A 115343-nucleotide genomic window follows, 5' to 3' on the forward strand; every position below is an offset into this window, starting at 1 on the left:
GCTCCGCCCCGGACCCCGGCGGGGCTTCGCCCCTGCACCCCGGTGTTCGCCCACCCGCCGGCCCGAAGCGGTTGGGCAAGAGGTGCCCTCGCCTCGGGGCTCCGCCCCGGACCCCGGCTGGGGCTTCGCCCCCTGCGCCCCGCGCGTGCCCACCCGCCCGAGGTTCCGCCTTGGACGGGACGAGCGGCGTGCGGCTACGAGGTCAGTCTCACCCGCAGGGCGTAGAAGCGGGTCGTCTGGGTCTGGTTCTCGTTGTCGTCGCTGGCGAGGAGGACCTTCAGGGTGTTGTTCCTGCGGCCCGTGATCGTCATGGCCTCGATGTTGTCGAGGAGGGGGTTCGGCTGGGGTTGTTTGGCCGTGGCGCCGAGGGAGGGGCAGGTTGCCAGGTCGGTGAGGAGGGTCTTCTTGATCAGGCGGAAGTCTGGGTGGGCCGGCAGGGTGTCGATGCCGCTCGTGTCCGTCGCACCGCGCGGGTCGGCCAGGTAGAGGCGGACCGTGTTGCCCACGCCGGAGGTGAAGCCGCGTTCCAGGACCAGGAGGCGGCCGTCGGGGGTCGCCTGGACCTCGGGTACGCCCAGGCCGGGATCCGTGCGGTAGGCGTACTGGGCGGCGAGGGCGAAGTGGCCGTGCGGCGTCCTGCGCCAGGTCTGGAAGCGGACGGTCGTCGAGTCGTCGCCGGAGAGCGCGTACTCCATGGAGGCCAGCAGGGTGCGGCCGCCGGGGAGCAGGGTCTGGCCCTCGAAGGTGCCGTTGGGCCGGGCGCGGCCCGCGGGGCTCACCTGCAGGGCGTCCGGGACCGGGAGGCGGTCGAGGAGCCTGCCGGTGCGGGAGTAGCGGCGGATGGAGGGCTCCGTCTCGGAGGAGACGAGGTACGAGCCGTCGCTGTCCACGGCCAGGCCCTCGGAGTCGAGCGCGGTGCCCTGCTCGTCGGCGAGCGGGACCACGGACCGGGGCTTCAGCGTCCTCGCGTCCAGGCGGAAGAGGGACGAGCGGTCGGAGAGGGCGGCCAGGGAGCCGCCGCTGTCCATGGCGAGTGCCGAGAAGTTGCCGACGTAGGTGTTCTCGTACGTCGTCTTGTCGAGCGCGTCGGAGAAGCCGTCGATGGAGACGGCCGGCGAGCAGGCGTGCTGCGTGTGCGCCTGGGCGGGGCCGACGGCGGTCAGGCACGTGGCCGCCGCAAGGCCCGCGGTGAGCAGGGCGAGGTGGGTTCTCAGGGGCATGGCGTCACCGTAGGGCGGGCCGGTGACGCCGGGTAGGACGCGTGGTGAAGGGTCAGCTCGCGGCCAGGTCCTTGTGGATGACCTTGGCCACGGCCTGGATGGTCGCGATGCCGTAGTTCATGGTGCTGTTGCCGTGGGTGAGCACGGTCATCATGTAGTCGTGGCCGCCGCCCTTGAACGCGCCGACACTGTGCACCCGCCAGCCGTTCGTGGATCGTTGCAGCCAGCCGTTCTTCACGGCCACGGTGACGCCGGACGGCACTCCGTACGGCGTGCCCCAGCGCTGGGACGAGACGACCTGCCCCATCAACTTCAGGATGTAGGCGCGGGAGTTGTCGCTCAGGACCGTGTTCTTGGCCGTCAGGAGCTTCAGCAGCTTCTGCTCGTCGGTGACGGTGATCTGCGTCAGGCCCCAGTAGCCGTTCGCGCCGGGCTTGGTCTGGGTCATGCCGGCGGCGGCGAGGAAGCCCTTGATCTTCGTCATGCCGAGCTGCTTCCACAGGGTGGAGGTCGCGGCGTTGTCCGACTTGGTGATCATGGCCTTGGCGAGGGTGTTCTCGCGGTCGGTGAGATACCGGTTGTGCTTCTTCGCGTCCCACAGCAGCGTGGCGAGGACGGTGACCTTGACGACGCTGGCCGAGTCGTAGGCCGAACTCGCGCGCAGGGTGCACGTCGTGTTGGTGCTGCGGTCGTAGAGGCCGACGGCGACGGTGCCCTTGCGGGTGGCCAGCGCGGCGGTGATGTCCTTCTTCAGCTTGGCGGCCAGCCCGGCCTTGGCGGACGTACAGGTCACGGCAGGCGTGGCGGCGGCTGCGGGCGTGGCGGCGGCGACGAGCGGCACGAGCACACCCGTGCCCACGGCCACCGCCAGCACTCTCGCGCGGCGGGATATCCCAGAAGTCATGCATCCATGACTCATCGGTACGGGGGAAAGGTTGTGCGACTTGATGAAGACTTGTGCGAGTCGTTACCGGGGTGCCGTGCGGTTTCACAGGGTGGGCCCAATTTCGGCACATTCGGCGCAGTGGCCGCAAGTCGGGGTTGTTCGCCACGCCTCGACCCGGCGGTTCCGCTGACCCCTGCAGAAACTCTTGACGCCGCCTTTCCCGCCGGGATACTTGCGGTCGACAGCGCGCCAACTTCCCCACCGGTAAAGAGAGTTGGCTTCCGCTGTCCGAGATCCCGAACGTCGTACGAAGTTTCGCAAGCTTTCGACGGCCCCCCACAGGAGGATCCTCAATGAGCCCACGCAAGGCCCTCATAGCCGCCCTGACGGCCGCACTCCTGGCCGGCCCGGGCGCCGCCCAGGCCGCCACCACCCCTCAGACCACGTCCCAGGTCACCTCTGCAACCGCCCCCGCCCCCGCCCGCGAACGCGCCGCCGCGGCGACCATCACCTGGTCCCTCGTGCGGGCGAGCAACCCCACCGAGGACCAGCGCACCGCCTACGACGCCATCACCCGGGCCATGAACGCGGCGGTGGCCCGCTACAACAACCTCAGTGACCTGGGCAAGACCATCACCGTCCGCTACGAGCCGGGTGTCCCCACCGCCGACGGCAACATCAACGGGACCATCCGCTTCGGCAGCAACCGCAGCTACATGACCGAGCGGACGGCCCTGCACGAGATCGCCCACACCATCGGCGTGGGCACCAGCTCGGGATGGTCCCGCCTCGGCGGCAGCGGCACCTGGACCGGTGGGCAGGCGACCGCGCTGGTCAAGCAGTACGACGGCTCCGGCGCGAAGATCTCCACCGGCGGCGGCCACTTCTGGCCCTACGGCCTGAACTTCGAGAACGAGATGTCGAACACGGCGGCCGACCGCCACGTCCACCTCGTCGCCGCGATGGTCCGCGACGGCCTGTAGGCCTTGTTCGACCCGTGTTTGAGAAGTACCTGGCGTGTGGGGTGGGCCGGCCGGAAAGTCGCGGGCGGCCCACCGCATCGTGTCTGTCGAGGAGGGTGCCGGGTACCCGGTTCATTCACGTGTGTGGGGCCGAGGGAGAGGAGGTCGGGGCCGTGGCGGTGAAGGCGATGGGATGGGCGCACTCGTTCCCCATGTCCGAGGGAGTACGCGCCGGGCGGGAGTGGACACGCAGGCGTCTCGAATCCCTGCCCTGGGCCGCCGCGGAGCCGGACACGGTGGACTCCATCGTGCTGGCCGTGTCCGAACTGATCACCAACGCGCACATCCACGCGCACAGCGACGCGCACCTGGTCCTCACGTGGGACGGCGACTGCCTTCATGTGAGCGTCCACGACGAGGACCCGACGCTGCCGCGCCAGCGCGAAGCGGAGCCGGGGGATGTCTCAGGCCGCGGAGTGGCGATCGTGCAGAAGCTCGCCGATGAGTGGGGGATGCGGTGCCGGCGGAACGGCAAGACGGTGACGGCGTGCTTCCGCCCCACCGATGCCGATGCCGATGCCGATACCGGCAACGGCCGGCATGACGGCAGCGGCAGCTGAGTGGGGCGACCGGCCGGCGCTCAGTCCAGGTGCGTCGGTGCGAACATCCTCAGCACGGCCGGGAGCAGGACCACCGAGGGCCCCGGCGACGCGAGGTGCTTCGCGAGGTCCTGCTCCAGGTTCTCCGGGGTCGTACGGACTCCGGGGACGCCGAAGGACTCCGCCAGTGCCACGTAGTCCGGCCGGGTCAGCTCCGTCGCCGTCGCCTCGCCGAACGCGTCGGTCATGTACTCGCGCAGGATGCCGTAGCCGCCGTCGTCGACGATCAGCCAGGTGACGTTCAGGCCGTACTGGCGGGCCGTCGCCAGCTCGGCGATCGAGTACAGGGCGCCGCCGTCGCCGGAGACGGCGAGGACCGGCCGGGTCGGGTCGGCCACCGCCGCGCCGAGTGCCGCCGGGAAGGCGTAGCCGAGGCCGCCCGCGCCCTGGGCGGAGTGCATGTGGTTGGGACCCTTGGCGTCGAAGGCCGACCAGGCCCAGTACGCGAGGATCGTCATGTCCCAGAAGGACGGGGAGCCGGCGGGGAGGGCCCGGCGGACGGACGCCAACACCTCCTGCTCCAGGGTGAGTTCCTGGGCGGCGATGCGCTCGGCGACCTTCGCGAGAAGTGCGCGCACGCGCTCCGGCGCCGTCGGGTCCTCCCGCTCGGAGACCGTCTCCAGCAGTGCCTGCAGCGCGAGGCGGGCGTCCGCGTGGATGCCCAGGGCGGGGTGGTTGGACTCCAGCTTGCCGAGGTCGGCCTCGATCTGGATGACCCGGCCGCGCGGCTTGAAGGTGTGGTAGTTCGAGGAGAGTTCGCCCAGTCCCGAGCCGACGACGAGGAGGACGTCCGCGTCCTCCAGGAAGTCCGTGGTGTGGCGGTCCTCGATCCAGGACTGGAGCGACAGCGGATGCGTCCAGGGGAACGCGCCCTTGCCGCCGGGCGTCGTGGCGACCGGCGCCTGAAGCGTCTCGGCCAGCCGGCGCAGCTTCTTCGACGCGTCCGCCCGGATCACCCCGCCGCCCGCGATGATCGCCGGGCGGGCCGCCTTCGACAGCAGGTCGGCGGCCACGGCGGTCAGTTCGGGGCGCGGCGGCAGTTCCTCGGGGAAGGCGTCGCCGCCGGTCACCACCGGGATCACCGTCTCGGCGAGCAGCACGTCCTGCGGGATCTCCACCCACACCGGCCCGTGCGGGGCGCTCAGCGCCGACGTCCAGGCCGCCTCGATGGCGGACGGGATCTGCGACGGGGTGCGGACGGTGTGGACCGACTTCACCACGCCCCGGAACGAGGCCGCCTGGTCGGGCAGTTCGTGCAGATAGCCGTGACGGCCGCCGCCGAGCCCCGCCGTCGGGACCTGGCTGCTGATCGCCAGGACGGGGGCGCTGGCCGCCGCCGCCTCCTGGAGCGCCGCCAGCGAGGTCAGCGCTCCCGGCCCCGTCGACAGCAGCAGTGGCGCCGCCTCACCCGTGATCCGGCCGTACGCGTCCGCCGCGAACCCGGCGTTGTTCTCCACCCGCAGGCCGATGTACCTGAGATCGGAGCGGCGCAGCGCGTCGAACATGCCGAGGGCGTGCTGGCCGGGCAGGCCGAAGACGGTCGTGGCGCCCAGCCCGGCCAGCGTCTCCACGACCAGGTCTCCGCCGGTGCGGCCGGGGGGAGGGTTCAGGGCCGCCTCCGTCTGGGCGGGCGTCGGGCGGAGCACCAGGTCGTGGTCGTGAGTCACTGCGCTTCCGAGTCCTTCCGGGCCGCGGCGATCTGGCGCGACATGATCGTGGTCAGTTCGTACGCCGTGTGGGACGCGGCCACCGACGTGATCTCCGCGTGATCGTACGCGGGGGCCACCTCGACGACGTCCGCCGAGACCAGGTTGCAGGACGCCAGCCCGCGCAGGATCTCGAGCAGCTCGCGCGAGGTCATGCCGCCGGCCTCGGGCGTGCCCGTGCCGGGCGCGTGGGCCGGGTCGAGGCAGTCGATGTCGATGGAGATGTACAGCGGCCGGTCGCCGATGCGCTGGCGGAGCTGGTCGGCGACCTCGTCGGCGCCGCGCCGGTAGACGTCCGCCGAGGTGACGATGCCGAAGCCCATCTTCTCGTCGTCGGTCAGGTCCTGCTTGCCGTAGAGCGGGCCGCGCGTGCCCACGTGGGAGAGGGCGGAGGTGTCGAGGATGCCTTCCTCGACCGCGCGGCGGAACGGGGTGCCGTGCGTGTACTCGGCGCCGAAGTAGGTGTCCCAGGTGTCGAGGTGGGCGTCGAAGTGCAGCAGGGCCACCGGGCCGTGCTTCTTCGCCACCGAGCGCAGGAGCGGCAGCGCGATGGTGTGGTCGCCGCCGAGGGTCATCAGGCGGGCGCCCGTGCCGAGCAGGTCGTCCGCGGCGGCCTCGACGGTCTCGACGGCCTCGTTGATGTTGAACGGGTTCGCGGCGATGTCCCCGCCGTCCGCGACCTGGGCGAGGGCGAACGGGGAGGCGTCCTGCGCCGGGTTGTACGGGCGCAGCAGCCGCGACGCCTCACGGATCGCGTTGCCGCCGAAGCGGGCACCCGGCCGGTACGAGACGCCCGAGTCGAACGGCACGCCCACCACGGCGACATCGGCCCGTCCGCCGACCTCGTCGAGCCGGGGCAGCCGGGCGAAGGTCGCGGGGCCCGCGTACCGCGGAACGCGGGAGGAATCGACGGGCCCGCGGGGAGTCTCGTTGCTGCTCATGGAGAAATGCCTTCTTTCCTACGCTTCATCGCGTATGTACTGCTTGCCCTATGACTTTACTGGGAAGCCGGGACCGGTTCGGACGGGAGTTCGGGGGAGTGCCCGGCGAGCCGCTCGCGCCAGGCGGCCAGGACGGCGGCGTCGGTCGCGGGGGTGGCCAAGGAGACGATCACGTACGCGGCGAGCGAGGCGAGCAGGCCGTAGTACACGGGCTCGTTGGCGAGGATGCCGTGCGTCGCCATCAGCACGATGACCGCGACTCCGCCGACCGCGACGGAGGCCAGGGCGCCGTACACCGTGCCCCGCTTCCACACCAGCCCGCCGAGGATCGGCACGAGCAGTCCGCCGACGAGGAGGTTGTAGGCGACGGTCAGCGCCTGCACGACGTCGTCGATCGCGATGGCCGTGGCGATCACCGCGACGCCCATGAGCAGGATGAAGGCCCGGTTGCCCTTGACCTCGTCGTGGTCGTCGGTCGGCGCGCCCTTGCCGATGCCCCGCAGCCGGGACCAGATGTCGTTGTTGGCGACGGTGGCGCAGGCGATCAGCGCGCCGGAGGACGTGGACATCACGGCGGCCAGGGCGGCGGCCAGCACCAGTCCCCGGACTCCGACGGGCAGTTCCTCCTTCACGATGGTCGCGAAGGCGTCGTCCGCGCTGCCGAGGTTCGGGTACAGCACCTTGGCCGCCGTACCGATGACGGCACCGGCGAGGGCGTACGCGAGGCAGTAGGTGCCGGCGACGGTCCCGCCCCACTTGGCGGTCCGGTCGCTGCGGGCGGTGAACACGCGCTGCCAGATGTCCTGCCCGATGAGCATGCCGAAGGTGTAGATCAGCACGTAGGTGAAGATCGTCTCGCCGCCGATGCCGAGCGGGTCGAAGTAGTTGGTGGGCAGCTGGGCCTTCATCTCGCCGAACCCGCCCGCCTTCACGACGGCGATCGGCAGCAGCAGGAGCAGCACGCCGATGGTCTTCACGACGAACTGCACCATGTCCGTCAGGGTGATCGACCACATCCCGCCGAGGGTGGAGTACGCGACGACGATCGAGCCGCCGAGGACGATCGCGAGCGAGCGGTTCATGTCGAACAGGACGTCGAAGATCGTGGCGTAGGCGATGGTCGAGGTCACCGCGAGCATGAGGGTGTACGCCCACATGACGACCCCGGAGATGATGCCGGCCCGGCCGCCTCCGTAGCGCAGGTCGAGCATCTCGGAGACGGTGTACACCTTCAGCCGGGCGATGCGGGCGGAGAAGAAGACGGAGAGGGCGAGCAGGCCGAGGCCGATGGTGAAGACCATCCAGGCGCCGGACAGGCCGTACTGGTAGCCGAGGCCCACACCGCCGATGGTGGAGGCGCCGCCGAGGACGATCGCCGCCATGGTGCCGGAGTACATGGCCGGGCCGAGGCGGCGGCCGGCGACCAGGAACTCGCTCTTGGAGCGGGCGCGGCGCATGCCCCACCAGCCCATGGCGAGCATTCCGGCCAGGTAGACGACGATCACGAGGTAGTCGACGGCCATGGGGCCTCCTTCGCACACGCTCGCTCGTGGGGACGAGGTTGACGAGGACTGACCCTAGGTGGCCGGAAAGCGACTGCGAAGTGTACGTTTCATCCACTGGAGCGGTGCTGGCTGGAGGAAACGCACACATGCCGGATTCGACGGTTCCCCCCACGCCCCCCGTTGCGCTGTCCGCTCTCCTGGCCCGCGAGGACCTGGCCCTGCGCCGGATCGCCGGCCCGGACGACCCCGGCACCGCCGTCCACTGGGTGCACACCTCCGAGATGGCCGACCCGTATCCGTATCTACTGGGCGGGGAACTGCTGCTCACGGCCGGCGTGCACATCCCTGAGGCGGCGGGGTCGGGCACGTACTTCGACGACTACGTGGCCCGGATCGTGGCGGCGGGCGGCGCGGCCCTCGGCTTCGGGGTGGCGCCGGTGCACGACACGGTGCCGAGGGCGCTGGTCGCGGCGTGCGAGAGATACGGCCTGCCGCTGCTGGAGGTGCCGCCGCAGACCACCTTCTCGGGCGTGGCCCGCGCGGTCTGGCAGCTGATGGCCCAGGCCCGCCTGGCCGAACTCCGCCGTGTCACGGAGGCCCAGCAGAGCCTCGCCTCGGCAGCCTCCCGCCCCGACCCGGTCCCGTCGGTCCTCCGGCAGCTCGCCCAGCGGCTGGGGGGCTGGGCGGTGCTGTACGGGCCGGAGGGGGCGGAGATCGCGGGGGCGGGCCGGGAGCCCGGGGGCGAGGCGCGCGCGGTGCTGGCGCGGCTGGCGGAGGTCGTACGGCCGGACCGTCCGGCGCCTCCGGCAGGTGCGGCATCGCCGACCGGCTCCGCATCACGCGCGCACTCGACCGGGCCGCGGTCGGGTGCGTCGGAGGCGGCACCCTCCCGCTCGGCCCTCCCGACGGGGCCCCGGTCGGGTGAGCCCGCGGCGGCACGCTCCCGCTCGGCCCACCGGCCCGGCTCGGTCTCGCCTGCCGGCCCTCAGCCACCCACCGAGCCCAGCCGCCCCGCACCCACCTCCGCCACCGACACCACCGCCGGTCTCCACCTCGCCGCCTACGCCCTCGGTGCCGGGCGGCGCGGTTTCGTGCTCGGGGTGGCCGCCCCGGGACGCGCCCCGGGGGACCACACCATCGCCTCCGTCGCCGCCGTGCTGCTGGCCCTCCTCACCGGGGAGCAGCAGAGCGGCACCGGTGCCGCCCGCTCCTCCGCGCTGGTGCGGCTGCTGCTGGGGGCCGCGCCCGAGGACGTCGCGCCGCTGCTCGGCGACGGGCGGCGCTGGGTCGTCGTGCACGCCCGTCCCGACGGGGAGGGCGTCCCCGACGCCGTCGCGGCCTCCGCGCTGGGTGCCGCGCTCGGGTCCGCCCTGGTCGACCCGGCGGGCGACGTCGTCCGGGTCCTGGTCCCGGCCGGCCGGGCACCGGAGCCGCTGCCCGGCTGGACCCTGGGCGTCAGCGCCGACGTCACCCCGGAGGACTGGCCCACCGCCGACACCCAGGCGGCCCGCGCCCTGGCCCGGGCCCGCGCCACCCGCGCCCCGCTGCTCCGGCACGGCCCGCGCCCCGCCCTCGCCGACCTGGTGCCGCCCGGCGAGGCGGCGGCCCACGCCCGCACCCTGCTCGCGCCCGTCACGGCCCACCCCGCGCTCCCCGAGACCCTGCGCACCTGGCTCTCCCTGCACGGCAGTTGGGACCGCACGGCCGTCGCCCTGTCCGTGCACCGCAACACCGTGCGGCAGCGCATCGCCCGCTGCGCGGCCCTGCTGGAGGCGGACCTCGACGACCCGGACATCCGCATGGAACTCTGGTTCGCGCTGCGGCACATCTGAGTAGGTGAGCGGGGTCCCGCTGAGTACGTGACGCACATCCCAGCGTGCGATACGCCAGGGCCGCCCCCAGTCGGCTGCTCCACAATGGTTGTCATGCCGATACCCGGGACACCCAGCCGCGCCGAACTCGTCGACCACCTCGTCAGGACGCGCATCGCGGGCGATGTCGCCACCCCCCGCGAGAACAACCTCTCCCACTACCGCAAGCTGGCGAACGCCGACCGTCACTACTGGTTCGGCCTGGAACTCGGCGACCGCTGGAGCGACGAGCAGGACGTCCTCGCGGTGATGGCGGAACGGGTCGGCGTGAACGACGACCCCGAGTACCGGTACGGCCAGGACACCATCGACCCGGAGCTGACCGTCGCCGGCCTGGAACGGCTCGCCGGCCGGCTGCGCAAGGCGGCGGACGGGCAGCAGCGGGTCCTGTTCGCCACCGGCCACCCCGGCGGCCTGCTCGACGTGCACCGCGCGACCGCGGCGGCCCTGCGCGCGGCCGGCTGCGAGATCGTGGTCATCCCCGAGGGGCTGACGACGGAGGAGGGCTACGTCATGCAGTTCGCGGACGTGGCGGTGCTGGAGCACGGCGCCACCCTGTGGCACACGCACTCGGGCGAGCCGATGAAGGCCATCCTGACCGCCATGGAGCGCGAGGGCCGCCCGCTGCCCGACCTGGTCGTCGCCGACCACGGCTGGGCGGGCTACGCGGGACAGCACGGCGTGGACTCCGTGGGCTACGCCGACTCCAACGACCCGGCCCTCTTCCTCGCCGAGGCCGAGGGCACCGTACAGGTGACGGTGCCCCTCGACGACCACGTGGTCAGCCCCCGCCACTACGACCCGATGACGGCGTACCTGCTGGCGGAGGCGGGCCTCAGCTAGTGCCCGTGGTGCCCGGCTCGCGCGGGACGCGGACCACGCCCTCCTGGATCACCGTGATGGCCAGCCGCCCGTCCTGCGTGTAGATCCGGGCCTGCCCCAGTCCCCGGCCGCCGTACGCGGACGGGGACTCCTGGTCGTAGAGCAGCCACTCATCGGCGCGGAACGGCCGGTGGAACCACATCGCGTGGTCGAGGGAGGCCCCGACGACGTCCCCGACGGCCCAGCCGCCCCGCCCGTGGGCGAGCAGCACGGAGTCGAGGAGGGTCATGTCGGAGACGTAGGTGGCGAGGACGACGTGCAGCAGCGGGTCGTCGGCCAGCTTGCCGTTGGTCCGGAACCACACCTGGGAGTGCGGCTCGCGAGGCTCGCCGAACTTCCCGTACGGCGGCTCGTCGGCGTAGCGCAGATCGACGGCGGCCCGGGCCTCCAGGAACTTCTCCACGACCGCCGGGTCGAGATGGCCGTATCCGCGCAGCCGCTCCTCACCGGTGGGCAGCGTGGCGGGATCGGGCGCGTCCGGCATGCGCTCCTGGTGGTCCAGCCCGTCCTCGTACACCTGGAAGGACGCCGAGAGATGGAAGATCGGCTTGCCGTGCTGGACGGCGACGACCCGGCGGGTGGTGAAGGAGCGGCCGTCGCGGATCCGGTCGACGGTGTAGACGATGGGCGCGCCGGGATCGCCGGGGCGCAGGAAGTACGCGTGGAGGGAGTGCGCGGGCCGGTCCTCGGGGACCGTGCGCCCGGCGGCGACGAGCGCCTGGGCGGCGACCTGCCCGCCGAAGACCCGGGGGACGACGGCGGACCGGGACCGGCCACGGAAGATGTCCTCCTCGATCTGCTCCAGGTCGAGCAGATCGAGGAGGTCCTGTAGTGCCTGACTCATGGGGTAGTTGTACCGGCCAGTGATCGCGTACCGGTGTCGGGGGCCTTACAGGCCCATGTCCTTGGCGATGATCGACTTCATGATCTCGCTGGTGCCGCCGTAGATGCGGTTGACGCGGTTGTCCGCGTACAGGCGGGCGATCGGGTACTCGTTCATGTAGCCGTAGCCGCCGTGCAGCTGGAGGCAGCGGTCGATGACGCGGTGGGCGACCTCGGTGCAGAACAGCTTCGCGGAGGCGGCCTCGGCGGGCGTGAGCTCACCGGCGTCGAGGGCCTCGGTCGCGCGGTCGGCGACGGCCTCGGCCGCGTCCACCTCGGCCTGGCAGGCGGCCAGCTCGAACTTGGTGTTCTGGAAGTGGGCGACGGGCTTGCCGAAGACCGTGCGCTCCTGCACGTACTGCTTGGCGAACCGGACGGCGGCCTTGGCCTGTGCGTAGGCGCCGAAGGCGATGCCCCAGCGCTCGGAGGCCAGGTTGTGGCCGAGGTAGTAGAAGCCCTTGTTCTCCTCGCCGAGGAGGTCCTCGACGGGCACCTTGACGTCGACGAACGCCAGCTCGGCGGTGTCGGAGGTCTTCAGGCCGAGCTTGTCGAGCTTGCGGCCGACCGAGTAGCCCTCGGACTTGGTGTCGACGGCGAAGAGGGAGATGCCGTGGCGGCGGTCCTCGGCGGTCGGGGCGGCGGTCCGGGCGCAGACGATCACACGGTCGGCGTGCACACCGCCGGTGATGAAGGTCTTGGCGCCGTTGAGGACGTAGTGCGTGCCGTCCTCGCTCAGCTTGGCGGTGGACTTCATGCCCGCGAGGTCGGAACCGGTGCCCGGCTCCGTCATCGCGATGGCCCACATCTCCTCGCCGGAGACGAACTTCGGCAGGAACCGCTTCTTCTGCTCGTCGGTGGCGAGCATCTTGATGTAGGGCAGGGCGAGCAGCACGTGCACGCCGGAGCCGCCGAACTGGACACCGGCGCGAGCGGTCTCCTCGTAGAGCACGGCCTCGAACTTGTGGCTCTCCATGCCCGCGCCGCCGAACTCCTCGGGCACGTTGATGCCGAAGATGCCCAGCTCACCGAGCTTGTAGTAGAAGTCGCGCGGCGCCTGACCCGCCGCGAACCACTCGTCGTACACCGGTACGACCTCGGCCTCGATGAAGGCGCGGATGGTCTCCCGGAACGCCTCGTGATCCTCGTTGAACACCGTACGGCGCACGCCGCCACCTCCAGGGACCTAGCTGTCTAAGCGCTTGCTCAGACAAAGATACCGGCGAGTATCAACGACCGTCCAGGGTGGGGGCGGGGTAACGCTCGTCACGCCACGGGATGAAAACAGCCTCCCACGGCGTTGGTGCCTTCCGGCAGACCAGGACGATCGGAGGGCGACCGCGTGACACCGCAACGGGGATGGGCACGACGACTGTGGGCCTATGCGTGGCGCCACCCGAAGGACGTCGTACTCGCCCTCGGCTCCTCGCTGGGCGGCATGGCCGTCATGGCGCTGGTCCCGCTGATCACCAAGGTGATCATCGACGACGTCATCAGCGACCACACCCGCTCGATGACCACCTGGGCCGGCCTCCTCGTCGCCGCCGCACTGGTCGTCTACGTCCTCACCTACATCCGCCGCTACTACGGCGGCCGCCTCGCCCTCGACGTCCAGCACGACCTGCGGACGGAGATGTACGGCACGATCACCCGGCTCGACGGCCGCCGCCAGGACGAGCTGTCCACCGGCCAGGTCGTCGGCCGGGCCACCAGCGACCTCCAGCTGATCCAGGGCCTGCTGTTCATGCTCCCGATGACCATCGGGAACATCCTGCTCTTCCTGATCTCCCTGGGGATCATGGCGTCGCTGTCGCTGCCCCTCACCCTCGTCGCCCTGGCCGTCGCCCCCGCCCTGTGGTGGATCGCCAAGCGCAGCCGCACCCGGCTGCACCCTTCCACCTGGTACGCCCAGGCGCAGGCCGCCGCCGTCGCCGGCGTGGTCGACGGCGCCGTCAGCGGTGTCCGCGTGGTGAAGGGCTTCGGGCAGGAGGACCAGGAGACCGGCAAGCTCAGGGCCGTCAGCCGCCGCCTCTTCGCCGGGCGGCTGCGCACCATCCGCCTGAACTCCGTCTACACCCCGGCCCTGCAGGCCGTCCCCGCCCTCGGCCAGGTCGCGATGCTGGCGCTCGGCGGCTGGCTCGCGGTCGGCGGGCACATCACGCTCGGCACGTTCGTCGCCTTCTCCACCTACCTCGCCCAGCTCGTCGGCCCGGTCCGCATGCTCGCCATGGTGCTCACCGTCGGCCAGCAGGCCCGCGCCGGCACCGAGCGCGTCCTGGAGCTGATCGACACCGAGCCGTCCCTCGAGGACGGCCGCAAGGACCTGCCCGCCGACGCCCCCGCGACCGTCGAGTTCGACGACGTCTCCTTCGGCTACGACGAAGACCGCCCCGTCCTCGACGGCCTCTCCTTCGAGATCCGCCCCGGTGAGACCCTCGCCGTCGTCGGCTCCTCCGGCTCCGGCAAGTCCACGGTCTCCCTGCTGCTGCCGCGCTTCTACGACGTCACCCGCGGTGCCGTCCTCGTCGGTGGCCACGACGTGCGCGAACTGACCCTGGAATCACTCCGGGCCGCGATCGGGCTGGTCCCGGAGGACTCCTTCCTCTTCTCCGACACGGTCCGCAGCAACATCGCCTACGGCCGCCCGGACGCCACCCAGGAGGAGATCGAGCAGGCCGCCCGCGCCGCCCAGGCGCACCGGTTCATCAGCGAGCTGCCCGACGGCTACGACACCACCGTCGGCGAGCACGGCCTCACCCTCTCCGGCGGCCAGCGCCAGCGCGTCGCCCTCGCCCGCGCCATCCTCAGCGACCCGCGCCTGCTGGTCTTGGACGACGCCACCTCCGCCGTGGACGCCCGGGTCGAGCACGAGATCCACGAGGCGCTGAAGGAGGTCATGCGGGGCCGCACCACCCTGCTGATCGCCCACCGCCGCTCCACCCTGAACCTCGCCGACCGCATCGCCGTCCTGGACGGCGGCCGCCTCGCCGACATCGGCACCCACGACGAACTCCAGCGGCGCTCCGCCCTCTACCGGCGCCTGCTCACCGACCCCGACGAGCTGGGCGCGGTCTCCCCGGGCCACACCCAGCCGGCCTGCCCCCAGGAGGACACCTCCGTCCGGGACGAGCTGGACGCCGAGTTCGACGCCGAGCGCGGGGTCACCCCACGGCTGTGGACCGGCGACCGCGAGCGCAAGGACCTCGCCCTCGCCGAGAGCCCGGCCACCCCCGAGCTGCTCGCCCAGGTGGAGGCGCTGCCCCCGGCCACCGACGCCCCCGACGTCGACGAGAAGCAGGCCGTTCAGCCGGAGGAGTCCTACGGACTGCGCCGGCTGCTGCGCGGCTTCGGACTGCCGCTGCTGGTCAGCCTCGGGCTGGTCGCCGTCGACGCGGGCATGGGCCTGCTGCTGCCGATCATGATCAGGCACGGCATCGACTCGGGCGTCACCCAGGTCGCGATCGGCGCCGTGTGGGCGGCGTCCCTGCTCGCGCTGCTGACGGTGGCCGTGCAGTGGGCGGCCCAGGTCGGCGAGATCCGGATGACGGGACGCACCGGCGAGCGGGTGCTGTACTCGCTCCGGCTGAAGATCTTCTCCCAGCTCCAGCGCCTCGGGCTCGACTACTACGAGCGGGAGCTCACCGGCCGGATCATGACCCGGATGACGACCGACGTAGACGCGCTGTCGACGTTCCTCCAGACGGGCCTGGTCACCGCCTTCGTCTCGGTCGTCACCTTCTTCGGCATCATGGTCGCCCTGCTGGTGCTCGACGTGGAGCTGGCACTGGTCGTCTTCGCGACACTGCCGCCGCTGATCATCGCCACGTTCTTCTTCCGCCGGGCGAGCGTGAAGGCGTACGAACTGGCCCGTGAACGCGTCTCGGTGGTCAACGCCGACCTCCAGGAGTCGGTGTCCGGGCTGCGGATCGTGCAGGCCTTCCGGCGCGAGCGGGACGGCGGGCGGCGGTTCGCCGGGCACAGCGACAGCTACCGCCAGGCGCGCATCCGGGGCCAGTGGCTGATCTCCGTGTACTTCCCCTTCGTGCAGTTCCTGTCGTCGGTGGCGGCGGCGGCCGTGCTGATCGTGGGCGGCGCGCGGGTCGACGACGGGACGCTGGCGATCGGCTCGCTGGTGGCCTACCTGCTCTACATCGACCTGTTCTTCGCGCCCGTGCAGCAGCTCTCCCAGGTCTTCGACGGCTACCAGCAGGCGTCCGTCTCGCTGGGCCGCATCCAGGAGCTCCTCCAGGAGCCGACGTCGACGAAGTCCGCCGACGAACCCCGCGAGGTGCTGTCCCTGCGCGGCGACATCGCCTTCGAGGACGTGCACTTCGCGTACGGCGACGACGAAGAGGCCCTCGGCGGGGTCGACCTGCGCATCCCCGCCGGGCAGACGGTGGCGTTCGTCGGCGAGACCGGCGCGGGCAAGTCGACCGTCGTCAAGCTCGTGGCCCGCTTCTACGACCCGACCGGCGGCCGGGTCACCGTCGACGGCACCGACCTGCGCGCCCTCGACATCACCTCGTACCGGCACCGTCTGGGGGTCGTCCCGCAGGAGGCGTACCTCTTCCAGGGCACCGTCCGCGACGCCATCGCCTACGGCCGCCCCGACGCCACCGACGCCGAGGTCGAGGCGGCGGCCCGCGCGGTCGGCGCGCACGAGATGATCGCCACGCTGGAGGGCGGCTACCTCCACGAGGTCGCCGAGCGGGGCCGCAACCTCTCCGCCGGACAGCGCCAGCTCATCGCCCTGGCCCGCGCCGAGCTGGTCGACCCGGACGTCCTGCTCCTCGACGAGGCGACGGCCGCCCTCGACCTGGCCACCGAGGCCCAGGTCAACCAGGCCACCGACCGCCTGGCGGGCCGCCGCACCACCCTCGTCGTGGCCCACCGCCTCACCACCGCCGCCCGCGCCGACCGGGTCGTCGTCATGGACCACGGCCGGGTCGCCGAGGACGGCACGCACGAGGAGCTGCTCGCGCGCGGCGGGCGCTACGCCGAGCTGTGGCGGACGTTCATCGGCGCCGCGGAGCCGGAGGAGCCGGTCGGCGCGTCCCGGTGAGGCCCGCGACCGGCGTTTTCGTAACGCTCGTGCAACCGTCCGACATACGTCATGCGTCCGTACACCTGTACGCCGATGGTCGCGCACGACGCGGTACGGGAGGACGACAGTGGACAGTGGAGCGATACGCCGGCGGCTCGCGCTAGGCCTGGCCGTGCTGACCGCCTCCGGCCTGCTGGCCGTCGCGGCGCCGGGCGAGGCGCAGGCCGCCGCATCCGCCTCGTGTCCCGGCCGCAAGGTCCGCACCCTGCCCTTCTCCACCGGAACCGTGCTCGTCTACAAACGCGGCGGCTACGTCTGCGCCGTGACCGTCACCAAGAAGCCCGGTGTGAAGCGGAAGATGTCGGTGAGCGTGCAGGCACGCGGCAACCGCCCGGTCGTCGACGAAGGTCGGTACTCCTACCACGCCGGCCCGGTGATGGTGCACGCCGGGCGCCGCTGCGTATGGCTGAAGGGCAGGGTGGGGCAGGGCTCGGTCAGCTCCGGCTGGATCCTGTGCTGACACCCGGCGCATAGAGGGTTATCCCCATGTCCCCTGGTGCTGAGGGGAGTTGGTCCGCTAGCTTCCGGCGCACATCTGTCTCACAGGGGAGTGCGCATGCGCAAGGCGCTCAGATGGCTGCTGGCGCTCACGGTGCTCATAGGCACACTGGGCACGGCGGGAGCGGCCACCGCCGCCGACGCCACCGGCACCGACGGCACCACCGACATCAAGGAAAGGCTGCTCTCCATACCGGGCATGAGCCTGGTCGAGGAGAAGCCGTACACCGGCTACCGCTTCTTCGTCCTGAACTACACCCAGCCGGTCGACCACCGGAAGCCGTCGAAGGGCACGTTCCAGCAGCGCATCACCGTGCTGCACAAGGACGTCGCGCGCCCGACGGTCTTCTTCACCAGCGGCTACAACGTCTCCACGACGCCCCGCCGCAGCGAGCCGACCCAGATCGTGGACGGCAACCAGGTCTCCCTGGAGTACCGCTTCTTCACCCCGTCCCGGCCCTCCCCGGCCGACTGGACCAAGCTGGACATCTGGCAGGCGGCCAGCGACCAGCACCGCGTCTTCAAGGCGCTGAAGGGCGTCTACGCCAAGAAGTGGATCTCCACGGGCGGCTCGAAGGGCGGCATGACCGCCACCTACTACGAGCGCTTCTACCCGCGTGACATGGACGGCGTGGTCGCCTACGTCGCCCCCAACGACGTGGTGAACAAGGAGGACTCCGCCTACGACCGCTTCTTCGCCCGCGTCGGCAGCAAGGAGTGCCGCGACCGGCTGAACGGCGTGCAGCGCGAGGCACTGGTGCGCCGCGAGCCGCTGGAGAAGAAGTACGCGGCCTACGCGCAGGACAACGGCCTCACCTTCAACACCATCGGCAGCTTGGACAAGGCCTTCGAGGCGACCGTCCTCGACTATGTGTGGGGCTTCTGGCAGTACAGCCTGCTCAAGGACTGCGACCAGATCCCGGCCGACGCGAAGAACGCCACCGACGACGAGATCTGGAACTCCGTCGACACGATCTCCGGCTTCTCCGCCTACGCCGACCAGGGCCTGACGACCTACACGCCGTACTACTACCAGGCCGGCACGCAGCTCGGCGCGCCGACCATCGGCTTCCCGCACATCGAGAAGCAGTACATCCGCTACGGCTACCAGCCGCCGCGCAACTTCGTCCCCCGGGACATCCCGATGAAGTTCCAGCCGTCGGCGATGCGGGACATCGACACCTGGGTCCGGCACAACGCCCGCCACATGCTGTTCGTCAACGGGCAGAACGACCCGTGGAGCGCGGAACCCTTCCGCGTCGGCAAGGGCGCGAAGGACTCCTACGTCATGACCGCCCCCGGCATGAACCACGGCGCCAACGTCGCGGGCCTCGTGCCCGAGCAGAAGGCGCTCGCCACCGCCCGCATCCTCGACTGGGCCGGTGTCGCCACCAGCTCGGTGCAGGCGAACCCGCAGGCGGCCAAGCCGCTGGCGAAGTTCGACGCCAAGCTCGACAAGCGGGACATGCACCGCGAGCAGATGCTGCGGCCGTGACCCCGTAGAAGTCCGTAACGCTCGTATCGCGCCCGGTCGTTGCTCACAGCGGCCGGGCGCACCCCACGGGCCGTTCGCCCCCGAGCCGGACGTACAGGGCGGTCGAGGCCGGGCAGTCGGCGCGCCGGACGACCGCCTCGGTCACCTTGTACTCCGGCTCCTGCCCGCCCTTCCCGTCGCACGAGGCCTCGCGGACCTGCCCGTCGCCGGAGCTGTAGACGCAGTCACCGACGATGGTGCGCGGCCCGCCCCCGCCGCCCGGGTCGCCCGGGTGCGGCGGCTGGAGGTTGCGCATACAGGCGTAACCCTGCGGCACGGCCCCGTCGCCGTCCTCGTCGGAGGCGGGCCGCTGCTCGCTGATGTGCAGCACAAAGTCAGTGGTTCCCGGGCAGCGCGGCCCGTCCCGGACCGTGCCGTCGTGCCGCGCCACGACCCGGGCCGCCGCCCGCTCTCCGGCGCACGGCACCTCGGTGAAGCTCGTCGTGCCGAACGAACTGCACTCGTCGACCGCGAGGAACACCGCCCCGTACCCGGACGGCCGGGTCACCGGCGCCGACCCGGCAGCCGTGGTCCCCGACTCCGGCCCGCCCAGCCGCCCGTCCTCCACGACACCCGCCGAGGGACTCTGACACCCGGTCAGCAGCACACCGACCAGCACCAGTAGCCCCCACACCACCCCCGCCGAACTCTTCGTACGCATTGCCGTCCCCCCAGTGCCCTGGCCCAGCGTGGCCCGCTCCGAGGGGCGCACGCCAGGCACCTGGGTGGGTTTGCGCACCTTGGGGGTGGTGCGCCCGGTCCGTGGCGTACGTCTAGTACGTCAGCCCGTGCCCGATCGGGTACAGCACCTGCTCCGGATCATCCGCCCGCTGCACCGGCACGGGCAGTTTCCCGCGGGGAGCCACCCGTCCCGCGATCACCCGTGCGGCGGCCCGCAGTTCGACGTCGGTCCAGGAGTACGCCGCGAGGCACGCCGGGACGGAGGGCAGCTGGGCCACGTCGTACGGATTGCGGATCGCGACCGCCACGACCGGCCTCCCCGTCGCCACGAGCTGCTCGACCAGCGTCTTCTGGCCGCTGCCCGCCGTGACGTTGTACGTCGCCGCCACCACCGCGTCGGCGTCCCGCGCCGCCGCGACCGCACGGGCGATGACCGCCGCGGACGGGGACGTGCCCGTCGGCAGGGCGGTGGCGGTGAAGCCGAGTTCGGTCAGCGCGGCGGCGAGCACTCCCGTCGGCGGTCCGGTCGTCCCCGAGGGGGATGCCGGATCGGCCCCGACCACCAGCACCTTGGGGTACCGGCGCCGGGGCAGCGGCAGCAGCCGCCCCTCGTTGACGAGCAGGGTGGTCGTCCGCTCGGCGATCCGGTCGGCCGCCGCCAGGTGCGCCCGGGTGCCGACGGTGCGGTCGACGCCCTCCTGACCGACGTACGGCGTGCGGAACAGGCCCAGTTTCGTCTTCAGCCGCAGGATCCGCAGGAGCGACTCGTCGAGCCGCGCCTCGGTCAGCTCGCCGCCGCGCACGGCCGTGAGGACCGCGTTCCAGGCGAGGTCCAGGTTGGGCGGGTTGAGGAGCTGGTCCACGCCCGCCTTCAGCGCGAGCACCGGCACCCGGTCGTCGCCGTACTTGGTCCGCACCCCCTCCATGCCGAGGGAGTCCGTGACCACGACCCCGTCGTAGCCGAGCCGTTCGCGGAGGATGCCGGTGAGGATCGGGCGCGAGAGGGTGGCCGGGTCGCCGGAGTCGTCCAGGGCCGGGACCATCAGATGCGCCGTCATGATCGAGTCGATGCCCGCGGCGATCGCCGCCCGGAACGGCGGTGCGTCCAGCTTCTCCCACAGCTCCCGGCTGTGCGTGATGGTCGGGAAGCCGGTGTGGCTGTCGACGTTGGTGTCCCCGTGCCCGGGGAAGTGCTTGGCGGTCGCGGCCACCCCGGACCCCTGGTACCCGGCGACCTCGGCGGCCACCAGCGCGGCCACCGCCTTCGGATCGGCCCCGAAGGACCGTACGCCGATGACCGGGTTGGCCGGGTTGACGTTCACGTCGGCCACGGGGGAGTAGTCCTGCCGGATGCCCATCGCCCGCAGCTCACGCCCCGCGATCCGCCCGAGGCCGCGGGCGTCGGACCGCGACCCGCCCGCGCCGACGGCCATGGCGCCCGGGAAGAGCGTCGCCGGCTTGCCCACCCGGGCGACGATCCCGTGCTCCTGGTCGGTGGAGACGATCACGGGCAGTCCGCGCGGCAGTTCCAGGGAGGCCCGCTGGATGCCGTCGGACAGAGCGGCGATCTGGTGCGGCTCGCGGGTGTTGTGGGCCCAGGCGAAGTAGATGATGCCGCCGACCCGGTACTTCGCGACGAGCTCGGCGGCGGTGCGGACCCCGATCTCCTTGAGGTTGGCGTCGATGTCGGCCTGGTCGGGGGCGGTGGCGGAGTGGCCGTACACCCGCATCACGAAGAGCTGGCCGACCTTCTCCTCCAGCGTCATGCGGGAGACGAGGGCGCGCAGTCGCCTGTCGTCGATGGCGTCGGCGGCGTACGCGGGCCCGGCGGCCGCGAGGGCGCCGGCGGCGCCGGCCGTGGCGGCGAGGACGGTGCGTCTGGAGGGCTGTGCGGTGTTTCCCGTGCTTCCCGTGTTTCCCGTGCCGGTGTCGTGCACGTGCGCTCCTTCCGGAGGTGATCCGCTGGGATCCGCTGAAGGAAACTTCCAACGGCACACCACTAACCGGGAAGTTTCTGCCAGTCAAGGGAACGCACACTAACCGCGCAGGGGCCGCCACCGGCGCGGTTGGAGGGGGACGCGCCGATGGCGGCGGTGCCGCCGGCCGCGGTACGGCGGAGAGGGTGGTCAGCGATCGCAGCCAGCAGCGAGGGCCGACACCGCACCGTGGTGACTCTCCGGCGGCCTGCGATTGGACGACGGGAGTCCGGACCGGGTTCCCGGCGCGGGCCGGATTTCCGGAAGTCGGTACGTGAGGGGAACCAGGGTTCCGCGGGGCGGATGAGCCATACGGCCGCTGCTCCGCCCGGATCTTCGGGGCGGGGCAGCGAGGGCGCTTCAGGGCCGGATCACAACGTGTGTTCGACGAACCGCGCCGCCGTCTCGGCCAGCACCTCCCGTCCGTCCCTCGCCCACAGCCCGTCGTTGAACAGCTCCACCTCGATCGCGCCGGTGTAGCCCGCGGCCTCCACGTACCGCTGCCACTCCCGCATGTCGATCGAGCCGTCGCCGATCTGGCCCCGGCCGGTCAGCACGCCCTCCGGGAGGGGAGTCGTCCAGTCGGCGAGCTGGAAGGTGTGGATCCGGCCGCCCGCACCCGCCCGGGCGATCTGTGCGGGAGCCGTGTCGTCCCACCAGATGTGGTACGTGTCGACCGTGACCCCGACCTGGTGCGCAGGGAAGCGTTCGGCCAGGTCCAGGGCCTGGGCCAGTGTCGACACCACGCAGCGGTCGGAGGCGTACATCGGGTGCAGCGGCTCGATGGCCAGGCGGACGCCGTGACGTTCCGCGTAGGGGCCCAGTTCCGACAGGGCGTCCGCGATGCGCTCGCGTGCCCCGTGCAGGTCCTTCGAGCCCGCCGGGAGTCCGCCCGAGACCAGGACCAGGGTGTCGGTGCCCAGCGTCGCCGCCTCGTCGATCGCCCGGCGGTTGTCGGCCAGGGCCTCGGCGCGCTCGCCCGGGTCGATCGCCGTGAAGAAGCCGCCCCGGCACAACGTTGTCACCGTCAGGCCCGCGTCCCGGACCAGCTTGGCCGTGGCCTCCAGCCCGTACGCCTGGACCGGCTCGCGCCACAGGCCCACGTTCGTGATGCCCAGGTCGCCGCAGGACTCGACCAGTTCCGGCAGCGGCAGCTGCTTCACCGTCATCTGGTTGATGGAGAAGCGCTCCAGTCCTTCGCTCACTGGTCCACCCCGTACACGCTCAGCAGGTTCTTCATCCGCTCCTCCGCCAGCTTCGGGTCGGGGAACAGGCCCAGGCCGTCGGCGAGTTCGTAGGCCTTCGCGAGGTGCGGCAGCGAACGGGCCGACTGGAGGCCGCCGACCATCGTGAAGTGGGACTGGTGGCCGGCCAGCCAGGCCAGGAACACCACGCCCGTCTTGTAGAAGCGGGTCGGGGTCTGGAAGAGGTGCCGGGAGAGTCCGACCGTGGGGTCCAGCAGGTCGCGGAAGCCCTGCGTGTTCCCCGTGTCGAGCACCCGGACCGCCTCCGCCGCCAGCGGGCCCAGCGGGTCGAAGATGCCCAGCAGGGCGTGGCTGAAGCCCTGTTCGTCGCCGGCGATCAGCTCGGGGTAGTTGAAGTCGTCGCCCGTGTAGCAGCGCACGCCCTGCGGCAGGCGGCGGCGGATGTCGATCTCGCGCTGCGCGTCCAGCAGCGAGACCTTGATGCCGTCGACCTTGTCCGGGTGGGCGGCGATGACGTCCAGGAAGGTGCGGGTGGCGGCGTCCAGGTCAGTCGCCCCCCAGTAGCCCTCCAGCGCCGGGTCGAACATCGGGCCGAGCCAGTGCAGGACGACCGGCTCGGACGCCTGGCGCAGCAGGTGGCCGTACACCTCCAGGTAGTCCTCCGGCCCCTTGGCGACCGCCGCCAGGGCCCGGGAGGCCATCAGGATCGCCCGCGCGCCGGACTCCTCGACGACCGCGAGCTGCTCCTCGTACGCGGCGCGGATCTCCGCCAGGCTGTACGGGTAGCCGATCTCGGTGGCCGACAGCTGGTCGGTGCCCACGCCGCAGGCGATGAGACCGCCGACCGACTTCGCCTCCGCCGCCGACCGGCGGATCAGCTCCGCCGCGCCCGCCCAGTCCAGGCCCATACCGCGCTGGGCGGTGTCCATCGCCTCGGCGACGCCCAGGCCGTGCGACCACAGGTGCCGGCGGAAGGCCAGGGTGGCGTCCCAGTCGACGGCGGCGGGCGAGTCGGGCGACACGTCCGCGTACGGGTCGGCGACGACGTGCGCCGCCGAGTAGACCGTGCGGGAGGTGAAGGGCGTGCCGGGGCTCACCAGGAGCGGTTCGGTGCGCGGCTCGTACGTCCGCGACGCCCCGTTGCTGTCCGGGAGTCGGATGGTCACGGCTGGATCTCCGGAACGTCGATACGGCGGCCCTCGGCCGAGGACTTCAGGCCCAGCTCGGCGAGCTGGACACCACGGGCGCCGGCCAGCAGGTCCCAGTGGTAGGGGGCGTCGGCGTAGACGTGCTTGAGGAACAGCTCCCACTGGGCCTTGAAGCCGTTGTCGAACTCGGCGTTGTCCGGGATCTCCTGCCACTGGTCGCGGAAGACCTCGGTGGCGGGGATGTCCGGGTTCCAGACGGGCTTGGGCGTGGCCGAGCGGTGCTGGACGCGGCAGTTGCGCAGGCCGGCGACGGCCGAGCCCTCGGTGCCGTCCACCTGGAACTCGACGAGCTCGTCGCGGTTGACGCGCACGGCCCAGCTGGAGTTGATCTGGGCGATGGCACCGCCCTCCAGCTCGAAGATGCCGTACGCGGCGTCGTCGGCGGTGGCGTCGTAGGGCTTGCCGTTCTCGTCCCAGCGCTGCGGGATGTGGGTGGTGGCGATGGCCTGGACGGACTTCACGCGGCCGAACAGCTCGTGCAGGACGTACTCCCAGTGCGGGAACATGTCGACGACGATGCCACCGCCGTCCTCGGCGCGGTAGTTCCAGGACGGGCGCTGGGCGGCCTGCCAGTCGCCCTCGAAGACCCAGTAGCCGAACTCGCCGCGCACGGACAGGATCCGGCCGAAGAAGCCGCCGTCGATGAGGCGCTTCAGCTTCAGCAGGCCGGGGAGGAAGAGCTTGTCCTGGACGACGCCGTGCTTGATGCCGGCCTCGTTCGCCAGGCGGGCCAGGGCCAGGGCGCCGTCGAGGCCGGTGGCCGTGGGCTTCTCGGTGTAGATGTGCTTGCCGGCCGCGATGGCCTTCTTGAGGGCCTCCTCGCGGGCGGAGGTGACCTGGGAGTCGAAGTAGATGTCCACCGTCTCGTCGGCGAGGACCGCGTCCAGGTCGGTCGAGACGTGCTCCAGCCCGTGCCGCTCGGCCAGCGCCTTGAGCGCGTGCTCACGGCGGCCGACCAGGATCGGCTCGGGCCACAGCACGGTGCCGTCGCCGAGGTCGAGGCCGCCCTGCTCACGGAGGGCGAGGATGGAGCGGACCAGGTGCTGGCGGTAGCCCATGCGCCCGGTCACGCCGTTCATGGCGATACGCACCGTCTTGCGTGTCACGTCGTTCCCTTCGTACGCGGTCGTCGCGCCGCGTACGCCCCACTGATGAGCGTTACAGCAAGCGCTTTCTATATGTGAAGAAGCTAGCCTCTGAACCGCGGTCCGGACAAGACCGTGACCAGGACGAGTTGTTCGAGGGGGCGAACAACCAAGGGTCGGGGGCTTAAGGTCTGCTCGGAACCATGGCCACAGGTCTGTCGGAACCAAGGCCGGCAGGTCTGTCGGAACCAAGGCCACAGGTCTGTATGTGTACGAGGGCGACTCTGCATGTGTACGAGGGCGGACGACGAGATGCGCGACCGGAGGACGACGAGATGACGGTGACCCTGGCGGACGTGGCGGCCCGCGCGCAGGTCTCGCCCGCGACGGTGTCGCGCGTGCTGAACGGGAACTACCCCGTGGCCGCATCCACCCGGGAGCGGGTGCTGAAGGCCGTGGACGAGCTGGACTACGTGCTCAACGGGCCCGCGAGCGCCCTGGCCGCCGCCACCTCCGACCTGGTCGGGATCCTGGTGAACGACATCGCCGACCCGTTCTTCGGGATCATGGCGAGCGCGATCCAGGCCGAGATCGGCGGGCCGGGCGGCCGCGCGGGCGGGGAGAGACTCGCGGTGGTCTGCAACACGGGGGGCTCTCCCGAGCGGGAGCTGACGTATCTCACCCTGTTGCAGCGCCAGCGGGCGGCGGCCGTGGTGCTCACCGGCGGGGCGATCGAGGACGCGGCGCACCAGGCGGCCATGGACACCAAGGTGCGGAAGCTGGCCGACGCCGGGACGCGGGTCGTGCTGTGCGGACGCCCGCCGGCGCCGGAGACCGGGGCGATCGCGCTGACCTTCGACAACCGCGGGGGCGGGCAGGAACTCACCGAGCACCTGATCGGGCTCGGGCACCGGCGGCTCGGCTACATCGCGGGCCCGGAGGAACGGACCACCACCCGGCACCGGCTGGAGGGGCACCGGGCCGCGCTCGCCGCGCACGGCATCGAGGAGGACCCCCGGTGGACGGTGCACGGGCGCTACGACCGGCGGTCCGGCTACGAGGCGACGCTGGAGCTGCTGCGGCGCGACCCGTCACTGACGGCGGTCGTCGCCGCGAACGACTCCGTCGCGCTGGGGGCGTGCGCCGCGCTGCGGGACTCCGGGCTGCGGATTCCGGAGGACGTGTCGGTGGCCGGGTTCGACGATCTGCCGTTCAGCATCGACGCGGTGCCCGCGCTGACGACGGTGCGGTTGCCGCTGGCGGAGGCCGGGGCGCGGGCCGGTCGGATCGCGATGGGGCGGGAGGAGGCACCGCCTGGAGGGATCGCTTCGGTGCGGGGGGAGTTGATGGTGCGGGGGTCTTCCGGGGTGCCGCGGGTTTCCTGACCTCGGCGGTCCGGCCCGGGCCTGCCGGAGGCTGCCGCCCCCGGGCCGGGCGGGCGCGGACGCCGGTGTTTGTTCCAGGAGTCGAAACCGACCTGAGCCGTGTCGGTGGACGCCATGATCGTGCGCGTCACCAGCACGCGGCCGGGGCCCGCAGGCGACCCGGCCGGTGACGGGGCCGGCCACGCCATCGGCCGGTCCTGCGGTGGGCCGGCCAGCGGGATCCCCCTCGCAGCCGATGCCCGCCGCCGACCCCTCGCGTTCTTTCTCACCGCCGGACAGGCCGGTGACGCGCCCGCCTTCGCCGACGTCATGGCCCGCAGTCCCGGCGGATTCAGCGCGACCACCTGCACGCGGCGGCAGGGCGAGTACAGGGAGCCTCGTCAGCGGACGACGTCGAAGACGTTCTTCTGCAGACCGTTGGCGTAGACCTCGTGCTCGACGAGCTTCAGCTTCTGGGTGTCCTTGTCCGTGGCGCTGAAGAGCCGCTTGCCCGCGCCGAGCAGGAGCGGGAAGACCAGCAGGTGGTAACGGTCGATCAGGCCGGCGTCCGAAAGGCCCTGGTTCAGGGAGGCGCTGCCGTGGACGATGATCGGGCCGCCCTCGGTCTCCTTCAGCGCGGCGACGTCGTCGAGCGAGCGCAGGATCGTCGTCTCGCCCCAGTTCGACACCAGGTCGTCCTCGGTGAGGGTGGTGGAGACGACGTACTTCGGCATCACCTTGTAGTCGGCGAAGTCCTCCATGTCGGGCCACACCGGGCTGAACGCCTCGTAGCTGGTCCGGCCCAGCAGCATGGCGGTGGCTTCCCGCTGTTCCCGGCCCTTGATCTCGTATGCCTCGGGGAGGAACTCGACGTCCTTGAAGGTCCACCCGGAGTTCCGGTAACCGGGCTCGCCGCCCGGGGCCTCCATGACGCCGTCGAGCGAGATGAAAGCGGTGCTGATCAGGGTGCGCATCTAAGGTTCCTCGGTGTCTCGTGTCCGGTTCTCAGCGGATTCAGTCGGTGCACGCTTCCGCCACGCTCGCGGCTGCGGCCCACCACCCATGATCTGTGACTGCGGATCACGCAGAAACTCATCGGCCGTCACGCTGTCTAGCCCCGGCCGTCCTGGACGTCTAGGCTCGACCCACGGGAATCTCTGACTGAGTCAAGCATCGGGGGTCGTGGTCATGACCGTCCAGGACATCCGCTCCTTCAACCGCTTCTACACGAACGTCATCGGCGCGCTCGACTACGGCCGTCACCTCTACGCGCCCTACACCCTCACCGAGTCCCGCGTGCTCTACGAACTCGCGCACGCGCCGCGTACGGACGCCGCCGACCTGCGGACCCAGCTGCACCTGGACGCCGGGTACCTGAGCCGCATCCTGAACAAGTTCGAGGAGGACGGGCTGGTCGAGCGCGGACCGTCCGAGACGGATCCGCGCCGCCGCAGCGTCACCCTCACCGAACGCGGCCGGGAAGCCGCCGCGCTCCTCGATGAGCGGGCGCGCGAGACGGTCGGAGCGCTCCTGGACACCGTGCGCGCCGAGGACCGGCCGCGGCTGGCGGAGGCGATGCGGACCGTCCGGACGATCCTGGGCGAGGGCCGGGCGCCACGCCCCGAGGACGTCGTCCTGCGCGAGCCCGCCCCCGGCGACCTCGGCTGGATCGTGCAGCGCAACGCCGCGCTGTACGCCGCCGAGTACGGCTTCAACCTCGACTACGAGGGCCTGGTCGCCCGGATCGTCGCCGACTACGCCGAGGACCACGACCCGCATCTGGAGCGGACGTGGATCGCCGAGCTGGACGGCCGGCCGGTGGGGTGCGTCATGGTCGTACGGGACGACGCGCCGGGGGCCGCCCGGCTCCGGCTGCTGCTCGTCGAGCCGGACGCGCGCGGCCTGGGCATCGGGGACCGGCTGGTCGGGGCCGTCGTCGCCTTCGCGCGCGAGGCCGGTTACCGCGAGGTCGTCCTGTGGACCAACGACATCCTCACCGCGGCCCGCCGCATCTACCAGCGCCACGGCTTCGTGCTGGTCGCGGAGAAACCGCACCGCTCCTTCGGCCAGGACCTGGTCGGCCAGGACTGGCGACTGGATCTTCACGCAACACCCGAGTGACGAAGGGGAGTCGCCGGCAGGGGTGCCGGGTAGGGTCCGTCCACATGAAGCTGGCGTTCTCCACCCTCGGTGTCCCCGGCCTGCCCCTGCCCGACGTCCTGCGGCTCGCGACCGTGCACGGCTACCACGGTGTGGAGCTGCGCGCCCACCCCGAGGAACCGGTCCACCCCGGCCTCGGCTCCGCCGAACGGGCCGATGTCGCGGCAGAGTTCAAGGGGTCGGGCGTAGAGCTCCTGGGCCTGGCGGGCTACGCGCGCGTCGCCGCGCCGGGCGACGACGAACCCGTCCTGGCCGAGATCCGCTCCCTCCTCGACCTGGCCCGCGACCTCGGCGCCCCGTACATCCGGGTCTTCCCCGGCGGCGACCTGGACGTCCAGACCCCCGAGGAGGCCGACGCGACGGCCGCCCGGCGGCTGGGCACGGCCGCCGAGTACGCGAACGACCTGGGCGTCCGCATCCTCCTGGAGACCCACGACTCGCACCGCACCGCCGCCGACGCGATGCGCGTCCTCGGGCTGGTCGGCCACCGCCAGGTCGGCGCGCTGTGGGACGTGATGCACACCTGGCTGGGCGGCGAACAGCCCTCGGAGACTTACGCGGCGCTCTCCCCGCACCTCGGCTACGTCCAGGTCAAGGACATCGCCTCCGCCGAGGACACGACCCCGTTGCCGCTCGGCGCGGGCGTCCTGCCGCTGGCCGAGTGCGTGGAGGTGCTCTCCCGGCACGGCTGGGACGGCTGGCTGTGCTGGGAGTACGAGAAGCGCTGGTACGAATCGGTCCCCGAACTGCCCGGCCTGCTGAAGGCGGGCCACGAGCACCTGAACCGGCTGCTGAACGAATCGGCGTGACGGGGCGCGGGGCGCCGGTCCGGGGCACCTGACCGGGCCCGGGCGCCGGCGCTCGGCTGCCTCGCAGGGCCGGAGGAACGGACGACGGCCCGGCCCCGTACGCGCTCCCGGCGCGTCAGATCACGCGGAACAGGTCGGCGGCCGCGTGTACGTCGGTGAGGTCCTCGACGGAGCGGAGGTTGTCGCACAGCGCCTCCAGCACCGAGCCGGCCTCGCCGACGCGCGGGGCGCCGACGACCACGCCGAACACCCGGAAGCCGAGCCGGCGCTTGGCGTCGTTCCAGCCGCGCATCCACTCCTCCGTGACGCCGCAGTCGTCATCGGTGATCATCACGATGTCGCCGCGCCTGCGGGCCGTGTCGCCGAACTCCTCCTCCAGCAGCTCGCCGGCCGCCGACAGCGGCGTCTGGTAGCTGGTGCCGCCGCCGAGGAAGGTCTCCGCGAAGTCGACGACCCGGTCCGTGCCAGCGGACCGGCCGGCCGGGAAGCGGAAGACCTGGAGCCGGCCGGGGGCGGAGAACAGGATGCCGACGAAATCGCGCCCCGCCTCGCGCGCCTGGTCCAGCAGCGCCAGGGCGCACCCCTTGGCCCACGCCTCCCGCGTGATCCCGCCGGGCCCGGCCTCGTACATCGAGTGCGAGGTGTCCACGCACGCGATGATCGCGCCCTGGCCGGTGGACTGCTCCCCCTGACTGTCGTAGAGCATCAGCTCCCCGGCGGCGTACCGCACGGCGAACACCGCACGCAGCTCGGGCACACCGAGGCCTGCCAGCTCCGAGGGGATGACCCGGGAGAGGTCGTCGCCGAGCGTCACACCGACCAGCTCCCCGGTGGCGTTCTCCACCTTGCGGGCGCGCTCTCCCCTGGCCATCTGCCGGAAGCGGCCGATCAGCTCGGCCCACCGCGCGAGCCGGCCGGTGCGCAACCGCTCGGCGAGCCGGGCGCGCTCGTCGAACGGCATCCGCTCCAGCTCACCGGGGCCGACGCCCCACGCCCGCAGCAGCGCGGACTCCTGCCGCACGGCCTGCGCGGCCGTCGCCGCCGCGCTCCGCGCACCCGCCCGGACGCCGGGGGCCGCCACCCCGAGGGCCCGCGCGGCGTCCCGGGCGGCCTGCCGCGCGGCGGTCTCGGCGGCTTGGGCGGTCTCGACCGCCTGCCGTACGGCGTCGGCGGCCGGAGCGGGCACGCTGCCGTCCTGCCCGGCCTCCTCGGCGGCCTGCCGCAGTGCCTCGGCCACGGCGGTCGCCGCGTCTTCGGCGGCCTGCCGTCCCTGTTCCGCCTGCCCTGCCCGTTCCCGGGCCTCCTGGGTGCGCTCCAGCAACCCCCGCAGCGCGGTGGCCTGGGCGAGTACGGCCATGGCGGCGGCGTAGGGGTCACCGGCCGTCTCCCGGCGCAGCTCGGTGAAACCCGGTGACTCCACCAGCGCGGTCACGACTTGGTGGTCGGCCAGCCGGGAGGGAGCCATCTCCACGGGCTCGCGCAACTGCGGGGCGGCCTTGTAGGCGGCCAGGAACACATCCGTCAGCAGGTCGGTGGCGTGGGCGTGGCGCACGTCGAGCTCCTCGGCCAGCTCGCGCAGTGCGGCCGACTGCTCGTAGGTGTCGCGCCAGGTCATCCGGTCGAACCGGTCCGCGACCACGACCGCGGTGTGCCGCCCGGGCACGGCGGAGGACAGCCCCATCCACTTCCCGGCCAGGCTCGCCAGTTCATCCGGCCCGCCCAACTCTTCAGGCCCGCCCAACTCTTCAGGCCCGCCCAGGTCCTCCGGCCCGTCCGGCCCGCCCACCTTGTCCGGCCCGTCCGGCTCCTTCGGCCCGCCGACCTCGTCAGGCCCGTCCAGCCCGTCCACCTCGTTCAGCTCCTCCGGCCCGCCAGAAGCCCCGTCCACGGTCACCCGTCACTCACTCCCGGATTCAGAGCTGCGCCTGCACCATGCTCGCGTCCACCCCGAGGGCCTCGGTGAGAACCCGGGCGCGGACGGCGCGCTGGCGGTCGGTGACCCGGTCGATGGCGGCGGTGGAGCGGCCCGCTGCCACGGCCTCCTCGCGGAGCTTCTCCAGCCGCTTGCCCGCCGTGGCGAGCCTGTTGTGGGCCTTCTTGATGACCCAGTCGCTCAGCGCCTCGCGGGACTGCCCGGCCATGGCGTCGAGCTGCGCCTCCAGTTCGTCGATGGTGTCGGCCAGGTCGAGCGCCTCCTTGGCGTCGGGGTTGACCAGGTGCAGCACCTCGCGCTCGACGGTGGGGCGGTCGGCGGGGGAGTCCCACAGCACGTGCGTCAGCAGCGACAGGTCCGTCTCGTCGACCGCCGGGCGGCCGTCGAGGTAGGCGGAGGCCTGGAGCAGCCCCACCGACTGCCGCCAGCGGCGGTCGGAGGCGACGAGTTCCTTGCGGCGCAGGGCGGCGCGCAGCGTGCACACCGCGTCGACGATCGCGTCCGGGACGTCCACGGCCGGGACGGCTTCGTACACCGCGTGCTGCAACGCGGCCAGTTCGACGGTGGTCCTGGCCGGTGCCGCCGGCCGCCGGACGGCGGACCGTACGAGCGCGGCGAAGTTCGAGGGGTTCTCCAGGTAGCCGACCTCGATCCGCACCAGCAGCCGGTCGTAGATCGCCGCCGCGTCGTCCTCACTCGGCAGTTCGTTGCTCGCCGTGATGGCACCGATGAGCGGGCAGCGGATCGGCTCGCCGCCGTTCTCGGGGTGGTAGATCCGCTCGTTGAGATAGCCCAGCGTCTCGTTCAGCGCCGCGGTGGAGCATTTGAAGATCTCGTCGATGAACGCGACGTGCGCGGTGGTGGCGCGGCCGTCGTAGACCTGGCGGTACTCGCCCCGGGCCAGCGCGGCGACGTCGATGGGGCCGAACATCCTCGTCGGCGCGGTGAACTTCGACAGCAGGATCTCCCAGTAGGCCGCGCCCTCGATCCGGCCCGTGAGCTCCCGCGCCATCTCGGACTTCGCCGTCCCGGGCGGCCCGAGCACCAGCGAGTGCTGCCCGGCCAGCAGCGTCACCAGCAGCGTCCGCACGACATCGGCCCGCTCGTAGAACCGCTCCGCCATCTCGTCGCCGATCAACCGCAGTCGCCTGGCGGTGTCCTGCGCGTCCACGTTCAACTCCCTTACGGTGTCGGTCCGGCGAGACGGGCCCTGCGCCCCGAACTCCCGACGAACTGAAAGGTAGCCTGGTTCACGATGACGAACGGCGACAGCGGTGACACCACGGCACTCGACGACCCGGTGGGCGAGTCGCTGCGAGGCCGCCACGCGGAGCTCGGTCGCCGGGCCGGCCGGGCCGCCACCTATCTGCCGCAGGTCGCGACCTTCTCGGCGGTTCCCGCCGAAGCCGACGCGGCGGACTGGGCCGATCTCGCACGGCTCCTCGGCCGGGACGCGTTCGCCGACATGTTCAGCTGCCCGGCGACCCCACCGCCGGACTGGGAGCCGGTCTTCGTCCTCGAAGGCCGCCAGATGATCTGGCCCGCCGGCGGCCGGCCCGCTCGGACACATCCCGCGACCGGCCCCGACGTGGTCGAACTCGGCGAAGCCGATGTGCCCGAGATGCTCGACCTGGCCGCACGAACCCGCCCCGGGCCGTTCTGGCCGCGGACCCGGGACCTCGGCACCTACCTCGGCGTCCGCGAAGGCGGCGCGCTGGTCGCCATGGCGGGCGAGCGGCTCCGGCCGCCGGGATGGACCGAGATCAGCGCCGTCTGCACGGCCCCCGAGGCACGCGGGCGAGGCCACGCCAACCGCCTGGTCACCGCCCTCGTCACCCGCGTCCTGGCCCAAGGCCGACGCCCCTTCCTGCACGTGGCCGAGACGAACACCGAAGCGATCGCCCTCTACGAACGACTCGGCTTCACCAGCCGGAAGCACGTGACGTTCCGCGGCTTCCGCACCCCGTGACGATCTCGCGGAAAGTGTGTTGAACCTCCCTGTCCGCATGGCTAGCGTCACGTCCCATGCCTGCGACCCTGCGCACCGACCGCCTGCTCCTCGACGCCTACACCCCGAAGGACGAGGAGGACTTCGTCGCCCTGTTCCAGGACACCAGGGTCTCCCGGTGGATGGGGGACGGCCCCGCTGCCGAGGCGGACGACCGGGCCCTGTTCGGGCGGATCTTCACCAAGGTCTACGCCGAGGACCTGTTCGACGTGTGGGCGGTCCGGCGCGGCGGGCGACTGGTCGGGCACGCGGAGATCAAGCGGACGGACGCGGTCGACGGTCACGAGATCGTCTACGCCCTCGCCCCGGAGGTCTGGGGGAGCGGCCTCGGGACGGAGCTGGCGGAGGCGCTCGTGGGCTACGGCTTCGACGTGCTCGGGCTGACCGAGGTGCACGCCACCGTCGCCGCGCAGAACGAGGCCTCGCTGCGCCTGCTCGGCAGGATCGGGTTCAGGCACGTCAGGGACGTCGAGGAGGACGGCGGCGGCCTCACCCGTGTGCTGACCCGGCCGGCGCGGTGATCTTCCCAAGGATCCGGTAAGAATCCGGCAAGAAAATCTTGTCCGGCCGTGCAACCCTTTCTGTCCTCCGCGGGTCGTACATGGCGTCAGGACTTTCTGGGAGGGGATCTGGGGGGATCGCGGGGGTTCTGACGGGAGGGGAAAGCCGAGGGGGCCCGGTCGACAGACCGGGCCCCCTTGAAGAAGCTCAGAAGCAGCCTCAGAAGCAGCCTCAGAAACAGCCTCATAAGAGGAAGCCTCAGAAGAAGACGCCGCACCTCAGCAGCACGTTCGCGTACGGCCGTGCCTCGCCCGTGCGGACGATCAGCCGGGCCCCGGCCGACAGCTCCTTGAGCCGCTCGTGCGACACCAGGTCCAGCGACGGGAAGTGCCCGTCCAGGAGGTCCGAAGCCTCCTGGTTCGCTTCCCGTACCTCCGTCGCCGCCGTCGCTCCCTCGACGACCAGCTCCGCCAGCAGCCCCTCCAGCACCTCGGCGAACGCCGGCACCCCGGCCCGGAAGGCGAGGTCCACCACCCGGGGGCCGTCGGGAATGGGCATGCCCGCGTCGCACACCAGCACTCCGTCCCCGTGGCCCAGCTCGGCCAGCGCACCGGCGAGATGGCGGTTCAGTATCCCGTTCCGCTTCACAGTGCGGCGACCTCCGCCGCCGTCGGGAAGGACGCCTGCGCGCCCTCCTTCGTCACGGTCACCGCCCCGACCCGCGCCGCGTACGCGGCCGCCTCCGCGAGGGACTCACCCGCCCCCAGCCGGAAGGCCAGCGCGGCGGTGAAAGCGTCACCCGCGCCGGTCGTGTCCACGGCGCTCACCTTCACGGACGGCACCCGGGAGACACCCTCCGCCGAGGCGACCAGCGCTCCCTCCCCGCCCAGCGTCACGACCACCGACCGCGGGCCCTTCGCGAGCAGGATCCGCGCCCAGTCCTCCGGGCTGTCCCCCACGGCGGCCGAACCCAGGATCACCTTCGCCTCGTGCTCGTTGACGATCAGCGGGTCGCACGCCGCCAGCACCTCCCGGGGAAGGGGACGCGGCGGCGAGGGATTCAGCACGAAACGGCTCCCCGGCGCCAGGTTCCGTACGACCTCCACCACCGTCTCCAGCGGGATCTCCAGCTGCGCCGAGACCACCCGGGAGGCGTGGAAGAGGCTCCCGGCGGCGCCGACGTCCTCCGGGGTCAGCCGGCCGTTCGCGCCCGGCGAGACCACGATGCTGTTGTCCCCGGACGGGTCGACCGTGATCAGCGCGACGCCGGTCGGCGCGCCGCCCACCAGGACACCCACCGTGTCCACGCCGGCCGAGCGCTGCGAGTCGAGCAGCAGCCGGCCGTACGCGTCGTCGCCGACCCGGGCCAGCAGAGCCGTACGGGCTCCGAGCCGGGCGGCCGCGACCGCCTGGTTCGCGCCCTTGCCGCCCGGGTGGACGGCCAGGTCGGAGCCGAGCACGGTCTCGCCGGCACCGGGCCGGCGCTCGACACCGATCACCAGGTCGGCGTTGGCCGACCCCACGACCAGGAGGTCGTAGTCGTACATGAGTCGTCTCCCCACATGAGTGACATGGGCGGGCGGCCACCGTGGGTGACCGCCCGCCGTTCCCCGATGTCAGCCGCTGAACCCGGCCACGTTCTCCTTCGTGACCACCTTCACCGGCACCTTCACCGTCTCCTCGACCTTCTTCCCCTGGAGCGCCTTCAGCGCGTTGTCCACGGCGATCTTCCCGAGCTGGGACGGCTGCTGCGCCACGGACGCGTACAGCGTGCCGCCCTCGACCGCCTTCAGCCCGTCAGGCGTGCCGTCGAAGCCGACCACCGAGACCGACTTGCCGGCCTTGGAGCCCAGCGCCTTGATCGCGCCGAGCGCCATCTCGTCGTTGGCGGCGATGACGCCCTGGACGTCCGGGTGGGCCTGGAGCAGGTTCGACATCACGTCGAGGCCCTTGGTGCGGTCGAAGTCCGCGGGCTGCTGGGCGACGACCCGGATGCCCGGGTAGGCCTTGAGGCCGTTCGCGAAGCCCTGGGCGCGCTCACGGGCGGCGGAGGTGCCCGCCTGGCCCTGGAGGATCACGATCTTGCCCTTGCCGCCCAGCTTGTCGGCGATGCTCTTCGCGGCGAGTTCACCACCGGCGACGTTGTCGGAGGCGACCAGGGTGGCCGTCTTCGCGTCGTTGACGACGCGGTCGACGGCGATGACCGGGATCTTCGCCTTGTCGGCGGCCTGCACCGAGTTGCTCGCCGCGTCCGAGTCGACCGGGTTGACGATGATCGCGCCGAGTCCGGACGTGGTGAAGTTCTGGAGCTGGTTGGCCTGCTGGGAGGCGTCGTTCTGCGCGTCCGTGACGGTCAGGTCCACGCCCAGCTTTTTCGCTTCGGCCTGGGCGCCCGCCCGGATCTGCACGAAGAAGGGGTTGTTGAGGGTGGACAGCGACAGGCCCATCTTCGGGGTGCTCGCCGAGGAGGAGCCGTTGTGCAGGAAGGACGTGGCGCCGACGATCGCGACGGTGACGACGGCCGCGAGCGCGTAGGTCGTCGCCTGCTTGCCCTTGCCGCCGCCCGCGCCGCCCGCGACCGGTGTCACCCCGGCCTTGCGGCGCGCGGTGTCGAACAGCACGGCCAGCGCGATGACGACGCCGATGACGACCTGCTGCCAGAACGCGGACACGTTCAGCAGGTTCAGCCCGTTGCGCAGCACGGCAAGGATCAGTGCGCCGATCAGCGTGCCGGACGCCTTGCCCGTACCGCCCGCGAGGGACGCCCCGCCGATGACGACCGCGGCGATCGCGTCCAGCTCGTAGCCGTCGGCGGCCTGCGGCTGCGCGGAGGAGAGGCGGGCGGCGAGGACGACACCGGCGACGGCGGCGAAGACGCCCGAGAAGGCGTAGATCGCGAGCTTCTGCTTCTTCACGCGCAGGCCGGACAGCCGCGCGGCCTCCTCGTTGCCGCCGATCGCGTACATCGAGCGGCCGATGTACGTCCGGCCGAGCACGAACGCGGCGATCAGGCCCATCACGACCATGACGAGCAACGGCACCGGCAGCCAGCCGCCGAGCGTGTCCCCGAGGCGGGAGACGGAGTCGGGGAAGGCGATCGGGGTGCCCTCGGAGATGACGAGGGACAGGCCGCGGGCCGCGGACAGCATCGCCAGCGTCGCGATGAACGGCGGCAGCTTGCCGTAGGAGATCAGGATGCCGTTGACCAGGCCGCACGCGATACCGGTCGCTATGGCGAGCAGGACGGCGAGGAACACGGGGACGCCCGCCGAGGTGGCGCTCCAGGCGAGGACCGTGGCCGAGAGCGCGGCGACCGAGCCGACCGACAGGTCGATGCCCGCCGAGACGATCACGAAGGTGACGCCGAAGGCGAGGATGGCGGTGACGGCCGCCTGGATGCCGACGTTCAGGAGGTTGTCCGTCGTCAGGAAGTCGCCGGACAGCGCCGACATCGCGACGACGAGGACGATGAGCGCGGTGAGCGCGCCGTTGTCGAGCAGGAGACGGCGCAGGCCGCCCGAGGCGGCACTCGCGCCCGTCGTGCTCTTGAGCGTGTCAGTGGCCACGGGAGGCCTCCGTTCCGGTCGTGGTCGTGCTTGTGCTCGTGGTGGTCGGAGTGCTGACGGCGAGTGCCATCACGGCGTCCTGGGTCGCCTCGTCGGCGGAGAGTTCGCCGGCGATCCGGCCCTGCGCCATCACCAGCACCCGGTCGCTCATGCCGAGCACCTCGGGCAGATCGCTGGAGATCATCAGGACGGCCGCGCCGGCGGCGGTGAGTTCGTTGACCAGCTGGTAGATCTCGACCTTGGCGCCGACGTCGATGCCGCGCGTCGGCTCGTCGAGGATCAGCACCTTGGTGTCGGCGAGCAGCCACTTGCCGATGACGACCTTCTGCTGGTTGCCGCCGGAGAGCGTGCGCACGTGCTGGCCGAGTCCGGCCATCCGTACCCCGAGCTGCCCCGCGATCCGCTCGGCGGCCTCGCGCTGCCCCTTGAGGTCGACGAGCCCCGCCCGCGTGGCCGAGCGCAGCGTCACCAGACCGAGGTTCTCCTCGACCGACGCGTCCAGCACCAGGCCCTGGCCCTTGCGGTCCTCGGGGATGAGCCCGATGCCCGCGGTCATCGCCGCGTTGACGTCGTCCTTGCGGATCGCGGAACCGGCGACCTTCACGGCCCCCTTGTCGTACGGGTCCGCCCCGAACACGGCCCGTACGACCTCCGTACGGCCGGCGCCGACCAGGCCCGCGATGCCGACCACCTCACCGGCGTGCACCTCGAAGCTGACGTCGTGGAAGACACCGTCGCGGGTGAGTCCCTCGACGGACAGCAACGCGGGGCCGCGCTCGGCCCGTTCGCGCGGATACTGCTGCTCGATCGAGCGCCCCACCATGAGCCGGACGAGTTCGTCCTCGGGCGTGGCGGCGGGCACCTGCCCGACGCTCCTGCCGTCCCGGAGGACCGTCACCCGGTCACCCAGGGCGGCGATCTCCTCCAGGTGGTGCGTGATGAAGACGATTCCGACGCCGTCCTCGCGCAGCGTGCGCACGATCGCGAAGAGCTTGTCGACCTCCTCGGAGGTGAGCACGGCGGTCGGCTCGTCCATGATGAGCACCCGCGCGTCCAGGCTGAGGGCCTTGGCGATCTCGACCATCTGCAGCCGCGCGATACCGAGTTCGCGCACCCGCGCGCGGGGCGACACCTTCACGCCCACGCGCGCGAGGAGCGCCTCGGCGTCGGCCTCCATCCGCTTCCGGTCGATCACCCCGAACCGGCGCGGCTGCCGCCCCAGGAAGAGGTTCTCGGCGACCGTCAGATCCGGAACGAGGTTGAACTCCTGGTAGATGGTGGCGATCCCGAGCCGCTCGGAGTCCTGCGCACCGTGGATGCGCACCTCCTCGCCGCCGACCAGGATCCGCCCGGCGTCGGGAGTGTAGGCGCCGGAGAGCATCTTGATGAGGGTGCTCTTGCCCGCGCCGTTCTCACCGAGCAGCACATGCACCTCGCCCCGGCGCAGGTCGAAGTCCACGCCGTCCAGCGCGACCACACCCGGGAAGGTCTTGCGTATGCCCTCGATGCGCAGCAACTCGTCCGCGTTGCTCACGAATGGCTCCTGTTCTCTGCGGGGGGCTGCACAGCGGGGGCCTGTGCAGAGTCCGGCTCCGGGGAGGCCGGATACGGCTCGCCGCACGAGCGGCGTACGACGAGCCGGGCGGGGAGGGTGACGGACTCGCCGGGCCGCCCCTCGATCCGGTCGACCAGCGCGCGCACGGCGGCCCGCCCCAGCTCACCGGTCGGCTGGGCGATCGCCGTGATCGGCGGATCGGTGTGCACGAACCAGGGGATGTCGTCGAACGCGGCCAGCGCGATGTCGTCCGGCACGCGCAGACCACGCGCGCGTACGGCGTCCAGCGCGCCGAGCGCCATCAGGTTGTCGGCCGCGAAGACGACCTCGGGCGGCTCGGCCAGGTCGAGGAACCCCTCGGTGACCCGGCGCCCGCTCTCGGCCTGGAAGTCGCCCTGCCCTATGTAGGCGTCGGGCAGGCCGAGCCCGTACTCCTGGAGGGCCTCCCGGAAGGCCTCCACGCGCTCGCGTCCGGTCGTGGTCGCCGCCGGGCCCGCGATGATCGCGACCCGCCGGTGCCCGAGCCCGTGCAGATGCGCCACGAGGTCCCGGACGGCGGCCTGTCCGTCCGCCCGGACCACCGGCACGTCCACGCCCGGGATCCACCGGTCCACGAACACCATGGGCGTCCCGGCCCGGACCGCGTCCAGCATCAGCGGCGAGCCGCCGTCCGTCGGGGAGACGAGCAGCCCGTCGATCCGCCGGTCCAGCAGGTTGCGGACGTGGTGGTCCTGGAGGTCGGGCCGCTCGTCGGCGTTGCCGATGATGACGCTGTAGCCGAGCGCGCGGGCCTCCTCCTCGACGGAGCGGGCCAGTTCGGTGAAGTAGGGGTTCAGTACGTCGCTGATGACCAGGCCGAGGGTGTGGGTCTGGTCGGTGCGCAGGGAGCGGGCGACGGCGTTCGGGCGGTAGCCCAGGGACTCGACGGCGGCCAGCACGCGGGTGCGTGCGTCGGCGCTGACCGACGGGTGGTCGTTCAGGACGCGCGAGACCGTGGCGACGGATACGCCGGCCTCGGCAGCGACGTCCTTGATGCTGGCCACCGCCGCTCCACCTCCTCGTGGAATCGATTACATCGACGGGTGGATGGAATCGATTACACGCCGGTAAATCAAGACCCCGAGGGGACCTCTTGACCGGATCGTGATGTCGCGGGCCGCTCCGTGGCGGTTCAGGGTGGAGGGAGGAGATCCGTTGTCGCGAGGCCCGGGCGGGCCGGAGCGGAGGAGACATGACGGCGGCGACTCGGAACGACGTGCCCGTGGCCATCGAGGGCAACGGCGTGGAACTGCGCCTCATGCCGATCGGGGGCGGCATGTCGGTGGGCTACATCAGCCTGCCCCAGGGCACGGACATGGGCCCGGCCCTCAAGGGCCTGCCCGACGACGCGTGCCAGGTCCCCCACTGGGGCTATCTGCTGAAGGGCCGGATCAGGATGCGCACGGCCTCCGGCGAGGAGGAGGAGTACGAGGCGGGCCAGGCGTACTACTGGGGCCCCGGCCATGTCCCGGTCGCCCTGGAGGACAGCGAGTTCGTGGAGTTCTCGCCGACCGAGGACTTCCAGCAGGTGATCGAGCACGTGGTCGCGCAGGCCGGGTGAGGGCGGGGCCCCGGCGGGCCGGGAGGGAGATCTCCGGGCCGCCGATGAGTTTCGCCGCCCCGGGCGGTCCATCCCTCGACGACCACAGGCATCGCCCACCACAGGAGGAGCGCCGTGCCTCAGCCGCAGCTACTGCGCGTGCAGAACTTCAACGTCTCGAGTGACGGATTCGGTGCCGGTGAGCACCAGAGCTTGGAGCGGCCCTTCGGGCACGCCGACCCGGGGCAGATGTTCGCCTGGGCCGGTGCCACGGCGAGCTGGCCCAACCGCACCGACCCCGGCGGGAGCCGCGGTCTCGACGACTACTTGACGCGCGACTTCGCCAACAACATCGGCGCCGAGATCATGGGCCGCAACAAGTTCAGCCCCCATCGCGGGCCGTGGCAGGACCACGAGTGGAAGGGCTGGTGGGGTGACGAACCCCCGTTCCACACGCCCGTGTTCGTCATGACCCACCACGAGCGCCCGTCGTTCACGCTGTCCGACACCACGTTCCACTTCGTCGGCGGGGACCCGGCCGACGTCCTGGAGCGGGCGCGCGAGGCGGCCGGCGGCAAGGATGTCCGGCTCGGCGGCGGGGCGGCCACCATCCGGGAGTTCCTCGACGCCGACCTGGTCGACACGCTGCACGTGGCGGTCTCGCCCGACGTGGTCATCGGGTCCGGCTCACGGCTCTGGGAGTCCCCGGAGGAGCTGTTCGACCGCTTCCACTGCGATGTGGTGCCGAGCCCCAGCGGGGTGGTCCATCACCTGTTCTGGAGGAAGTGACGGCAGGTCAGGCGCCCTTGCCCCAGTCCAGCCGGTCGGCGAGCCCGGCGGCGGCGAAGGCGGCCTCCAACGCGTCGCGCCCCTCGGTGAAGTGGGCCCAGCTGTCGTAGTGGACGGGCACGACCCGGCGGGCACCGAGGATCCGCGTGGCCTCGGCGGCCATGGCGCTGTCCAGGACGATGACCTGGTTGTCGAAGAGGCCGGCGAAGCGGGGGGCGCCCGCGAAGAGCACGGCGGTGTCGACGGGCCCGAACCGGCGGGCGATCTCGCGGACCGCGTCGAGTGAGGCGTTGTCGCCGCTGACGTAGACGGTGGGCAGTCCCTCGCCGGTCAGGACGAAGCCGACGACCTGGCCGGCGATCGGCTCGACCTCCTCGCGGGGGCCGGGGCCGTGCACGGCCGGGACGCCGGTCACGGTGACCGTGCCGCCGCCGGGGCGCTCCACTTCGACGGACGCCCAGTCGGCCAGGCCCCTGACCTTCTCTCCCAGGCTCTCGCGCAGACGCTCGCCGCCGCCGGGCGTGGTCAGGGTGAGGGGTATGCCGGTGAGCAGGGCCCGGCCGGAGGTGTCGAGGTTGTCGGGGTGCTCGTCGTGGGAGAGCAGCACCACGTCGATGTCGCCGAGGTCGGCCGGGCTGACGGTGGAGGGCGCGGTCTTGGTCAGGGGCGGGCCGTCACCGGGGTAGTCGCCGGGAGCGTCGAAGGTCGGGTCGGTCAGGAAGCGCAGGCCGCCGTACTCGAAGAGGGCGGTCGGGCCGCCGAAGACGCGGACGGGGAAGGGGGCGGTCGTCGCGGGAAGCGCAGACATGAAAGAATCCTCACGGATAGGTGCGTTCGAACCGTGAGGCGACCGTAGCTGCTTCTCACGGATGCGCGCAAGCCGTACCATGAGACGTATGCAGGAGCCCGTGATCGACCAGCCCGCCCCGCCGCCCGCGCAGGGCGAGGAGGAACACCCCTCCCTCGCCCTCGTCAACAGCGCGATCGCCCTGCCCGGCGGGCACACGGTCGACCTCCTGGGCACCCCCGCGCAGACGAACCACTGGCTCACCCAGCGCGGCCTCGCCCCGGTCGACGCCGACATGCGGGAGATGTGCGCGACCCAACTGCGCTCCCTGCGCGAACAGATCAGGTCGCTGTTCGCCGCCCGCGCCGAAGGCCTGCCCGCCCTCCCCGCGGCCGTGGCGGCCGTCAACGACGCGATGACCCGGGTCCCCACGGCCCCGCTGCTGCGGTGGGACGACAAGACCGGCCCCTACCGCACCGCCCCCCACCCCACCACCGCGATCGTCGACCTGGCCCTGGCCACGCTCGCCGCCGACGCCGCCGACCTGCTCACGTCCCCCGACGCCGAACGCCTCACCGCCTGCGGCTCCCCGCCCTGCAACCGCTACCTGCTCCGCCACGGCCGCCGCCACTGGTGCTCCACCCGCTGCGGCGACCGCGCCCGCGCGGCCCGCGCCTACGCCCGCCGCAGCACCCCGCGATGACTCGATCACTTCCCTCGTATGGGACGGTTCGACCATGACCAGCGACTACGACCGTCTCCGTAACGGCATCGAGTTCATGACCGCCTACGTCTCCGGCAACGACCTGCTGACGGCCTACGTGACAGAACGACGGCGCGAGGACCCCATGGCGACCGAGGCCCTCATGGACGGGGCGGCGGCCTTGTGCGCCCTGTTGCTGCGCAAGATGGCCCGGGACGTCGGCAAGACCGAGCACGAACTGCTCCAGGAACTGGCCCGCGGCACCCACCGGCACGAGCGGCAGTCCGAAGAGTGACTCCGGGCCTGACCGCCGGCCCTGGCGAACCGTCGGATCACGCCCTGTCCGCGGGCCGCGCCTGGGCGGGGATACGGGGGATGGAGCCATAGCGGCGCGTGCGGCGGGCGTACTGCTCGATCGCGCCCCAGAGGTCGCGGCGGTCCACCTCCGGCCACGGGGTGTCGAGGAACAGCAGCTCGGCGTAGGTGGCCTGCCAGGGCAGGAAGTTGGAGGTGCGCTGGTCGCCTCCGGTGCGCAGCAGCAGGTCGACGTCGGGTAGTTCCGGGACGTGCAGGTGACGGGCGAAGGCGTGCTCGGAGACCGAGGCGGGGTCGATCCGCCCGGCGACCGCCTCTTGGGCGAGATGCGCGGCGGCTGCCGTGATCTCGGCCCGGCCGCCGTAGTTGAGGCACACGGTCAGGGTGAGCCCGGTGCGGTCGCGGCTGCCTTGCTCCGCCTCGACGAGTGCCTCGATGACGTCGGCCGGCAGGCGCGAGCGCAGTCCGGCCCAGCGCACGCGGACGTCCAGCGGCTCGGCGTCGTCCGTGATCCGGCGCAGCTGCCGGGGGATCTCGTGCATCAGCGCGTGCAGTTCGTCGGCCGGGCGTTTCCAGTTCTCGGTGGAGAACGCGTACACGGTCAGGTACTCGATGCCGATCTCCAGGGCGCCGTGGACGACGTCGACCAGTGCGTCGGCGCCCGCCCGGTGGCCCTCGGTGCGCGGCAGGCCTTGGGCGGTGGCCCAGCGGCCGTTGCCGTCCATCACGATCGCGACGTGGCGCGGCACGGACCCGGCGGGCAGCAGGGGCGGGCGGGCGCCGGACGGGTGCGGTGCCGGCGGGGCGACCGGTCGCCGCTCGGCGGCGAGAGAGCCCGCTCGGGCCGCGAGCGGGCGCACTGCGCCGGCCCCGGTGAGCCCTGCGGGCGGGCAGGCCGGTTCCGGCGGCGGGCAGGGCCGTACGGGGAACGGGAACAGGCTCCAGGCCACCGCGGCCCGCGCCCGGGCGGGCAGCAGCACGCGCAGCCGGGCCCCTCGCGGCAGGGCCGGGCGCCGGTGCAGCAGCGCGGCCGGGGCATCGGCGGCGGCCCTGAGACGGAGCCGGTACAGGTCTGTGTAAGCGCCGAGCGCGACGCCGACCGCCGGGTGCAGCACGGGAGGCACCGGTGTCCGGTCCAGCCAGCCGCGGGCCCGGTCGGCCAGGCGGCGCACCAGTTCTTCGAAGGCCGGGGTACTGCGCCGGGTCAGCAGGTCCGCGCGGCGCACGCCGGCCTCGTCCAGGGCCTCCTGCGGCAGCGGCACATGGCCGTCGTCCAGGTCCTCGGAGAGGTCGACGAGGGCGTCGGTGAGGATGATGGCGTCGGCTGCCGTCTGCCACGCCACCGCCGCCTCCGGTACGCCCGAGGCGATCGCCTCGGGTTCGGCCGACAGGCCCGCGACCCGCATCATCAGCGAGGCCGCGCGCAGCACGAACGGGGTGGTGACCAGGCTGTTGTAGCGGCGCCACTCCTGCCACGTGGCGAACCGGCGCCCCTGGACGTCCAGGCGCAGCTGCTCGAACTGGGTGTGCATGAACCCCGGCGGCAGGTTCCACGTGAGCATGGTGTGGATCAGCGCCTGCCGTACCGGGTCGGAGCTGCGGCCGTCGCGCAGGTCGGCGTCGAAGGCCGAGATCCACGCCTCCAGCCGCTCGGCGCGTCCGGCATCCTTCGTGTCCGACGGCTGCGCCGTGTCCGCCAGACAGTCCACCGTCACCCCGGCGCCGTACAACGCCCAGGTGGCGATCCGCAGCGGCGGCGGCAGCAGCAGCGAGACGGCGTACTCGATCTCGCCCCTGGCGCGGGTGGCGCGGCGGCATGCCTCGTAGCCGCGGCGCAGGACCGGGTCGTGGATGCCGCTGCACTGGTAGACCCGGACGGGGTTCACGGGGGAATGCCTCATCTCACGCCTCCTCTTGGGCTGAGGGCGCCTGCTGGGGGATCCAGGCCAGGGCCAGGGCGCTGCCGACGGCGGTGAGCAGGAAGCCGAGAAGCAGGCCGCCGAGGTTGGCGGCGACCAGGCTGACCAGGGACAGGACGGCGGCCAGGACGCCGGAGAAGTAGCGCAGCGCCGGGTTGTGCCACGTCGTCACACCGGCGACGACGAACAGGGCGCCCAGGGTCCACGACGCCGCGCCCGCGGTGCCGGTGAACCGCAGGAACCCCAGCCCCACCCAGGAGACAAAGATCAGCTCCAGCCCGCCGAGGGCGAGCAGCAGCCCCGCCGCGAAAGGGCGGCCCTGACGCCACGCGGGCCACCTTCCAGGTCGAACCGCGATCGTCATCGGGCCGCTCCCGGCGCGCAGTCGCCCTTGCCTTGGCGCAACTCGATGGCCACACCCTCGGAGGTGATCGTCCCGGCCGTGAAGGCATGCGGCTGCGTGGTCACCCCGCTCCCGCTGACCTTCTGCGCGCCGACGGTGAACAGGCCCGTGGGCCGGTCCAAAGACCTCTGCGGGGTGCCGAACCTGGCCCCGGACAGCTTCACCGACCCGGCGGTGGTCTTGCCCGTCTCCACGGTCAGCCCGGTGGCCGACGCGCGCTCGATCCGCACGACGGCCGTCACCGCGCCGACGACCGGCAGCTGAGCGGTGGAGGTCACGCAGACGTCCTGCACGGTGGCCCGCTCCACTCGCGTGGCCAGCGCCGGCAGCAGCCCGCCACGCCCGGAGGCGCCCGGAGAGGCAGAGACACCCGACCCGGCCACCCGAGCGGCGTGGACCGTGACCGGCACCTCCCCCGCGAACGCCACGGAGACGGCCCCCGCGGCGCTTCCGGTCAACAGGGCTGAGGCACCCAGGAGCAGGGGCGCCAGGGCTATGACGAAGCGCGGGCGGCTCGTCCGGCCGGTCCGCGCCGTCACGGGGCTGTAGTTCTTGATCACACCCGGCCCAACGACCGTACCGGACCGAAGTACTGCCGAACTCACCATCGGGCGATATGACATACGGATCCGCGTGCAGTGCTCAGCGCGCCGCATGCCCGCACCACAGGTGCCACTCCCGCTGTCACACCCCGGCGGTACGGTCGGATCATGCCCAACCAGACGGGACCCCCCGCCGGCGAACGGCGACTCGCCGTGCTCGAAGGCGTTCTCGAGCGGATCACGTACGCCAACGAGGAGAACGGCTACACGGTCGCCCGGGTCGACACCGGCAGAGGCGGCGGCGATCTGCTCACGGTCGTGGGCGCGCTGCTCGGCGCCCAGGTCGGGGAATCCCTGCGCATGGAGGGCCGCTGGGGCTCGCATCCCCAGTACGGCAAGCAGTTTCACGTGGAGAACTACACGACGGTCCTGCCCGCCACCGTCCAGGGCATCCGCCGCTACCTCGGCTCCGGCCTGGTCAAGGGCATCGGCCCGGTCTTCGCCGACCGGATCACGCAGCACTTCGGGCTGGACACCCTCCAGATCATCGAGGAGGAGCCCAAGCGACTCATCGAGGTCCCCGGTCTCGGGCCCAAGCGGACGAAGAAGATCGCCGACGCCTGGGAGGAACAGAAGGCCATCAAGGAGGTCATGCTCTTCCTCCAGACGGTCGAGGTGTCCACGTCCATCGCGGTGCGGATCTACAAGAAGTACGGCGACGCGTCCATCTCCGTCGTGAAGAACCAGCCCTACCGCCTCGCCGCCGACGTCTGGGGCATCGGCTTCCTCACCGCCGACAAGATCGCCCAGTCCGTCGGCATCCCGCACGACAGCCCGGAGCGCGTCAAGGCGGGCCTGCAGTACGCGCTGTCGCAGTCCACCGACCAGGGTCACTGTTTCCTCCCGGAGGAGCAGCTGATCAAGGACGCGGTCAAGCTCCTCCAGGTCGACACGGGCCTGGTCATCGAGTGCCTCGCCGAGCTGGCCGAGCCCGCGGAGGACGGCGAGGAGCCCGGTGTCGTACGGGAGAGGGTCCCGGGCCCTGACGGCGGCGAGCCCGTCACCGCGGTCTACCTCGTGCCCTTCCACCGCGCCGAACTCTCCCTCTCCGCCCAGCTGCTGCGCCTCCTGCGCACGGAGGAGGACCGGATGCCGGGCTTCCGGGCGGTGGCCTGGGACAAGGCCCTCGGCTGGCTGAGAACACGCACCGGCGTCGACCTCGCCCCCGAGCAGGAGGCCGCCGTCAAGCTCGCCCTGACGGAGAAGGTCGCCGTCCTCACCGGCGGCCCCGGCTGCGGCAAGTCCTTCACGGTCCGCTCCATCGTGGAGCTGGCCCGCGCCAAGAGGGCGAAGGTCGTGCTCGCCGCCCCGACCGGCCGGGCCGCCAAGCGCCTGTCCGAGCTCACCGGCGCCGAGGCCTCCACGGTCCACCGCCTGCTGGAGCTGAAGCCCGGCGGCGACGCGGCCTACGACCGGGACCGCCCGCTCGACGCCGACCTGGTGGTGGTCGACGAGGCGTCCATGCTGGACCTCCTCCTCGCCAACAAGCTGGTGAAGGCCGTCCCTCCGGGGGCGCATCTGCTCTTCGTCGGGGACGTGGACCAGCTGCCCAGCGTCGGCGCGGGGGAGGTGCTGCGCGACCTCCTCGCCGACGGGGGCCCGATCCCCGCCGTCCGCCTCACCCGGGTCTTCCGCCAGGCCCAGCAGTCAGGCGTGGTGACGAACGCGCACCGGATCAACGCCGGCCAACACCCCCTCACCGACGGCATGAAGGACTTCTTCCTCTTCGTCGAGGACGACACGGAGGAGGCGGGGCGGCTCACGGTGGACGTGGCGGCGCGGCGGATCCCCGCCAAGTTCGGGCTGGACCCCCGCCGGGACGTGCAGGTCCTGGCGCCCATGCACCGCGGCCCGGCCGGGGCCGGCACCCTCAACGGCCTGCTCCAGCAGGCCGTCACACCCGCCCGCCCCGACCTCCCCGAGAAGCGGTTCGGCGGCCGTGTCTTCCGCGTCGGCGACAAGGTCACGCAGATCCGCAACAACTACGAGAAGGGCGAGAACGGCGTCTTCAACGGCACGGTCGGGGTGGTCACTTCCCTCAACCTCGACGACCAGCGGCTGACGGTGCGGACGGACGAGGACGAGGAGGTGCCGTACGAGTTCGACGAACTCGACGAGCTCGCCCACGCGTACGCGGTGACGATCCACCGCTCCCAGGGCAGTGAGTACCCCGCTGTCGTCATCCCGGTCACCACCGGGGCCTGGATGATGCTCCAGCGCAACCTGCTGTACACGGCGGTCACCCGGGCGAAGAAGCTGGTGGTGCTGGTCGGATCGCGCAAGGCCCTGGGCCAGGCGGTCCGTACGGTGTCCGCGGGGCGGCGGTGCACGGCACTGGACTTCCGCCTGTCCGGAGGCCGGCTCCCGGAGGGGTCACACTGACGCCGACGCGTTCACGCGCTGCCGGGGAACGTCGTGCCCTGGCCCCGGGGCCTCGGCGCCGGCCCCCATGGGCCTGGAGCAGAAAAATGATCGATCAAACAAGTCGGAAAGGTCACACAGTGCTTTCCTGGGGAGGGCTGGAGGGGGCAGGATGGACAGGTTGGCGGCACTCAGTGCCGCCGATAGGCCCAGTGGTCGACCCCGAGTGCACTCTCCTGCGCCACATGGGGGATGGTAGAGACAGTCAGGGCACCTCGAAGAAGAGGCACAACGTCGGTGAGGGATGACGTGAGCGACAACTCTGTAGTACTGCGGTACGGCGACGGCGAGTACACCTACCCGGTGATCGACAGCACCGTCGGTGACAAGGGCTTCGACATCGGCAAGCTCCGCGCCCAGACCGGTCTGGTGACGCTGGACAGCGGGTACGGCAACACCGCCGCCTACAAATCCGCCGTCACCTACCTGGACGGCGAAGCGGGCATCCTGCGGTACCGCGGCTACCCGATCGAGCAGCTGGCCGAGCGCTCCACCTTCCTGGAGGTCGCCTACCTGCTGATCAACGGCGAGCTGCCGACCGTCGACGAGCTCTCGACGTTCAAGAACGACATCACGCAGCACACCCTGCTGCACGAGGACGTCAAGAACTTCTACAAGGGCTTCCCGCGCGACGCCCACCCGATGGCCATGCTGTCCTCGGTCGTCTCGGCGCTGTCCACGTTCTACCAGGACAGCCACAACCCGTTCGACGAGCGCCAGCGCAACCTCTCCACGATCCGTCTGCTCGCCAAGCTCCCGACGATCGCGGCGTACGCGTACAAGAAGTCGATCGGCCACCCGTTCGTCTACCCGCGCAACGACCTCGGCTACGTCGAGAACTTCCTCCGGATGACCTTCTCGGTTCCGGCGCAGGAGTACGACCTCGACCCCACCGTGGTCTCCGCGCTCGACAAGCTGCTGATCCTGCACGCGGACCACGAGCAGAACTGTTCGACCTCCACGGTCCGCCTGGTCGGCTCCTCGCAGGCGAACATGTTCGCCTCGATCTCCGCCGGCATCAACGCGCTGTGGGGCCCGCTGCACGGCGGCGCCAACCAGTCCGTGCTGGAGATGCTGGAGGGCATCCGCGACTCCGGCGGTGACGTCGACTCCTTCATCCGCAAGGTGAAGAACAAGGAGGACGGCGTCCGCCTGATGGGCTTCGGCCACCGGGTCTACAAGAACTTCGACCCGCGCGCCAAGATCATCAAGGCCGCCGCGCACGACGTGCTGTCCGCCCTCGGCAAGTCCGACGAGCTGCTGGACATCGCGCTGAAGCTGGAAGAGCACGCGCTCTCCGACGATTACTTCGTCTCGCGCAGCCTCTACCCGAACGTCGACTTCTACACCGGCCTGATCTACCGGGCCATGGGCTTCCCGACCGAGATGTTCACGGTCCTGTTCGCCCTCGGCCGGCTGCCGGGCTGGATCGCCCAGTGGCACGAGATGATCAAGGAGCCGGGCTCCCGCATCGGCCGCCCGCGCCAGATCTACACGGGCGTCGTCGAGCGCGACTTCGTGCCCGTCGAGGAGCGCTGAGGCGCAAGTCCGCTCGGCCCCCGTATCCGCTCGTGCGGGTGCGGGGGCTCTTGCGTTACCTGCGGCGCGAGAAGGCCGCAGTGGCGGCAGACAAAACCGGAGTGGCGGCAAAGAAAAGAAGGCGCCCTGTCGCCGGTCCCCCCACGGGCCGACGACCAGGGCGCCTTCCCAGTCCCGGTACGGATTCCCCCCACGGGATCCGGCCGGGCGTCTGTGAGGACAGCGCCTGAATCGCTGTGAGCACAACGAGCGAAACTCGCCGTACTGCGGGTGTGCGGTCTGCCGGGACAACGCACGACCGGGAGGGCCGCTCAAAGCTTCCCGGTGTACGTGCCCCGGCAACGCATCTCTGGAGAAGTCCCCCAAGACATCTCCAGATGCCAGGTGACGCCCCCCAAGACGCTCCCTGACATCGTCAACTTAGACCTTCGAACCCCTTCGATGGTTACGTTCACATCACTGTGATCTGCGTCTCTTGCGTATGTCCGGTAGATACGCAAGAGCCCGGATATGCCGTCCGGGGCTCAAGCGTAAGGATGATGCGCGAGCCTTGTGAAGAGCTTATGTGAGCCGGGCCCGGGACTCCAGAGGGGCTCATATCACGTTCGCCGTGAACTTAGGGCGAATTCGGGGGACTTCACCGGAATGTCCGGAGCCGGAGACTGTTCGTGACGACGAAGACCGACGAGAAGGCCATCGCGGCCCCGGCGATCATCGGGTTCAGCAGCCCCGCGGCGGCCAGTGGCAGCGCGGCGACGTTGTAGCCGAAGGCCCACACGAGGTTGCCCTTGATCGTGGCCAGCGTCCGGCGGGACAGCCGGATCGCGTCCGCGGCCACCCGCAGGTCGCCGCGCACCAGCGTCAGATCGCCCGCCTCGATCGCCGCGTCCGTGCCGGTACCCATGGCCAGGCCCAGGTCGGCGGTGGCGAGCGCGGCCGCGTCGTTGACGCCGTCACCCACCATGGCGACGACCCGCCCCTCGGCCTGCAGCCGCCGTACGGCGTCGACCTTGTCCTCGGGCAGGACCTCCGCGATCACCCGGTCGATCCCGACGGCCTCGGCCACCGCATCGGCCACCGCCCGGTTGTCCCCGGTCAGCAGCACCGGCGTGAGCCCCAGTGCGCGCAGCTCCCGCACCGCCTCCGCGCTGGTCTCCTTGACCGCGTCCGCCACGGCCAGCACGGCCTTCGCCGTCCCGTCCCAGCCGGCCAGGACGGCCGTACGGCCGTCCCGTTCGGCCTCGTCCCGCGCACGGGCCAGCTCCGGCGGTACGTCGTCGAAGAGCCGCCCCACGGCGACCTCACGGCCCTCCACGCGCCCCCGTACGCCCCGGCCGGGGACGTTCTCGAAGTCCTCGACGTCCGGGAGCTGTCCGGCCCTCTCCGCGGCGCCCAGCGCGATCGCCCGGGCCACGGGGTGCTCGGAGGCGTGCTCGACGGCGCCCGCCAGCCGCAGCACCTCCTTCTCGTCGGCACCCTCGGCGACATGGACCTCCTGGAGCGTCATCCGGCCCGTGGTGACCGTGCCGGTCTTGTCCAGGACGACCGTGTCGATCCGGCGCGTGGACTCCAGGACCTCCGGGCCCTTGATGAGGATGCCGAGCTGGGCGCCGCGGCCGGTGCCGACCATCAGCGCGGTCGGGGTGGCCAGGCCCAGGGCGCACGGGCAGGCGATGATCAGGACCGCGACCGCGGCGGTGAACGCGGCGACGCCGTCACCGGTCATCCCCAGCCAGGCCCCGGCCGTGGCGGCGGCGATCAGCAGGACCACCGGCACGAAGACGCCGGCGATCCGGTCGGCGAGCCGCTGCACCTCGGCCTTGCCGTTCTGCGCGTCCTCCACCAGCTTCGCCATCCGCGCGAGCTGCGTGTCGGCGCCGATCCGGGTGGCCTCGACGACGAGCCGCCCGCCCGCGTTGACGGTCGCGCCGGTGACCGCGTCCCCGGCCGTCACGTCCACCGGCACGGACTCGCCGGTCAGCATGGAGGCGTCCACCGCGGAGGCGCCTTCCACGACCGTGCCGTCCGTGGCGACCTTCTCGCCCGGCCGTACGACGAACCGGTCGCCGACGGCCAGCCGCTGCGCCGGGATCCGCACCTCACGCCCGTCCCGCAGGACGGCCACCTCCTTGGCGCCCAGTTCCATCAGCGCCTTGAGGGCCGCTCCCGCACGGCGCTTGGAGCGCGCCTCCAGGTAGCGGCCCAGCAGGATGAACGCCGTGACGCCGGAGGCGACCTCCAGGTAGATCGAGGAGGCGCCGTCGCCGCGCGAGACCGTGAGCTCGAAGGGGTGCCGCATGCCGGGCATGCCCGCGTCGCCGAGGAACAGGGCCCACAGGGACCAGCCGAACGCGGCCAGCGTGCCGAGGGAGACCAGCGTGTCCATGGTGGCGGCGCCGTGCCGGACGTTCGTCCAGGCCGCCCGATGGAAGGGCAGCCCGCCCCAGGCGACGACCGGGGCGGCGAGGGTGAGCGAGAGCCACTGCCAGTTGTCGAACTGGAGCGCTGGGATCATGGCCAGCAGGATGACCGGCACGGCGAGGGCGGCGGAGACGGCGAGGCGGCGGCGCAGGGCCGACAGCTCGGGGTCCTCCCCGGCGGCGTGCGTGCCGTCGGCGGGCTCCTCCTCGCGCGCGGGCGCGGGCTCCTCGGCGGTGTACCCGGTCTTCACCACGGTCGCGATCAGGTCGGCGACCTCGGTGCCCGCGGGGTAGGTGACCCGGGCCTTCTCCGTCGCGTAGTTCACCGTGGCGGTGACGCCGTCCATGCGGTTGAGCTTCTTCTCGACGCGGGCCGCGCAGGAGGCGCAGGTCATCCCGCCGATGAGCAGCTCGACCTCGGCGAGCGCCGGCTCGCGGTCGGCCGGCGCCTTGGCGGTGGTGCTGGTCATGTCCGTACTCCAGGAGTTGCGGTGCGCCCGGGAAGCGGGGCGGGCCGTACGGGCCGGGGGCGGCGGCGTACGGCCCTCACGTCGGTACGAGTGCCAGGGGTGGGGTGTCTCAGGCCCGGCCGACAGTCCGAAGTTCTTGGGCCTGTGTGTTTCAGGCCCGTCCGGCCAGCTCGAAACCGGCCTCGTCGACGGCCGCGCGTACGGCCTCGTCGTCGAGCGGGGCGGCGGAGACGACGGTGACCTCGCCGGTCGAGGCGACGGCCGTCACCGAGCTGACGCCGGAGATCTGGGAGATCTCGCCGGAAACGGCGCCCTCGCAGTGTCCGCAGCTCATGCCGCTCACCTTGTAGACGGTGGTGACGGGGCCCGTGGTGTCGGTCTGGGCGGTCATCTCGTTACTCCTCGTCGAGGTGTGTGGGGCAATGGGGACCCTTGGGGTCCGCACACCCCACTGTACCCCTAGGGGGTATCAGTTCACGACGCCCCCGGTCAGCGGCCCAGGGGCCCGCACGGACGGGCTAGCGTTCCCCGGGACGCTTACTGCCCGGGGCGTGAGGACAACCGGCGATCACGGGCACGAACGGAAGGCGGGTGGATCATGCGGGCCGTGGTGTTCGAGCGGTTCGGGGAGCCGGCCGAGGTGCGGGACGTCGCCGATCCGGAGCCCGCGGAGCACGGGGTCGTCGTGCGGGTCGAGGCCACGGGGCTGTGCCGCAGCGACTGGCACGGCTGGCAGGGCCATGACCCGGACATCGCGCTGCCGCACGTGCCGGGGCATGAACTCGCCGGGGTCGTCGAGGCAGTGGGCGGCCGGGTGACCCGCTGGCGGCCCGGCGACCGGGTCACCGTGCCGTTCATCTGCGCCTGCGGCACCTGCCCGTCCTGCGCGGCGGGCGACCACCAGGTGTGCGAGCGGCAGACCCAGCCCGGCTTCTCGCACTGGGGCTCCTTCGCCCAGTACGTGGCCCTGGACCACGCCGACGTCAACCTCGTGGCCATCCCTGAGGACCTGTCGTTCGCGACGGCGGCCTCCCTCGGCTGCCGGTTCGCCACGGCGTACCGGGCTGTGGTGCGGCAGGGCCGGGTCGCTGCGGGGGAGTGGGTCGCGGTGCACGGCTGCGGCGGGGTCGGTCTCTCGGCGGTGATGATCGCGGCGGCGTCGGGCGCGCGGGTCGTGGCCGTCGACGTGTCGGCCCGGGCGCTGGATCTGGCGCGGAGGTTCGGGGCGGCGCAGTGCCTGGACGCGTCGGCCGTCACGGACCCCGCGGCGGCGGTCCGTGACCTCACCGGCGGCGGTGCCCATCTCTCCCTGGACGCCCTCGGTTCCCCCGCCACCTGCGCCGCCTCCGTGAACGGCCTGCGCCGCCGCGGCCGGCACGTCCAGGTCGGCCTGCTGCCCTCGCCGACCGGCACGACACCCGTGCCGATGGCCCGCGCGACAGCCCTGGAGCTGGAACTCCTCGGCAGCCACGGCATGGCCGCGCACGGCTACCCGCCGATGCTGGAGCTGGTCCGCAGCGGCGTCCTGCGCCCCGACCTGCTGGTGACGTCCGCGATCCCGCTGGACGAGGCCCCGCCCGCCTTGGCGGCGATGGGGACGGCGCCACCGGCGGGCGCGACGGTCATCGAGCCGTGGCGCTGATCCTCCCCGGAGACGGCCGTGCCCCACGCGGCGGTGGGGCACGGGGGCGGGCCGGGACGGTCAGTCGGCTCTTCGGGCGCGGTTGCCGGGCCGGGACGCCACCCAGGCCCGGACCGTGTCGGCGTACCAGTAGGGCTTGCCGCCCTCGACGTGGTCGGGCGGCGGCAGCAGTCCGTGCTTGCGGTAGGACCGCACGGTGTCCGGCTGCACCCGGATGTGTGCCGCGATCTCCTTGTAGGACCAGAGCCTTCGGTCGGTCATGACATGCACCTCCCCGCGCGCACCACGGCGGCGGCCGGGGACGGCCGTCCGGGGGAGCCGGGCGCTGCGCTGGCGATCAACAAGCCTGTGTCCGGTCAACGACACTCCGTGACACAGGGCAGGCCCTGTGCGCCGGGTGTGACGGAAGGTCCGCGTACACGGGACACCTGTGACAGGAAGGGGGCGTTTGTGACACAGCCGGGGCAAACGCGCCCGCCCGAGCCCCGGCGGGGTGCCTTGACGCGGCATCAGGCGAAGACTGAGGAAACGAGGGGGCGTACGCAGGGGACGCATGCGCACGACACCGGAAAGCGCTGTCATGATCTGGTCCGAATGTCCGGACAAAACATTGACAGGGCTTCGGAAAGGGGACTACAAAGCCGGGGAGAGCCGACACCGAGGGGAAACCGATGGCGTACGACCTGATCACCATGGGGCGCATCGGAGTGGATCTGTATCCGCTCCAGACGGGCGTCCCGCTGCCGCAGGTCACCTCCTTCGGCAAGTTCCTCGGCGGCTCGGCCACGAACGTCGCGGTCGCGGCGGCCCGCCTGGGGCGGCGCACGGCGGTGATCACCCGCACCGGCGACGACCCCTTCGGCACCTATCTGCACGAGGCCCTGAAGGGCTTCGGCGTGGACGACCGCTGGGTCACCCCGGTCCCCGGCCTGCCCACCCCGGTCACCTTCTGCGAGGTCTTCCCGCCGGACGACTTCCCGCTGTACTTCTACCGGCAGCCCAAGGCCCCCGACCTGGAGATCGACGCCCACGAGCTCGACCTCGACGCCATCCGCGACGCCCGCGTCTTCTGGGTCACGGGCACGGGCCTGAGCGAGGAGCCGAGCCGTACGGCGACCCTCGCGGCCCTCGCCCACCGCGCCAAGTCCGGCACGACCGTCTTCGACCTCGACTGGCGCCCGATGTTCTGGAGCGACCCCGACGCGGCCCGCCCCTTCTACCAGGAGGCCCTGCGCCACACCACCGTCGCCGTCGGCAACCTCGACGAGGTGGAGGTCGCCACGGGCGTGCGCGAGCCGCACGCCGCCGCCCGGGCACTCCTGGACGCCGGTGTCGAGCTGGCCGTCGTCAAGCAGGGCCCGAAGGGCGTCCTGGCCGTGCACCGCGACGGTGAGAGCGCCGAGGTCCCGCCGCTGCCGGTGAACGTCCTCAACGGCCTCGGCGCCGGAGACGCCTTCGGCGGCTCCCTGGTCCACGGCCTGCTGGCCGGCTGGGACCTGGAGAAGACCATGCGGCACGCCAACGCCGCCGGCGCCATCGTCGCCTCCCGCCTGGAGTGCTCGTCCGCGATGCCCACCCCGGACGAGATCGAGACGGCCGTCACCGCGGGGGCCGTCAAGTGACCGTCGACGTCTCCGAACTCGTGCGTCTCCGCAGCCACCGCCCGGAGGCGATCGCCGAGGCCGCCGCCCGCCGCCCCCGCCGGCCCCTGCTGAACGACCACGGCCGGCTGATGATCGTCGCCGCCGACCACCCGGCCCGCGGCGCGCTCGGCGTCGGCGGCCGCAGCATGGCCATGGCCAACCGCGCCGACCTCCTCGAACGCCTCTGCCTGGCCCTGTCCCGCCCCGGCGTGGACGGCGTCCTCGCCACCGCCGACATCCTCGACGACCTGCTCCTGCTCGGCGCCCTCGACGGCAAGGTCGTCCTGGGCTCGATGAACCGCGGCGGCCTCCAGGGCGCGCGCTTCGAACTCGACGACCGCTTCACCGGTCACCGCCCCGAGGACATCGAGCGCCTCGGCTTCGACGCGGGCAAGCTGCTCCTGCGCATCGACTACGACGACCCGGGCTCCCTCACCACCCTGGAGTCCACCGCCCGCGCCATCGACGACATGGCGGCCCGCCGGCTCCCCGTCTTCGTCGAGCCGTTCATCTCCCGCCGCGACGAGACGGGCCGGCTGCGCAACGACCTGTCCGCCGAGGCCGTCACCCGGTCGATCGCCATCGCCTCGGGCCTGGGCGGCACGTCGGCCTACACCTGGCTGAAGGTGCCGGTCACCGACAACCCCGACGACATGGCCGAGGTCATGGCCGCCTCCACGCTGCCCGCCGTACTGCTGGGCGGCGAGGTGGGCGAGGACCAGGACGGGGCGTACGAGAAGTGGCGCGGCGCCCTGCAACTGCCCACCGTGCGCGGGCTGGTGGTCGGCCGTTCGCTGCTGTACCCGGCGGACGGCGACGTGGCCGCCGCCGTGGACACCGCCGTAGGACTGCTGTGAGGGCCGCTTCATGAGCAGTGAGCCGTACATCCCCGAGGGCACCACGACCGGCGTGCGGATCGTGCCGCCCCTCCCGGGCGTGTGTGACGCCCGGGCCCAGATCGCCTCCGGCGCGGGAGGCCGCTTTGCTTTGGCAGGAGCGAAGTGCGAGCGACAACTCCCCGCCCGCTACGGCCCCGCGCCGGAGGTCCCCCAGGCTCCCGGCGGTGAACACCCGCGGCGGCCACTGCGTATCCGTGACCATCCACAGGTAGGGGGATACCGATGACCTCGACGACGAGGCTGACGGTCGCTCAGGCGCTCGTACGCTTCCTGTCCGCCCAGTACACCGAACGCGACGGCGTACGGCAGCGGCTCATCGGCGCCACCTGGGGCATCTTCGGCCACGGCAACGTCGCCGGCATCGGCCAGGCGCTCCTGGAACACACCGACGCGATGCCGTACCACCAGGGCCGCAACGAACAGGCCATGGTGCACGCCGCGGTCGGTTACGCGCGCCAGTCGGGCCGCCTGTCCACGCACGCGGTGACGACCTCCATCGGCCCGGGCGCCACCAACCTCGTCACCGGTGCCGCCCTGGCGACCATCAACCACCTGCCGGTGCTGCTGCTGCCAGGCGACATCTTCGCCACCCGCCCCGCCGACCCGGTCCTCCAGCAACTGGAGGTGCCGTACGCGGGCGACGTGTCGGTCAACGACTGTCTGCGCCCGGTGTCGAAGTACTTCGACCGGATCACGCGCCCGGAGGTGCTGATCCCGTCGGCGCTGAACGCGATGCGCGTGCTCACCGACCCCGTCGAGACCGGCGCCGTCACCCTCGCGCTGCCCCAGGACGTGCAGGCCGAGGCGTACGACTGGCCCGACGAGTTCTTCGCCGAGCGCGTCTGGACCGTACGGCGTCCCGGCGCCGACCCGGCGGAACTCGCCGAGGCGGTACGGATCATCCGCGCGGCGAAGAGGCCCCTGGTCGTCGCCGGCGGCGGCGTCCACCACAGCCGCGCCGAGGAGGCGCTCGCCGAGTTCGCCGAGACCACCGGCATCCCGGTCGCCTCCACCCAGGCCGGCAAGGGCTCCCTGCGCCACGACCACCCCCAGGACGTCGGCGGCATCGGCCACACCGGCACCGCCACCGCGGACGAACTCGCCCGCACCGCCGACCTGGTGATCGGCGTCGGCACCCGCTACACCGACTTCACCACCGCCTCCGGCACCCTCTTCACCGGCGAGAACGTCCGGTTCCTCAACCTCAACATCGCCTCCTTCGACGGCCACAAGCTCGCCGGGCAGCCCCTGATCGCGGACGCCCGCACCGGCCTGGAGGAGCTGACCGAGCGGCTGGAGATGCACGGCCACCGGGTCGCGCCGCTGTACGCCACCGAGTACACCGAGGACAAGGAACGCTGGGAGCAGCGCGTCGACGCCTGCTACGAGGTGGACGAGCCGGACACCCGCCCGACCCAGCCGCAGGTCCTCGGCGTCCTGGACGCCCTGGTCGACGAGTCGGACATCCTCATCAACGCCGCCGGTTCCCTCCCCGGCGACCTGCACAAGCTGTGGCGGACCCGGTCCCGCGACCAGTACCACCTGGAGTACGGCTACTCCTGCATGGGCTACGAGATCCCGGCCGCCATCGGCGTGAAGATGGCCGCCCCCGACCGTCCCGTGTGGGCGCTGGTCGGCGACGGCACGTACCTGATGATGCCGACGGAGATCGTGACGGCCGTGCAGGAGGGCGTCGCGATCAAGGTCCTGATCATCCAGAACCACGGCTACGCGTCCATCGGCGGGCTGTCCGAGTCGGTGGGCGGCGAGCGGTTCGGCACCGCCTACCGCTTCCCGTCCGAGGACGGCACGTACACGGGGCCGCCGCTGCCGGTGGACCTCGCGGCCAACGCGGCCAGCCTCGGCATGCGCGTGCTGCGCGCGAAGACCGTGCGGGACCTCGAGGCGGCGCTCGCCGAGGCCCGGGCCGCCGACACTCCCACATGTGTCTACGTGGAGACCCAAACGGCAGACACAGTGTCGGGCGCGCCTCCCGCGCAGGCCTGGTGGGATGTACCCGTGGCCGAGACCGCGACACGGCCGTCCGCGGTCAAGGCACGCGAGCTGTACGAACGGCACGTCTCCACCCGACGCCGCCATCTGTGAAGGAGTTCCCGGCCATGACGAAGATCGTCAACCACTGGATCGGCGGCAAGACCGTCGAAGGCGCCTCGGGCACACACGGGCCGGTGACCGATCCGGCGACCGGCGAGGTGACGACGAAGGTCGCGTTCGCCTCGGTCGAGGAGGTGGACGCGGCGGTCGCCGCCGCCAAGGAGGCCTTCGCCACCTGGGGTCAGTCCTCGCTGGCCCAGCGCACGTCCATCCTCTTCAAGTTCCGCGCGCTGCTCGACGCCAACCGGGACGCGATCGCGGAGCTGATCACCGCCGAGCACGGCAAGGTGCACTCCGACGCGCTCGGCGAGGTGGCGCGCGGCCTGGAGATCGTCGACCTGGCCTGCGGCATCAGCGTCCAGTTGAAGGGCGAGCTGTCCACGCAGGTGGCGAGCCGCGTGGACGTGTCCTCGCTCCGCCAGCCGCTCGGCGTGGTCGCCGGCATCACGCCGTTCAACTTCCCGGCGATGGTGCCGATGTGGATGTTCCCGCTCGCCATCGCGTGCGGCAACACGTTCGTGCTGAAGCCGTCCGAGAAGGACCCGTCGGCGTCGGTCAAGCTCGCCGAGCTGCTCGCCGAGGCGGGCCTGCCGGACGGCGTCTTCAACGTCGTCCACGGCGACAAGGTGGCCGTCGACCGCCTGCTGGAGCACCCGGACGTCAAGGCCGTCTCCTTCGTCGGCTCGACCCCGATCGCCCGCTACATCCACACCACGGCCTCCGCCAACGGCAAGCGCGTCCAGGCGCTCGGCGGCGCCAAGAACCACATGCTGGTCCTCCCGGACGCCGACCTGGACGCCGCGGCCGACGCCGCCGTGTCCGCCGCCTACGGCTCGGCGGGCGAGCGCTGCATGGCCATCTCGGCGGTCGTCGCGGTGGGCGCCGTCGGTGACGAACTGGTCGAGAAGATCCGCGAGCGCGCCGAGAAGATCAAGATCGGCCCCGGCAACGACCCCGCCTCCGAGATGGGCCCGCTGATCACCAAGGTCCACCGCGACAAGGTGGCCTCCTACGTCGAGGGCGCGGCGGCCGAGGGCGCCGAGGTGGTCCTCGACGGCACCGGTCACACCGTCGACGGTTTCGAGAACGGCCACTGGATCGGCATCTCGCTGCTCGACAAGGTGCCCACGTCGGCGAAGGCCTACCAGGACGAGATCTTCGGCCCGGTCCTGTGCGTGCTGCGCACGGAGACCTACGAGGAGGCCCTGGACCTGATCAACGCCTCGCCGTTCGGCAACGGCACCGCGATCTTCACCCGGGACGGCGGCGCGGCCCGCCGCTTCCAGCTGGAGGTCGAGGCCGGCATGGTCGGCGTGAACGTCCCGATCCCGGTCCCCGTGGGCTACCACTCCTTCGGCGGCTGGAAGGACTCCCTCTTCGGCGACCACCACATCTACGGCAACGACGGCACGCACTTCTACACGCGAGGCAAGGTCGTCACCACCCGCTGGCCGGACCCGGCCGACGCCCCGGCGGGCGTGGACCTGGGCTTCCCGCGCAACCACTGAGGTTTTTTCTCCGGGGGCGCCTGCGATAACCGCAGGCGCCCCCGAACCTGTTTCCACTGACCCCTTGTGATCAAAAGGACAGTCGGAGATCGTTTTCGCTGCGGATTCCGTAGGCAAACACCCATTGACGTGTCGGTTTTCGTCGGGGTTCGATGCTGCGCACATCACCGCCGAGCCGCCGAGCCGATGGGAACCGCCGCATGACCGACACGCTCCGCCCTGTCGAGACCGCCGTCGCGCACGCGCCGGACCGTCCCCCCAGGAAGCTCAAGCGCTCCATCGGAGTCGTCGGCGGCACCCTCCTCACCCTCTCCTGCGTCACGCCCGCCTCCACGCTGTTCGTGGTGGTCCCCGACCTGTTCGGCTCGCTCGGCACCGCCACCGCGCTCACCATCGCCATCGGCTCGCTGCTCTGCGTCGCGGTGGCGTTCTGCTACTCGGAGCTGGGCACCCTCATCCCCAGCGCCGGCGGCGAGTACGCCATGGTCTCGACGCTCGCCGGACGGCTCGCCGGCTGGCTGGTCTTCGTCCTCTCCCTCCTGGTCGTGATGATCGTCCCGCCGGTCATCGCGATGGGCACGGCCGACTACCTGGCCCCCCTGGTCCACCTCGACCCGTCCTGGACGGGCGCATCCGTCATGCTCCTCGCCACCCTCGCCGGCCTGCTCGACCTGCGCGCCAACGCCTGGATCACCGGTGTCTTCCTGGTCCTGGAGGTCATCGCGGCGGCGGTCGTGGCGGTCCTGGGCTTCGCCCACGCCGAGCGCGGTGCGGACAGCCTGGTCTCGATGCAGGTGGCTGCCCCGGACGGCGCCCCGGACACGGTCACGGCGCTCCTGGTGGTCTCCGGCCTCGCGATCGCCCTGTTCGTCACCCAGGGCTTCTCCACCGCCGTCTACCTCTCCGAGGAACTGGAGAACCCCCGCCGCACGGTCGCCCGTACCGTGCTCGCCACCCTCGCCCTCTCCGCCGTGATCATCCTGGTCCCGGTCGCCGCCATCACCCTGGGCGCCCCGGACCTCGCCGCCCTGACCGGAGGCGACATCGGCACCATGGTCACCGCCTGGTCCAACACGGCCGTCGGCACGTTCGTCAGCCTCTGCGTGGCCCTCGCGATCATCAACGCCGGCATCGTCATGGTCATCCAGAACTCCCGCGTCCTGTTCGCCTCGGCCCGCGACAAGGCCTGGCCCGACCCGGTCAACACCCTCTTCTCCCGCCTCGGCCGCTTCGGCTCCCCCTGGGTCTCCACCCTCGCGGTGGGCGTCCCCGGCGCCGCGCTGTGCTTCGTGAACCTGGACACCCTCTACGGCGTCACGGGCGTCTCGGTGACGGGCATGTACCTGCTGGTCGCCACCGCCGCGCTCCTGTCACGCCGGGGCCCCCACCAACACACCCCGGCCTGGCGCATGCCCCTGTGGCCCGCCGCCCCGCTCCTGCTGATCGTGGTCCTGGTCTACATCCTCGTCCAGCAGGACCCGACGTACCTGCTCTGGACGGGCGGCATCACAGCGACAGCAACCCTGTACTGGGCCCTCTACCTCCGCCCGCGCAGGGAAACACGCTGGCTGGTCTCCATACCGGAGGATGAACAGGCCTTTTAGGGGCGCGGGGAACTGCGCGATCAGCCCCACGCGTCCGCACCCGGCAACGCACAGCCCCCGCCGAGCTCGAAGCCGTACACCACCCGCAGTACACCGAAAACCCGTGTACACCCCTGGAAGGCCCCCCACTTCAGCCTCCGGTCGACAACTGTCCGACAGGTTCACCCCGTACCGTTGACGCATGGATCTTCGACTGCCCGGACTGAACGGGCTGCTTCGGAGGCCCCGGAGGCTCCTCGCCGCCGGGGCCGCCGTCGTCGTGCTCGCGGGCGCGGGGACATGGACGGCCGTCGCGTCCGACGAGGTGCCCCCGGTCGACCGCTCCGACCGGGTCCTGGACACGGGCAACGGGGTGCGTATCGACACCTCGTTCTTCACCTCCGGCGGTGACGGCCGCCGCCCCGCCGTCCTGCTCGGCCACGGCTTCGGCGGCAGCAAGAACGACGTACGGCAGCAGGCCGAGGATCTCGCCAGAGACGGCTACGCGGTGCTGACCTGGTCGGCGCGCGGGTTCGGCAAGTCCAACGGGAAGATCGGGCTGAACGACCCCGAGGGCGAGGTCGCCGACGCCTCCAAGCTCATCGACTGGCTCGCGAAGCAGCCCCAGGTCGAACTCGACAAGCCCGGCGACCCCCGCGTGGGCATGGCCGGCGCCTCCTACGGCGGTGCCATCGCGCTGCTCACGGCGGGACACGACACCCGGGTGGACGCCATCGCCCCGGCCATCACGTACTGGAACCTCGCCGACGCGCTGTTCCCGAACGGCGTGTTCAAGAAGCTGTGGGCCGGCATCTTCGTCAACTCCGGCGGCGGCTGCGAGCGGTTCGAGCCCGCGCTGTGCCGGATGTACGAGCGGGTCGCAGAGTCGGGCAAACCGGACGCCGAGGCGCGCAAGATGCTCGACGAGCGTTCGCCCTCCGCCGTCGGCAAGGACATCAAGGTGCCGACGCTGCTGATGCAGGGCCAGTCCGACTCCCTCTTCCCGCTCGGCCAGGCCGACCAGGCGGCGAAGGCCATCCGTGCGGGCGGCGCACCCGTCGACGTCGACTGGATCGCCGGCGGCCACGACGGCGGCGACATGGAGACGAGCCGCGTCCAGGGCCGCGTGCAGAGCTGGTTCGACCGCTACCTGAAGGACGACAAGGGCGCCGACACCGGCCCCGCCTTCCGCGTCACCCGCACCCTCGGCCTCGGCTCCGGCGACGGCGAACCCCGCCTGACCGGCGTGACCTCGGACCGCTACCCCGGCCTGGAGAGCAAGCAGCGCTCCATCGCCCTGGCCGGCCGCGAACAGAGCTTCGACAATCCGCCCGGCGCCAGCCCGCCCGGCGTCTCCGCCCTGCCCGGCCTCGGCGGCGCGGGCGGCCTCAGCCAGCTGTCCTCGCTCGGCGTCGGGATCTCCCTCGACTTCCCCGGCCAGTTCGCCGCGTTCGAGTCGGCCCCCTTCCGGGACGACGTCCAGATCACCGGCTCCCCGACGGCCACGGTCCACGTGAAGTCCACCAGCGACGACGCCGTGCTCTTCGCCAAGGTCTACGACGTCGGCCCGGGCCGCACCCAGCCGGTGCTGCCCTCCCAGCTCGTCACGCCCATCAGGGTCGAGGGCGCCAAGGCCGGCAAGGACGTCACCATCACCCTCCCGGCGATCGACCACGAGGTCGACGACGGCCACCGGCTGCGCCTGGTCCTCGCCTCGACGGACCTCGGCTACGCCTCCCCGGCGACCCCGGCCACGTACACCGTCTCCCTCAAGGGGGACCTGAAGGTCCCGTCGGCGCTCGGCGAGAGCAACGCACAGGGCCCGCTGCCCGCCTGGGTGTGGTGGATGCCGCTCGCCGGCGCCGTGATCGCCCTGGCGCTGATCATCACGGGACGCCGCCGCACGGCCGCACCCGCCCCGCCGGACCCCGAGCTCGCCGACGTGCCTCTCCAGATCACGGACCTGACCAAGCGGTACGCCAAGTCCTCCGACCGGTACGCCGTCAAGGACCTGTCCTTCCGCGTGGAGAAGGGCCAGGTGCTCGGACTGCTCGGCCCGAACGGCGCCGGCAAGACCACGACCCTGCGCATGCTGATGGGCCTGATCAAGCCGGACGGCGGCGAGATCCGCGTCTTCGGCCACGCCATCAGCCCGGGCGCCCCGGTCCTGTCCCGGGTCGGCGCCTTCGTCGAGGGCGCGGGCTTCCTGCCGCACCTGTCCGGCCGGGAGAACCTGGAGCTGTACTGGCGCGCCACCGGCCGCCCGGCCGAGGACGCGCACATGGAGGAGGCCCTTCAGATCGCGGGCCTCGGCGACGCGCTCGCCCGTGCGGTGCGCACCTACTCCCAGGGCATGCGCCAGCGCCTGGCCATCGCCCAGGCCATGCTCGGCATGCCGGACCTGCTCATCCTCGACGAACCGACCAACGGCCTCGACCCGCCCCAGATCCGCGAGATGCGCGAGGTGATGATCCGCTACGCCGCGGCCGGGCGCACGGTCATCGTCTCCAGCCACCTCCTCGCGGAGGTCGAGCAGACCTGCACGCACCTGGTCGTCATGGACCACGGGCAGCTCGTCCAGGCGGGCCCGGTCGAGGACATCGTCGGCTCGGGCGACACCCTCCTGGTGGGCACGGCCACGCCCGTCGACGAGCCGATCGTCGAGAAGGTCGCCGCCCTGCCGGGCGTCGCCTCGGCCGTGCCCGTCGACGAGGGCCTCCTGGTCCAGCTCGACGCCGACGGCACCCCGCAGCGCCTGGTCGCCGAACTCGTACGACTGGACGTGCCCGTGCGGTCGGTCGGCCCGCACCGCCGCCTGGAGGACGCCTTCCTCACCCTGATCGGAGCCGAAGCATGAGCAAGCTCGCCGACCGGGCCGAGCCCGTCGAGGTCGCCGAGGGCTACCGCGCGGGCCGCACCCTGCCGTTCCGCGTCGAGCTGGTCCGGCAGCTGAAGCGGCGCCGCACGATGGTGATGGGCGGTGTCCTGTTCGCCCTGCCGATCATCCTGCTCATCGCCTTCCAGGTCGGCGGCGACCCGGGCGGCAACAACACCCGCGTCAACCTGATGGACACGGCGACGGCCTCCGGAGCGAACTTCGCCGCCGTCAACCTCTTCTCCGCCGCCGGCTTCCTGCTCGTCGTCCCCGTCGCCCTGTTCTGCGGCGACACGGTCGCCTCCGAGGCCAGCTGGTCGTCCCTGCGCTACCTGCTCGCGGCCCCCGTGCCCCGGGCCCGGCTGCTGTGGTCCAAGCTCGCCGTCGGACTCAGCCTGAGCCTGGCCGCGCTGGTGCTGCTTCCGATCGTCGCCCTCGTCGTCGGCACGGCCGCCTACGGCTGGGGCCCGCTCGAGCTGCCCACCGGCGGCACCCTGCCCACCGGCACCGCGGCCCAGCGCCTGCTGATCGTCGTCGTGTACATCATGGTGTCCCAACTGGTCACCGCGGCCCTGGCGTTCTGGCTGTCGACCCGGACGGACGCACCGCTCGGCGCGGTCGGCGGAGCGGTGTTCCTGACCATCATCGGCAGCGTCCTCGACGAGGTGACCGCCCTCGGCGACTGGCGGCACTTCCTGCCCGCGCACTGGCAGTACGCCTGGCTCGACGCCGTCCAGCCGCAGTTGCAGTGGACGGACATGATCCAGGGCACGTCGATTTCCGTAACGTACGCGCTCGTGCTGTTCGCCCTGGCCTTCCGCGGTTTCGCCCGCAAGGACGTCGTCTCCTAGGTCAACGGAGGATCACCCACCGGTCTCGGCGGGCCGCCTCCGTGGCCGCTTCGAGACGCTTCCGCAACCCCCCGTACCGCACGTTCCGGCCCCCTGCGCCGTCACAGTCGCAAGAAGGCGACGCCAACGGACCAAGGGGGCACGGACGATGAAGCCGTACGAGCGGTACCGGACACGCAAGCTGCTGCTGGCGCTCACAGCGGCGGGCGGGCTGCTGCTCACCGCGTGCAGCGGGGCAGGCGACAGCAGCGGGGGCAGCAAGGCCGCCGACCGCGACATCTCGGGCCTGCCCGCGCCCGCCCAGAGCCAGGGCCTCAGCGAGCAGGACGACCGCCGCGAAGAGCCCGACCACCTCTCGACCTTCGCGCTCGACGTCGACACCGCCTCTTACGACTACGCCCGCCGCACACTGGCCGACGGCCGGCTTCCCGACCCCTCGACGGTCCGCCCCGAGGAGTTCGTCAACAGCTTCCGCCAGGACTACGAACGCCCCGACGGCGACGGTTTCTCGGTCACCGTCGACGGCGCCCGCACCGACGACGAGGACTGGTCCCTGGTCCGCGTGGGCCTGGCCACCCGCACCACCGAACGCACCGGCGAACGCCTGCCCGCCGCCCTCACCTTCGTCATCGACGTATCGGGCTCCATGGCCGATCCGGGCCGCCTGGACCTCGCCCAGGAGTCCCTGTCGGTGATGACGGACCGGCTGCGCGACGACGACTCGGTCGCCATCGTCACCTTCAGCGACGAGGCCGAGACCGTCCTGCCCATGACCCGCCTCGACGGCAACCGCGACGAGATCCACGACGTCATCTCCGAGCTGGAGACCCGCGACTCCACCAACCTCGGCGCGGGCGTCGAGACCGGCTACGAGACGGCCGTCGAGGGCCTGCGCAAGGGCGCGACCAACCGGGTCGTCCTCGTCTCCGACGCCCTCGCCAACACCGGCGACACCGACGCCGACACGATCCTGGAGCGGATCTCCGGCGAGCGCCGCGAGCACGGCATCACCCTCTTCGGCGTCGGCGTCGGCAGCGACTACGGCGACGCCCTGATGGAACGCCTCGCCGACAAGGGCGACGGCCACACCGTCTACGTGTCCGACGAGGACGAGGCCCGCAAGGTGTTCTGCGAGGAACTCCCGCGCAACATCGACCTCACCGCCCGCGACGCCAAGGCCCAGGTCGCCTTCGACCCCGAGACCGTCGAGGAGTTCCGCCTGGTCGGCTACGACAACCGCCGGGTCGCCGACGAGGACTTCCGCGACGACCGCGTCGACGGCGGCGAGGTCGGCCCCGGCCACACCGTCACCGCCCTGTACGCCGTCCGCGTCAGGCCAGGCGCCGAGGGCCACCTCGCCACCGCCACCGTCCGCTGGCTCGACCCCGGCACCCGCGCCCCGCACGAGGAGACCGGCGACCTGGAGACCGACGCCCTCGACGACTCCGTCTGGAGCGCGAGCAGGGGCCTGAAGGTCACCGCCACGGCCGCCTACTTCGCCGACGCCCTCCGCCACGACGAGCCCTCCCTGCCGGACGCCCCGCGGCTCGACGAACTCGCCGAGCACGCCGAGGACTTGGCGGACCGCACGGAGAACGAGGAGATCCGCCGGCTCGCCGAGGCGATCGACACCGCGAACCGCCTCACCTGACCCCGCCCCATTGACCCACGCTTACGCATGAGTAAGTTGACTCTGGAGTAAGTAGGTACGGCAGCACGTCAGTCACATCGCGACCGGGAGCCGTCATGGGCGTACGCAAGGATCTGAAACGGGCGAAGCAGCGCACCGACCTGGCGATCCGCACGAAGGCCGAGACCGTCAGAGACGAGCGGGGCGTCGTCCGCGAGGCCCGCGTGGCTCCCCTCGCACCCCGCCCGACGACCGGCACCATCGCCGACATCCCGTTCACCAACGCCGCCGAGGCCGCCGACACCGTGGTCCTGCGCCGCGAACGGCACGGCACCTGGCAGCCCGTCACGGCGGCGGCCTTCGCCCGCGAAGTCACCGCCGTGGCCAAGGGCCTGATCGCGGCCGGCCTCGAACCGGGCGGTCGCGTCGCGGTGATGTCCCGCACCCGCTACGAGTGGACGGTCCTGGACTTCGCGATCTGGTCCGCCGGCGGCCAGACCGTCCCGGTCTACGCCACCTCCTCCGCCGACCAGGTGGAGTGGATCGTCCGCGACTCCGGCGCCCGGTACGTCGTCACCGAGACCGCCGAGAACGCCGACACGGTCCTGACGGGCACGGCCGGACACCCCGAGCCCCCACGCGTCTGGCAGCTCGACGGCGGCGCGCTCGACGACCTCACCGCCCTCGGCCGGGACGTCTCCGACGAGGAGGTCACCAAGCGCCGCACGGCCCTGACCCCCGACACGACCGCGACCCTCTGCTACACCTCCGGCACCACCGGGCGCCCCAAGGGCTGCGTCCTCACCCACGCCAATCTGCACGCCGAGGCCGCCAACACCGTCGAACTGCTGCACCCCATGTTCAAGGAGGTCACCGGCGAGACCGCGTCGACGCTGCTGTTCCTGCCACTCGCGCACATCCTCGGCCGCACCCTCCAGATCGCCTGCCTGATGGGCCGCATCGAGATCGGCCACTTCCCGAGCATCAAGCCCGACGAACTCCGCCCGGCCCTCAGGGCGTTCCGCCCGACCTTCCTCGTCGGCGTCCCGTACCTCTTCGAGAAGATCCACGACACCGGACGCGCCACCGCCGAGAAGATCGGCCGCGGCGCCTCCTTCGAACGCGCCCACCGCATCGCCGTCCGCTTCGGCGAGGCCCACATGAACAGGTTCCTGGGCCGCGGCAAGGGCCCCGGACCCGGCCTCTACGCGGCCTGGGCGCTGTACGACCTGCTCGTCTACCGCCGCATCCGCAAGGAGATCGGCGGCCGCATGCGCTACGCCATCAGCGGCGGCTCCCCGCTCGACCGCGACCTCAACCTCTTCTTCTACGCGGCCGGAATCCTGATCTACGAGGGCTACGGCCTCACCGAGACGACCGCCGCCGCCACCATCGTCCCGCCCCTGGCCCCCCGCCCCGGCACGGTTGGCCTGCCGGTCCCCGGCACCGCCGTCCGCATCGCCGACGACGGCGAGGTCCTCATCAAGGGCGGCATCGTCTTCGGCCGGTACTGGAACAACCCGGCGGCGACCGGTGAGGCGCTGGCGGACGGCTGGTTCGCCACCGGCGACCTCGGCTCCCTGGACGAGGACGGCTATCTCACCATCACCGGCCGCAAGAAGGACATCCTCGTCACCACCGGCGGCAAGAACGTCTCCCCGGCCGTCCTGGAGGACCGCCTGCGCAGCCGCCCGCCCGTCGGCCAGTGCCTCGTCGTCGGCGACAACCGCCCCTACGTCGCCGCCCTGATCACCCTCGACCCCGAGGCCCTCGCCCACTGGCTGGCCGTCCGCAAACTGCCCGCCGACACCCCCCTGTCCGAGCTGGTCCACGACGAACGCCTGCGCGCCTACGTCCAGAAGGCCGTCGACCACGCCAACGAGGCCGTCTCCCGCGCCGAGTCGATCCGCGCCTTCACCCTGATCGAGGGCGAGTTCACCGAGGAGAACGGGCTGCTGACACCGTCCCTGAAGGTCAAACGGCAGGCGGCGACAGCGGCCTACGCGGAGGAGATCGAGGCGCTCTACGCGAACGGCCGCTAGTACACGGGCACAAGAGGGCGGGCCGCCGAGACGAGAGTCCCGGCGGCCCGCCCCTGCGATGCCTGGTGGGTCAGCCGCCGTTCGCCGACAGGACCGACACGTCCTCCAGCAGGTGCGCCAGCGCACCGTCGCGCTTGGCGTTGGTGGAGTTCTCGGCACACTGCTGCTGCGTGTGGTCGGAGAGGATCGGGATGTCCTGGATCGGGATACCGATGAGGGCACCGACACCGATGGGGATGTCGTTCGCGGCGATGCACGGCTTGTTGAACGAGCCCTGGATCAGCGCCATCTGCGGGCTCATGTTGCCGTACGTGGACGAGTTGCCGAAGCTCTGCATCGCCCCGTTGCCGTTCGCGCTGGACGGACCACTGTCGTCACCGACGGCGAACGCCTGCGGCGCCGCAGCGGCGGAGGCTCCCATGACGGAAGCGGCGATCGCCGCGGTGGCAATAACCTTCTTGATCACTGACCAGTCCTTTCTGAGGAAACCCCGTCCTCCGGAGCGTTCTGGTCAACTGCGCGATCCCCGCATGGTTTCTCCCCATCACTCTGTCAGCCCATGCCAGGACAGTTTGTGTGTTCTTCGTTCCCGGTGATTATCGGGCGTTTGAAGCCCTGCGGGCCAACCGGGTGAACACCCGCAACCAATTATCCCGGGCCGGGTTGATGAGGCCGTAGGACAGTGCGTCGCTACGAGGAAAGGAACGCGAAGTGCTCAAGAAGGCAATGGTCGCCGCGGCGGCCGCCGCCTCTGTCATCGGTATGTCGGTGGCGGCTGCTCCCCAGGCTCTTGCCGTAGGGGACGACTCCGGCCCGTCCGTGGCCAACGGCAACGGCTCCTCGTCGTCGTTCGGCAACTCGGCGACCAAGGGCGACATGAGCCCCCAGCTCTCGCTGGTCGACGGCACGCTCAACAAGCCCTGTGTCGGCGTGCAGGACATCGACGTCGGCGTCGCCGCCCTCATCGGCGTGGTGGTCCAGGACATCCCGATCCTGTCGGACCACGTCCAGCAGCAGTGCGCGGACAACTCGACCAACACCAAGCGGGACGGTGCGCTCAACCACATCCTGGAGGACCTCTCGGTCCTGTCGGCGAACGGCGACTGACCCTTACCGTACGCAGCCCGGGCGGCCCGCCGAATGCACGGCGGGCCGCCCGGCCGTACCCGGGATTCTTTCGGGGCATTCGAGTGAATTCCCCGGCGTCGTACGATCCTTAGTTTCTTCGGCTGTCAATTCCTCGTTTGCAGGTCGCAGGTCATGGTGCGGGCCGCCAGTTGTGCTCGCTCGGTTTCGGCCGTCAAAGAGGCATGACCGCAGAGAAGGGAAAGTTCATGAAGAAGAGCGCTGCCGTTGTCGCGGGCGCGATCATGGCTCTGGGCATGGCCACCCCGGCCATCGCCGACGCGGGCGCGCAGGGTGCCGCGGTCGGTTCCCCGGGCGTCCTCTCCGGCAACGTGGTCCAGATTCCCGTGCACATCCCGATCAACGTGTGCGGCAACACCGTGGACATCATCGCCGCCCTGAACCCGGCGTTCGGCAACGAGTGCGAGAACGACTGACGTCGTAGCGCACCGGCAGCACCGGCTGCGATAGGGCCGGCCTTGGGACAACACCGTTCGTTCCGGGGCCGGCTTTTCCCACTTCTACCAGCAGGAAGACAACGAGATTGCGACAGACCCTGAGCAGGGGAATGGTCGCGGCAGCGGCTGCGACGGGCATCCTGTCCCTGTGCGGCGGCGCCGCCCTCGCCGACTCGTCGGCCGAGGGAGTCACCAAGGGCTCGCCGGGCGCCGCGTCCGGCAACAACGTCCAGGTTCCGGTCGATGTACCGGTGAACGCCTGCGGCAACACCGTCGACGTGATCGCCGCGCTCAACCCCGCCTTCGGCAACTCCTGCGCCAACAAGGAGCACTCGCGCGGCGGTTACGGTGACGACGACGGCTACGGCGACACGCCCCCGAGCAAGCCCCCGCACACGCCGCCGGCGAAGCCCCCGCACACGCCACCACCGGCCAAGCCCCCGCACACACCCCCGCCGGGTGACCACACGCCGCCGGGCGACCACACGCCGCCGGGTGACCACACGCCTCCTGGCGACCACACGCCTCCTGGTGGCGGGCACACTCCGCCCGGTGGTGGCGACACGCCTCCTGGTGGCGGGCACACTCCTCCGGGTGGTGGCGACACGCCTCCTGGTGGCGGGCACACGCCGCCCGGCGGTGACGAGACGCCCCCCGGTGGTGGGCACACGCCGCCCGGCGGTGACCGCACGCCCCCTGGCGGTGAGCACACACCCCCCGGTGGGGAGCAGGCCCCTCCCGGCGGTGAGCAGACCCCTCCCGGCGGTGAGCACACACCCCCCGGCGGGGCGGAGCAGCCGCCCAGTCTTCCCGAGACCGGGGCCGGGGCACTGCTCGGTGCGGCGGGTACCAGTGCCGCGCTGATCGTGAGCGGTGCGGTCCTCTACCGGCGCGGCCGGGCCGCGTCCCGCCGCTGACACCCGGGTGCCGGACGCCCGCGCCCGGCACCCGAGAGCCGAACGCCGCCGGCCCGGACGGGGCGCCTACCGCGCCGGCGGGAGCCGGTAGACGGAGACGTGCGAGCGCGACTCGGCCGTGAACTCCGCACCGGCCCAGTCCGCGTGCCTGCTCTCCAGGTCGAATCCGGCGAGCTGGGCCATGAGGTCGAGTTCGGCCGGCCAGATGTAGCGGTGCGGGGTGCGGGCCAGGCGGGTCTGCTCGGCCCCGTCGAACGTGATGTGGTGCGAGACGACCTGCTGGCGCAGGACGTCGTAGGTGTCCAGACCGATATAGCCGGGGTCGGACCTCCACACGGTGGCCGTCTGGCCCGGCGGGAGCTTGCGCAGCTCGGGGACCCACAGCTCGATCACGAACCGCCCGCCGGGGCCGAGGTGGCGGGCCGCGTTGCGGAAGCACTCGACCTGCTCGGCCTGCGTGAGCAGGTTGGAGATCGTGTTGAAGACCAGGTAGACGAGGCTGAACCGCCCGGGCGCGCGGGTGGTCGCCATGTCGCCGATGACCACCGGGATCGTCGCCTCGTCCGCCTTCGTCCGCAGCTGTTGCACCATCGGCACGGACAACTCGATGCCGGTGACCCGGACCCCTCTGCCGGCGAGCGGGACGGCCACCCGGCCGGTGCCCACGGCGAACTCCAGCGCCGCTTCGCCGCCCGCCAGCTCGGCGAGGCGGTCCACCGCCGGATCCAGGACCTCGGGCGCGAACATGCCGGTGCCGGGCGTGTCGTAACGCCGGGCGGTGTCGGCGTCCCAGATGTTCTCCTGCTGCATGCCCCCACGCTCGCCGCTCGCCGGGCGCGACGTCCAGCGGTTTTCCCGGGGCCGGGACATGCCTCGGCGCCGCACGGAAGCACAGGGCTCCGCGCGGCGCCGAAGGGGTTCAGCAGTGGTCGGGGAAGAAGAACCCGAGGAGCGGGATGCCCAGCAGGGTCAGCCCCAGGCTGTCATGGCCGTCGCACTTGTCCCTGCCCTTGTCCTTGTCCCAGTCCTTGTCGTCCCAGTCCTTGCCCCTGTCCGTGAGGTGGGCCGGGAGGGTCTGGTAGTTCGTGTCGTCGGCGACGGCGGTGCCACCGCCGAGGAGGGCGACGCTCAGGGCGAGGCTGGAAAGCACCGTGGCGGTGCGCTTCATGTGAGTCATAAAAACAAGTTAGACATTCTCTGACAAAGTGCACGTACTTCTATCGCGCCGGTCGGGTGAACCCCCGCACCACGCGATGGGCGGCATGCCGGGCCCACAGGTGCCACATCGCCCGGCCGGGCGCCGGGTCGTCCGGGGCGTGCCAGGCCAGTTCCCGGCCGGCGGGCGCGGGGCGCAGCGCGCTCAGCGGCGCGTAGTTCTCCACCACGAACGCCCGCCCCGGCTGGGGCGACCCAGCCGGAAGCGGACGGTGCGTCAGGTCCAGGTGCAGCGCCCGTACGACGTCCAGGCCCGCCGTGTCCGTGAACAGGCGGAACTGGGCGCCGGGGCGCGGATTGAAGTCCAGCAGGTGATAGCGGCCCGTCGCCCCGCAGCGGCGGAAGTCCAGGTCGAGGATGCCGCGGTAGCCCAGCTCCGCGGTGATCCGCTCGGCGAGCGCCCGCACCTCGGCGTTGGCCGTCCAGCGGCCGACCGAGGTCAGGCCCGCGCCGCGCGGCCGGGCGCGCTGCTTGCGGCCGGTGCCGCCGGACCGTACGACCCCGTCCCGGTCGGCGTACCCGTGGAAGAACCAGTCGCGGTCCGGCCCCGGCGGCAGGAACGCCTGGAGCAGCAGCCGGCTGCCCGCCTCCCCGGCGCGCACGTACAGCTCCCGCGCCTGCTGGGCGGAACGCACCAGCACGGTGCTGCGCAGGCCGCTGCCCGTCGGCATCAGCCAGGGCCTGCTCCACTTCGCCACCGCCGGCAGCCCCAGCCGTGACACGGCAGTGGCCGCCCCGGCCGCGCTGTCCGGGACCTGCGTCTTGGGATGCGCCACTCCCAACGACCCGCACGGTTCGGCCAGTTCGCCCTTGTCCGCCACGCGCTCGGGCAGTGCCCCGGGCGTCTCGGGCAGCAGGTACGCCGGTGCCAGTTCCGCGCGCATCCGGCCCACCGCGACGGCACTCGCGTCGTCCATCGGGATCAGCACGGCGGGACGCGCGACGCGGGCGGCGACGCGGCGCAGGACGCGCGCGACGTCGGCGGGGGAGGACCCGGGCGGCGGTGGCGCGTGCAGCCCGCGGACGAAACGGGACCGGCGCACCGGGCTCCCCGCGCAGTCGGCGACCACATGCACCTCCACGCCCGCCCTGCCGAGCGAGCGCACCGCACCCAGCGTTCCGTGGTGAAAGGGATTCCGGTCCATCCGCAGCAGAACCGCGGGGACGCGAATGTCGAGCAGCGACACGGTCATTTCCTTCGAACTGGGTCACCGGTGCGGGCGAGCGGAACACTCGAAAGCCGTAGTGCGGTGGCGTGAATGCATTTCATATGACTGAGTGTCAGCACGAAGTGAGAGCGGAGAAAAGGAGCGGCCATGGCCACACAGCAGCGGCGCGCCCGGTCCCGGCGGCTGGCATTCGTCGCGGCGGCGGTCGCCGCGTCGGCGGCGCTGGCGTCCGGCCACCCGGTCGCCGCGGGGGCGGGAACGGCACGGTCCGCCGATCCGCCCGCGCCCGCTCCGGCCCCCGTGGCCACACCGGCGGCCCCCGCCGTCCCGGCAGCGCCCGCGGCCACACCGGCCGCCCCCGCCGTTCCGACGGCACCCACGGCGACACCGGCCGCCCCTGACGCCTCCGCGTCGGCATCCGCACCCGCCGAATCCGCCCCCGCCTTCGGCGCCTACCTCGACTACGGCCCCCGTGGCGTGACCCGGATGGCCCAGCTCAGCAGCTGGCTCGGCGGTGCCGAACTGCGCGTCGGGCACACCTACCTGCCGGGCGACCGCTGGAGCAACATCGAGGGCCGCCCCGGCTTCCTCGACGTGTGGGCGAACTGGCGGCGCGAGAAGTCCGACCGCCTGCTCGTCCTCAACGTGCCCATGCTGGAGCGCAACGAGGAGGGCGTGCCCGACTACGAGGTACGGCGGCTGCTGCGCGAGGGCGCGGCCGGCCGGTTCGATCACCACTTCCGCGCGCTCGCCGAGCGGCTGGTCGAGCTGGGGGTGCCGGACACGGTGCTCGTGCTCGGCTGGGAGATGAACGGCGTCACGTACACCCATCGCTGCGGCCCGGACCCCGAGGCCTGGAAGAAGTACTGGAACAGGATCGTCACCACCATGCGTTCGGTGCCGGGCCAGAAATTCCGGTTCGACTTCACCCCGAGCCGCGGCCGGGACGCCGTTCCCTGGACGCAGTGCTATCCGGGGGACGACACCGTCGACATCATCGGAATGGACGCGTACGACCAGCCGCGGGGAATGTCCTTCGACGAACAGATGAAGGAGCCCTACGGACTTCAGGAGCACGTGGAGTTCGCGAAATCCCACGGCAAGGCCATTTCCTATCCCGAATGGGGGCTTTTCCGCAACGGCGACAACGCCGAGTACATGAAGCGCATGCTCGCGTGGATGGACGAGCACAAACCGCTCTACAACACGCTGACGGACTACTGCCCGCACGGCGTGTGGCAGTGCGACGCCAACCCCAGGGCGTCCGAGGTCTACCGGTCCTTCCTCTTCGGTCGCGACGAGGAACCGGCCCCCACGACCCCCACTCCGACACCGAAGCCGACCGCGCCCACGCCCCCGCCCACGCCGGAGCGTCCGGCGGACTGCTCGCCGCTGAACCTCGGTGACTGGGTCGAGTACTGGCTCGGCGGGAAGCTGTGCCTGCGCCTCGACTGGTGGTCGCGTACGAGGTAGCCCGGGTCGCCGGGGACGCCGGAGAGGACAGGGAGTTCGGCCGGCGGCAGGCCAGGTCAGGGCCTGCCGCCACGGTCGCGCTCGCGCAACCGGCGCACCAGCTCCTTGCCCCGCCGGCGCGCCGCCGCATCCCACATCGCCGCCGACAGCAGCGGTGCCGTGCGCCGCCGGGCCAGCAGCAGCCGCCGGTTCACCACCGGCAGCGGGCGCCAGTGGTGCTTGTACGGCTCGTTGCCGCGCAGCAGGCTCAGCGCGCCGACCGTGCCGTCCTTGGTGTGGGCGGCGGTCGCGTCGAGCAGCATCGCCGCCACGTCCGCCTTGCGCTCGCGCAGCACCGGATGGGCGCCGTACAGATAGCCGCCCGCGAGCCGGGGCGAGAGCAGCGTCAGGTCCACGGCCACCACCTCCTCGTCGAGCCGGAATTCGGTGACCACCGCGTCCCCCGAGCGCACCATCGGCCCGACCGACCGCACCAGATGCTCCCGGAACCGCGTCCGCAGATGCTCCGACGTCACCTTCCGCCCCTGCCACTGCAGCCGGTGCAGCTCCAGCAGCCGCAGCAGCGCCGCCTCGACCTCGCCGGGGTCGACGACATGGCGCTGGATGCCGAGCGCGTCGATCCTGCGCAGCTTGGCGCGCAGCCGCTGCTGGGTCTTCGACGGCAGCCGGGCGATCAACTGGTCCATGGGCACGGCCGGCAGTTCCAGGCACACCGAGTCGTCCACCCGGCTCCGGGGCCCGGGCCACCGCTCGTAGACCCGCTCGGCCGCGCCGCCGGGCCGTACCTCGCGCAGGTCGATCAGCGCGGTGCGGGCGGCGTCCGACAGCGCGCCGGTGAGCGCGGCCAGTGCCCCCTCGCCGTGCTCGTCGTCCAGCAGCACGTCCCCGTAGTCGGAGATCGTCCCGCCGAGCGGCACCAGCGCCGGAAGCGGCCGTCGTACGCCCATCAGCGGGGCGGCGGCCACGAGCGCGCCCCCCGCGCCGCCCTCGCGCACCACGACCAGCCGCAGCCGGCCGCGCCCGCCGTACGACTGCCACCACGAGTGCAGCCAGGCGTGGCTCTGGAACGGCGTGGCGGACGCGTACCGCCGGTGCAGCCGGGTCCAGTCGGCGGCCAGGGCGGCGAAGACGCGCTCGTCGGTGACCAGTTCCGCCGTGTACGTCACAGCTGCCCGTGCGCGTCGGCGGCGACGGCCGGGCCCGGCACGGCGGCGGAGGGTCCGCTGCCGTCGGCGGCCCGCCGGGGCCGGACCAGCAGCACCAGCCCGCCCAGCAGCCCTCCCGCGCTCGCGCCGACCAGGCCCGTCACGCTCGCGGAGGCGGAGGACGGCTCGGCGGGCGGCACCGCGCGGGCGAACTGCTGGAGTTCGACGTGCGTGGACCGCTTGGTGTCGGCGGCGTGCCGGGTCAGCGCGCGGGACACGGCGTTGGCCATGTCCGCGGCCAGGTCCGGGCGGGCGGAGGTGGCCGTGACCGCCACCATCGGCGCGTCCGGCGAGGTCGCCGTGCGGACGCTCTCCTGCAGCGTCCGCACCGGCACGCCCGCCCACACCTGCGCGTCCCCCAGCACCGCGAGCTGCGGGGCGACCCGGCCGTAGGCCTGCGCGAACCCGAGGGCGGCGGCGGTGTCGGACTTCGGTTCCGGCACGGCGACGACATAGCTGGTCGCCGTGTACTCCGGTGTCCTGACCAGGCCGTAGCCACCGCCGAGCAGACCGCCCGCCACGGCCCCGGCCGCGAGCAGCGACCAGGGGGGCAGGGACCTGGCGAGGGCGGTGACCGGGCGGTGCTGCCGTGCGGGGATGTCGGTCATGAGGTGCGGACTTCCTGGAACGAGGGGGACAGGGGACGGCAGACCGCGCCGGCGTACACGTCCATGAGCCGGGCGGCGCTGCGGGTGATGCAGTAGTGACGGGCGGCCTCCGGCGGCGTGCGCGCCGCCGGGCCCTGCCGTCGTACGTCCGTCAGGGCGCGGGCGTACGCGTCGGGGCCGCCCGTGACACGCCGGGCGGCGGGAGCCGCGGACGGGGGCAGGTCCTCCAGGGCCGGGCAGGAGGCGTAGAGCACCGGCAGGCCGGACGCCAGCGCCTCCACGATCGCCAGGCCGAAGGCCTCCTCCGGGGACGGCGAGGCGAGCACGTCCATCGCGGAGACCAGCGAGGGCAGGTCGGGACCGGGCGAGCCGTCGGGGACGCAGGGGCGTTCGCCGGTGAACAGCACACGGTCGGCGACCCCGGCCGCCCGGGCGGTGCGGCGCAGCACGTCCTCCTCCGGGCCGCCGCCGACCAGCACCAGCCAGTGGTCCCGGGGCAGCTGCGACAGCGCCCGGACGAGCACGCCGAAGCGCTTGCCGGGGGCGAGACGGCCGACGGCACCGATGACGTACGCGTCCTGCGGCAGGCCGAGCTGACGGCGGGTCTCGGCGCGGCGGGCAGGGTCGAAGCGGAAGCGGGCCAGGTCGATGCCGTTGGGCACGACCTCGATGCGCGGCGCGGGCACGCCCCAGCGCCGCAGCCGCGCGGCGACCGTGGGGGAGACGGCGACCGTGGTGTGGCCCAGCCGCTCGCCCGCCAGGTACAGGGCGCGGACCCCCGCGTTCAGCGGGCGGCCCTCCATCTGCGAGTCGCCGAGGGAGTGTTCGGTGGCGACGACCGCCCGGACACCCGCGAGGCGCGCCGCCAGCCGGCCGTAGAGGCAGGCGCGGTAGAGGTGGGTGTGCACGAGCCCGTAGCCGCCCGCGCGGATGATCCGGACCAGGCGGGGGAGTACGCCCAGGTCACGGTTGCCGGTCATGCCGAGGTGCAGGACGCGCACCCCGTCGGCGGTCAGCCCGTCGGCCACCGCGCCCGGGTTGGTCAGTGTCACCACGTCGCAGTCGACGGGCAGATGCCGCAGCAGCAGCCGTAGTTGCTGCTCGGCACCGCCCACGCCGAGCCCGGTGATGATGTGCAGGGCCCTCACGACGGCTCCTCGACGGGTCGGCGGCGCAGCCGGTGCAGCCGGTACTTCAGGGACAGCCGTACGGCGTTGTCGTTCTGGCCGATGTGCACCCGGGGCAGGGCGTGCGGGCCGCCGACCGGGCCGGGATCGATCGCGCAGCCGTACGCGTACCCCGCCTCCCGTACGGCGTCGACGGCACGCCGGTCGACCGTGCCGTACGGGTAGCAGAAGCCGGCGGGCGCAGCGCCGGTCAGCTCCGCGAGCACCGCCCTGCTGCCCGCGACCTCCGACTTCAGGACGACGTCGTCCGCCTCGGTGAGGTCGACGTGCGTGAGGCCGTGCGAGCCGATCTCGACGCCCTCGGCCGCCGCGTGCCGCACGCCTTCGGCGGTCAGCAGCGGCTTGCGCGGGCCCAGCGGGTCCCAGGAGTTCTCCCCGCCGAGCCGGCCCGGCAGCACGAACAGGGTCGCGCCGCAGCCGTGGCGGTGCAGGACCGGCAGTGCCTCGGTGACGAAGTCGGCGTAACCGTCGTCGAAGGTGAGCCCGACCAGGTCACGGCCCTCGCCCCGGGCCCGGGCGGCGAGCAGCTCGGCCATGGACACACCCCGCAGGCCGCGCCGCCGCAGCCAGCCGAGCTGCCGGTCCAGCCGTTCGGGCGTGACCGTGATGCGGTACGGGTCGTCCGAGGGGTCGCCGACGGAGTGGTACATCGCCACGAACAGGACCGGGCCGGGTCTGACGCGGGCGCGGGTGTCCGGGGTGTCAACGGGAGCGGCCATGGGAGAGCCTTCGTGAGACGGAACGGAGGGATGTCAGCGCGGTGACGCAGCCCTGGTCGCCCAGGGCACGGCCGAGCAGGAGGAAGACGACGGCGACGGTGAGCGCGCCGGCGGCGAGGGCGGGGACGCCTTCGGAGACGACATGGGTCGCGACCCACGCGCCCGCGCTGGTCGCGGCCGCCGCCGCGACCAGCGGCCCGGCCAGCTCGAAGAGCACGCGCCGGGTGCGGATCGGGATGCTGCGCGGGCCCATGCCGGCGAGCAGCAGCGCGGCCGTGACGGTGATGCCTGCGGCGTTGGCGGCGGCGATGCCGCTGACGCCCCAGGGGCCCACCGCGCACGCGCCGGTGACGGCGGTGACCGCGAGTCCGGCGGCCATCGCGCCGAGCGGGTACCAGGTGACCCGGCCCGCCGAGAAGTACGAGCGGGTCAGCGCGCCGACCAGGGTCTGCGCGAGCAGTCCGACGGCGTACACGCGTATCACCCGGACCGTCGCCGCCGTGTCCTCCCCGGTGAACGCGCCCCGCTGGAAGAGGAGTTCGATGATCTGCGGGGCGCAGGCCACGACGACGGACGCCCCGGCCAGCACCAGACAGGCGGCCAGCGCCAGGTCGCGCTCCACGCGGCGGCGGGCCCGCTCGGTGTCGCCGTCGGCCAGGGCCCGTGCCACGACCGGGAAGGTGACCGTGACCAGCATCAGCGACAGCGTCATCGGGATCTGGGCGACCTTCTGCGCGTAGTTCAGGTGCGAGATCGCGCCCGCGGGCAGGGTGGAGCCGAGGAACCGCTCGATGAGCACCTGGGACTGACGGCACAGCGCGAACAGCAGCACGGCGGCGAGAAGCGCCGGCCCCATCGCCAGGCCGCCGACGTCTGCCGCCCCTGCGGTGCCCTCCGCAGTCCCTGCGGGGCTCTTCAGCGTGCCTGCGGGGCCCTCCGTCGTGCCTGCGGGGCTCTCCAGCGTGCCCGCGGGGCCCTCCACCGTCCCTGCGGGGCCCGCCACCGCACCGGGAGGTCTCTCCGGCGCTCCGGCGGGTCCCTTCGCCGACTCGGACCGCAACTCCCGCCACAGCACGGGCAGTTGCGCTACGATCATCAGGCAGCCGCCCGCCGCGACCCCGACCGCCGCAGCGCGCACGCCCCACCGTCCGCCGAGGACGAGCACCGCGGCGATGATGCCCGTGTTGTAGGCGACGTAGATGGCCGCCGGGGCGAGGAACCGCCGGTGCGCGCGCAGGGCCGCGCTGCAGTACCCGGCGAGTCCGAAGCTCAGGACGCAGGTCGCGGTGATGCGGGTGCAGTCCACGGCGAGCGCGGGGTCGGGCAGCCCCGGCGCCAGGACGCGCACGAGCTGCGGGGCGGCGAGGACCAGCAGCACGGCGACGCCGGTGAAGGCCAGCGCCAGCCGGGGCAGCGTGGCGGCGACCAGCGCGCGGACCGGGTCGCCGGGAACGCCCCGAGTCCGCCGCGCCAGGGCCATGCTGAACGCCGGGATCAGCGCGATGGCCAGCCCGTCCTCGATGAGCAGCGTGGCGGCGAACTCCGGCACCGTCCACGCCACGAGAAAGGCGTCCGTCTCGCTCCCGGCCCCGAACATCCGCGCCAGCGCCTGGTCGCGCAGGAGTCCGAGCAGGGCCCCGGCGACGGAGAGGAGGGCGGTGAGAAGCGTGGCGCGGGCGAGAAAGCCGCTGGTCACGGGACCGTCCGAGGCCCGGACCGGCTGGGGAGCCGTCTCCTCGTTGGTGCTGGTGCTGGTGCTGGTGCTGGTGCTGGTGCTGGTGCTGGTGCCGGGGGCGGGACCGGGGCCCGGGCCGGCACCGACGTGCGGAGGCGTCACCGTCATCGTGCCGGTGCCTCCTGCGCCACGCCCCGCGCGCCCGCCCCGGCAGGGTCCCGCTCAGCCGCCCGGGATCCGTCCCCGTCGGCCAGCCCCCACCACGCCGCCAGCCCGAAGCACATCGCCGTCAGCACGGTCGACGGCCCGCCGATGTCGGCGTACGCGAAGTCGGTCAGCTGCCAGATCAGCAGCCCGCAGGCGACCAGCCCGCAGTCGAGCCCGGGCCCGGCCGCCCGCCGGGTCCGCCACAGGGCGCGCACGGCGCACACCAGCAGCGCCAGCCAGCCGCCCGCCAGCGCCAGCAGCCCGACCAGCCCCTGCTCGGCCAGGATCAGCAGGTACATGTTGTGCGGGGACAGCAGCGGCTGCTTGCGGAAGGCCGCACCGGCGCCCTCCGTGTCGCTGCCCGCCGACAGTGCCAACGAGGCATGGCTGTCACGGTGTTCGGGGAAGCCCTTGAGCCCCACGCCCGTCAGCGGATGCTCGCGCCACATGCCGGTCGCCGCCGCCCACATCGTGTACCGGTCGGTCACCGACTGGTCGGGCGCGTCGGCCACCCGCGTGATGCTGCTGATCCGCTCCTGGAGCATCGCCGTACCGAGCCCGAAGCCCCCCACCAGGACCACGGCGGCCGCGGCCAGCACCGCCCCGGCCGTCAACGCCCGCCGCAGCCCGGCCAGCAGGAGCTGCACCGCGCACGTCACCGCCGTGGCGATCCACGCCCCGCGGCTGAACGACAGCGCGAGCGGCGGCAGCAGCACCAGCGCGCACGCCAGGGCGACGACCCGCTGCCGCACCGGCGCGCTGCCCAGGGCCAGACCCATCGCGCACACCAGCCCGAGGGAGACGACCGTGGCCATCCCCATCACGTCCTGCGCGCCGAAGGTGCCGACGGCCCGGACCGGCCGGCCCTGGTACGAGGCGCCGGTCCCGGTCGCGTACTGGTGCACACCGACGGCCCCCTGCCACACCGCGAGCCCCACGAAGGACCAGGCCAGCAGCCGGAAGTCGCGCCGGTCCCTCAGGAGCAGCAGCACGGTGGCCGGGACCAGCACGAAGACCTGGAGGTAGCGGCCGAGGCCGGTGAGCCCTTCGCCCGGCGACACCGCGCCCATGGCGGCGACGGCGACGCCGAGCACGGGAAGCCCCAGCACCACGGCCGCCGTACGGGACAGGGGCCGCCGCCGGTCCCGGACGAGACGGACCGCGCAGTACAGCACGACCAGCGCGGACGCCGCGTCGGCCGGTCCGGCGCCGCCCTCGCCTCCCGGCCCGAGCGGCAGGGCGAGCAGGACGACGACGGCCGGCAGGGGGAGGACGGGCGCAGCGGCCCCAACCCGGGTCAATCCGCTCAGCTCCCCGTCGGACGCACGAGCGCGGCCGCCGTCCGCAGCAGGATGCAGACGTCCTGCCACAGCGACCGGTCGTCGATGTACGCGTTGTCGAACCGGGCCCGGTCCTCGATCGAGGTGTCACCGCGCAGGCCGTGCACCTGCGCGAGGCCGGTGATGCCGGTCCGGACCCGGTGGCGGGCCGCGTAGCCCGGGTAGGTCTGGCTGAACTGGGCGACGAAGTAGGGGCGTTCGGGCCGCGGGCCGACCAGGCTCATGTCGCCGCGCAGGACGTTCCACAGCTGGAGCAGTTCGTCGAGCGAGGTGCGGCGCAGGAAGCGGCAGAACCACGGCATCCGGCGTTCGTCCGCCACGCTCCAGCGGGTCGCCGACTCGTGTTCGTCGACGGGGCGGTGGGTGCGGAACTTCAGCAGGGTGAAGGGCCGCCCGTCCTTGCCGATCCGTTCCTGCCGGAAGACGACCCCCGGCCCGTCGCCGGCCCGCAGCACCACGGCGCACACCAGCAGCAGCGGGCTGACCAGGAGCAGCAGCGTCCCGGAGACCACGACGTCGAGCGCCCGCTTGGCGGCACCGCCGTGCCGCTCCGCCCCGAGGTCCAGGCGACGGCAGGAGAACCCGGCGAGCCGGTCCCGGGACCGGTACGACGGCGTGTCGGGGTCGACCTCCCACACCGCGCAGCCCGACTCGGCGAGCGCCCGCAGCAGGGGCCCCTGCCCCGTCCGCACGGCGGGGTGCACGGCCAGCACCTCGCACACCCCGTTCTGGATGAGCGCCCGCTGGACCTCCTCGCCCGTGGTCAGCACGGGCAGCCCCTCGCCGCCGTCCGGCTCCTCGGTGACGATCCCCACCGGCCGCACCCCGCACCGGGGATGACGCAGCACGGCCGCCGCCACGCGCTGCGCGGTGGCCGCGGGCCCGACGACGAGCGCGGCCCGCGGCCGGCGCAGCAGACCGGCCCGCCGCCACGCGTACACCGCGCCGCGCCCGGCGCAGCCCGCCGCCGTCTGGAGCAGAAATCCGGCGATCAGTGTCCGGGCCGGCAGCGCCTGGTGCGGGGCGTACGCCGCCGCCGACGCCCCGAGCGCCAGCCAGGCCACGGCGATCCGGCCGCACACGGCGGGCAGTTCGTCGAGTACGGCCGGCACGCGGGCGGGCCGCAGCGGCCGCAGCAGCAGCGAGGCGGCCACCAGCAACGCCACCAGCAGCGGGCGGCGCTCGGCGCCGGAGAGCGCCAGCGTCCCCAGCAGGGCGGCGACGCCGTCCGCGGCGAGCAGCGGCAGCGGTGACGCGGTCCGGGCCGGGGGCCGCCGGGCGGGCAGGCGGAAGTCCGCCGCGCCGCCGCGCGGCGGCATGACCGCCACGGGCGGGAAACCGAGGTTCCGTGGTTGCCCGGCGGGAGTGGGAACGGTGCTTTCCGCGGTCACGAGTGGACTGACTCCCTGTACTCGGTGGACACGGCGGGCGCGTCCAGGAGTTCGCGGTACACGTCCGCGACCGCCTGAGCCGTACGGCGCACGTCGTGCGTGGACAGGACGTGCCGGCGGCCCTGGTCGCCGAGCGCCGCGCGCAGCGGCGGGTCCAGCAGCAGCGCGGTGACGGCCCCGGCCAGGGCCGCGGGGGCCAGGGCGGGCACCAGGCAGTGCGGCGCGAGGCCGGGCGGCAGGCTCTCCCGGGCCCCGCCCACATCCGTCACGACCACCGGCCGCCCGCACGCCATGGCCTCCAGCGGCGCCAGAGCCATGCCCTCCCACCGCGAGGGCAGGACGACCAGATCCGCCGCCTGGTACCAGGGCACGACGTCGGTGACGTCCCCCGCGAACAGCACGGACCGGGGCGCCATGGCCCGCAGCCGGCCGTGGTCGGGGCCGTCCCCGACCAGCACCAGCCGCGCCCCGGGCACCTGCCGCAGCACGGCGTCCCACGCCGCCAGCAGGACGTCCTGCCCCTTCTGACGGCACAGCCGCCCCACGCACACCACGAGCGGCTGCCGCGGATCGACGTCCGGCAGCAGCTCCGCCCGTACGGCGTCCACGGCGGCCGGACGGAAGCGTTCGACGTCGATCCCGTTGGGGACGACGCTCCACCGTCCCCGGACCCCCGCCGCCGCCCCGAGCCGGCGCTCCGCCTCACTCACGCACACCGTCCGCCCCGCCCACCGCGCCCCCCACCGCTCCCAGCCGCGCGCGAGAGCCGCGCCGGCCCCGCGGACCGCCTCGAACGACCAGGCGTGCGGCTGGAACACCGTCGGGATCCGCCCCCGCACCGCGAGCCGCCCGGCCAGCCCGGCCTTGGCGCTGTGGGCGTGCACCAGCCCGGGCCGTACCTCCCCGACGACGCGGGCGAGCCGGCGCACCTCGTCCGGCAGCGCCGGCCCCGGCGCGCGCGTCGCCGGCCAGTGCCGTACGTCCGCGCCGAGCGCCGCGAGCCGGGCCGCGAGGGGACTGTCGGGGCAGGCGACCGTGATGTGCAGGCCGGCGGCGAGCTGGGCCCGGGCCAGGTCCGTCACGACGTGGGCGACCCCGCCGTCCACGGGCTGGGTGACGTGCAGGATCCGTGGCGGAGGGTCGGTCGGTGACAGGTGCATGCGCGGTTTTCCTCGCTCACGGACGGCGCTCGGGACGGCGGGAACGCGCCTCACTGCCGGGTGCCGGCCGTGCCGATGAGCGCGCCGGCGCACGCCGCGTTCCGCAGAGAAACGAGCCGGAAGGCCACCTGGTCACCACCACACCGCAGGGCTTCGCGGAACGTGGTCTCCTCCCTCGTTCCTGAGTGCGATCGGCTTGCTGTAGGGGTGCGTTGAGAGGTGTGCAACTCTAATTGCGATCAGTACTTTTCCGGCGAAACCGGGCGTGTGTGTCGGAGCCGTGAAGACGGCCCGTCCGGCGAGATCACCCCTTTGGCGGCACAACTCGCGCAGACGCCACCGCGTTGACACAGCGCCGGGCACCCGCCCGGATGTTTGTGTCAACCCCAAGGAGCACCTCTCCATGTCGCGTATCGCGAAGGGCCTGGTCCTGACGTCCGCTGCCGCTGCCGCCGTCGCGGGCAGCACCGGCATCGCCACCGCCGACAGCGGCGCGCAGGCCGCCGCCGCTCACTCCCCGGGCGTCCTGTCCGGCAACGTCGTCCAGGTTCCGCTGCACATCCCGATCAACGTCTGCGGCAACACGGTCGACATCATCGGCCTGCTGAACCCGGCGTTCGGCAACGAGTGCGAGAACGACTGACGTCGTTGCGGAACCCTGTGGCCGGCCGCCCTCCCGTGGGACCCACGCGGGAGGGCGGCCGGTCGGCGTTGCCCCGAACGGGGGCCGGTTCGGTTGCGGAGCCTCGCGGGCGCTCGCACGGTGGGCACAAGATCCGACGCTCCACCGAAAGGAACCCCCATGCGCCTGCCCGCACGGCGAATCGCGACCTGCGCGCTCAGCGCCACACTGCTGCTCGGGGTCACCGGCCCCGCCGCCCTGGCCGCCGACAGCGCCCCGGCCCTTGAGGACACCCGAGCGGCGTCCCGGGCCCCCGTCCCCGACGCGGACGAACTGCTCGGCCAGGTCGAGGGCCTGAGCGTCCTCGGCGGCGTCCTCACTCCGGCCACCGACCTGCTGGAGGCCGTACTCAAGGCGGACAACGGCCAGCTGCCGCCCTCGCAGGCGGCCAAGCTCGGCACGGGCGTCAAGGACGCCATCGCCCAGGCGAACGTGGCGGACGCGTCGGACGCGTCGGACGCGGCGACCGCGGCGACCGCGGTGAACACCACTCAGCCGGACATCCCGGCGTCGGACGACCCCGCGTCCAACGCCAACACGCTGCCCGCCCCGGTCGAGGACCGGCCCGAGGTGCCGGGGGGCCTCACCGCCGAAGCGATGACCGCCCTGGACAAGGCCACGGACGGGCTGCTCAAGGCCGCCACCTCCGGCGACACCGCCAAGGTCACCCCGGCCGTGCAGGGGGTCGTGGCCGGCCTCGTCGACGTCATCGCCGCCACCCTGCTCGGCAGCGAACTGCCCGCCCCGACCCTGGCGAACTCGCCCTCCCTGCCGAAGACCCCCTGATCTCATATGAGGTTCCGGCGACGGGGTTTCCGCTCCGGGCAGGCCTCGTTAGGCACGGCGTCAGAATTCCCCGCCGGCGACACCGCTCGCCGAAGAAAGGATTCACGATGAAGTCCCTGAAGGCCGCCGCCGTCGTTGCCGGTTCCCTGGTCGTCGCGGGTGGCGCCGCCCCCGCCTTCGCCTACGACCCCGCCGACGTCACCCCCACCAGCCTCAACGGCGCCGTCAACGCCCTCACCCGCGAACCCATCGACCCGATGCCGCTCAAGCACCAGTCGAACGCGCTCGACACCGAGAACAAGGACTCCGTCCTCAGTACCGTCAAGCAGGCGACCACCGAGCTGAACTCCAACGGCGGGCTCCTCGGCGGTCTTCCGCTGCCGAAGTGACCCCACCCGCGCACGCCGGAGCGCGCACGGCGGGCGCCGGCCGGGCGTTCGCCCTGCTGCTCGTCGTCACGGGAGCGGCCGGGCTGCTGGCGTCCTGGGTCATCACCCTCGACAAGTTCAAGCTGCTGGAGGACCCGGACTTCACACCGGGATGCAGCCTGAACCCGGTGGTGTCCTGCGGCAGCGTCATGGAGAGCGGCCAGGCCGAGGCCTTCGGGTTCCCCAACCCGATGCTGGGACTGGTCGCCTACGGCGTCGTCGTGTGCGTCGGGGTGAGCCTGCTGGCCGGCGCCCGGTTCCCGCGCTGGTACTGGCTGGCCTTCGACGCCGGCTGTCTGTTCGGCGTCGGGTTCGTGTCCTGGCTCCAGTTCGAGTCGCTGTACCGGATCGACGCGCTGTGCCTGTGGTGCGCTCTGGCGTGGGCCGCGACGATCCCGCTGTTCTGGTACGTGACGTCGTTCGCCGTGCACCAGGAGTTCCTGCCCGCGCCCGGCCCGGTGCGGCGCTTCCTCGACGAGTTCACCTGGGTGCCGCCGGTGCTGCACCTCGGCGTCGTCGGGATGCTGATCCTGACGCGCTGGTGGGATTTCTGGACGAGCTGACGGTCACCCGCCGGGGCCCCGTCCCGTCCGTCGTATTACTGCGGCAGTCGGGGGAATTGTGCGCTGGTGCGGTTCCCCGGCTCGTTACTCGGTACGCACGCTGAGCCCCGACACGCGAAAGGGACCGTACCCCAGATGAAGTCGACCACCCGAGGAACCCTCGCCGCAGTGCTGACGTGTGTGGCGGCAGCGGCCGGCGCCGCCGCCGCGACCCCCGCCGCCGCGGTCGGCACGGTCCCCGTCCCCCTCCCGCTGGGCGGCGCAGAGAAGGCCCTCAACGTGGAACTGCCCGAGGCCACCGGGGAACTCCCCGTGCCGATGCCGGGCGCTCCCGACGGCCCCCGCTACGTCGAGGGCCGGCTCATCCCGGAGCGGGTGATCCCGCAGCTCCCGGTCCACGGCGGGCTGCCCGGCGCCGATGTGCGGGCGCCCCTGCCGCACATCCTCGGCGCCGGCTTCGACCACATCGGCGTCGACGCCCCGGCATCCGACCTGCGGACGCTCGCGCCGGGGGTGTCCGTCGACGCCCCGCTCACCGAGCCCAACGCGGAAGGCTTCGGCCTGCCCCAGCCGAAGCTCCCGCAGGCCGGCGTGCTGGGCCCGCTGGTGCAGACGGTGCCGACGGCTGACCTGGGAGTCGGCCCCGGCCTGTAGGGCGGCCGTCAGGCCGTACCGGGCGTTCTCGTGTGGCCCCCGTGGTGGTGACCACGGGGGCCTTCGGGCTGTTACCGCTACGACAGCCGAGCGGAGACGAGGAGCACAGGATGGTCGTAGGAGTCGGCGGAGCACCGGTGGGAGCGGAAGCCGGGCCGGCCGGGGACGATGCCGCGCGGCACACGCGGCGGGGCCTGCTGCGCGGGCTGGCACTCGCGGCACTCGGCGCCGCGGTCGTGCCCGTCGTCGTGGCCTCACGGGCCGAGGAGCCCGGGGACAAGAACACGGACCTGCGGGCCGGTGACGACATGTTCGAGGAGGTCTACCGCGGCCGGCGCATCCGCGGCATCCCGGTCCCCTCGCCGGAGCAGCCCGTCGGGGACGTGGAGTGGCACGTCACCGTGGACGGCCGTCCGCTGCACCTGATGCGCCGGGCCGACGGCAGCTGGCTGAGCATGGTCGACCACTACCGCTCCTATCCGACCCCGCTGGCGGCGACCCGCGCGGCCGTCGACGAACTGGGGCCGGGGCAGCGCCTGCGCGCCCCCGGCGGCCACGGCCCGGGCCACCTGGAGGGGGGAGCCCATGGCGTACACGCGTAAGGACGTCAGCTCGCTGACCCGGACCGAGAAGCGGCGGTTCGTGAAGGCGCTGCTGGAGGTGAAACGGCGGGGCGAGTACGACGAGTTCGTGCGGACGCACATCGAGTACTACACCGCCGACGGCGAGAACGGCCTGCGCACGGCCCACATGGCGCCCTCCTTCCTGCCCTGGCACCGGCAGTTCCTGCTGGAGTTGGAGAAGGCGCTGCGCCGGGTCGACGCGTCGGTGTCGGTGCCGTACTGGGACTGGACACGCGACCGTACGGCCACGTCCGCGCCCTGGACCGCGGACCTCCTCGGCGGCACCGGGCGGCGCTCCGACCGACAGGTGATGACCGGGCCGTTCGCCTACGCGGAGGGCAACTGGACCATCAAGGAGGGCGTGACCGACGAGGAGTTCCTCACCCGGGACCTGGGCCGCGCCCGCGACCCGATCCAGCTGCCCACCAGGAGAGAGCTGGAGTGGGCCCTGAAGGACCCGGTCTACGACGTCTCGCCCTGGGACTCCACGTCGGCCAAGGGCTTCCGCAACAAGCTGGAGGGGTGGGGGAGCGGGCGGGGCAGCGCCTCCTGGCGCAACCACAACCGGGTGCACCGCTGGGTCGGCGGGGCGATGGTCGGCGGTGCCTCGGTCAACGACCCCGTCTTCTGGATGCACCACGCCTTCATCGACCTGGTGTGGTCCCGCTGGCAGCGCCGCCATCGCAACCACCGCTACCTGCCGGCGAAACCGCCCGGGGCGGACAGCGAGCAGTACCGGCGGGTCGTGGCACGGCACGAGCGGCTGCCGCCGTGGGACGTGACGCCGGACGAGCTTGAGGACCACGGGCGGTTCTACCGCTACGCGTGACCGTGTTCTCTCCGGTCCTGTTCTTCTCGCTCATGCGGAGAGCCCCGGCGCTCGAGGTGCCGGGGCTCTCCGTGTGTGCACGGGACGGGTGCACGGGGGTGGTGCGTGCGGGTCAGTGACCGTACCCGTGGCCACCGTGGTGGCCCTTGTGGTCGTCCTTGTTCTCGCACTCGTTGCCGAACGCCGGGTTCAGCAGGCCGATGATGTTCACCGTGTTGCCGCACAGGTTGATCGGAACGTGGACCGGGACCTGGACGACGTTGCCCGAGAGGACGCCCGGCGACCCGACGGCCGTGCCCTGGGCGCCCGCGTCCGCCAGGGCCATGCCGGCCCCGCTGAGTACCACGGCACCCGTGCCGAGAGCGACACCGGCTGCCTTCGCGATGCGAGACATCACGTTCTCCTTCTGACTCGATGAGCACGGCGGCAGGAGGTGCCGCCGCACTTCCCGTTCAACGCGCCCGTTCACGGCGGGTCACGGCGATCACGGCCGGATCACCCGTCTTGGAGCCGCCATGTGGGCCGTCAGGGGAACGGCCGGGGGACGAACGGCCGGGGAACGAACGGCCGGGGAACGGCCGGGGCACGTCGGCGGGAACGCTCAGGGCAGCCGCCGCACGGGTGCGCCGTCGAGGAACGCGCGGATGTCCTCCACGGCCTGGCCGTAGTAGGTGGCGTAGTTGGCGCGGGAGACGTAGCCGAGGTGCGGGGTGGCGAGGAGGCGCGGGGCCGTGCGCATCGGGTGGCCGGCCGGGAGGGGCTCGACGTCGAAGACGTCGATGCCGGCGCCCGCGATACGGCCCGCGTGCAGGGCGTCGAGGAGGGCGTCCTGGTCGATGATCGCCGCACGCGAGGTGTTGACGAGATACGCCGTCGGCTTCAGGAGGGCGAGTTCGGCGGCGCCGAGCAGGCCGCGGGTGCGGTCGCTCAGCGCGAGGTGGACCGAGACGAAGTCGCTGTTCGCGAGCAGGTCTTCCTTCGAGGGAGCGAGTTCCACGCCCACCTCGTCGGCGCGTTCACGGGTGAGGTTCTGGCTCCAGGCGTGGACCTCCATGCCGAAGGCGAGGCCCACCTGTGCGACCCGGCTGCCGATCTTCCCCAGGCCGAGCAGCCCGAGGCGCCGGCCGTGCAGGTCCGCGCCGACCGTGCTCTGCCAGGGGCCGCCGGAGCGCAGGGCACCGCTCTCCTCGACGATGCCGCGGGCGAGGCCGAGCAGCAGCGCCCAGGTCAGTTCGACGGGCGGGGTGGAGGAACTGGCCGTGCCGCACACCGTGACGCCGTGTTCCTCGGCGGCCGCGTAGTCGATGACCGAGTTGCGCATGCCGGAGGCGACGAGCAGTTTCAGCCGGGGCAGCCGGGCGATCAGCGACCCGGGGAACGGCACGCGCTCGCGCAGGGTCACGACGATGTCGAAGTCGGCCAGTGCCGCGGCCAGGGCGTCCTCGCCGTCGATGTGACGGTCGAAGGACACGACCTCCACGTCCTCCGCGACCACCGACCAGTCGGCGCTCTCGGCCGCCACCTTCTGGAAGTCGTCCAGCACAGCACAGCGCAGCCGCACGTCATGCCCCTCTCACGGCCCGGGGTCCGGTCCACGGTTCGGTTCCTGGGGCCATGATCGCCCTTGAGTGGGCGAGGTGGGAAGCCTGTTCCCGTCGGTCGGCGCGGTGACGCCGCCGTGCGCAAGCCGTGACACGGTCGCGGCTCACGCCTCCGGCCGGGTGTGATCCCCCCCCGGGCGCGGCGGCGGTCACGAGACGGCCTTCGCCAGGCCCCCGGGTGTGGCGGCGGAGCTTCGCAGGGCCAGCAGACCGGCGAGGGTGACCGTCGCGACGGTGATCACGGGTGCTCCGGCGGCCAGCGCGGTCAACGGGCCGCCGGCCAGGGCCGGTACGGCCGAGCCGGTGAGCGCGATGCTCAGCGGGACCAGTACGGACCCGCAGACCAGGGCCGCTAGCAGCAGCGCGAGCGCACAGGTCAGCACGGCCTCCCAGGCCAGCATCCGCAGGACCTGCGCGGACTGTGCGCCGGCCAGCCGCAGCAGGGCGAACTCCCGGCGCCGGCCCGCCGTCGCCATGCTCAGGGTGTTCACCACGGAGACAGCGGTGAACAGGTTGATCATGACCAGGAGCAGCAGGACGAACAGGTTGGCGCCGGATCCCGGGGCGCTCCCGGTGTCCCCGTCGCCGACTCGTGCGCCCGGGAAGTCCGCTGCCAGGGCCCCGAGTTCCCTCTCGACCGCGCTCCGATCGGCTCCGGGGGCTATCCGTACGAGGACGGTGTCGTCCAGCGGGGCGGCCGCGTGCCGGGCCGCCGATGAGCGGGGCAGCAGCGCGTCGGCGAAACCGCGGTCGCGGGAGTAGACGGCCGCGACGCGGTACGTGTCCCTGCCGCCGTCGTCCCAGTCGACCCGGACACGGTCACCGACGGTGACCCCCAGGCTCGCCGCCGCGCTGTCGCCGAGAGCCACGGACGTGCCGCCCAGGCGATCGAGCGACCCCTCGTGGACACCGAGGTCCAGGAGACGCGGCACCGCCTCTTCCCGCATGCCGACGAGGCTGCCGCCGATGAGGGAGGCGGCGTCGCCCTCACCGGCCTCCGCGCGGCTCAGCTCGCCGCCCACGGACAACTGCCCGGAGGCCGCCGCCACGCCGGGCAGCCGGGCGGCTCGCTCCGCGAAGCCGGGCGCGATGCCCGGCCCGGCCGCGGACACCACATGGTCGGCGACCAGCCGCTCCCGCTCCGCCCGCCGTGCGCCCTCAGAGGTGACCAGCGGTACGCAGAGCAGCGTGCCGGTGAGGGAGACGGACAGCACGAGCGGGGTCACCGTGGCCGCCAGCCGTACGTTCTGGCGCAGGAGGTTGCGGACCGCCAGCGCGCCGTCCCGGGGCAGGACCTGCCGCACCGGAACCAGCAGCACGGCACCGGCGACCCGGCAGATCAGCGGTGCCAGGAGCGCCACCCCGACCATCAGAACGAGCACCATGCTCTCGGCCGTACCGTCACCACCGTCCAGACGGCCCGCCGCGACCGCGCCGAGACAGCCGCCCGCGCCGGCCAGCACGCACACCCCGAGCAGCACCCGCCGCCACCCCAGCCTCGGTTCCGGGGCGGCCGACTCGCGCAGCACCTCAACGGGCCGCACCCGCGAGGCCCGCCGCGCGGCCGCGAACGCCGCGAGCTGCGCCACGGCCGCGGCCAGGCCGACCGTCGCCCAGGGCGCGACCGGCCCCACGGACAGCGGGAAGGCCGGGGGCAGCACCTCGCCGTTCACCAGGACCCGGTGCAGCAGCGCGGCCACACCGATCCCGCCCGGCACGCCGAGGAGCGCCGCCGCCAGGGTCACCAGGAGGACCTCTACCGCGATCATCCGGCGGATCTGCCCGTTGGTGGCCGCCACGGCCCGCAGCAGCCCGATCTCGGTCAGCCGCCCGGCGACCGCCAGCGTCAGCGTGCCGGAGACGACGAACCCCGCCACGAACAGCGACAGCGCCCCGAACGTCCCGACCAGCGAGGAGAGCACCGACGCCGGCGACGGCACGTCCCAGAACTCCGCGTCCGCCCGGCCGGCGCCGGTGGCGACCACCACGGTCCCGGAGTCGTCCCCGTACAGGCCGGCGACGGTCTTCTCCACCTGCCGCCGCAGCGCCTCCGGGTCCGTCGCGCCCTTCGCCAGGACGCCCAGTGCCCGCACCGGCTGCGCCGACTGTGCGAGCCGCGCCGCCTCGCGGGGAGCGTGGAACACGGCGTACTGGCGCGCCGGCTTCCGGGGCGGGTCGGCGACGCCCGACACCCGGTACGAGCGCAGCCCGTCCGGGCCGGTCAGCCGTACCGTGTCGCCCACCCCGGCGCCGAGCCGCCCGGCCAGGACGCCGTCCAGCACGACGTCCGAGTCGTCGGCGGGGGCGCGGCCCGCCCGTAGTGGGAAGGGCCCGAGGACGGCGCTCTCCCACGAATGCCCCAGGGAGGGACCGTCCCAGGGCGCCTCGACGGTCCTGCCCGACGCGTCCACCGCCGTGGTGGGGAAGGACAGTTCGGGGACGGCCCGCTCGACGGACGGCAGCCCGTCCAGCGCCGTGCGGAGCTCCTCCGCCCGGGGCACGAACGGCTGCCCGCCGACGACCACGTCCGCTGCCGCGTAACGCTCTGCGGGGGAGCCGGCGCGCGTGCCCGATTCCAGCAGAACGGCACACGCCGTCGTCATGACGAGCGCGAGCACGAGTGCCACAAAACTGGCCGCCCAGCTTGCCCTGCGGCCCGAAAGGGTCCGCCATGCGAGTCGTATCACGGGTGCCTTTCAAAGCGGGCGGGATTTCACTGCGGTGGGCGCTGAAATCCTATCGAGACACGTGCTGCTGAACGCCATATTCCGTGTCAGGCCGTGGATATGGCCGATTCGAATACCCGGATCCGTGTGTTTTTCATGCTGATTCCCCGCCGTTCCCCGCTCGATCTCACCCTGTGGGGCGCCGCCCTGGGGCCCGGCGCAACCACACGCGCCCAGGGGCTCTCACGCCGGTGCCAACTTGGCTGCTTCCCTGTGCTTGCTTTACCGAATGCGTCATTGACTCGCGAGTCGACTTCCGGAGATGTCGAAATCAACTGGTCAGCAGTTGAAAGGTGGAGGGACGGGCCGCTCGTAGGCCATTCGGGGGTATCAAGGTGCGGTGCGGCATTGGCACGGTGAATATGGGCAACGGCGCCTGATCCGCATCTGCCCACCGCGCGCTCGGCCTCGGCCTCGGCCTCGGCCGATCCGCCGGTCGAAGGCAGGTCGCAGGGACGCCACCCACCGCCTCTCAACGGCTCCCCACCCAGCCGCACCCTCCGCGAGCCGCCGTGGACGAAACGCCGCTCGCGTGCGCTGGATTCCGTCCCACATCAAGGAGAACCATGCGTGTCCTCATCCAGATGAAGCCTGAACGCGACGTCGTCGAGGCCGTCGCCAATCCTCAGCTCACCGCGACCACTCAGGATGTCGCCGGGTCGATGCCCGGCGTCGAGCTGGACCAGTCGTTCACACCAGTGGCACTGCCCAGGCCGGTGCCGGCCACGGTCGAGGGGGACCCGCTGTCCCTGACCCAGCCGCTCCGGTTCTCCATGCGGCCGGAAGACGCCACCGTCCTGGTCCGTGGAGAGATCCACGACTACGACGCCGCCAGCCGGCTCTCCATGCTGGCCCTCAGCCGCCCGCAGATCGTCGGCATCTCCGCCGACCCGGTCATCCAGTCGTCGCCCACGTGTCCCGGTGACGGACCGGTCGGGAACTGGCAGGACGTGAAGAACCTCCTCGCCGAGCTCGGCGCGGACGACCTGGACGGCAGCGGTATCGCGCTGGCGATCACCGACACCGGCATCAACACCCAGCACCTGAGCAACGAACTGGACCGTCCTGTCACGGTCGACGCGGCACGGAGCTGGAACCCGCCCGGAGTGACCGGCAAGCCGGGCCAGTTCCCGGTCGACCACGGCACCATGTGCGCCTTCGACGCCCTCATCGCCGCACCGAAGGCGACGCTGATCGACGTGCCGGTCCTGCTCTCGCAACAGCAGGGCCCGACGGTCATGAGCGGGCTGCTCTCGGACGCCGTGGCGGCCTACGCCCACCTGTGGAGCGTGCTGGAGACGATGCCCGACGACAAGCGGGCCCTGGTCGTCAGCAACAGCTGGGGTTCTTTCTCGCCCCGGTGGGACTTCCCGCCCAGCCACCCCGGGAACTACTCGGACAACCCCGGCCACCCCTTCAACCTGATGGTGACCGCGCTGGAGAGCGCGGGCGCCGACGTCCTGTTCGCGGCGGGCAACTGCGGCCTGGACTGCCCTGACGGCCGCTGCGAGTTCCCCGACCGGCCCATCGTCGGCGCCAACTCGCACCCGCGTGCGCTGTCCATCGGTGGTGTCGACACCCGGGGCAACCGGGTCGGCTACTCCTCGCAGGGCCCCGGCCGGCTCGATGCCAACAAGCCGGACATCTGCGCGTACACCCACTTCGAGGGCTCACACGCCTTCGGGGCGGGCGAACCGGACTCCGGGACCTCGGCCGCCTGTCCGGTGGCCGCGGGCGTGGTCGCCGCCGTACGCACGCAGTGGTCGGCCAACGTCATCAAGCCGGCCGAGCTCCGCACCCTGCTGCAGAGGACCGCCGACGACCGCGGTGCCGCCGGCTTCGACCACGACTACGGGTTCGGCATCATCAACGCACCGGCGATCATGGATGCGCTCCGCCGCCGCAGCAAGAACGGCCACGGCGTCCGCCGATAGCCGCTTCGCATCGGAGGAGAGACCGATGGCTCCCGACAAGCCAACCAGCCTCATCACGGTCACGCTCCCGTCGGGAGCCACGCTGGAGGACGCCCTGCGTCAGCTCGGCATCGGCCGCGACGCGGTCGACACCGACTACGGACTCGTCGACCTGCACAACGGCACCTACGCCTTGCTCGTCACCGAGGCGGTCGCCCAGCGCGTCCACGGCACTCCCGGTGCCCAGGGGCCGTACGCGAACCCGAAGATCGAACCCTTCGGCCCGCCGCAGCCCCGCCCCGACGAAGACTGAACACGCTCTTGGCGACCTGCGCCGGATGCACCGAGCGCCAGCAGCCCGATGTGCCCTGACCAGCAAAAAGCCCTCCCCAAAGGGAGGGCGGAGACTTGCGCCCCCGGCAGGACTCGAACCTGCGGCCAAGCGCTTAGAAGGCGCCTGCTCTATCCACTGAGCTACGGGGGCCGGTGTGGTGGCCTCTGTCGTGGTGCCCTGGTGTGGGCCGATCCGTGACGTTGCCGGGGACAAGGATAGGGCTCCCGCGTCCTTGTCCCTGTTGCTTCGCCTCCGTGGCTCGATGTGGAGGTTCGGTGAAGCGGTCCTGATAATCGCAGGCAGGTACGAATCGTGCACCGCTTTTGGCGTCAGAGGCATCGGGTGTTGTGCACTCGTTATGCCTCGCGTGGGCCCGCGTCCCACTAGTCCCTTCCGTCCCTTGTGTTCTATCGGCGCGCAGACATGCTCATATGCTTCAGAATTCCCCTAAAATTGGGCATTCTTCGCATGTGGTGACCTTGGACGTACGGCCTCAGCTGCTCGACGCACTCTCCGCCCTGCGCGACCGTGTCGCCGCCGCACGCTTCCCGCTGCCCCTGGCGGGGGCCCCACGCGCGCGTGCCAGCCGCGACGAACTGCTCGCCCAGCTCGACGACTACTTGGTGCCCCGGCTGAGAGACCCCGAAGCGCCACTTCTGGCCGTCGTGGGGGGCTCCACCGGAGCCGGGAAGTCCACGTTGGTGAACTCGCTCGTGGGACGGCGGGTCAGCGAGGCCGGAGTGCTGCGGCCGACGACACGGACCCCCGTACTGGTCTGCCATCCGGAGGATCATCACTGGTTCAGCGGGATGAGGGTGCTGCCCGATCTCACCCGTGTGTGGGTGCCCCAGCAGGACTCCGCGGACGATCTGCTGCTGCCCGGCGAGAACCCCGCGCGCGTGCTGCGCGTCGAGACCGCCGAAACACTGCCGCCCGGCCTCGCCCTCCTCGACGCCCCCGACATCGACTCCCTCGTCTCCGACAACCGCGTCCTGGCCGCCGAGCTCATCTGCGCGGCCGACATCTGGATCATGGTCACCACGGCCGCCCGCTACGCCGACGCCGTGCCCTGGCACATGCTGCGCACCGCCAAGGAGTACGACGTCACCCTCGTCACCGTCCTGGACAGGGTGCCCCACCAGGTGGTCGCCGAGGTGTCGCGGCAGTACGGGGCCCTGCTCACCAAGGCCGGACTCGGGCACGTGCCGCGGTTCACCGTGCCCGAACTGCCCGAGTCGGCCTGGGGTGGCGGGCTCCTGCCGGCCAGCGCCGTGGCCCAGCTGCGCACCTGGCTCATCCACCACGTCCAGGACCCGGCGGCCCGGCAGCAGGTCGTCGCCCGTACCGCGCACGGCGTCCTCGACTCCCTCAAGTCCCGGATGCCCGAGCTGGCCGGCGCCGCCGCCGCACAGTACGCCGCCGCACTGCGGCTCACCTCCGCCGTCGACGGGGCGTACGACAGCGAGCACACGCGCGTGCGGGGCCGGTTGCAGGCCGGGGCGGTGCTCGCGGGAGACGCACTCAAGCGGTGGCGCGCCTTCCCCCTGGACTGCACCGCCGGTGAACTCCTCGACGCGCTCGTGGAGAGCCTGAGCGCGCTGCTGCTGTGCGCCGTCACCGCCGCCGACGAGCGCATCGACGACGCCTGGCGGCGCGAACCCGCGGCGGCCGCCCCCGGGCTCGCCGATCGCGAACCCGCCGCGGAGAGCGCCGAGCACCGGATCGGTCTCGCCGTACGGCGGTGGCGGCGGGAGTTGGAGGAGTTCGCCGAGGACGAGGTGCGCGAGCTCGACCGGAACCTCTCGCCCGACCCCGAGCTGGTCGCCGCCCTCGTCGCCACCTCCCTGCTGGGCGGCCGGCGGGGACGGATGGCCGGGGAGGGGCTCGCCGAGCGGATCGGCGCCCACGGCGCGCTGCGGTTGCGTGACCGGGCCGGACGGCTGCTCGCCGAGCACGTCGACCGGGTCCTGCACACCGAACGCGAGCGCCGGCTCGCCCCGCTCGACACCCTCGACGTCCACCCCGAGCCCCAGGCCGAACTCATCGCCGCGCTGTCCGTACTGCAGAAGGAGAGGTGACCGGTGACCGCCGTCACTGACCAGGACCACGACGAGCGCGCCGAGCGGCCGGGCGACGCGGACAAGGCAGCAGCCGCCGGGAACCCGTCGGCGAAGGCCCCCCGGAACGCCTCCGGGAACGAGAGCAACGAGAGCAACGAGAGCAGGGACGGCACCCACGCGCGCGTGCCGGACGGCGACTCCACCTCCCGTACGGGCTCCGCAAGCTCCACGGCATCCCCGGGCTCCTGGGACGACGGGCTCATCGCACGGCGGGTCGACGAGACCACCCAAGGACAGCAGTACGCCGTGCTGGACAGCCGCCCCGCCGCCCCGCCGACGGTCACCCCGCTCGTGTACGACGGACTGCTGCGCTCCCGGCTGGAAGCCCTGCGCGAACTCGTGGGGCTCTCCCGCACCCGGCTCGACAGCCGGACGCTGGCGGAGGCAGGCCGGGTGCTCGACGAGGCGTCCGCCCGGCGCAGGCTCTCCGGGCAGCACACCGTCGTCGCCATCGCGGGCGCCACGGGCAGCGGCAAGTCCCAGCTGTTCAACGCGCTTGCCGGAGTGGCCATCTCGGAGACGGGAGTACGCCGTCCCACCACCGCCGCGCCCATCGCGTGCAGCTGGAGCGACGGGGCCGCGAGCCTCATCGAGCGGCTCGGCATCCCGCCCCGGCTGCGCCGCCGTCCGCTGCCGACCGGGGACGCGGAGTCCCAGCTGCGCGGACTCGTCCTCATCGACCTGCCCGACCACGACTCCGCGGCCGTACAGCACCGCGAGCACGTGGACCGCATCCTGGCGCTCGTCGACGCGGTCATCTGGGTCGTCGACCCCGAGAAGTACGCCGACGCCGTCCTCCACGAGCGCTATCTGCGGCCGATGGCGGCCCACGCGGAGGTCATGTTCGTCGTCCTCAACCAGGTCGACCGGCTGCCCGGGGAGGCCGCCGAGCAGGTCCTCGACGATCTGCGCCGGCTCCTCGACGAGGACGGCATCGCCCTCGGGGAGTACGGCGAACCGGGTACGACCGTCCTCGCGCTGTCCGCGCTCACCGGCGACGGCGTCGGTGAACTGCGCGAGGCGCTCGGCCAGTTCGTCGCGGAGCGCACCGCGCCGTCGAGGCGTATCTCGGCCGACGTGGACATCGCGGCGGCCCGGCTGTGGCCCGTCTACGCCACGCGGCGGCGGACCGGGCTCAGCGAACAGGCCCGGGAGGAGTTCGCGGACCGGCTCGCGGACGCGGTGGGCGCCACGGCGGCGGGCGAGGCCGCCGAACGCGCGTGGCTGCGCAACGCCAACCGCGCCTGCGGTACGCCCTGGCTGCGCTTGTGGCGCTGGTACCAGGACCGCGGCGAGCCCGCCACGGGGCGGCTCCCCTCGCGTACGCAGGCCGACGAGGAGGCCACCGCCCGGCAGCGGGTCGAGCAGGCGGTACGGACGGTGGCCGACCGGGCCTCGGCGGGCCTGCCCGCGCCATGGGCGCAGGCGGTGCGCGAGGCGGCCGTCCGCGGCTCCCAGGGGCTGCCCGAGGCGCTGGACGAGCTGAGTGTGCGCGCGGGAGTGCCGACGGGGCGGCCGCCGCGGCCGGGGTGGTGGCCGGTGGCCGTGCTGTCCCAGGCGTCCATGACGATCCTCCAGTTCCTGGGCGGGCTGTGGCTGGTGGGCCAGATCGTCGGGGTCATGGCGCCGAACCTGGGCGTGCCGGTGCTGCTGATGGTGATCGGAATCGTCGGCGGCCCGCTCATCGAGTGGAGCTGCCGGATGGCGGCGCGGGGACCTGCCCGGCGCTACGGGCTGGAGGCGGAACGCCGGTTGCGGGAGGCGGCGGCCGGGTGCGGGAGGGCCAGGGTGCTGGATCCGGTGGCGGCGGAGCTGCTGCGGTACCGGGAGGTTCGGGAGCAGTACGGGAGGGTGGTGGGGGCGGGGACGTGATGCCTCGGAGAGCCGGGAGGGGTGATGGCATCGCCCGCCACCACAACATCGCTGGCCCCACGGCGTCCCTGACCGCCCGGTGTCACCCGTCCGGGTGGCGGCGTTGTCCACAGGCCGGGCGGTGATCCACAGCGCTCAGCGGGCCCGGCCCGGCGGCGGCAGTCTGGCGGACACAGCCGTACGGGACGGGCCCGTACGCGTCGGCCCGGTGTCGCAGGTCGGGCGAGGGAGGGGTTCGCGATGAACGAGACGATGGTCTGCGCGGTCGGCAGGGTGGCGACGCAGCCGGTGTACCGGGAGATGGCGTCCGGCCCGTCGGCGAGGTTCCGGCTGGCGGTGACCGCGCGCTACTGGGACCGCGAGAAGAACATGTGGACCGACGGGCACACCAACTTCTTCACGGTGTGGGCCAACCGCCAGCTCGCCACGAACACGGCGGCGTCGCTGACGGTCGGCGAGCCCGTGATCGTCCAGGGCAGGCTGAAGGTGCGGACCGACGTGCGCGAGGGGCAGAGCTGGACGTCGGCGGACATCGACGCCGTGGCGATCGGGCACGACCTGGCGTGGGGGACCTCGGCGTTCCGCCGCGGAGGCAAGCCGGAGACGGCACCGGCACCGGCGCAGTCGGAGCCCAACTGGGAGACCCCGCAGGAGGGTTCACCGGAACCGGCCGGAGCCTCCGCCCAACAGCCTCCGGAACCCGCTGTATTGACGTGACGTCAATCACCCGCCAGCCTGCCCGAACTGCGGCTTATCGGCGAGTGCGCACCGAAAAATCGGGGGTGGACTTGTCGATAAGCCCTGCTCACAAGGGGTCTTGGCGATAACGATTCCGAGTCGGATCACTCGTCCGACTGCCTCACCGGCGAGCGGCGTCCGCCACGTACCTAGGATGCCGGGCATGGCTCTCGGGGCTCTTGCGGCCCATGAGGCTTGTGATTCTGCAGGTGGGACCGTACCCCCCACATCGACGGGTCCTGCTCGAAGGGGAATTTGGTGTTTGCTTCGTTCTCTGCGGTGTTCGTACGCAGGCGAGGGGCTGCCCGCCTCGGTGCCGCGACGCTCGTGTCCGGGCTCGTCGCCGCGGGTGTGCTGGCCGGTGCCGGTCAGGCGATCGCCGAGGAGACTACGCCGAGTCAGGGCGGAGCGACCGCGACGATAGCCGGGCTGAAGACGTACGGCACCGCGGTGATACACGGCGCCACCGGGGACCAGCAGGTGTCGGCGGGCCTGTTCGAGATGTCCGTCGAGGGCGGCGGCATGCTCCAGACGTACTGCGTCGACCTGCACAACCCGACGCAGCGGGACGCCGAGTACCACGAGACGCCCTGGAGCGGTACGTCCCTGGGCGCCAACAAGGACGCCGGCCGGATCCGCTGGATCCTGCAGAACTCCTACCCGCAGGTGAACGACCTCGCGGCGCTGGCCCGGAAGGCGGGCGTCCGCGGTGCGCTCACCGAACAGGACGCGGCGGCCGGCACGCAGGTGGCGATCTGGCGCTACTCGGACGACGTGGCGGTCGACGCCCTCGACCCGCAGGCCGAACAGCTCGCGGACTACCTGGAGAAGGACGCCCGGAGCCTGCCCGAGCCCCGCGCCTCGCTCACCCTCGACCCGCCGGCGGTCTCCGGCCGGCCGGGGGAGCGGCTGGGCCCGGTGACGGTGCACACCAACGCCGGCAGTGTGACGGTGAGCCCGCCCGCGGACGCCGCCACGAGCGGGGTCCGGATCGTCGACGAGCAGGGCAAGGCCATCACCTCCACGTCCGACGGCGGACAGGTGTTCTTCGAGGTGCCCGAGGAGGCAGCGGCCGGCACGGCGGAACTGACCGTGCAGGCCTCGACGACGGTGCCGGTCGGCCGTGCCTTCGCCTCCGAGAGCCGGAGCCAGACGCAGATCCTGGCCGGTTCCAGCGAGTCGACGGTGTCGGCGACGGCGGCCGCGACCTGGGCGAAGACGGGCGCGATCCCGGCGCTGTCGGCGGCGAAGAACTGCGCCGAGGGCGGCGTGGACATCATCGCGTCCAACAAGGGCGACGAGCCGTTCACCTTCGAACTGGCGGGCCTCGAGCACACCATCGCCGCGGGCGAGTCCCGCACGGTGACGGTTCCGCTCCAGGAGGACCAGGCGTACGACTTCACGATCCACGGCCCTGGCGGCTTCACCCAGCGCTTCACCGGCATGCTGGACTGCCAGGTCCAGGGCAGCGGGACGGGCACGGCCACGCAGACCCTCAGTGAACCGAGCCCGGCCTCGGTGGGCGGCACGGCGACGGACACCAACCTCGCCGAAACCGGCAGCTCGGGCGTCACGCCCCTCATCGCCGGCATAGCCATCGCCCTGGTCCTGATCGGGGGAACGACCCTGATCGTGCTCCGCCGCAGGGAGACTCCGACGGGGGACTGACGCTCACGTTCCGCTGACGTTCACGCTCCGCTGAAGGCCACGTTCCGGGCAGGTCCTGCTTCTAGGCTCAGCGCATGAAGATCACGGTGCGGGCGGCGGCCGAGGCGGATCTGGCAGCGCTGCTGGTCCTCTACGGCGAACTTGCGGGGCGTCGGGCGCCGGCTCATGGAGTCGGCCGTGCGGCTGGGGGAGTCGGCCGGCTGCTACAAGGTGCAGTTGCTCGCAGCGGACGACGAGTACGTCCACCGCTTCTACGCGGCGTGCGGCTTCGCGGCGGCGGCGCAAGGGTTTCGCCGCTACGTGGAGTAGCCGCGCGCATGCCCGGCGGGAACCGAACCGATCCGCCCGACGTGTATCTGGGCAAGGGGTGGTGCCTCGCGCTGCGATCAGATCAAGATCGAGGCAAGGGCGGTGCGGATGTCAGTGCCGGAAGGGATACTTGCGGCGACGGATGACCATGGGGGAGGTCACAGTGACACACCTGCCGACGAGCAGCACACCACCAACAGGCCCGGGCCTGCCCACCCTCCCGGCGGTACCGGCCCAGCGGGCACCCGCGCCGCCTACGCAACCGCCGCAAGGACCGCACGGCGGCAGGGAGCCCCAGCCCCGCCGCACCGCCTTCGCCGAGGGGCTGGACCGACTCCGCGCCGCCGCCGTCACGGAGCCCGGCCGCCTCCGTATCATCGGCGCCCTCCTCGCGCTTCTCGTCGTCGCCTTCGGCGCCGTCACCGCCTGGCAGATGACCGACCGCGCGGCGGCGGCTGACGACGTCCTCACCAGCAGTCAGCCCCTCAGTTCGGACGCGGCCGACATCTACCGCTCCCTCGCGGACGCCAACACCGCCGCCTCCAGCGGCTTCCTCGCCGGCGGCCAGGAGACGGCCGCCTCCCGCGACCGCTACGAGAAGGACATCCGCACGGCCGCGGAGAAACTCGTCAACGCCGCCGCCAACTCGGACCCGGACTCCCCGTCCGCGGCGACCATCGCCAAGCTCAACAAACTCCTCCCGGAGTACAAGGGCCTGGTCGAGCGCGCCCGCACCTACAACCGCCAGGGCTTCCCGGTCGGCGGCGCCTACCTCCGCTACGCCAACGAGAAGATGCAGGAGCAGATGCTCCCGGCGGCGGAGGATCTGTACACGAAGGAGAACCAGCGCCTGCGCGCGGACTACGCGGACGCCACGCCCTACCCCTGGGCCGCCATCGCGCTCGGCATCGCCGCCCTGTCCGCCCTCGCCTGGGCCCAGCACCGCAACTACCAGCGCACGAACCGCGTCCTGAACCAGGGCCTGGTCGCCGCCACGGCCACCGCGACCGTGGTCCTCCTCTGGCTGGTCGTCGGCCACAGCGTCGCCCGCGCGGGACTCAACGACTCCTACGAGCACGGCGTCCGTTCCCTGAACGTGCTGCACGACGCCCGTATCGCCTCCCTCAAGGCACGGGGCAACGAGAACCTGACCCTGGTGGCCCGCGGCGCCGAGACGAAGAAGGTCGGCGACGAGACCTACGACGCCTACGACTACGACTTCCGCACGGACATCGACGCCCTGGGCAAGCACCTGGCGGCCGCCGGGAAGCTCGCCGACGACGCGTCGGGCGAAAACCCCGTCACGGCTGCCGTGGGCAACATGGCGGAGTGGAAGAAGCGCCACACCGCGGCCCGGGAGCAGGACGAGAACGGCAACTACCAGCAGGCGCTGGACAAGGTCGTCGGCACCGGCAAGACAACCGGCGAGTGCTTCGACAGCGTCGACGAGAACCTGCGCAGGGCACTCGCGCACGAGGAAACCGAGTTCAAGCGCGCGGCCGACGACGGCCGGGACGCCCTGACGGGCCTGTCGGCGGGCGCGGCGGTCCTCGCGGTGCTCGGCGCCGCCGGCGCGGTGCTCGGCATCGGCCGCAGGCTGTCGGAGTACCGATGAACGGGACACGGGTGAAAGGGGGCGCGACCATGCGAGCACGACGTCTGCGGGCCAGTCTGAAGGGCTGGGGCGGGGTGGCCGCGATGGCGGTCGTCTGCGCCCTGGTGGCGGTCTTCGCCCTGTACGTCCCGCTGTCCGGACCGAGGAGCGTGGACGACCAGGCCGTCGCCCAGTCGGCCACGATCAAGGCCGAAGAGGACTGCGAGGACCCCGAGAAGCAGACCCTGCCGCCCTCCTCCGCCGACGGCGACACCATCCAGAAGATCAAGAACCGCCAGGGCGGGAAGCGCAAGCTGGTCGTCGGCGTCGACCAGAACAGCTACCGCTGGGGCTACCGCGACCCCAACAGCGGCAAGCGCGGGGAGCTGGAGGGCTTCGACATCGACCTGGTCCACCGCATCGCCGAGGACATACTCGGCGACCGGAACGCGGTCCAGTTCAAGGCGATCCCCACCAACGAGCGCATCCCGGCGATCAGGGACGGCCGCGTGGACATGGTCGTCCGCACGATGACGATCAACTGCGAGCGCATCGGCGAGGTCGCCTTCTCCGCGCCGTACTTCAAGACGGGACAGCAGGTCCTGGCCCCCAAGTCCTCGCCCGTCAAGGGCTACGACGGCACGCTCGCCGGCAAGCGGATCTGCACGGCCGCGGGCTCCACGGCGTACTCCACGCTGGAAGCGGACAAGAAGAGCGGCGAACTCCCCGCCACCACCGACATCTCCAAGACCGTCCCGAACCAACTCGACTGCCTGGTCAGGCTCCAGCTCGGCGAGGCCGACGCGGTGGTCACCGACGGCGCGCTCGCCGCGAGCCAGGCGGCACAGGATCCGACGGTCGAGCTCAAGGGGGATCCCTTCACTGCCGAGTACTACGGCGTGGCCATGAAGGAGGACGCCCACGATCTGGTACGCCGGGTCAACCAGATCCTGGTGGACTACCGCAAGGACACCGCGACCGGCTGGCAGGCGTCGTACGGCAAATGGCTGTCGGCGACACTGGGCAAGAATCCGGAGAAGTCGGAACCACCGGCACCGCAATACCTGCGCACGACCTGACAACCGCACCGACCCCCGGGCCGGCACAACCGCAGCGAGAGGTGATCGATGGGCGTCACGGGATCCACCGGGCCGGTGATGGACCGGGACGAGGTGGACCGTGCGCTGGCGCGGCTCGGCGCGGAGCACGAGGCGATCGAGACCTCGCTCCTCGCCCTCCAGGACCACGCGGGCCGCAGACTCCTGGAGGGCGCCGAGCTCACCGGCGTCACCCAGGAACGCTGGACGTCCACCGAGGCGTCGATCACGCTGCTGTGGACGTACTTCGACGCGTACACGGCCGCCTTGCGCACCGCCCGGGAGATCCGGGCCCGCCGCCGCTGGTCCAGCCGCGAGGACCTAGTGGAGCTGACCGAGCTGCTGAACGGCGACTCGGTCACGGTCGCGGGCAGCGCCACGGCGACGGCCAACGCCCCGACCCTGCACGGCACGGGGAACAAACTCAGCGAACGCTACTCGCTGGCCACCCTCGTCGACCGGATGAACGAGCTGTACGCGACGAGCCTGGACATGGTCGTCGCGGCCGACGCGGTCTGGTCGGCGCTGCCGGCCCGGATCGACCTGCTGGCGGCCGAGCTCCAGCGCACCCGCAGGCTCGCACACTCGGTCGGCGTGCGCCCCGGCGAGCACCCGGCGGGTGACGACCTGGAGCGCATCACCCGCACGCTCACGAAACTGCGCGAGCAGGTCGTGTCGGACCCGCTGGCGTTCTGGCAGGCCGCGGAGGGCAGTTCGGCCCCGGGCGGCGGCAGGCCGGACACGACGGTGTACGACCGGGAGGCACGCGCCCTGGAGGACGTACGCCGGGAGATCGACGCGGTCCTGACGGTGCGGCAGGACGCCGAGAAACGGATCGTCAGACTGCGCGACGTCCTCAGCCGCGCGGACCGTACGCTCGCCGAGGCGCGCACCGCCCGCGGCGAGGTCCTCGCGAAGATCGCCGCGACGGAGGTGCCGGTCGTCAGCGGACCGCCGACCGCGTTGCAGGAGCAGCTGGCGGCGGCCGCGGAGTACCGCAGACAGGCCCAGTGGCACCGCCTGTCCCCGCTCCTGGAGTCGTTGGAGGAGAAGGCGGAGGACGAACTGCTGCGCGCCCGAGAGTCGTTGACCGCGGTCACCGCACCCCTGGCGGTCCGTGCCGAACTGCGCGGCCGGCTCGACGCGTACAAGGCGAAGGTCGCCCGGCACGGCTTCGCCGAGGACACGCTGCTGGTGGAGCGGTACGAGAAGGCCCGCCGCATGCTGTGGAGCGCCCCCTGCGACCTGCGCGCCGCCGAACAGGCCGTGCTGCGCTACCAGCAGGCAGCGGCGGAACTGCTCGGCGGCCCGCGGGTGCCGGACCAGGGCGTGCCGGAGGACGACCGGAGGGGGCCGGGCGCATGAGCGACAAGGGGGAGTCCGTGAGTCAGGCACCGAACGAACCACCCAACGAACCGCCGAGCCCGTCACCGGGCCAAGCGCCGGGCGGAACACCGGGCGAACCGCAGCGCACCTGCCAGCGCCCCGCCTGCGGCGGCAGCTACGAGGACGTGGGCGGCGGCGAACTGTACTGCGACACCTGCGGCCTCGCCCCGGTCGTCGCCGCGAACGGCATGGTCGGGTCACCCCCCACCGGCATCACAGCCGGCGGCAAGGGCGGCTCACACGGCTCGGGGCGCAGCGGCAGCGCCCGCTCAAGCAGCCGCAGTTCCCGCACGTCGTCCCAGTCGTCGAAGTCCCGCCGCTCGGTGTCGGGACGCCTCTCGCGCTCCCTGTCGGGCAAGGCGACGGGCCGCTCGGTGTCGGTGCGCAGCTCCGGCTCCGCCGCCGGTTCCTCGTCCCGGGGCCGGCTGGGCGCGGGACTCGTCCAGGTCCCGCCGATCCCGCGGCCCGACCCGCGCGAAATGGTGCTGGACAACCCCGAAGTGCCCGAGCGGAAGCGGTTCTGCTCGCGCTCCGACTGCGGCGCCCAGGTGGGTCGCGCGCGCGGTGACCGGCCGGGACGTACGGAGGGCTTCTGCACCAAGTGCGGGCACCCGTACTCGTTCGTGCCGAAGCTGAAGGCCGGGGACGTCGTGCACGGCCAGTACGAGGTGGTCGGCTGCCTCGCGCACGGCGGTCTCGGCTGGATCTACCTGGCCGTCGACCGGGCGGTCTCCGACCGCTGGGTGGTCCTCAAGGGCCTGCTGGACACCGGCGACCAGGACGCGATGGCCGCGGCGATCTCCGAGCGGCGCTTCCTCGCGGAGATCGAGCACGCCAACATCGTGCGGATCTACAACTTCGTGGAGCATCTGGACCAGCGCACGGGCTCCCTCGACGGCTACATCGTCATGGAGTACGTCGGCGGCAAGTCCCTGAAGGAGATCGCCAATGCCCGCCGCACGCCGCACGGCAGGCGCGACCCGCTGCCGGTGGAGCAGGCCTGCGCGTACGGCCTGGAGGCCCTGGAGGCGCTCGGTCATCTGCACAGCCGCAACCTGCTGTACTGCGACTTCAAGGTCGACAACGCGATCCAGACCGAGGACCAGCTCAAGCTGATCGACATGGGCGCGGTGCGCAGGATGGACGACGAGGAGTCGGCCATCTACGGCACGGTCGGGTACCAGGCGCCGGAGGTCGCCGAGGCCGGCCCGTCGGTGGCGAGCGACCTCTACACCGTCGCCCGTACGCTCGCGGTCCTCACCTTCGACTTCCAGGGCTATACGAACGTCTACGTCGACTCCCTGCCCGACCCGGACAACATCGAGGTCTTCCGGCAGTACGAGTCGTTCTACCGCCTCCTGGTCCGCGCCACGGACCCCGACCCGGCCCGCCGGTTCGCCTCCGCGCAGGAGATGACCGAGCAGCTGACGGGCGTCCTGCGGGAGGTCGTCTCCCTCCAGTCGGGCCGCGCCCGGCCCGCCCTGTCCACGCTGTTCGGGCCCGAGCTGCGGGTCACGGACACGGTGTTGTTCCCGAAGCTGGACGGCGAGGTGTCCCGGCTGGGGGCGAGGGTGGTGCGGAAGCGGGGCAACTCCGCGACGGCGGCGGCGCTGCCCGCGGTCCCCTCCCAGCCCCATGCCCCCCAGCCGGCCGCCGGGCCCGGAGGAGCCGCGCCAGGGCCGGCCCCCGGCGGGGCGCCTGGCCTGCCCGGCCTCCACGGCCTCGTCAAACCCGTCGACACCCGCGCCGCCGCCCTCGCCCTCCCCGTGCCCCGCGTCGACCCGTCCGACCCCAACGCCGGTTTCCTCGCGGGCCTGATGACCTCCGCCCCGGCCGAGCTGCTCGGTGCCCTCGCGGCGGCTCCGGCCCCGTCGATCGAGACGCGGCTGCGGCAGATCCGGGCCTGGCTGGAGACCGGCGATCCGGCCGCCGCGCTGGAGGCGCTGGTCACGCTGGAGGGCGAACGGCCCGACGACTGGCGGGTGGTCTGGTACCGGGGCGTGGCCGCGCTGGTCACGGGGGACGACGAGGGCGCCGCGCTCGCCTTCGACGCGATCTACGACGCCTTCCCCGGTGAGATCGCGCCCAAGCTGGCGCTGGGCCTGTGCGCGGAGGTGCTGGGCCAGCTCGACAACGCCGCCGAGTACTACCGGCTGGTGTGGTCGACCGACCCGAGCTATGTGAGCGCCGCGTTCGGGCTGGCCCGCGTGCAGCTGGCGACCGGGGACCGGCGCAGCGCCGTGCGGACGCTGGAGTCGGTCCCGGAGTCCTCCATCCACTACACGGCCGCGCGCGTGGCCGCCGTCCGGGCGCGGCTGCGGCAGCGCACGGCAACCGCCTCCGACGTACCGTTCCTGGAGGACCTGACGGCCGCCGCGGCGCAGGTCGAGGCCCTGGACGCGTACGGTCTGGACCCGGCGCGCCGGGAGCAGTTGTCGGCCGAAGTCCTCGGTTGCGCGCTGGACTGGGTACTCTCCGGGGGCCAGGGTTCCGCCCCTCCCGCCGCCGGAGGACGGACGCTGCTCGGCAGCGGCCTGGACGAGCGGGGCCTGCGTTTCGGCCTGGAACGCTCGTATCGCACGCTGGCCCGACTGGCGCGCGGCGGCGAGGAGAGGATCGACCTGGTGGAACGTGCCAATCGTTACCGCCCCCGGACGTGGGTGTAGTTGATGTCGCAGATGCCCCAGTTGTCCGCCTGCCCGAGTTGCGAGGAACCCCTCGAATCGGGTGACCGTTTCTGCGGCGCGTGCGGATACGACCTGTCCGCCGTGCCGGTACGGCCTCAGGACAACCCGACCATCACCATGAACGGCTCGGTGCCCGCGCAGGGCGCTCCGGCCGGTACGTATCCCGAGCCGCCGTCGGTGCCGCCCGCCGGCGCGCCCTGGCCCGGCTCGGGGCCGGACGCACCCCCGCTCCCCGGGGCCCCGCCGGCCGCGGAGGTCCGCTTCGACCATCCGCCCCAGGCCGGGGGGCACGCCGCCCCGCCCGGCGGCTACGCCCCGCAGCCGGAGGGATATCCGGCACAGTCCGAGACCTATCAGGCACAGCAGCCCGACGAGTACCTCCTCCAGGCACCGGACCCACGGGTGTCCGCCGACCCGGCGGCCCAGGCCGCGGGCGCCGGCGGCAAGGTCTGCGTGGCCTGCCGGGCCGGCCGCGTGGACGACGACGGCTACTGCGAGAACTGCGGCCACGCCCAGCCGCGCGAACGGGACCACATGGAGCAGGAGTCCGGCCCGGTGGCCGCGGTCAGCGACCGTGGCCTGCGCCACCACCGCAACGAGGACGCGTTCGCCATCGGCAGCACCGCCCTGCCGGACGGCTCACCCGCCTCCGTGGCGATCGTCTGCGACGGCGTCTCCTCGGCGACCCGCCCCGACGACGCCTCGATGGCGGCGTCGAAGGCGGCGAGCGAGTCACTGCTGGACGCCCTGCCACGGGGCACGCACCCGCAGCAGGCGATGCACGACGCGATCATCGCGGCCTCGCGCGCGGTCAACTCGCTCGCCGCCGAACCCGCCACGGCCCGCGAACACGCCCCGCACCAGAACGCGCCCGCGTGCACCATCGTCGGCACCGTGGTCACCTCCGGCCTGCTGATCGTCGGCTGGGTCGGTGACAGCCGCGCCTACTGGGTCCCGGTCGACCGGAGCGCACCCCCCGCCCGGCTCACCGAGGACGACTCCTGGGCCGCGCAGATGGTCGCCGCCGGCCTGATGAGCGAGGCCGAGGCCTACGCCGACGAGCGCGCCCACGCGATCACCGGCTGGCTCGGCGCCGACGCCTACGAACTGGAGCCGCACACGGCCGCGTTCAAGCCGGACCGGCCGGGCGTGGTGGTGGTCTGCACGGACGGCCTGTGGAACTACGCGGAGGCGGCCGACGAAATGGCCCGGGTCGTCCCGCTCGACGCCGCCGCGCAACCGCTGCACAGCGCCCGGGTGCTCGTCGGTCACGCCCTGGACGGCGGGGGCCACGACAACGTAACAGTGGCCCTCGTGCCGTTCCCGGCCGTCTCCCAGGGGGCAGGATCGGCCTGAGGCCGCTTCACGGGGACGCCTCAGCGGACCGGAGGGGACCGGTCCGCATACCGTCATCACCCCGCTCCGGCGGGGGCTTTCGAGGGGGATCGAAGCAGGCATGGCCAATTTCTCGAAGTCGAACGTGCCCCAGTTCTCGGTGGACGTCTATCAGAACGAGTACCTGCCGGAGGGCGCCCGCGAGGTCAACGCCATCGTCACGGTGACGGCGACCGGCGGCGGCACGGTCGGCACCGCGGTCTCGGCGCCCCACCTCTTCTCGCCCGGCCAGGGCCCGTCCGCGGCCGTGGCGATCATGGTCGACTGCTCCGGGTCGATGGACTACCCGGCGACCAAGATGCGCAACGCCCGCGACGCCACGGCCGCCGCGATCGACACCCTGCGCGACGGCGTGCACTTCGCCGTGATCGGCGGGACGCACGTGGCCAAGGAGGTCTACCCGGGCGGCGGCCGCCTCGCCGTCGCCGACGCCACCACCCGCGAGCAGGCCAAACGGGCGCTGCGCTCGCTCAGCGCGGGCGGCGGCACCGCCATCGGCACCTGGCTGAAACTGGCCGACCGCCTGCTGTCCTCCGCGGACGTCGCGATCCGGCACGGCATCCTGCTCACCGACGGCCGCAACGAACACGAGGCACCCCAGGACCTGAAGGCCGCGCTCGACGCGTGCGCCGGGCGCTTCACCTGTGACGCGCGCGGTGTGGGCACCGACTGGGAAGTGAAAGAAGTCACAGGGATCGCCTCCGCCCTGCTCGGCACCGCCGACATCGTCGCCGACCCGGCCGGACTCGCCGCCGACTTCACGCAGATGATGGAGACGGCGATGGGCAAGGAGGTCGCGGACGTCTCCCTGCGGCTGTGGACCCCGGTCGACACCACTGTGAAGTTCGTCAAGCAGGTCGCCCCCACGGTCGAGGAACTGACCGGCCGACGCACCGAGGCGGGGCCGCGCGCGGGCGACTACCCCCTGGGTTCCTGGGGAGACGAGTCCCGTGACTACCACGTCTGCGTCGAGGTCCCGGCCGCGAACATCGGCCAGGAGATGCTGGCGGCCCGGATCTCGCTGGTCATTCCGCAGCCCGACGGCACCGTCCAGAACCTCGGCGCGCAGGGCCTGATCCGTGCCGTGTGGACGGACGACATGGTCGCCTCGACGTCGATCAACCCTCAGGTCGCCCACTACACCGGGCAGGCGGAACTGGCACAGGTCATCCAACAAGGGCTGGATCTTCGTAAGTCGGGAGATATGGACGGAGCAACGGCCAAACTGGGCCGGGCCGTTCAGCTCGCGAGTGCCTCCGGGAACGCCGATACTGCGAAACTGCTTGCGAAGGTGGTGGACGTGGTCGATGCCGCGACCGGTACTGTGCGACTGAAGGCGAAGGTCGAAGAGGCCGACGAGATGACGCTCGAGACCCGGTCCACCAAGACTGTTCGCGTGAAGAAGTGACCTAGAAGAGATCGAAGGAGGGACGCGCCGACATGCCGACCTGCCCGAACGGACACCAGTCGGGTTCCGACGACTGGTGCGAGGTCTGCGGTCACCGCATGGCGGGTGCCGTGCCTCCGCCTCCTCCCCCGCCGCCCCCGCCCGGCGGCTACGGCTTCCCGCCCCCCGGCGGCCCTGGCGGCCCCGGTGGCCCTCCCGGCGGCCCTGGCGGCCCCGGCGGCCAGCCCGGTGGGCGTCCTCCGCACCTGTCCGCCGTGCCGAACGCCGAGCCGGAGCTCTGCCCGCAGTGCCGTACGCCCCGTGAGGGCGGCGCGCCGTTCTGCGAGGAGTGCCGGTGGAACTTCCTGACGAACACGGCGACTTCGTACACCCCCGCCGCTCCGCCCCCGCCGCCGCCCGGCCCGGGCGTCCGCTTCCAGCCCCCGGGCCAGCCCGGTCAGTCCGGTCCTCCCGGCCCGCCGAGTCCTCCCGGCCCGTCGGGTCCGTCCGGTCCGTCGTACGGCGGCGGTGACTCGTACGAGTACCAGGGCTCCCGCCCGTCGCAGGTGAACCGCCCGGCCGAGCCGATCCCGCCGTTCGGCAGCGACCCCTCGGGTCACCCCGGCCCCGGCGGCCCTGGCGGTCGTCCCGGTCCTGGTGGTCCCGGCGGTCCCGGTGGGCCTGGCGGTCCTCCCGGTCCTCCCGGATTCGGCCCCGACCCCTCGCGGCCGGTCCCGCCTCCGCCCGGCCCTGGCGGCCCCGGTGGCCCCGGCGGTGCTCCGCAGGGTTACCAGCAGTCCGCCCCGCCGGCTCCGCCCGGGTTCCCGCAGGAGACACAGCGTCCGCAGCAGGGCGGTCAGTCCTTCGGCGGTGGCGCTGACGACTGGGTGATCTCCCCGCCGTCGCCCACTGGCCCGGGCGGCGGCCCTGGCGGACCCGGTGGCCCCGGCGGTCCCGGTGGCGGTCCGGGCGGTGGCTACGGCTACCCGCAGCCGGGCGCCACCCAGGCCCCGCCCGGCCCCGGTGGCGGTCCGGGAGGCGGCTACGGCTACCCGCAGCCCGGCGCGACCCAGGCCCCGCCCGGCCCCGGCGGCTTCCCTCAGCAGCCCCAGGCTCCGCAGGGACCGGCGACGTGGACCGCGACCATCGGCCCGGACCGTGAGTACTTCATGGCGATGATGCAGCGCTCCGGCCCCGAGGCCGCGGGCCTGAACCTGCCCGCGTACTCGCCCGAGCAGCAGCGCACACTCACCGGCAACCAGATCACGATCGGCCGCCGCCGGCACTCCACCGGCGACACCCCGGACATCGATCTCTCGGTGCCGCCGGAGGACCCGGGCGTCTCGCACCAGCACGCGGTGCTGGTCCAGCAGCCCGACGGCAGCTGGGCGGTCGTCGACCAGAACTCGACGAACGGCACGACGGTCAACGGCTCGGAGGACCCGATCCAGCCGTTCGTCCCCGTGCCGCTCCAGGACGGCGACCGGGTGCACGTGGGCGCCTGGACGACGATCACGATCCGCCGCGGCTGAGCCCGCTCAGGACACGAGCCGGGCTCAGGCCGGGAGGGGCCAGGCGTACGGCCCCTCCGGGTCGTCCAGCCAGGCCCACTCCCGGTCCCCGCTGACGGTGATGCCGTAGCGCTCACGCTGCGGCATGCCCTCCTGCTCCCACAGCGAGTGCGCCTCCTGCGGGTCGAGGGTGCCGCGGGTGAGGGCCAGCAGGAACCGGAACAGGTCGTCCTCCCTGGCCCGGCGCGGTACGCCGCCCAGTTGGAGCGGCTCGCCCCCGGGCCGGCTCCCGCCGCGCAGCGGCACGAAGTAGGCGGGCGTGTGCAGGAAGCGCCCTTCGGCGTGGTCGGCGTCGGTCACCGTGAGCACCACCAGGCCCGTGGCGAGCGGCATCAGGATCCGGCCACCGGGGCGGCTCTGGGCGAGCCAGGCGCGCGGCACGGTGCTCAGCGCACAGGTGGCGATGATCCGGTCGAACGGCGCGCGCTCGGGCACGCCCCGGGCGCCGTCGCCGGTGACGACGACCGGGTGGTACCCGGCAGCGGCCAGGTGCCGGCGGGCCGACTCGGTGATCTCCGGGTCGAGATCCACGGTGGTGACCCGGTCGTCGCCCAGCCGGTGGGCGAGCAGCGCGGCGTTGTAGCCGGTGCCGGCGCCGATCTCCAGGACCGTGTTCCCGTCCTCCACGCGCAGCGCGGCCAGCATGTCCGCCATCAGGGACGGCTGGCTGCTGGAGGAGAGCAGTTCGCCGTCGCGCAGCCGGGTCGCCAGCGGGGTGTCCTCGTAGGCGCCCCGTATCCACCGCTCGTGCGCCCGCGGGTCGGGGCTCTCGCCCCACCGGCGTTCGTAGCCGCCGGCGACGCCGACGTAGTAGTACGGCACGAAGAGGTGGCGCGGTACCGCCGCGAACGCCTCCCGCCACACCGGGTCGGCGGCCCAGGCTCCGCTCGCGTCGATCCGGCGCACGAGCGCCGCCCGCGCGGAGGCGGCGAGATCGTCCGATTCCCTGTCGCGTTCCCTGTCGGGTGCATGCCCGCCCATACCCCCACAGTAAGGGCACCGGGCCGGTCCTAGGCCTTGAGTCCTATGTCCCCGTGTCTGAGAGCATGGAGGACGTGAAAGAGATTCGGCGCGGCACGCTTCAGGAGCAGACCTTCT

General features: G+C 72.4%; 97 protein-coding genes, 1 tRNA gene and 2 pseudogenes (1 of these 100 running past the window's edge). 56 read left to right on the plus strand and 44 right to left on the minus strand.

Annotated features, from left to right (window positions below; all coding sequences use genetic code 11):
- Positions 1-194 precede the first annotated feature (194 nt).
- Positions 195-1220, minus strand: a complete 1026-nt coding sequence (locus ACZ3I3_RS26330; RefSeq protein WP_467369016.1) for an esterase-like activity of phytase family protein — start codon at positions 1218-1220, stop codon at positions 195-197.
- Between the two features lie 52 nt (positions 1221-1272).
- Positions 1273-2124 (minus strand): serine hydrolase, encoded by an 852-nt coding sequence (locus ACZ3I3_RS26335; RefSeq protein ID WP_467369017.1) that lies wholly within the window; start codon positions 2122-2124, stop codon positions 1273-1275.
- A 335-nt stretch (positions 2125-2459) separates the two neighbouring features.
- Here ACZ3I3_RS26335 and ACZ3I3_RS26340 point away from each other — a divergent pair, with 335 nt between their 5' ends.
- Entirely contained in the window at positions 2460-3089 is a 630-nt protein-coding gene (locus ACZ3I3_RS26340) for a hypothetical protein (protein ID WP_467369019.1), read from the plus strand.
- Positions 3090-3241: 152 nt separating this feature from the next.
- Complete coding sequence (locus ACZ3I3_RS26345; protein WP_467369021.1) at positions 3242-3688, plus strand: ATP-binding protein; 447 nt, start codon at positions 3242-3244, stop codon at positions 3686-3688.
- Positions 3689-3708: 20 nt separating this feature from the next.
- On the opposite strand, the gene ACZ3I3_RS26350 is transcribed toward ACZ3I3_RS26345, so the two are convergent.
- Genes ACZ3I3_RS26350 through ACZ3I3_RS26360 form a run of 3 tightly spaced genes read right to left on the minus strand, consistent with a single transcriptional unit; the run spans position 3709 to position 7897 of the window.
- The gene (locus ACZ3I3_RS26350; protein ID WP_467369022.1) at positions 3709-5394 is read right to left on the minus strand and encodes a thiamine pyrophosphate-binding protein; all 1686 of its coding nucleotides are present in this window, start codon (positions 5392-5394) and stop codon (positions 3709-3711) included.
- A complete protein-coding gene (gene speB / locus ACZ3I3_RS26355; protein WP_467369024.1) occupies positions 5391-6374 on the minus strand; it encodes an agmatinase in 984 nt (327 codons plus the stop codon). The genes ACZ3I3_RS26350 and speB overlap by 4 nt, the downstream gene beginning before the upstream one ends.
- A gap of 56 nt (positions 6375-6430) precedes the next feature.
- Positions 6431-7897 carry a sodium:solute symporter family protein gene (locus ACZ3I3_RS26360; protein ID WP_467369026.1) on the minus strand — a complete coding sequence of 489 codons (1467 nt, stop codon included), beginning with the start codon at positions 7895-7897 and terminating at the stop codon, positions 6431-6433.
- Positions 7898-8025: 128 nt separating this feature from the next.
- On the opposite strand from ACZ3I3_RS26360, the gene ACZ3I3_RS26365 reads away from it, so the two are divergent.
- Positions 8026-9711, plus strand: coding sequence for a PucR family transcriptional regulator ligand-binding domain-containing protein (locus tag ACZ3I3_RS26365; protein WP_467369028.1), 1686 nt, complete (start codon positions 8026-8028; stop codon positions 9709-9711).
- A 93-nt stretch (positions 9712-9804) separates the two neighbouring features.
- Positions 9805-10593 carry a phosphatase gene (locus ACZ3I3_RS26370; RefSeq protein ID WP_150480993.1) on the plus strand — a complete coding sequence of 263 codons (789 nt, stop codon included), beginning with the start codon at positions 9805-9807 and terminating at the stop codon, positions 10591-10593.
- Here the strand turns inward: ACZ3I3_RS26370 and ACZ3I3_RS26375 are convergent.
- Together ACZ3I3_RS26375 and ACZ3I3_RS26380 are read right to left on the minus strand one after the other, a co-directional pair.
- Positions 10586-11476 carry an acyl-CoA thioesterase gene (locus ACZ3I3_RS26375; RefSeq protein WP_467369030.1) on the minus strand — a complete coding sequence of 297 codons (891 nt, stop codon included), beginning with the start codon at positions 11474-11476 and terminating at the stop codon, positions 10586-10588. The two genes, ACZ3I3_RS26370 and ACZ3I3_RS26375, sit on opposite strands and share 8 nt — an antisense overlap.
- 45 nt (positions 11477-11521) lie before the next feature.
- The gene (locus ACZ3I3_RS26380; RefSeq protein ID WP_467369032.1) at positions 11522-12679 is read right to left on the minus strand and encodes an acyl-CoA dehydrogenase family protein; all 1158 of its coding nucleotides are present in this window, start codon (positions 12677-12679) and stop codon (positions 11522-11524) included.
- 174 nt (positions 12680-12853) lie between these two features.
- Between ACZ3I3_RS26380 and ACZ3I3_RS26385 the strand changes: the two genes are divergently transcribed.
- The 3 genes from ACZ3I3_RS26385 to ACZ3I3_RS26395 all read left to right on the plus strand — a co-directional run bounded on the left by ACZ3I3_RS26385 (position 12854) and on the right by ACZ3I3_RS26395 (position 18608).
- Positions 12854-16573: an ABC transporter ATP-binding protein gene (locus tag ACZ3I3_RS26385; protein WP_467369033.1), complete on the plus strand. Its 3720-nt coding sequence runs from the start codon at positions 12854-12856 to the stop codon at positions 16571-16573.
- 109 nt (positions 16574-16682) lie between these two features.
- Positions 16683-17075: a hypothetical protein gene (locus tag ACZ3I3_RS26390; RefSeq protein WP_356033033.1), complete on the plus strand. Its 393-nt coding sequence runs from the start codon at positions 16683-16685 to the stop codon at positions 17073-17075.
- Between the two features lie 96 nt (positions 17076-17171).
- On the plus strand, positions 17172-18608 hold the full coding sequence (locus ACZ3I3_RS26395) for a S28 family serine protease (RefSeq protein WP_467369035.1): 1437 nt from the start codon (positions 17172-17174) through the stop codon (positions 18606-18608).
- Positions 18609-18651: 43 nt separating this feature from the next.
- Here ACZ3I3_RS26395 and ACZ3I3_RS26400 read toward each other — a convergent pair whose 3' ends face one another.
- The 5 genes from ACZ3I3_RS26400 to ACZ3I3_RS26420 form a co-directional block, all read right to left on the minus strand.
- Positions 18652-19308 (minus strand): hypothetical protein, encoded by a 657-nt coding sequence (locus tag ACZ3I3_RS26400; protein WP_467369037.1) that lies wholly within the window; start codon positions 19306-19308, stop codon positions 18652-18654.
- A 112-nt stretch (positions 19309-19420) separates the two neighbouring features.
- Complete coding sequence (locus ACZ3I3_RS26405; RefSeq protein WP_467369039.1) at positions 19421-21265, minus strand: glycoside hydrolase family 3 protein; 1845 nt, start codon at positions 21263-21265, stop codon at positions 19421-19423.
- A 410-nt stretch (positions 21266-21675) separates the two neighbouring features.
- Entirely contained in the window at positions 21676-22473 is a 798-nt protein-coding gene (locus tag ACZ3I3_RS26410; protein WP_467369312.1) for a sugar phosphate isomerase/epimerase family protein, read from the minus strand.
- A gap of 32 nt (positions 22474-22505) precedes the next feature.
- Positions 22506-23675, minus strand: coding sequence for a dihydrodipicolinate synthase family protein (locus ACZ3I3_RS26415; RefSeq protein WP_467369042.1), 1170 nt, complete (start codon positions 23673-23675; stop codon positions 22506-22508).
- Positions 23672-24823 carry a Gfo/Idh/MocA family protein gene (locus ACZ3I3_RS26420; protein WP_467369043.1) on the minus strand — a complete coding sequence of 384 codons (1152 nt, stop codon included), beginning with the start codon at positions 24821-24823 and terminating at the stop codon, positions 23672-23674. Before ACZ3I3_RS26420 ends, ACZ3I3_RS26415 begins: the two co-directional genes overlap by 4 nt.
- Before the next feature lie 314 nt (positions 24824-25137).
- On the opposite strand from ACZ3I3_RS26420, the gene ACZ3I3_RS26425 reads away from it, so the two are divergent.
- On the plus strand, positions 25138-26187 hold the full coding sequence (locus ACZ3I3_RS26425) for a LacI family DNA-binding transcriptional regulator (RefSeq protein WP_086565000.1): 1050 nt from the start codon (positions 25138-25140) through the stop codon (positions 26185-26187).
- A gap of 186 nt (positions 26188-26373) precedes the next feature.
- Positions 26374-26505, plus strand: a pseudogene (locus ACZ3I3_RS26430) (IS5/IS1182 family transposase); the annotation flags it as partial.
- A gap of 62 nt (positions 26506-26567) precedes the next feature.
- Here the strand turns inward: ACZ3I3_RS26430 and ACZ3I3_RS26435 are convergent.
- The gene (locus tag ACZ3I3_RS26435; protein WP_467369044.1) at positions 26568-27140 is read right to left on the minus strand and encodes a dihydrofolate reductase family protein; all 573 of its coding nucleotides are present in this window, start codon (positions 27138-27140) and stop codon (positions 26568-26570) included.
- Positions 27141-27354: 214 nt separating this feature from the next.
- On the opposite strand from ACZ3I3_RS26435, the gene ACZ3I3_RS26440 reads away from it, so the two are divergent.
- Together ACZ3I3_RS26440 and ACZ3I3_RS26445 are read left to right on the plus strand one after the other, a co-directional pair.
- Positions 27355-28287: a bifunctional helix-turn-helix transcriptional regulator/GNAT family N-acetyltransferase gene (locus ACZ3I3_RS26440; RefSeq protein WP_467369045.1), complete on the plus strand. Its 933-nt coding sequence runs from the start codon at positions 27355-27357 to the stop codon at positions 28285-28287.
- Positions 28288-28331: 44 nt separating this feature from the next.
- On the plus strand, positions 28332-29135 hold the full coding sequence (locus ACZ3I3_RS26445; protein WP_467369046.1) for a sugar phosphate isomerase/epimerase family protein: 804 nt from the start codon (positions 28332-28334) through the stop codon (positions 29133-29135).
- A gap of 115 nt (positions 29136-29250) precedes the next feature.
- Here ACZ3I3_RS26445 and ACZ3I3_RS26450 read toward each other — a convergent pair whose 3' ends face one another.
- Positions 29251-30816 (minus strand): vWA domain-containing protein, encoded by a 1566-nt coding sequence (locus ACZ3I3_RS26450; protein ID WP_467369315.1) that lies wholly within the window; start codon positions 30814-30816, stop codon positions 29251-29253.
- Positions 30817-31048: 232 nt separating this feature from the next.
- On the minus strand, positions 31049-32245 hold the full coding sequence (locus ACZ3I3_RS26455) for an AAA family ATPase (protein ID WP_467369048.1): 1197 nt from the start codon (positions 32243-32245) through the stop codon (positions 31049-31051).
- A 78-nt stretch (positions 32246-32323) separates the two neighbouring features.
- Here ACZ3I3_RS26455 and ACZ3I3_RS26460 point away from each other — a divergent pair, with 78 nt between their 5' ends.
- Together ACZ3I3_RS26460 and ACZ3I3_RS26465 are read left to right on the plus strand one after the other, a co-directional pair.
- Entirely contained in the window at positions 32324-33037 is a 714-nt protein-coding gene (locus tag ACZ3I3_RS26460; protein ID WP_467369050.1) for a GNAT family N-acetyltransferase, read from the plus strand.
- 56 nt (positions 33038-33093) lie between these two features.
- A complete protein-coding gene (locus tag ACZ3I3_RS26465) occupies positions 33094-33597 on the plus strand; it encodes a GNAT family N-acetyltransferase (protein ID WP_467369052.1) in 504 nt (167 codons plus the stop codon).
- A 238-nt stretch (positions 33598-33835) separates the two neighbouring features.
- Here the strand turns inward: ACZ3I3_RS26465 and rbsD are convergent, their stop codons facing one another.
- From rbsD to ACZ3I3_RS26490, 5 genes are all read right to left on the minus strand, one after another.
- The gene (gene rbsD, locus ACZ3I3_RS26470; protein WP_436731344.1) at positions 33836-34225 is read right to left on the minus strand and encodes a D-ribose pyranase; all 390 of its coding nucleotides are present in this window, start codon (positions 34223-34225) and stop codon (positions 33836-33838) included.
- The gene (locus ACZ3I3_RS26475; RefSeq protein ID WP_467369055.1) at positions 34222-35124 is read right to left on the minus strand and encodes a ribokinase; all 903 of its coding nucleotides are present in this window, start codon (positions 35122-35124) and stop codon (positions 34222-34224) included. The genes rbsD and ACZ3I3_RS26475 overlap by 4 nt, the downstream gene beginning before the upstream one ends.
- Positions 35125-35193: 69 nt before the next feature.
- Entirely contained in the window at positions 35194-37143 is a 1950-nt protein-coding gene (locus ACZ3I3_RS26480; RefSeq protein ID WP_467369057.1) for an ABC transporter permease/substrate-binding protein, read from the minus strand.
- The gene (locus tag ACZ3I3_RS26485; protein WP_467369059.1) at positions 37133-38677 is read right to left on the minus strand and encodes a sugar ABC transporter ATP-binding protein; all 1545 of its coding nucleotides are present in this window, start codon (positions 38675-38677) and stop codon (positions 37133-37135) included. The genes ACZ3I3_RS26480 and ACZ3I3_RS26485 overlap by 11 nt, the downstream gene beginning before the upstream one ends.
- Positions 38674-39741 carry a LacI family DNA-binding transcriptional regulator gene (locus ACZ3I3_RS26490; protein WP_467369061.1) on the minus strand — a complete coding sequence of 356 codons (1068 nt, stop codon included), beginning with the start codon at positions 39739-39741 and terminating at the stop codon, positions 38674-38676. Before ACZ3I3_RS26490 ends, ACZ3I3_RS26485 begins: the two co-directional genes overlap by 4 nt.
- 188 nt (positions 39742-39929) lie before the next feature.
- Between ACZ3I3_RS26490 and ACZ3I3_RS26495 the strand changes: the two genes are divergently transcribed.
- Both ACZ3I3_RS26495 and ACZ3I3_RS26500 read left to right on the plus strand, forming a co-directional pair.
- Complete coding sequence (locus tag ACZ3I3_RS26495) at positions 39930-40298, plus strand: cupin domain-containing protein (RefSeq protein ID WP_467369063.1); 369 nt, start codon at positions 39930-39932, stop codon at positions 40296-40298.
- Positions 40299-40412: 114 nt separating this feature from the next.
- Entirely contained in the window at positions 40413-41066 is a 654-nt protein-coding gene (locus ACZ3I3_RS26500) for a dihydrofolate reductase family protein (RefSeq protein ID WP_467369065.1), read from the plus strand.
- 7 nt (positions 41067-41073) lie between these two features.
- Here ACZ3I3_RS26500 and ACZ3I3_RS26505 read toward each other — a convergent pair whose 3' ends face one another.
- On the minus strand, positions 41074-41874 hold the full coding sequence (locus tag ACZ3I3_RS26505; protein ID WP_467369067.1) for an MBL fold metallo-hydrolase: 801 nt from the start codon (positions 41872-41874) through the stop codon (positions 41074-41076).
- A gap of 88 nt (positions 41875-41962) precedes the next feature.
- Here ACZ3I3_RS26505 and ACZ3I3_RS26510 point away from each other — a divergent pair, with 88 nt between their 5' ends.
- Positions 41963-42556 carry a CGNR zinc finger domain-containing protein gene (locus ACZ3I3_RS26510; protein ID WP_467369069.1) on the plus strand — a complete coding sequence of 198 codons (594 nt, stop codon included), beginning with the start codon at positions 41963-41965 and terminating at the stop codon, positions 42554-42556.
- 34 nt (positions 42557-42590) lie between these two features.
- Complete coding sequence (locus tag ACZ3I3_RS26515; RefSeq protein ID WP_399163736.1) at positions 42591-42851, plus strand: hypothetical protein; 261 nt, start codon at positions 42591-42593, stop codon at positions 42849-42851.
- 37 nt (positions 42852-42888) lie between these two features.
- On the opposite strand, the gene uppS is transcribed toward ACZ3I3_RS26515, so the two are convergent.
- From uppS to ACZ3I3_RS26530, 3 genes are read right to left on the minus strand one after another with little or no spacing between them, the layout of a single operon-like run.
- A complete protein-coding gene (uppS, locus tag ACZ3I3_RS26520) occupies positions 42889-44772 on the minus strand; it encodes a polyprenyl diphosphate synthase (RefSeq protein ID WP_467369072.1) in 1884 nt (627 codons plus the stop codon).
- A gap of 1 nt (position 44773) precedes the next feature.
- Positions 44774-45154, minus strand: coding sequence for a DUF6114 domain-containing protein (locus ACZ3I3_RS26525; protein WP_467369074.1), 381 nt, complete (start codon positions 45152-45154; stop codon positions 44774-44776).
- Entirely contained in the window at positions 45151-45753 is a 603-nt protein-coding gene (locus tag ACZ3I3_RS26530; RefSeq protein ID WP_467369076.1) for a DUF6230 family protein, read from the minus strand. Before ACZ3I3_RS26530 ends, ACZ3I3_RS26525 begins: the two co-directional genes overlap by 4 nt.
- 150 nt (positions 45754-45903) lie before the next feature.
- Here ACZ3I3_RS26530 and recD2 point away from each other — a divergent pair, with 150 nt between their 5' ends.
- Together recD2 and ACZ3I3_RS26540 are read left to right on the plus strand one after the other, a co-directional pair.
- Positions 45904-48177: an SF1B family DNA helicase RecD2 gene (gene recD2 / locus ACZ3I3_RS26535; RefSeq protein WP_467369078.1), complete on the plus strand. Its 2274-nt coding sequence runs from the start codon at positions 45904-45906 to the stop codon at positions 48175-48177.
- 288 nt (positions 48178-48465) lie between these two features.
- Positions 48466-49755, plus strand: a complete 1290-nt coding sequence (locus ACZ3I3_RS26540) for a citrate synthase (RefSeq protein ID WP_363121849.1) — start codon at positions 48466-48468, stop codon at positions 49753-49755.
- Positions 49756-50392: 637 nt separating this feature from the next.
- Here the strand turns inward: ACZ3I3_RS26540 and ACZ3I3_RS26545 are convergent.
- Complete coding sequence (locus ACZ3I3_RS26545; protein ID WP_467369081.1) at positions 50393-52645, minus strand: heavy metal translocating P-type ATPase; 2253 nt, start codon at positions 52643-52645, stop codon at positions 50393-50395.
- A gap of 151 nt (positions 52646-52796) precedes the next feature.
- Positions 52797-53036 carry a heavy-metal-associated domain-containing protein gene (locus ACZ3I3_RS26550; RefSeq protein ID WP_467369083.1) on the minus strand — a complete coding sequence of 80 codons (240 nt, stop codon included), beginning with the start codon at positions 53034-53036 and terminating at the stop codon, positions 52797-52799.
- A 207-nt stretch (positions 53037-53243) separates the two neighbouring features.
- Between ACZ3I3_RS26550 and ACZ3I3_RS26555 the strand changes: the two genes are divergently transcribed.
- The gene (locus ACZ3I3_RS26555) at positions 53244-54287 is read left to right on the plus strand and encodes a zinc-dependent alcohol dehydrogenase family protein (protein WP_467369085.1); all 1044 of its coding nucleotides are present in this window, start codon (positions 53244-53246) and stop codon (positions 54285-54287) included.
- Between the two features lie 60 nt (positions 54288-54347).
- Here ACZ3I3_RS26555 and ACZ3I3_RS26560 read toward each other — a convergent pair whose 3' ends face one another.
- Entirely contained in the window at positions 54348-54548 is a 201-nt protein-coding gene (locus ACZ3I3_RS26560) for a helix-turn-helix transcriptional regulator (RefSeq protein WP_114252715.1), read from the minus strand.
- Positions 54549-54958: 410 nt separating this feature from the next.
- Between ACZ3I3_RS26560 and iolC the strand changes: the two genes are divergently transcribed.
- From iolC to ACZ3I3_RS26610, 10 genes and pseudogenes are all read left to right on the plus strand, one after another.
- The gene (gene iolC / locus ACZ3I3_RS26565; RefSeq protein ID WP_467369088.1) at positions 54959-55909 is read left to right on the plus strand and encodes a 5-dehydro-2-deoxygluconokinase; all 951 of its coding nucleotides are present in this window, start codon (positions 54959-54961) and stop codon (positions 55907-55909) included.
- Positions 55906-56787, plus strand: a complete 882-nt coding sequence (locus tag ACZ3I3_RS26570) for a Cgl0159 family (beta/alpha)8-fold protein (protein ID WP_467369090.1) — start codon at positions 55906-55908, stop codon at positions 56785-56787. Before iolC ends, ACZ3I3_RS26570 begins: the two co-directional genes overlap by 4 nt.
- Positions 56788-56872: 85 nt before the next feature.
- A pseudogene (locus ACZ3I3_RS26575) lies at positions 56873-56980 on the plus strand (5-deoxy-glucuronate isomerase); the annotation flags it as partial.
- Between the two features lie 71 nt (positions 56981-57051).
- A complete protein-coding gene (iolD, locus tag ACZ3I3_RS26580) occupies positions 57052-58935 on the plus strand; it encodes a 3D-(3,5/4)-trihydroxycyclohexane-1,2-dione acylhydrolase (decyclizing) (RefSeq protein ID WP_467369091.1) in 1884 nt (627 codons plus the stop codon).
- A 14-nt stretch (positions 58936-58949) separates the two neighbouring features.
- The gene (gene mmsA / locus ACZ3I3_RS26585) at positions 58950-60452 is read left to right on the plus strand and encodes a CoA-acylating methylmalonate-semialdehyde dehydrogenase (protein WP_467369093.1); all 1503 of its coding nucleotides are present in this window, start codon (positions 58950-58952) and stop codon (positions 60450-60452) included.
- Positions 60453-60652: 200 nt separating this feature from the next.
- Positions 60653-62056, plus strand: coding sequence for an APC family permease (locus ACZ3I3_RS26590; RefSeq protein ID WP_467369095.1), 1404 nt, complete (start codon positions 60653-60655; stop codon positions 62054-62056).
- A 181-nt stretch (positions 62057-62237) separates the two neighbouring features.
- Positions 62238-64892, plus strand: coding sequence for a CocE/NonD family hydrolase (locus ACZ3I3_RS26595; protein ID WP_467369097.1), 2655 nt, complete (start codon positions 62238-62240; stop codon positions 64890-64892).
- Positions 64889-65761, plus strand: coding sequence for an ABC transporter permease (locus ACZ3I3_RS26600; protein WP_467369099.1), 873 nt, complete (start codon positions 64889-64891; stop codon positions 65759-65761). The genes ACZ3I3_RS26595 and ACZ3I3_RS26600 overlap by 4 nt, the downstream gene beginning before the upstream one ends.
- 148 nt (positions 65762-65909) lie before the next feature.
- Positions 65910-67412, plus strand: coding sequence for a vWA domain-containing protein (locus ACZ3I3_RS26605; protein ID WP_467369101.1), 1503 nt, complete (start codon positions 65910-65912; stop codon positions 67410-67412).
- A gap of 95 nt (positions 67413-67507) precedes the next feature.
- Positions 67508-69433 (plus strand): AMP-dependent synthetase/ligase, encoded by a 1926-nt coding sequence (locus tag ACZ3I3_RS26610; RefSeq protein WP_467369103.1) that lies wholly within the window; start codon positions 67508-67510, stop codon positions 69431-69433.
- 70 nt (positions 69434-69503) lie between these two features.
- On the opposite strand, the gene ACZ3I3_RS26615 is transcribed toward ACZ3I3_RS26610, so the two are convergent.
- On the minus strand, positions 69504-69899 hold the full coding sequence (locus tag ACZ3I3_RS26615) for a rodlin (RefSeq protein WP_467369104.1): 396 nt from the start codon (positions 69897-69899) through the stop codon (positions 69504-69506).
- Between the two features lie 245 nt (positions 69900-70144).
- Here ACZ3I3_RS26615 and ACZ3I3_RS26620 point away from each other — a divergent pair, with 245 nt between their 5' ends.
- From ACZ3I3_RS26620 to ACZ3I3_RS26630, 3 genes are all read left to right on the plus strand, one after another.
- Positions 70145-70540, plus strand: a complete 396-nt coding sequence (locus ACZ3I3_RS26620) for a rodlin (RefSeq protein ID WP_467369106.1) — start codon at positions 70145-70147, stop codon at positions 70538-70540.
- Between the two features lie 203 nt (positions 70541-70743).
- Positions 70744-70995 carry a chaplin gene (locus tag ACZ3I3_RS26625; RefSeq protein ID WP_467369108.1) on the plus strand — a complete coding sequence of 84 codons (252 nt, stop codon included), beginning with the start codon at positions 70744-70746 and terminating at the stop codon, positions 70993-70995.
- 107 nt (positions 70996-71102) lie between these two features.
- Positions 71103-71933, plus strand: a complete 831-nt coding sequence (locus ACZ3I3_RS26630; RefSeq protein WP_467369110.1) for a chaplin — start codon at positions 71103-71105, stop codon at positions 71931-71933.
- Positions 71934-71999: 66 nt separating this feature from the next.
- Here ACZ3I3_RS26630 and ACZ3I3_RS26635 read toward each other — a convergent pair whose 3' ends face one another.
- From ACZ3I3_RS26635 to ACZ3I3_RS26645, 3 genes are all read right to left on the minus strand, one after another.
- On the minus strand, positions 72000-72743 hold the full coding sequence (locus ACZ3I3_RS26635; RefSeq protein WP_467369112.1) for a class I SAM-dependent DNA methyltransferase: 744 nt from the start codon (positions 72741-72743) through the stop codon (positions 72000-72002).
- Positions 72744-72852: 109 nt separating this feature from the next.
- Positions 72853-73110 carry a hypothetical protein gene (locus ACZ3I3_RS26640; RefSeq protein WP_467369113.1) on the minus strand — a complete coding sequence of 86 codons (258 nt, stop codon included), beginning with the start codon at positions 73108-73110 and terminating at the stop codon, positions 72853-72855.
- A 40-nt stretch (positions 73111-73150) separates the two neighbouring features.
- Positions 73151-74341, minus strand: coding sequence for a carboxylate--amine ligase (locus ACZ3I3_RS26645; RefSeq protein WP_467369114.1), 1191 nt, complete (start codon positions 74339-74341; stop codon positions 73151-73153).
- Positions 74342-74464: 123 nt separating this feature from the next.
- Between ACZ3I3_RS26645 and ACZ3I3_RS26650 the strand changes: the two genes are divergently transcribed.
- Complete coding sequence (locus tag ACZ3I3_RS26650; RefSeq protein ID WP_467369116.1) at positions 74465-75790, plus strand: glycoside hydrolase family 26 protein; 1326 nt, start codon at positions 74465-74467, stop codon at positions 75788-75790.
- A gap of 56 nt (positions 75791-75846) precedes the next feature.
- On the opposite strand, the gene ACZ3I3_RS26655 is transcribed toward ACZ3I3_RS26650, so the two are convergent.
- From ACZ3I3_RS26655 to ACZ3I3_RS26690, 8 genes are read right to left on the minus strand one after another with little or no spacing between them, the layout of a single operon-like run.
- Positions 75847-76956, minus strand: coding sequence for a GNAT family N-acetyltransferase (locus tag ACZ3I3_RS26655; protein ID WP_467369118.1), 1110 nt, complete (start codon positions 76954-76956; stop codon positions 75847-75849).
- Positions 76953-77603 carry a YveK family protein gene (locus ACZ3I3_RS26660; RefSeq protein WP_467369119.1) on the minus strand — a complete coding sequence of 217 codons (651 nt, stop codon included), beginning with the start codon at positions 77601-77603 and terminating at the stop codon, positions 76953-76955. Before ACZ3I3_RS26660 ends, ACZ3I3_RS26655 begins: the two co-directional genes overlap by 4 nt.
- Positions 77600-78751: a glycosyltransferase gene (locus ACZ3I3_RS26665; RefSeq protein WP_467369121.1), complete on the minus strand. Its 1152-nt coding sequence runs from the start codon at positions 78749-78751 to the stop codon at positions 77600-77602. The genes ACZ3I3_RS26660 and ACZ3I3_RS26665 overlap by 4 nt, the downstream gene beginning before the upstream one ends.
- Positions 78748-79509: a polysaccharide deacetylase family protein gene (locus tag ACZ3I3_RS26670; protein WP_467369123.1), complete on the minus strand. Its 762-nt coding sequence runs from the start codon at positions 79507-79509 to the stop codon at positions 78748-78750. Before ACZ3I3_RS26670 ends, ACZ3I3_RS26665 begins: the two co-directional genes overlap by 4 nt.
- Positions 79493-81352 (minus strand): murein biosynthesis integral membrane protein MurJ, encoded by a 1860-nt coding sequence (gene murJ, locus ACZ3I3_RS26675; RefSeq protein WP_467369125.1) that lies wholly within the window; start codon positions 81350-81352, stop codon positions 79493-79495. The genes ACZ3I3_RS26670 and murJ overlap by 17 nt, the downstream gene beginning before the upstream one ends.
- Complete coding sequence (locus ACZ3I3_RS26680; protein WP_467369317.1) at positions 81349-82701, minus strand: O-antigen ligase family protein; 1353 nt, start codon at positions 82699-82701, stop codon at positions 81349-81351. Before ACZ3I3_RS26680 ends, murJ begins: the two co-directional genes overlap by 4 nt.
- Entirely contained in the window at positions 82698-84122 is a 1425-nt protein-coding gene (locus tag ACZ3I3_RS26685; protein WP_467369127.1) for an exopolysaccharide biosynthesis polyprenyl glycosylphosphotransferase, read from the minus strand. The genes ACZ3I3_RS26680 and ACZ3I3_RS26685 overlap by 4 nt, the downstream gene beginning before the upstream one ends.
- Positions 84119-85282 carry a glycosyltransferase family 4 protein gene (locus tag ACZ3I3_RS26690; protein ID WP_467369129.1) on the minus strand — a complete coding sequence of 388 codons (1164 nt, stop codon included), beginning with the start codon at positions 85280-85282 and terminating at the stop codon, positions 84119-84121. Before ACZ3I3_RS26690 ends, ACZ3I3_RS26685 begins: the two co-directional genes overlap by 4 nt.
- A gap of 403 nt (positions 85283-85685) precedes the next feature.
- On the opposite strand from ACZ3I3_RS26690, the gene chpG reads away from it, so the two are divergent.
- The 7 genes from chpG (at position 85686) to ACZ3I3_RS26725 (ending at position 89847) form a co-directional block, all read left to right on the plus strand.
- Complete coding sequence (gene chpG, locus ACZ3I3_RS26695; RefSeq protein ID WP_351407078.1) at positions 85686-85925, plus strand: chaplin ChpG; 240 nt, start codon at positions 85686-85688, stop codon at positions 85923-85925.
- A 159-nt stretch (positions 85926-86084) separates the two neighbouring features.
- Complete coding sequence (locus tag ACZ3I3_RS26700; RefSeq protein WP_467369132.1) at positions 86085-86750, plus strand: hypothetical protein; 666 nt, start codon at positions 86085-86087, stop codon at positions 86748-86750.
- Between the two features lie 107 nt (positions 86751-86857).
- Positions 86858-87139, plus strand: a complete 282-nt coding sequence (locus tag ACZ3I3_RS26705; RefSeq protein ID WP_467369134.1) for a hypothetical protein — start codon at positions 86858-86860, stop codon at positions 87137-87139.
- The gene (locus ACZ3I3_RS26710; protein WP_467369136.1) at positions 87136-87741 is read left to right on the plus strand and encodes a vitamin K epoxide reductase family protein; all 606 of its coding nucleotides are present in this window, start codon (positions 87136-87138) and stop codon (positions 87739-87741) included. The genes ACZ3I3_RS26705 and ACZ3I3_RS26710 overlap by 4 nt, the downstream gene beginning before the upstream one ends.
- A 135-nt stretch (positions 87742-87876) precedes the next feature.
- Positions 87877-88395: a hypothetical protein gene (locus ACZ3I3_RS26715; protein ID WP_467369138.1), complete on the plus strand. Its 519-nt coding sequence runs from the start codon at positions 87877-87879 to the stop codon at positions 88393-88395.
- A gap of 110 nt (positions 88396-88505) precedes the next feature.
- Entirely contained in the window at positions 88506-88997 is a 492-nt protein-coding gene (locus ACZ3I3_RS26720) for a tyrosinase family oxidase copper chaperone (RefSeq protein ID WP_467369140.1), read from the plus strand.
- Positions 88981-89847, plus strand: a complete 867-nt coding sequence (locus ACZ3I3_RS26725; RefSeq protein ID WP_467369142.1) for a tyrosinase family protein — start codon at positions 88981-88983, stop codon at positions 89845-89847. The genes ACZ3I3_RS26720 and ACZ3I3_RS26725 overlap by 17 nt, the downstream gene beginning before the upstream one ends.
- Positions 89848-89959: 112 nt before the next feature.
- Here the strand turns inward: ACZ3I3_RS26725 and ACZ3I3_RS26730 are convergent, their stop codons facing one another.
- From ACZ3I3_RS26730 to ACZ3I3_RS26740, 3 genes are all read right to left on the minus strand, one after another.
- Positions 89960-90241 (minus strand): chaplin, encoded by a 282-nt coding sequence (locus tag ACZ3I3_RS26730; RefSeq protein WP_467369143.1) that lies wholly within the window; start codon positions 90239-90241, stop codon positions 89960-89962.
- Positions 90242-90448: 207 nt separating this feature from the next.
- Positions 90449-91408 (minus strand): D-2-hydroxyacid dehydrogenase family protein, encoded by a 960-nt coding sequence (locus tag ACZ3I3_RS26735; protein WP_467369145.1) that lies wholly within the window; start codon positions 91406-91408, stop codon positions 90449-90451.
- A gap of 189 nt (positions 91409-91597) precedes the next feature.
- Positions 91598-94075 (minus strand): ABC transporter permease, encoded by a 2478-nt coding sequence (locus ACZ3I3_RS26740; protein WP_467369147.1) that lies wholly within the window; start codon positions 94073-94075, stop codon positions 91598-91600.
- 665 nt (positions 94076-94740) lie between these two features.
- On the opposite strand from ACZ3I3_RS26740, the gene ACZ3I3_RS26745 reads away from it, so the two are divergent.
- Together ACZ3I3_RS26745 and ACZ3I3_RS26750 are read left to right on the plus strand one after the other, a co-directional pair.
- Complete coding sequence (locus ACZ3I3_RS26745; protein ID WP_467369148.1) at positions 94741-96108, plus strand: S8 family serine peptidase; 1368 nt, start codon at positions 94741-94743, stop codon at positions 96106-96108.
- A gap of 25 nt (positions 96109-96133) precedes the next feature.
- A complete protein-coding gene (locus ACZ3I3_RS26750) occupies positions 96134-96400 on the plus strand; it encodes a hypothetical protein (protein ID WP_467369150.1) in 267 nt (88 codons plus the stop codon).
- A 98-nt stretch (positions 96401-96498) separates the two neighbouring features.
- On the opposite strand, the gene ACZ3I3_RS26755 is transcribed toward ACZ3I3_RS26750, so the two are convergent.
- Positions 96499-96571: transfer RNA gene (locus ACZ3I3_RS26755), tRNA-Arg, on the minus strand.
- A gap of 320 nt (positions 96572-96891) precedes the next feature.
- Here ACZ3I3_RS26755 and ACZ3I3_RS26760 point away from each other — a divergent pair.
- The 12 genes from ACZ3I3_RS26760 to ACZ3I3_RS26815 all read left to right on the plus strand — a co-directional run bounded on the left by ACZ3I3_RS26760 (position 96892) and on the right by ACZ3I3_RS26815 (position 114206).
- Positions 96892-98499: a dynamin family protein gene (locus ACZ3I3_RS26760; RefSeq protein WP_467369152.1), complete on the plus strand. Its 1608-nt coding sequence runs from the start codon at positions 96892-96894 to the stop codon at positions 98497-98499.
- Between the two features lie 165 nt (positions 98500-98664).
- The gene (locus ACZ3I3_RS26765; RefSeq protein ID WP_467369319.1) at positions 98665-100413 is read left to right on the plus strand and encodes a YfjP family GTPase; all 1749 of its coding nucleotides are present in this window, start codon (positions 98665-98667) and stop codon (positions 100411-100413) included.
- Positions 100414-100653: 240 nt separating this feature from the next.
- The gene (locus ACZ3I3_RS26770) at positions 100654-101130 is read left to right on the plus strand and encodes a single-stranded DNA-binding protein (protein ID WP_467369154.1); all 477 of its coding nucleotides are present in this window, start codon (positions 100654-100656) and stop codon (positions 101128-101130) included.
- 279 nt (positions 101131-101409) lie between these two features.
- Positions 101410-102819 (plus strand): Cys-Gln thioester bond-forming surface protein, encoded by a 1410-nt coding sequence (locus tag ACZ3I3_RS26775; protein WP_467369156.1) that lies wholly within the window; start codon positions 101410-101412, stop codon positions 102817-102819.
- Between the two features lie 141 nt (positions 102820-102960).
- Positions 102961-103128 carry a GNAT family N-acetyltransferase gene (locus ACZ3I3_RS26780; RefSeq protein WP_467369158.1) on the plus strand — a complete coding sequence of 56 codons (168 nt, stop codon included), beginning with the start codon at positions 102961-102963 and terminating at the stop codon, positions 103126-103128.
- Positions 103129-103276: 148 nt separating this feature from the next.
- A complete protein-coding gene (locus ACZ3I3_RS26785; protein ID WP_467369160.1) occupies positions 103277-104743 on the plus strand; it encodes a hypothetical protein in 1467 nt (488 codons plus the stop codon).
- Positions 104744-104772: 29 nt separating this feature from the next.
- Positions 104773-105801: a glutamate ABC transporter substrate-binding protein gene (locus ACZ3I3_RS26790; protein WP_467369162.1), complete on the plus strand. Its 1029-nt coding sequence runs from the start codon at positions 104773-104775 to the stop codon at positions 105799-105801.
- Positions 105802-105849: 48 nt separating this feature from the next.
- Positions 105850-107184, plus strand: a complete 1335-nt coding sequence (locus ACZ3I3_RS26795; RefSeq protein ID WP_467369164.1) for a coiled-coil domain-containing protein — start codon at positions 105850-105852, stop codon at positions 107182-107184.
- A gap of 17 nt (positions 107185-107201) precedes the next feature.
- Entirely contained in the window at positions 107202-109871 is a 2670-nt protein-coding gene (locus ACZ3I3_RS26800; RefSeq protein WP_467369166.1) for a serine/threonine-protein kinase, read from the plus strand.
- Between the two features lie 3 nt (positions 109872-109874).
- Positions 109875-111248, plus strand: coding sequence for a PP2C family serine/threonine-protein phosphatase (locus ACZ3I3_RS26805; protein ID WP_467369168.1), 1374 nt, complete (start codon positions 109875-109877; stop codon positions 111246-111248).
- A gap of 100 nt (positions 111249-111348) precedes the next feature.
- On the plus strand, positions 111349-112695 hold the full coding sequence (locus ACZ3I3_RS26810; RefSeq protein ID WP_467369170.1) for a vWA domain-containing protein: 1347 nt from the start codon (positions 111349-111351) through the stop codon (positions 112693-112695).
- A 32-nt stretch (positions 112696-112727) separates the two neighbouring features.
- Complete coding sequence (locus ACZ3I3_RS26815) at positions 112728-114206, plus strand: FHA domain-containing protein (protein ID WP_467369172.1); 1479 nt, start codon at positions 112728-112730, stop codon at positions 114204-114206.
- 24 nt (positions 114207-114230) lie between these two features.
- On the opposite strand, the gene ACZ3I3_RS26820 is transcribed toward ACZ3I3_RS26815, so the two are convergent.
- Positions 114231-115226, minus strand: coding sequence for a methyltransferase domain-containing protein (locus ACZ3I3_RS26820; RefSeq protein ID WP_467369174.1), 996 nt, complete (start codon positions 115224-115226; stop codon positions 114231-114233).
- A gap of 65 nt (positions 115227-115291) precedes the next feature.
- On the opposite strand from ACZ3I3_RS26820, the gene ACZ3I3_RS26825 reads away from it, so the two are divergent.
- A protein-coding gene (locus ACZ3I3_RS26825) for a globin (RefSeq protein WP_467369321.1) crosses the window boundary here: on the plus strand, positions 115292-115343 show its start. 362 nt of this gene lie beyond the right edge of the window; 52 of the gene's 414 nt are visible here — the first part of the coding sequence; the start codon lies at positions 115292-115294; its stop codon lies off the right edge, out of view.

It is taken from the genome of Streptomyces sp. NPDC016851 (genome assembly GCF_055562795.1).

Coding starts and splice junctions, on each gene's coding strand:
- ACZ3I3_RS26725 (WP_467369142.1), top strand. CDS start 88,981: ATGGCGTACACGCGTAAGGACGTCAGCTCGCTGACCCGGACCGAGAAG.
- ACZ3I3_RS26560 (WP_114252715.1), bottom strand. CDS start 54,548: ATGACCGACCGAAGGCTCTGGTCCTACAAGGAGATCGCGGCACACATC.
- ACZ3I3_RS26610 (WP_467369103.1), top strand. CDS start 67,508: ATGGGCGTACGCAAGGATCTGAAACGGGCGAAGCAGCGCACCGACCTG.
- ACZ3I3_RS26690 (WP_467369129.1), bottom strand. CDS start 85,282: ATGCACCTGTCACCGACCGACCCTCCGCCACGGATCCTGCACGTCACC.
- ACZ3I3_RS26335 (WP_467369017.1), bottom strand. CDS start 2,124: ATGACTTCTGGGATATCCCGCCGCGCGAGAGTGCTGGCGGTGGCCGTG.
- speB (WP_467369024.1), bottom strand. CDS start 6,374: ATGAGCAGCAACGAGACTCCCCGCGGGCCCGTCGATTCCTCCCGCGTT.
- ACZ3I3_RS26645 (WP_467369114.1), bottom strand. CDS start 74,341: ATGACCGTGTCGCTGCTCGACATTCGCGTCCCCGCGGTTCTGCTGCGG.
- ACZ3I3_RS26635 (WP_467369112.1), bottom strand. CDS start 72,743: ATGCAGCAGGAGAACATCTGGGACGCCGACACCGCCCGGCGTTACGAC.
- ACZ3I3_RS26640 (WP_467369113.1), bottom strand. CDS start 73,110: ATGACTCACATGAAGCGCACCGCCACGGTGCTTTCCAGCCTCGCCCTG.
- ACZ3I3_RS26440 (WP_467369045.1), top strand. CDS start 27,355: ATGACCGTCCAGGACATCCGCTCCTTCAACCGCTTCTACACGAACGTC.
- ACZ3I3_RS26650 (WP_467369116.1), top strand. CDS start 74,465: ATGGCCACACAGCAGCGGCGCGCCCGGTCCCGGCGGCTGGCATTCGTC.
- ACZ3I3_RS26510 (WP_467369069.1), top strand. CDS start 41,963: ATGCAGGAGCCCGTGATCGACCAGCCCGCCCCGCCGCCCGCGCAGGGC.
- ACZ3I3_RS26730 (WP_467369143.1), bottom strand. CDS start 90,241: ATGTCTCGCATCGCGAAGGCAGCCGGTGTCGCTCTCGGCACGGGTGCC.
- ACZ3I3_RS26495 (WP_467369063.1), top strand. CDS start 39,930: ATGACGGCGGCGACTCGGAACGACGTGCCCGTGGCCATCGAGGGCAAC.
- ACZ3I3_RS26595 (WP_467369097.1), top strand. CDS start 62,238: ATGGATCTTCGACTGCCCGGACTGAACGGGCTGCTTCGGAGGCCCCGG.
- murJ (WP_467369125.1), bottom strand. CDS start 81,352: ATGACGGTGACGCCTCCGCACGTCGGTGCCGGCCCGGGCCCCGGTCCC.
- ACZ3I3_RS26745 (WP_467369148.1), top strand. CDS start 94,741: ATGCGTGTCCTCATCCAGATGAAGCCTGAACGCGACGTCGTCGAGGCC.
- ACZ3I3_RS26790 (WP_467369162.1), top strand. CDS start 104,773: ATGCGAGCACGACGTCTGCGGGCCAGTCTGAAGGGCTGGGGCGGGGTG.
- ACZ3I3_RS26435 (WP_467369044.1), bottom strand. CDS start 27,140: ATGCGCACCCTGATCAGCACCGCTTTCATCTCGCTCGACGGCGTCATG.
- ACZ3I3_RS26410 (WP_467369312.1), bottom strand. CDS start 22,473: ATGACGGTGAAGCAGCTGCCGCTGCCGGAACTGGTCGAGTCCTGCGGC.
- ACZ3I3_RS26505 (WP_467369067.1), bottom strand. CDS start 41,874: ATGTCTGCGCTTCCCGCGACGACCGCCCCCTTCCCCGTCCGCGTCTTC.
- ACZ3I3_RS26525 (WP_467369074.1), bottom strand. CDS start 45,154: ATGACGATCGCGGTTCGACCTGGAAGGTGGCCCGCGTGGCGTCAGGGC.
- ACZ3I3_RS26375 (WP_467369030.1), bottom strand. CDS start 11,476: ATGAGTCAGGCACTACAGGACCTCCTCGATCTGCTCGACCTGGAGCAG.
- ACZ3I3_RS26815 (WP_467369172.1), top strand. CDS start 112,728: ATGCCGACCTGCCCGAACGGACACCAGTCGGGTTCCGACGACTGGTGC.
- ACZ3I3_RS26810 (WP_467369170.1), top strand. CDS start 111,349: ATGGCCAATTTCTCGAAGTCGAACGTGCCCCAGTTCTCGGTGGACGTC.
- ACZ3I3_RS26625 (WP_467369108.1), top strand. CDS start 70,744: ATGACCGCAGAGAAGGGAAAGTTCATGAAGAAGAGCGCTGCCGTTGTC.
- ACZ3I3_RS26670 (WP_467369123.1), bottom strand. CDS start 79,509: ATGGCCGCTCCCGTTGACACCCCGGACACCCGCGCCCGCGTCAGACCC.
- ACZ3I3_RS26705 (WP_467369134.1), top strand. CDS start 86,858: ATGAAGTCCCTGAAGGCCGCCGCCGTCGTTGCCGGTTCCCTGGTCGTC.
- ACZ3I3_RS26555 (WP_467369085.1), top strand. CDS start 53,244: ATGCGGGCCGTGGTGTTCGAGCGGTTCGGGGAGCCGGCCGAGGTGCGG.
- ACZ3I3_RS26515 (WP_399163736.1), top strand. CDS start 42,591: ATGACCAGCGACTACGACCGTCTCCGTAACGGCATCGAGTTCATGACC.
- ACZ3I3_RS26545 (WP_467369081.1), bottom strand. CDS start 52,645: ATGACCAGCACCACCGCCAAGGCGCCGGCCGACCGCGAGCCGGCGCTC.
- ACZ3I3_RS26330 (WP_467369016.1), bottom strand. CDS start 1,220: ATGCCCCTGAGAACCCACCTCGCCCTGCTCACCGCGGGCCTTGCGGCG.
- ACZ3I3_RS26365 (WP_467369028.1), top strand. CDS start 8,026: ATGCCGGATTCGACGGTTCCCCCCACGCCCCCCGTTGCGCTGTCCGCT.
- ACZ3I3_RS26360 (WP_467369026.1), bottom strand. CDS start 7,897: ATGGCCGTCGACTACCTCGTGATCGTCGTCTACCTGGCCGGAATGCTC.
- ACZ3I3_RS26340 (WP_467369019.1), top strand. CDS start 2,460: ATGAGCCCACGCAAGGCCCTCATAGCCGCCCTGACGGCCGCACTCCTG.
- ACZ3I3_RS26820 (WP_467369174.1), bottom strand. CDS start 115,226: ATGGGCGGGCATGCACCCGACAGGGAACGCGACAGGGAATCGGACGAT.
- ACZ3I3_RS26590 (WP_467369095.1), top strand. CDS start 60,653: ATGACCGACACGCTCCGCCCTGTCGAGACCGCCGTCGCGCACGCGCCG.
- ACZ3I3_RS26795 (WP_467369164.1), top strand. CDS start 105,850: ATGGGCGTCACGGGATCCACCGGGCCGGTGATGGACCGGGACGAGGTG.
- ACZ3I3_RS26770 (WP_467369154.1), top strand. CDS start 100,654: ATGAACGAGACGATGGTCTGCGCGGTCGGCAGGGTGGCGACGCAGCCG.
- iolC (WP_467369088.1), top strand. CDS start 54,959: ATGGCGTACGACCTGATCACCATGGGGCGCATCGGAGTGGATCTGTAT.
- ACZ3I3_RS26400 (WP_467369037.1), bottom strand. CDS start 19,308: ATGCGTACGAAGAGTTCGGCGGGGGTGGTGTGGGGGCTACTGGTGCTG.
- ACZ3I3_RS26720 (WP_467369140.1), top strand. CDS start 88,506: ATGGTCGTAGGAGTCGGCGGAGCACCGGTGGGAGCGGAAGCCGGGCCG.
- ACZ3I3_RS26450 (WP_467369315.1), bottom strand. CDS start 30,816: ATGGGGCTGTCCTCCGCCGTGCCCGGGCGGCACACCGCGGTCGTGGTC.
- ACZ3I3_RS26605 (WP_467369101.1), top strand. CDS start 65,910: ATGAAGCCGTACGAGCGGTACCGGACACGCAAGCTGCTGCTGGCGCTC.
- ACZ3I3_RS26395 (WP_467369035.1), top strand. CDS start 17,172: ATGCGCAAGGCGCTCAGATGGCTGCTGGCGCTCACGGTGCTCATAGGC.
- ACZ3I3_RS26600 (WP_467369099.1), top strand. CDS start 64,889: ATGAGCAAGCTCGCCGACCGGGCCGAGCCCGTCGAGGTCGCCGAGGGC.
- chpG (WP_351407078.1), top strand. CDS start 85,686: ATGTCGCGTATCGCGAAGGGCCTGGTCCTGACGTCCGCTGCCGCTGCC.
- uppS (WP_467369072.1), bottom strand. CDS start 44,772: ATGAGGCATTCCCCCGTGAACCCCGTCCGGGTCTACCAGTGCAGCGGC.
- ACZ3I3_RS26715 (WP_467369138.1), top strand. CDS start 87,877: ATGAAGTCGACCACCCGAGGAACCCTCGCCGCAGTGCTGACGTGTGTG.
- ACZ3I3_RS26785 (WP_467369160.1), top strand. CDS start 103,277: ATGGGGGAGGTCACAGTGACACACCTGCCGACGAGCAGCACACCACCA.
- ACZ3I3_RS26475 (WP_467369055.1), bottom strand. CDS start 35,124: ATGTACGACTACGACCTCCTGGTCGTGGGGTCGGCCAACGCCGACCTG.
- ACZ3I3_RS26445 (WP_467369046.1), top strand. CDS start 28,332: ATGAAGCTGGCGTTCTCCACCCTCGGTGTCCCCGGCCTGCCCCTGCCC.
- ACZ3I3_RS26425 (WP_086565000.1), top strand. CDS start 25,138: ATGACGGTGACCCTGGCGGACGTGGCGGCCCGCGCGCAGGTCTCGCCC.
- ACZ3I3_RS26550 (WP_467369083.1), bottom strand. CDS start 53,036: ATGACCGCCCAGACCGACACCACGGGCCCCGTCACCACCGTCTACAAG.
- ACZ3I3_RS26460 (WP_467369050.1), top strand. CDS start 32,324: ATGACGAACGGCGACAGCGGTGACACCACGGCACTCGACGACCCGGTG.
- ACZ3I3_RS26750 (WP_467369150.1), top strand. CDS start 96,134: ATGGCTCCCGACAAGCCAACCAGCCTCATCACGGTCACGCTCCCGTCG.
- mmsA (WP_467369093.1), top strand. CDS start 58,950: ATGACGAAGATCGTCAACCACTGGATCGGCGGCAAGACCGTCGAAGGC.
- recD2 (WP_467369078.1), top strand. CDS start 45,904: ATGCCCAACCAGACGGGACCCCCCGCCGGCGAACGGCGACTCGCCGTG.
- ACZ3I3_RS26465 (WP_467369052.1), top strand. CDS start 33,094: ATGCCTGCGACCCTGCGCACCGACCGCCTGCTCCTCGACGCCTACACC.
- ACZ3I3_RS26660 (WP_467369119.1), bottom strand. CDS start 77,603: ATGACCGACATCCCCGCACGGCAGCACCGCCCGGTCACCGCCCTCGCC.
- ACZ3I3_RS26370 (WP_150480993.1), top strand. CDS start 9,805: ATGCCGATACCCGGGACACCCAGCCGCGCCGAACTCGTCGACCACCTC.
- ACZ3I3_RS26700 (WP_467369132.1), top strand. CDS start 86,085: ATGCGCCTGCCCGCACGGCGAATCGCGACCTGCGCGCTCAGCGCCACA.
- iolD (WP_467369091.1), top strand. CDS start 57,052: ATGACCTCGACGACGAGGCTGACGGTCGCTCAGGCGCTCGTACGCTTC.
- ACZ3I3_RS26805 (WP_467369168.1), top strand. CDS start 109,875: ATGTCGCAGATGCCCCAGTTGTCCGCCTGCCCGAGTTGCGAGGAACCC.